The organism is Ruegeria sp. AP11, assembly GCF_056535865.1.
Map to the genome: position 1 here is coordinate 1,426,210 of NZ_JBQFJB010000001.1, position 113,938 is coordinate 1,540,147.

Below are 113,938 nucleotides of genomic sequence, written 5' to 3' on the forward strand. Positions count from 1 at the left end.
AATCCGCGATATGGCGACCTATATCCAGATGGAGCCGCCCAAGCCGCCGGAGATGTCGCTTGAACAGATGATGGCGACCCGCAAGGTCTATGTCGAACCCGAAGACTACCCGACCGAGCCGCTGCATGGCCGCAACTGGGAAAACTTCTTCGTGGTCATCGAACGTGACGTGGGCAAGGTGGCCGTGATCGACGGTGACACCAAGGAAGTGCTGGCGCACATCCCGACCGGTTACGCCGTGCACGTCCTGAAAGCGTCCGAGCACCATAAGCTGGAAGAGCCGGAAAATCCGGGCCGCTTCTGGTACACCATGGGCCGTGACGGCAAGATGACCAAGATCGACCTGTGGCAGAACCCCGAAAACATGTTGGTGGCCGAGGTGACCATTGGCTATGACGCCCGCGACGTTGCCGTATCGGGTGATGGTAAATACGTCATCGGCGGTGCCTATTGGCCGCCGCATTTCGCCATCGTCGACGCCGAAACCATGGAGCCGAAAAAGGTCGTCTCGACCCGGGGCTACAACGTGGACGGGGATTATGTGGAAGAGGCCCGCGTGGCCGCCATCTACACCACCCCGAACGAGCCCACATGGATCGTGGCCGTCAAGGAACTCGGTCAGCTTTGGCAGGTGGACTACTCCGACCTGGACAACCTGCGGATCGACAAGATCGACAGTGCCAAGTTCCTGCATGACGGGTTCTTTGATCCGACCGGCCGTTACTTCCAGATCGCCGCAAACGCGTCGAACAAGATGGTCGTGGTCGATACCGAGACTCACAAGCTGGAAGCTCTGATCGACACCGCGCCGCTGCCGCACCCCGGCCCGGGCGCCAACTGGGATGACCCGAATTGTGGCCCGGTTGCCGGTACAACCCACCTGGGTGAAGGCACGGTCACCGTTTGGGGCAACGACCCCGAAGGTCGCCCGGACGACGCCTGGAAAGTCTGCTATGAGGTGGAAACCGACGGACCCGGCCTGTTCATTCGGACACACCCGGAATCGGATTACATCTGGGCCGACCAGACCAAGCACCCCGAGCCTGAGATTCAGCAATCGGTGCAGGTCATCGACAAGGCAACCGGTGAGATCGTGAAAACGATCCAGATCACCGAAGAGGAAGGCAACGTCGCCGTCCACTTCGAGTTCAACCAGGACGGCTCCGAGGTCTGGGTTTCCAAGTGGAACCGCTCGACCTCGAAAGAGGCCAATGGTGAGATCGTGATCTTCGACGCCAAGACGCTGGAAGAGATCGGCCGCGTGAAGGGTCTGTTTGCCCCGACCGGCAAGTTCAACGTCTACAACCGCTCAAACCACGTCACCTGACGGGTTTGAAACCAACACAGGAAAGGGCGGGCCCCTCGCCCGCCCTTTCTTCGTTTGAGACATCAGCCAAACTCACCGGCCTGCCATCCAAGGCCAGACAAGACAGCCAAAACGGAGCCCGGATATGACCTCCGAACCGGATAAGAAAAAACCGATCTGGCGCCGGTATTTCCTGTGGGGAATGCCCGTGGCCGGTATTGCCGTCGCGTTCGTCGCCGGCATCATCTTCTGGGGCGGGTTCAACACCGCCATGGAAGCCACCAACACCAAGGAATTCTGCGTCTCGTGCCACGAGATGCGCGATTTCGTCTATGAGGAATACACCGGCACGATCCACGACGTGAACCGCTCGGGCGTGGGCGCGGTCTGTTCCGACTGCCACGTGCCCAAGGACTGGACGCACAAGATCATCCGCAAGATCAAAGCGTCCAGAGAGCTGTATGGCAAAATGGTCGGCACCATCAACACCCGCGAAAAGTTCGAAGCCAAGCGCGTACATCTGGCCATGAACGAATGGGAGCGGATGAAGGCCACCGACTCGCGCGAATGCCGCAACTGTCACGATTTTGAATCGATGATGCCGGAATTCCAGAAACCCCGCGCCCGTCAGCAGCACCTGAATGCCATGACGGTTGGTCAGACCTGTATCGACTGCCACAAGGGGATCGCACACTCGGACGCCCGTGACCGGGCCGAAGAAGAATATCTGGAAAAGCTCGAAGCCCCGAACCCTGATTTCATTCGCGAAATCCCCGCCGAATACCTGGCCAGTCTGGAACGGATCGAAGCCAAGGAAGCCGCCGAGGCCGAAGCCGAAAAGGCCGCACGCGTCGCCCAGCAAGAGGCCGTGCAGGCCCAGATCGCAGCAGCGGTCGATGCGGCCGTGGCTGAAGAACGCGCCAAAGCCTCTGGCGAGGAAGCCGCAGCACCTGCAGGCGGTGGCAGCGATGTTGGCACCAATATCGACTGGGCCGCTGTTCCCGGTGCGGACTTGAAACTGTTCTACCCCGGACAGGCCTCGTTCGAATGGGTCCAGAACGGCAGATCCCACGGCGGCGCTCGCCCGTTGACCAAGGGCGGAGATCAGTGCACGACCTGTCACGCCAAGGAACTCGACACGATCGGTAACAATATCGTGGCCGGTGGTGAGCTTGAACCAACTCCGATCCCGGGCAAACGCGGTGTGATCGATGCGACCGTGCAGGCCGCGCATGATGATGAGACCCTGTATATCCGTCTGCAATGGCCGGATGCGGGCCACAATCCTGCGCCCTTCGTCGATGGCGGCAAGATGGACCCCGACAACCAGATCAAGGTTGCCATGATGATCACCGGCACCGGGATCGAGATGGGCGATCAGGTGGGCTGCTGGGCCTCGTGCCACGCGGACAACAGCTATATGCCCTTTGATCCGGGTGCCGAAGCCATCGCCGCAAACGGGGATGTCTCGGGTCGGCTGAGCACGCAGGACACGGTGACCAAATACATCAGCGAAAGCCGGACCGAGGTCGAGATCAAAGGCCGTCGTGGCAAGGCGCTGGGTGGCTGGGACAAGCTGCAGGCCGCCGATCAGATCGAACAGTATCTGGCCGATGGCACCTATCTGGACCTGATGCGCGTCTATGCGGACGGCAGCGCCACCAACGGCTATCTGCTGGAGCAGCGCGTGGTCAATGACGGCGAAATCGCCGCCTCGGCCAGTCTGGATGCGGGCATGTGGACCGTGGTGTTCACCCGTCCGCTGAACTCGGGCGCGCCCGGCGATGTGCCGCTTGAGGCCGGTCAGACCTATACGGTGGGCTTTGCCATCCACGATGACTTTGCCGCCGCACGGTTCCACCACGTGACGCTGGATACCAGCCTGGCGCTGGACGACGACAGCGCCTTCATCAACGTGGTCAAACAATAAGGGACAGGGGCCGGGCATTCCGGCCCCTTCCGTTCAGAAGAGGAGACTTGGACGATGAAACCCCAACACCTTCTTCCCGCGCTGCTGCTTCTGGCCGCGCCCGCCTGGGCAGAGGACACCACCGCGCTGTGTGCCGAGGCCGAGGAACGCTATGTCGAGCTGTTCGGTCAGCCCACCTCCGCCGTCGAGGATGCCGAGGTGGTGCTGATGTACAAATACAACTTCTGTCCATTCGAGCGGACCGTGAAGGCGGGCACCACGGTGCGCTGGGTCAATGTGGACAAACGCACCAGCCATTCGGTGCTGCTGAAAGACGGCAGCGAGCCCGAAAGCGACCGGTTGTTCCCCGAGGAAACGGTCGAGCTGACCTTCCTCACCCCCGGACCGCAGGATTACCTGTGCGGGCCGCACTGGGAGACACAGAACATGATCGGAATGATCACCGTCGAACCCTGAGCCGAGGCAGACATACAGGCAGAATGAAGGGGCGCGGGACCAATTCCCGCGCTCCTTAACTTATGTCAAGGAGGTTCCTTTTCGATTGCGCCAGTCTGCCGTCATGACTCGCCCGGCTCGCCCAGCAACGTCCCAAATTCGCTGCGGATTTGCGCAGGCACACCGGGCTCCGAAGACATTCAGACCAAGCGAGTGTGCACATGAGCGGTAAGGTTTTTCTGATTGGCGCAGGTCCCGGCGACCCCGAACTGATGACCCTGCGCGCGCTGCGGATGCTGCAAGAGGCGGACGTGGTGGTTTATGATCGCCTGGTCTCGGCCGATATCCTCAATCTGCACGCCGACGGCGTACGCCTGATCCCGGTGGGCAAGGCACCGAAATGCCATACCGTGCCGCAGGATCGCATCAATGAAATCCTTGTCGAAGAAGCCCGCGCCGGTCACACCGTAGCGCGCCTGAAGGGCGGCGACCCGATGATCTTCGGGCGCGGCTCGGAAGAGGCGGCGCATCTGATGGCAAACGGCATCCCGGTCGAATACGCGCCGGGAATCACTGCCGCGCAAGGCGCATCCTGTTCCACCGGCGTGCCGCTGACCCATCGTGGGCTGGCAACCTCGGTGCAATATGTCACCGGGCATCGGCAGGCCGACAAGGTGCTGGATCTGGACTGGAAGCGTCTGGCCGATCCCGACACGACGCTGGTGGTCTATATGGGCGTCGCCAATATCGGCCAGATCGCCATGGGCCTGATGACCGAAAGCCTGCCCGGCTCGACCCCGGTTCTGGCCGTGGGCAAAGCGACCACCCCGGACGAACATCGCATGGTGTCCCGGCTGGATCGGCTGGCGGCTGATGTCCGCGCCGCCGACCTGAAAGCGCCCACGCTGTTCATCATTGGCAAGGTTGTGTCGCTTTACGCCGAACGGTCTGTGGCAGAATTGCTGGAGCAGGCCAATGGCTAAGCTTGGACGCCGATACGCTGCGCCCGGCAGCAGCGCCAGACAACGCCCGACCGCCCCCCGCAGCCGGTCGCTGACATCAGTTCTGCTCACCTCTGCCGTGCTGGTGGCCACAACCGCGTTCGCTGCCGACACGCTTGATCCCAACGCATTGAAGCGGCTGGTCCATCAGGATTGCGGTTCATGCCACGGGCTGTCGCTGAAAGGCGGTCTTGGCTCCGACCTGCGATCCGAGACGCTGGAACATTACGACGCGGACATCCTGACCGGCGTCATCCTCGACGGTATCCCCGACACCGCGATGCCCCCCTGGCGGCCCCTGATCAGTCAGGAAGAGGCCGAATGGATCGCCCGTTACCTTCTGGAACCGGAGGCACAATGAAACAGCTCATCTTTACCCTTGCGGCCACCCTGATGATGACCACCGCGCAGGCGGAACCCACCGCCACCGGAGATCTGGGGCTGGTGATCGAACGGGCCAAGGGCTCGGTCCTGCTGGTCGATCAATCCGACCGCGCGGCGCTGGCGCGGATCGAAGGGCTGGGCGATCTGTCCCATGCCTCATTGGTCTATTCGCCCGATGAACGTTTCGCCTATGTGTTCGGGCGCGACGGCGGTCTGACCAAGGTCGATATCGTCACCCGCCAGATCGCAGGCCGCGTGGTGCAGGCGGGCAACGCCATCGGCGGTGCGATCTCGGACGATGGGCAACTGGTCGCCGTGTCGAACTATGAACCCGGCGGCGTGCGGGTGTTCGACGCCGAGACGCTGGAGATGGTCGCCGACATCCCCACCGGCAGCAAAACCATCGGTCTGGTCGATGCACCGGGCCGCCGGTTTGTCTTCACCATGTGGGACACGGGCGAGACCTGGATTGCCGATTTCGCCGCAGGCGCACCCGCAATCACCAAGATCCCCGAGATGGGTAAGAACCCCTATGACGCGCTGATCACCGCAAATGGCCGCACCTATATCACCGGCCTGTTCGGCGAGGACGGCCTGACCGCGCTGGACCTGTGGGCCGAGATGCCTGAACCCATCCGCGTGCTGCCCAACTATGGGCGCGGGCAAGAGGAGATGCCGGTCTACAAGATGCCCCACCTCGAAGGCTGGGCGCTGACGGGCCGCGAATTCGTGCTGCCCGCCGTCGGCCATCACGAGGTTCTGTGGATCGATGCCGACACCCTGACCGAGACCGGGCGCACCCAAACCCACGGCCAGCCGGTCTTTGCCATGGCCCGACCTGACGGGCGGCAGGTCTGGGTGAATTTCGCCCACCCGCTGAACGACACGATTCAGGTGATCGATTCCGTGACCAAGGACATCATCCACGAATTCAAACCGGGTCCGGCGGTACTGCATATGGAGTTCACGCCGCGCGGACATGAGGTCTGGATCAGTGTGCGCGACGCAAACAAGGTCATGGTCTACGACACGCAAACGTTTGAGAAACTGCGCGAGATCGAGGCCGACAGCCCATCCGGCATTTTCTTCACCGCTCGCGCGCACAGAACGGGGTTGTAAGCGATGGAACATATCACCGACCCCGCCGACCGCCGCCTGCTGGACGAGTTTCAACGCGACTTTCCCATCACCGACCGCCCGTTTCAGGTGCTGGCCCATCTTCTGGGGCTGGACGAGGCCGAAGTGCTGAACCGTCTGGTTCGCATGCGCGCCACAGGCCGGATCACACGGGTGGGCGCGACCATCGCGCCGGGGACGGTATCGGCCAGCACTCTGGCCGCTGTTGCCGCGCCCGAGGACCGGCTGGAACAAGTGGCTGCTCTGATCGACGCCGAACCCGGCGTGAACCACAATTATCAGCGTGAAGACGACTGGAATCTGTGGTTCGTGGCCACCGGTCCGGACCGCCAGCATGTCGATGACACGCTGACCCGCATCAGCCAGCGCACAGGGTTGCGTGTGCTGGATTTGCGGCTGGTGCGTCCGTTCAACATCGATCTGGGCTTTCGCATGGCGGGTGACGCGCAGGCGGTTCCGAACCGGCGCAAGGTGGACCGTTCCGCCATGCAACCCGGCGACCGCGGGCTGTTGCAGGCGCTGAGCACCGGGCTACCGCTGGTCGCCGAACCCTATGCCGCGCTGGCGCAATCGCTGGATCGCGATCCCAATGAGGTGATGGCGCGGATCGGGGCGCTGCACATGGCGGGCATTGTCTCGCGCCTTGGGGTCATCGTGCGGCACCGGGCCCTGGGCTGGTCGGCCAATGCAATGGTGGTCTGGGACCTGCCGTCACAGCAGATCGACCGCGCCGGTCCGGCCCTTGCGGCCCATCCCGGCATTACCCTGTGTTACGAGCGCCGCCCGGTCGCGGGCCTCTGGCCCTATCGTCTGTATTCCATGATCCACGCCCGTTCGCGCCCCGAGGCGCGCGCGGTACTGGCCGGGGCCGCCGCGCTGCCGGAACTGGCCGGTGTCCGGCACAAGGTATTGTTCTCGACCCGCTGCTTCAAACAGACCGGCGCGCTGATCAAACCGAAGGAGGCCGCCGCATGACACTGGACGCAACCGACCGCGCCATCCTGAACCGAATGCAGGATGACCTGCCGCTGACACCGCATCCCTATGCCGAAGTGGCGCGGAATCTGGGAATTTCGGAAGCTGATCTGCTGACCCGGTTGGCACGCATGAAAGAAGATCGCGTGATCACCCGGTTCGGGCCGTTCTTCGACGCCGCTGCCATGGGCGGGGCGTTCTGTCTGTGTGCAATGGCGGTGCCGAGCGCGGATTTCGAAACCGTCCTGACCAAAGTCAATGCACATCCAGAGGTCGCCCATAATTATGAACGCACGCACCGGCTGAACATGTGGTTCGTGCTGGCCACCGAAACGCCCGAGGGGATCGAGGCCGCTGCCGATGCCATTGAACGGGAAACGGGGATCAAGGTTCTCCGTTTCCCCAAACTGCAGGAATTCTTCATCGGTTTCCGGGTGGCGGCATGATCGACGCAAAGGACAGAGAGATTATCGAAGCGCTGCAAGGCGGCCTGCCGCTGGCGCCCGCGCCTTATGCCGCCGTGGCCGACAGGTTGGGTATGGACGAGGGCACGCTTCTCGATCGTTTGGCTGAATTGAAGGCGCGCGGTGTCATCCGCCGCATCGCTGCTGCGCCCAATCACTATAAGCTGGGAATGACCTCGAACGGTATGACTGTCTGGGATGTCGAGGACAGCCGCATCGCCGAACTGGGCGCGCAGATCGGTGCCCTGCCCTTTGTTACCCACTGCTATGAACGCCCCCGCGCTTTGCCCGACTGGCCTTACAACTTGTTTGCCATGGTCCACGGTGCTGACCGGGATGAGGTCGAGGAAAAACGCGCGCAGATCGCGGATATCCTTGGCGATGCCTGCGGCGCGAAAGATATCCTCTATTCCACGCGCATCCTGAAGAAGACCGGGCTGCGCCTGAAAAAGAAAGGCTGAGACATGTTCCGCCTGACCGAATACATGCACCAGTTGGTGAAACCGACCCCGGTGCGCAAACGCCGCTCCGGGCCGGTGAAACCGGTGGTGATCTGGAACCTGACACGACGCTGCAACCTGAAATGCCGCCATTGCTATACCGTTTCGGCGGATGTGGCATTCCCCGGTGAGCTGAGCCATCAGCAAGCCATGGAAACCCTTGAGGATCTGGGCCAATTTCGCGTCCCGGCCCTGATCCTCTCGGGTGGGGAGCCGCTGGACCGGTTCGATTTCTTCGACATCGCCACACGCGCACGCAAGCTGGTGCCGATGCTGGCGCTTTCCACCAACGGCACGAAAATTCACGGCGAAACCGCCGACCGGATTGCCGATGTGGGATTCAGCTATGTCGGTATCTCGCTGGACGGGATCGGGGCCACCAATGACTGGTTTCGCGGGGTCGAGGGTGCCTTTGCCGATGCCCTGCGCGGTGTGCGCGAATGCAAGCGGCGCAGCATCAAGGTGGGGCTGCGGTTCTGCCTGACTGAAGGCACCCAGCATCACCTGCCCGATCTGCTGCAATTGTGCGACGACGAAGGGGTGGACAAGTTCTATCTGTCTCACCTCGTCTATGCCGGGCGCGGCGACAAGAATCGGGGTGAGGATGCTGAACACCTGCGCACCCGCAAGGGGATGGACCTGTTGCTGGATCGCGCGTGGGAGGCGGCTTCGGGCGGGCGTCCGCTGGATATCGTGACCGGCAATAACGATGCGGATGCGGGGTATTTCCTGAATTGGGTCCGGGCGCATTTCGATGCGGAAAAGGCCGCGCATGTGCGCGAACATCTGGCCGCCTGGGGTGGCAATTCCAGCGGTTTGGGCGTGGCCAATATCGACAATCTGGGCCGCGTGCATCCCGATACCTATTGGTCGGATTACACCGTCGGCAACGTCAAGACGGCCCCGTTTTCCCAGCTGTGGACCGGTGGCGATCAGATGCTGGAGCTGCTGCGCACCCGTCCAAGACCGCTGAAAGGGCGCTGTGGAGCGTGCCAGTTGAAGGATGTCTGTGGCGGCAACACCCGCATCCGGGCCCTGCAACTGACAGGCGATCCGTGGGCCGAGGACCCGGCCTGCTATCTGTCAAACGAAGAAATCGGCGTGCAGGACGCAGGCGAGCGTCTGCAGGTCACGCCGTTCCGGGGGAAAAGCCATGATCCGGCGCATCAGTTCTTTTGACACCGTTGGCTCTGCCCGCCCAGCCAGTGCGCGGGTGGTGAGCGCGGGAGCCTCCGGCGGGAGTATTTTTAAAAAGATGAAGACGGGGGCTTTGTGCGCAGCCCTGAGTGTGGGCGCAGCCTGGGCTGATGCCCCATCGGATTATGCCGAGTTTTGCGCCTCGTGCCACGGTGAGAACCGGTTGGGCGGGGTGGGTCCGGCGTTGATCCCCGAGACATTGAAGCGGATGCGCGGGCCGCGCGTGGCGGCGGTGATTGCCGAGGGGCGCGCGGCGACGCAGATGCCCGCGTTTTCGCATGAACTGGACGCGTTGCAGATTGAGGAATTGGCTGGCTGGCTGAAATCTCCGCTGGAGAGTGATCCCGAATGGGGCGAGGCTGATATCATGGCCAGCCGCACTCTGGACGAGGATTATGTGTCGGTAGACGCGCCTGTCTGGGACAGCGATCCGATGAACATCACGCTGGCCGTTGAGACCGGCGATCACCATGTCAGCGTTCTGGATGGCGACACGTTCGAGGTTCTGGACCGGTTCGAGACGCCCTTCGCCGTGCATGGCGGGCCGAAGTTCAGCCCGGACGGGCGCTATGTCTTCATCATGTCGCGCGATGGCTGGGTGCAGAAATATGACATCTGGGCGCTGAAACAGGTGGGACGCGTGCGCGCGGGCCTGAACAGCCGTAACATCGCCATGTCGGGGGATGGCAAATGGGTGGCGGTGGCGAATTACCTGCCGAACTCGCTGACGTTGCTTTCGACCGAAGATCTGTCAGTGGCGAAAGTCATTGAAGTCAAAAGCAAAAAGGGCGTCCCCAGCCGAGTCTCGGCCGTGTATCAGGCACCGCCGCGGGAGAGCTTTGTGCTGGCGTTGAAGGATGTCCCCGAGATCTGGGAGGTCTTCTACGGGGCCAATCCGCCGCAGTTTGGGCTGGGCCATGATTTCCGCATCGAAGGACAGTTCAAAAACCCCGATCCCTTCCCTGTACGCAAAATCACTACGCCCGATTATCTGGACGATTTCTTTTTCGATCAGACCTATGAATACGTCATGGGTGCGTCCCGAGACGGCAAGGGTGGGCAAGTGATCGATCTGGTGATCGGGCACAAGGTGGCCGATCTGGACCTGCCCGGGATGCCTCATTTAGGTTCGGGGATTACGTGGAAACGTGGCGATACCACCGTGATGGCGACGCCGCATCTAACCGATGGCACCGTGTCGGTGATCGACATGCAGACATGGGAAACCGTCAAGCGGATCAAGACCGAAGGGCCGGGGTTTTTCATGCGCAGCCATGAGAATTCACCTTACGTCTGGGCTGATGTTTTCTTTGGCCCGAACAAGGATGCCATGCACGTGATCGACAAGCAAAGCCTTGAAATCGTGAAAACTTTGCGTCCCGCGCCGGGCAAGACCGTTGCTCATGTTGAGTTTACCAAGGATGGCAGTCACGCGCTGGTTTCGATCTGGGAGGATGATGGCGCGGTGATCGTCTATGACGCGCAGACGCTGGAAGAGATACGCCGCCTGCCGATGCGCAAACCGTCTGGGAAGTACAATGTCTGGAACAAAATCACCTTCTCGGAAGGCACCAGCCACTGATGGCAAATGGCCGGTCTGGAAACTGGCCATCTTGCTGTATCCGGCCACGATGCTGACCGTGGCGATCAACCTGTTCCTGCTGGGTTTGATCCTGCACGGCATCGGATTCAGCGTGATCCGCCCGGTTCCGGCGATCCTGTGGTCGATCCCTCTGGGCGTTCCGGCCGCGTGGTTGGCGGGGCGCTGGTTGCGGGGCCTGATGGATGAGGCAGACGGTTGATTTCAATCCATAAAATCGGAAAGTCGCACCACCTGACCTAAGTCAAGTATCGCACCGAGAGAATCCTCTAGAACGCAGGCATAGCTTCCCGAGTCGGAGTCTCCATGTCCGCCCTGACCCATCTGCACAATCTCCCTGTCCGCGCGGTTCGCGCGGCAGCCGGGTTGGCGGGCATACTCCTTCTGTTGTTGCAGAGCTTTGCTCCGGCGCTGGCGAGTCCCGGTCAAAGTGTCTGGATGGAGATCTGCTCGGAGGGCGGCGCGGTCTGGGTCGAGGTTGACCTTGGAGAAGGCCCCGAAGATCCGACCGCGCCCTGCCCGAAATGCGCCGAATGCGCGCTGTGCGCGATCACAAGCGCGGCACCCGTTCCGGAGATGGCGCAAACGCCGCAGTCCGGAATCGTCCAATTTGTACAGGTCCAAAACCGTGTATCTTTCGTGTTGTACAACTCGAATTGGCTGTGGCCCGAAACCCGGGGACCCCCAGCCGCGACCCAAGACATAACGGAACGCGCCCTGCGCGCGTCCATGGCGTCCACCCAACTATCCGGAGGTGCGCCGTGGTCGTAAGTCGCGCATACCACCTTGTGCTGGCCTTTGCCCTGTCCTGTCTGATGGCGATCAGCGCCGATGCCGACAGCCTTGCCAGCTTCCTGCCCGAGCTTGAGCCCGCCGATCTGGCGCCCGGTGCCGATGCCTTTGGCCCGGTGCGCGATGACGTCAAGATTGCGCCCGTCCTGAAGGGCGGCGAGACCGTGGCCTGGGCTTTTCTGACATCCGATTTCGTTGGCACCACCGGCTATTCCGGCAAGCCCATCCATGTGGTTGCGGCCATAGACGATGATGCGGTGCTGACCGGGGTGAAGCTGGTCAAGCACTCGGAACCCATCGTGCTGATCGGCATCCCCAATTCGCGCATGGTTGAGCTGACCGAAGGTTATGCCGGTCTGGACCTCAAACGCGAAGCCGAGACCGGGGGCGAGGGGCATGACCTCGACATCATCTCGGGGGCGACGGTGACGATCATGGTGATCGACGACAGCCTCGTGCGCGGCGGCATCAAGGTGGCGCGGGCGCTGGGGCTGGGCGGTTTGTCTCCGCTGCAGGCCGAAGGGCCGAAGCGCGAGGTCGATCTGGCACAGGATGCGGTGTACGACTGGACCACCCTGTCGGGTGACGGCTCGGTCCGGCGGCTGACGCTGGATATCGGGCAGATCAACGCGGCGTTTGAGGCCACCGGTGATCAACGGGCCATCAAACGCCCGGAACCGGGCGCGCCGGATGATACCTTTATCGACATGCATATGGCGCTGGTCTCGGTGCCGTCGATCGGCAAATCGCTGCTGGGCGAGGCCGAATATCAGAACCTGTTGAACTGGCTGGACGAGGGCGAGCAAGCCATTCTGGTGCTGGGGCGCGGGGCCTACAGCTTCAAGGGATCGGGCTATGTGCGGGGCGGTATCTTTGACCGGATACAGCTGATCCAGGGCGACAGCTCGGTCCGGTTCTTCGACAAGCAACAGCGCCGGTTGGGCAAGGTTGCGGCAGCGGATGCGCCCACCTTCACCGAACTCGACATCTTCAAAATCCCCGCCGATGCCGAGTTCGATCCGGCCGAGCCGTTCCGCCTGCAACTGCTGGTGCAAAGGGCCGTGGGCGCAGTAGAAAAGACATTCCTGACCTTCGATCTGGGCTACAAGCTGCCGGAACAGTACCTGTTGCCGGTCGCCGCACCTGCGGTGGTCGATGACGCCACCGGCGAGGCCGCCGCCAAGGCCGCGCTATGGCAGCGCATCTGGAAGGACCGCACCGTCGAGATCGGGGTGCTGGGTGTGATGTTGCTGGTGCTGACGGCGACGTTCTTCTTCCAGTTCCACGCCACCATGAACGCCCGCGTCTTTTACTGGTTCCGCATCGGCTATCTGACCATGACGCTGTTCTTCATCGGCTGGTACGCCAATGCACAGCTGAGTGTGGTGAACCTGATGGCGCTGGCGGGCAGCCTGCGCACCGGCTTTAGCTGGGATGCCTTCCTGCTGGACCCGCTGGTCTTCATTCAGTGGTTCGCCGTGGCCGCCGCGCTGCTGTTCTGGGGACGCGGGGCCTATTGCGGCTGGCTGTGCCCGTTCGGCGCGCTGCAGGAACTGACCAACAAGATCGCGCGTGCGCTGAAGGTGCCGCAATGGACCCTGCCCTGGGGCCTGAACGAACGGCTGTGGCCGGCGAAATACATGATCTTCCTTGGACTCTTCGGGCTCAGCTTTGTGTCGATCCCGCTGGCCGAGACCTATGCCGAAATCGAGCCATTCAAGACCGCGATCATTCTGAAATTCATGCGCGACTGGCCGTTTGTGGTCTTTGCGCTTGCCCTGCTGGGGATCGGGCTGTTCGTCGAACGGTTCTACTGCCGCTATCTCTGCCCGTTGGGCGGCGCGCTGGCGATCCCTGCCCGTATTCGCATGTTCGACTGGCTGCGCCGCTACAAGGATTGCGGCACGCCGTGTCAGACCTGCGCCAACGAATGCCCCGTTCAGGCCATCCACCCCACCGGTGAGATCAACCCGAACGAGTGCGTCACCTGCCTGCATTGTCAGGTGCTCTATCAGTCCGAGAGCAAATGTCCCGTCGTTATCCGCCAGCTTAAACGGCGGGCCAAGACAGGGTCGGTCAACATCAAGACCCCGCTCGGACAACCACCGGCGAACCATCCGAACGCCAAACCGCAATCTGTTTCCTAAAAGGAGGAACGATCATGTCGGAACACGATAAGAAACTGAACGTCACACGCCGCGGGCTGCTGGGTGCATCTGCAACCGGCGCCGTGCTGGCCGGAACCGGTCTGGGCAGCACCCTGATGACCGCGAAAGAGGCCAGCGCCGCCGCCAATGCCGCGCTGGAGCCCGGTGAGCTGGACGAATATTACGGCTTCTGGTCCTCGGGTCAGACCGGCGAGGTGCGCATCCTTGGCGTGCCGTCCATGCGCGAGCTGATGCGCATTCCGGTGTTCAACCGCTGCTCGGCCACCGGCTGGGGCCAGACCAACGAGTCGCTGAAAGTGCTGACCGAAGGGCTGCTGCCCGAGACCAAGCAGTATCTGGCCGCCAACGGCAAGGTCACCTATGACAATGGCGACCTGCACCACCCGCATATGTCCTTCACCGATGGAACCTATGACGGTCGCTATCTGTTCATGAACGACAAGGCCAACACCCGCGTGGCGCGTATCCGCTGCGACGTGATGAAATGCGACAAGATCATCGAGATCCCGAACGCGCATGACATCCACGGTCTGCGTCCGCAGAAATATCCGCGCACCGGTTACATCTTCGCCAATGGCGAACACGAGGCGCCGCTGGTCAATGATGGCGAAATCCTCGACGATCCGTCGCAATACGTGAACATCTTCACCGCCATCGACGGTGACACGATGGAGATCGCATGGCAGGTGATGGTGTCGGGCAACCTCGACAACACCGATTGCGACTATCAGGGCAAATACGCGTTCTCGACGTCTTATAACTCGGAAATGGGTATGAACCTGGCCGAGATGACCGAGAATGAGCTGGACCACGTGGTCGTGTTCAACCTCAAAGGCATCGAAGACGCGATTGCTGCTGGCAACTATCAGGAGCTGAACGGCGTCAAGGTCGTGGACGGGCGCAAAGAGGCGGGCGGCAACCTGACCCGTTACATCCCGATCCCGAACTCGCCGCATGGTGTGAACGCCGCGCCCGACAAGAAACACATCATGATCAACGGCAAGCTGTCGCCGACCGTTTCGGTGATCGATGTGGAAAAGGTCGACGCGCTGTTTGCCGACAACGCCGATCCGCGCTCGGCCATCGTGGCGGAACCGCAGCTGGGTCTGGGCCCGCTTCACACCGCGTTTGATGGCAAGGGCAATGCCTATACCACCCTGTTCCTGGACAGCCAGGTGGTGAAATGGGACATCGCCAAGGCCATCGAAGCCTTTGGTGGTGCGGATGTCGATCCGATCCTCGACAAGGTGGATGTGCATTATCAGCCGGGCCACAACTCGACCTCGATGGGTGAAACCGCCGAAGCCGATGGCAAGTGGCTGATTTCAATGAACAAATTCTCGAAAGACCGCTTCCTGAACGTGGGTCCGCTGAAGCCTGAAAACGAGCAGTTGATCGACATCTCGGGCGACAAGATGAAGGTGGTTCATGACGGGCCGACCTTTGCGGAACCGCATGACTCGATCATCGTGCACCGGTCCAAGGTGAACCCGGTCAATGTCTGGGATCGCAACGACCCGATGTGGGAAGAGGCGCGCCAGCAGGCAGCCGCCGATGGTGTAGACCTTGAAGAAGGCGCCGAGGAGCCGATCCGCGATGGCAACAAGGTGCGGGTCTACATGACCTCGACCGCGCCGGTGTTCAGCCTTGAGAAGTTCACCGTCAAACAGGGTGACGAGGTGACGCTGTATGTCACCAACCTGGATGACGTGGATGACGTGACCCACGGGCTGTGCCTGTCGAACTTCGGCATCGCGATGGAGGTTGCGCCGCAGGCCACCGCCTCGGTCACCTTCATCGCCGACCGTCCGGGCGTGCACTGGTTCTATTGCCAGTGGTTCTGCCACGCACTGCACATGGAGATGCGCGGCCGGATGTTCGTTGAGCCGCGGAGCGCGTAACCATGCGTTGGTCCCTGCTCATACCGTTCCTGCTCGGCTCGCCCCTTTGGGCGGCGGATTGGGATGTGCCCAACCGGGCGGGGGCCATCAACGAGATACTTGCGCAGGCGGCGGTTGGAGACACCCTCCGCCTGAGCCCCGGCGTTTATGCTGAAAGACTGGTGCTGGACCGGCCCATCACAATTGATGGGCTGGGACAGGCCACCATTGACGGCCAAGGCGAAGGCAGCGTCATCACCGTAACCGGGCCGGGCGTGACGGTGCGCGGGCTGACGGTGATCGGCTCGGGCTCTGGCCATGACGGGATCGACAGCGGCATCCAGCTGACCAAGACGGCCCATGCGCCGGTGGTCGAGGATAACGTGCTGCTAGGCAATCTCTATGGCGTCGATATTCATGGAGCCAAGGACAGCATCGTGCGCCGCAACCGGATCGAGGGGCGGCAAGACCGCCACATGAACGCGCGCGGCAACGGGGTCTATGTCTGGAACGCGCCGGGTGCGGTGGTCGAGGATAACGACATCCGCTATGGCCGCGACGGGATCTTCGTGAACTCGTCGAAGAAGAACACCTTCACCGGCAACCTGTTCCGCGATCTGCGTTTTGCCGTGCATTACATGTATGCGGACAATTCGGTGGTCAGCGACAATGTCTCGATCGGCAACGATCTGGGCTATGCGGTGATGTTCACGAGTAATGTGACTGTCGCCAACAATGTCTCGATCGGCGACCGCGAACATGGCGTGATGCTGAATTATGCCAACAAGAGCGTTATCACCGGCAACGTGGTGAAAGGTGCGAAAGAGAAATGCACCTTCCTCTATAACTCGAACAAGAACGAATTCACCGACAACTGGTTCCAGGGATGCGGCATCGGCATCCACTTTACCGCCGGGTCTGAACGCAACCGGATCGTCGGCAACGCCTTTGTCGGCAACCGGACGCAGGTGAAATACGTCTCGACCAAATGGGTCGAGTGGTCCGAAGACGGGCGCGGCAATTACTGGTCCGATTTTGCCGCCTTCGATGTGGATGGCAACGGCATCGCCGATGCCCCCTATCGCCCCAATGACTCGATGGACCATGTGCTGTGGACCCAACCCGCAGCCAAATTGCTGCTCGGCTCCCCTGCCGTGCAGCTGGTGCGCTGGTCGCAAGCGGCCTTCCCGGCGCTTCTGCCGGGTGGCGTGATGGACAGCAACCCATTGATGCAAGCCCCTGAACCCCCAGCTATGAAAAAGGTGCCTCATGACGGATAAGGCCCTGTCAATCGACCATGTTCTCAAGGACCGTGGAAAAACCCGCGTCCTTGACGATATCACCCTGTCTCTTGCCCCCGGTCAGCGCGTGGCGCTGCTGGGCCATAACGGTGCGGGCAAGTCGACCCTGATCAAATCCATCCTCGGCCTGACGCCGATCCACGGCGGAGCCATCCGGATCGGAGATGCCACCCCCGGTAGTGCTCAGGCCCGGCGCGAGACGGCCTATCTGCCCGAGGCGGTGTCGTTCCATCCGGCGCTGACGGGCCGCGAGCAGTTGACCCTGTTCGCGCAGCTTTCAGGCGCGAAAGCCGATGTGCCCGGTCTGCTGGAGCGCGTCGGCTTGAGCGATGCGCTGGACCGCCGGATCGGAGCGTATTCCAAGGGGATGCGGCAACGTCTGGGTCTGGCGCAGGTGCTGCTGGGCCAGCCTAAGGTGGCGCTTCTGGATGAGCCGACGAGCGGGCTGGACCCGATCTCGCGGCAGGATTTGTATGCAATCATCGATGAGTTGGCGGCGCAGGGCACTGCGGTACTGATTGCCAGCCATGCGCTCACCGAGGTCGAGGCCCGCACCGACCGGATCGCCATCATGCGCAAAGGCCGGATGGTGGCCGACGACACGCTGAACAACCTGTCGGCTCTGGCCGGTCTGCCAATCCGCCTGAAGGTGCGCGCCAGCGCCAACGCCGATGCGCTGGCCGCAGAACTGGGCGGCAACCGGATCAACGGGGCGTCGGTGGAACTGCTCTGCACGCCTGAAGACAAGATGGAGGCGCTGCGCCGGATCGCCGGGTTGGGCGATGCGGTGGCGGATGTGGAAATGACGCCGCCCAAGCTGGAAGACCTCTATCGCCATTACGCACAGGAGGATTTGCAATGACCCGCTTCCTCGCCATCACCCGCACCGAGATGTTGATCCTGCGCCGCAACCGCTGGCTACTGGTCGCCACGCTGATCATGGTGCTGTTCGCGCTGGCGCTGACCTTTGCGGGCAGCGCGCCCACCGGCACGCTGGGCGTCGACATGCTGACCGTTTCGGTTGCGTCGATGACCACGCTGTCGGTTTACCTCGCGCCGCTACTGGCGCTGATGATCTCGTTCGAGGCCATCGCGGGCGACGTGGACCGGGGCAGCCTGTCGCTGCTGCTGTCCTATCCGGCGGGACGCGGAGAAATCCTGTTGGGCAAGTTCACCGCCCATCTGGCCGCATTGGCCTTCGCCATGACCGTCGGATTCGGCACCGCAGGCGCGGTGGCCGCCTTCTTTGGCGGCGCGGGGCCTGAAAGCCTGATGGCGCTGGCGCGTCTCATCCTCACATCCATCCTGCTGGGCGCTGTTTTTCTGGCGCTGGGATACCTGCTGTCCGCTTTGGCAAAGGGGGCCACGGCGGCGGCGGGTCTGTCGGCCGGGCTCTGGCTGGTCTTTGTCGTCCTCTATGATCTGGGCCTGTTGGGGGCCGTCGTCATGGACAAGGGCGGCGCTTTCACCCAATCCGTCTTTCCATGGGTGATGGTGGCCAACCCGGCCGACGCGTTCCGTCTGTGGAACATCGCCGCGACCGAGGGCGTCGCAATGGCATCCGGCATGACCGGGGCCGCGCAGGCCCTGCCGGTCTGGGCCGCGCCCGCCTCGCTGCTGCTCTGGCCGGTGCTGGGCTTTGCCCTCGCGCGGCTGGCATTCCGGAGGGTCGAGCCATGAAACGCCTCGCCCTGATCGCGCTGATCGCGCTGGCGGCCTGTAAGGAAGAGGTCGCCGTTGCCCCCGACCCGGTCGATCTGACCCCGGATGCTCTGAGCTATTTCTGCCAGATGAACATCGCCGAACATGGCGGGCCAAAGGGACAGATCCATCTGGAAGGTTACCCCGCGCCGCTGTTCTTTGCGCAGGTGCGCGACATGCTGGCCTATCTCAAAAGCCCCGAGCGTGACGCCAAGATCACTGCGGTTTACGTCAGCGATATGGGTGTGGCCCCCAGTTGGCGGCAGCCGGGGATTTCCAACTGGATCGCAGCCGATGGCGCAACCTTCGTGGTCGGCGCCGATGTCGCCGGCGGCATGGGCGCGCGCGAAGTTGTGCCCTTTGCAGAACCCGCCGAGGCCGAAGCCTTCATCCTGCGTTATGGTGGGTCTGCCCTGCCCCTGTCCGAGGTGCCCGATACAGAGGTTCTGGGCCCCGTCGATCTGGACCTGATTCTGGAGACCCCCGCATGACCCGCCTGACCCGCCGCCGGTTCCTGACCATTTCGGCCGCTTGCGCCGCTGTGCCCGCCGCTGCCAGCGGCGTGGCCCAATGGCGCGGCATCGCGTTGGGCGCGCCCGCCAGCCTGCGGCTGGAAGGTCTGACGGATACGCAGGCCGCGCCGATCTTCGCTGCGGTCGAGGCCGAGCTGCACCGGCTTGAGGATATTTTTAGCCTTTATCGCACGCGGTCGCAGATCAGCCGGTTGAACCGCGCGGGCCGCCTGCGTGACCCTGCGCCTGAGCTTTTGGAGGTGCTGAGCCTGTGTTCTGCGCTCCACGACGCGTCAGAGGGGGCCTTCGATCCGACGGTTCAGCCGTTATGGCTGGCGCTCGCCAGCGGGGCGGCGCAGGCGCATGTGGATCATGCGCGTCAGGCGATTGGCTGGAACAAAGTCCATATTGACGCGGATGAGATTCGTCTGCCGCAGCCGGGACGGTCGGCGATCACGTTGAACGGGATAGCGCAAGGGGCGGTCACCGACCGGATTGCCGCTTTGCTCCGGTCCTATGGCCTGCGCGATGTTCTGGTGGATATGGGCGAGGTCGCCGCACTGGGTGAACGCGGCGGCGCTGAGCCCTGGCGCGTCGGACTGGCCGGACCGGATGGCATGATCGCCAAACGGATCACTCTGCGGGACCGCGCCGTTGCCACCTCGGCCCCGGACGGCACGCGGCTGAACGGTGGGCTGGGCCATATCCTGAACCCTCTGGGCGCGGGTCCGACACATCGGGCAGTGTCAATATCGGCCCCACAGGCCGCGGTGGCGGACGGGCTTTCGACCGCACTTTGCGTGACCTCGCCAGACCGGACCAAGGCCGTACTGGCCCGTTTTCCGGACGCCCGGATCGAGATGCTGATCTGAGCGCCTGACATCACGCCACCGCCTGATCATGATACCTGACGCCACCGCAGCGTTTGACGGCCCGACCGCGGATCATCGAGAAGGCAAAGCCGGTCAGGCGGGCTGCTCGGTCAGCATGCACAAAACACGCGCCTCGGGTCCGATCTCCAGCGCCTCCCGCACCGCCGCGTTCATCACCGCCGCGATGCCCGCCCCGCCCGAGGCGCTGGTGTCCAAACCGGCCTCGGCCATGGCCGGCAATTGCGCGACAACTTCGGAATCGTCCAGCGTCAGGAACAGATCTGCATCCCGTGCCAGCCCGTTCAGGGCAATCAGCGATGGTTCTTTGCAGTCCAACCGCCCCATGATGCTGTCCGGGCCATCGGCGAAAACGCACTGCCCGGCCTCGATACTGGCCTGCAGCGCCGGGGCTGAACCGGGTTCGACCACGGTAATCTGCGGCGCGTCCCCCCAGACCTTGCGCGCATAGGCGGCCACGGCCCCGGCCATGCCGCCAACCCCGGCCTGCAACAGGATGTGGGTTGGTGCCTCGGGGCATTGCTCGGCCGTTTCCAGCGCCATTTGCAGATACCCCTCCATCAGCAGACGGGGCAGATCGGTGTAACCCTCCCACGAGCTGTCCGACAGCAGGGTCCAGCCGTTCTGCTGCGCCGCCTGCGCGGCGGCCTCCATGCTGGCAGCATAGTCAACGCCTTCGCGTACCACCTGCGCGTTCTGCGCCCGCAACCTATCGGCAAAGCTCTCGGGTACGGTTTCGGCAATGTAAACCACCGCATCTGCCCCGAAGACCCGCGCCCCGGCGGCCATGCTCATCCCATGATTGCCTGCGCTTGCAGTGACATAGGTGCGCCCGTTCAGCATCTTATCGGCTGCCGCGTCGGCCTGACACGCAATGACATAAGCCGCGCCCAGCGCCTTGAACGACCCAAGCCCCATCCGGGGCCGCTCATCCTTGACCCAGAGCTTTGCCACCGGTGCCAGCGCCGTTGCATCCACCAGCGGTGTTTCAACGAAATCCGGGCAGAACAGGCGATGCCGCCCCAACCCCGAAATGTCGGTCGACGGATAAGGCGCATCATCCGCCAGTTTGGTCCCATTCTGATACGGGTTGCTGACCGCTTTCATCGCGCGCTCCTTCTGCTGATCCGCCGACGAGAGCGGAAGGGTCAAGCCCTGTCAACCGCGCGCTTCGGCTTCGCTCAAATCCGATCCGCGAAACGAGCGTCTTTTCAATCCATTTGGTTGGCTGTAAGTGTGTGGCGATCCTGTTGGTTTCGGCCTGATCCGCCGCACGAACAGGTTTGCGGGCGTGATGGAATGGTAGACATATCGGACTTAAAATCCGAAGGCCTTGGTGCCGTGTGGGTTCGAGTCCCACCGCCCGTACCAGTTTCAGTTACAAGCAAACAAATGCGCGTATAGGGCGTGATCAGGAAGGCCAGAGGGTCCATCCGGACCATGAAGCTTCACGCGCTGGTATTCGTCCCGTAGAGTAAACACATGCCTGATTTCCGAATTTTGACACGAGACACTCTCCGGCCTCTGGCAGCGCTGAGCGTGCACGACGAACAGTCTACGTTCGTTGCATCAAACCTTATGACGATCGCCCAATCGAGATTTGAACCAGGGTCCGAGATTTATGGCATCTGGGAAGATGAAACTCCTGTCGGGTTGCTGGCAGTCGTCGATATGTTCCATCCCGATGCGGATTTGGATGAGGGTGACGATCCCGACGGCATATATATCTGGCGGCTTATGGTTGATCAGGCGCATCAGGGCAAAGGCCATGGCCGGTCGGCATTGGAATTCGCAAAAGCGCTGGCTCAGAAGAAGGGCCGTGCAAATCTGGTAATCAGTGTTGTCGATGAGCCCGGAAGCGCGTTGGCGCTCTACAAACGGTTTGGCTTTGACCCGACAGGCGGGATTGTCGACGGTGAGGTCGAGATGGTCATGGCACTCAGCTAGCGCGCTGCTGAAATGAGCCGCTTATCACAGCCCGCTCAGATGACCGAAATCACGGCATTTGCGGCTTTTACAAATCCTGCCACGGCCACTGCGCTGGCCAGCAGAATGCAACAAATCTCAAATGCACTAAGCTTCATTTTGACCCCCATCAAAACGGATAGCCTGACCTAGAGCAATTCGAGTCGCGCGCAAAGGCCGGGCACGTTTACGCAGCGGAAACTTGCTGCGGCTGCGGCGTGGAATTGCCTAGGCCATGGTCTGGGGAACTTTGCGATGGTGTTTGTTGCTTGACCTGTAGCCGAGCTGCATCACTTGCCGGGTAGACAAACGAGGAAGGGCCGGAAAGGCCGAATGCCTGTCAACACAGCAATCACCTTTCGGAATACCGGGCAGGTCAGACGCCCTGATGAATACAGTTACGGGTGAGTTGCCATGAACTTCGATCCTCGCCAACACAAAACTCAGAAAGTTGGGACCGTTGCGGGTGAAATCCAGGTGGCTCCGAAAGCGGAAGGATGCGACTATGAAGCAATAAGCGCTTGCTTTCCATAAGTATTTTAATGGGAAGTGGTGCCTCAAGAGGGACTCGAACCCCCGACCTTGTCCTTACGAAGGACCTGCTCTACCAGCTGAGCTATTGAGGCATGCGACAGATCGTTTAGCCGCAGGGCGCGGGCCTTGCAAGGGGCAGTTCGCATGTGCCGTGTGGTTGACCGGCTAGCATTCCTCGCCCATCCTGCGCCTGAACCGGCCGAGGCCTTCGGGTTTGGGCGGGTTATCAGATATTTGGCAAGGTCATTTGAATGTCCGGGATTTCGCAGAAGACTTATGTGCTGGATACGCATCGCCTGCGCGACCCGGAACAGACGCTGGCCATCGTCAGGCCGTTTCTCAAAGACATGGGAATCACGCGCATTGCCAATCTGACCGGGCTGGACCGGGTCGGATTGCCGACGGTGATGGTGACGCGGCCCAATTCGCGTTCGGTCGCGGTGTCGCTGGGCAAGGGATTGTCGCTGAGCGCGGCGCAGGCCTCGGGGGTGATGGAGGCGATCGAGTCATGGCATGCGGAGCGGATCGAGTTGCTGCTGCGGCTGTGCAGCCATGCCGATCTGGCGCGGGATCACGTGGTGGATGTCGAGCGTCTGCCGCGCGTGACCGGCGGACAGTTTGATCCGCATGGCGCGATGCTTTGGGTGCAGGGGCGCGATCTGAACGCGGGGGCGGCCTGTTGGGTGCCTTATGAGATGGTGGATACGGATTACACGACCTCTCCGGTCGCCGGGCAAAGGGCGTTTCCGCGCACGACGAACGGTCTGGCCTCGGGCAATGACGTGGTCGAGGCCAGTTGCCATGCGATTTGCGAGCTGATCGAGCGGGATGCCACAACGCTGTGGCACCACCGGGGGGTGACGCCGCGCGTTGATCCGGACACGGTGGATGATCCGCGTTGCCGTCAGGCGATGGACCAGATCGTGGCGGCGGGGCTGGATCTGGGGATTTGGGATACGACTTCGGATATTGGCATTGCCAGTTTTCGCTGTGTGATCTGCGAGGCCGGAGAGGTCACCGGCCATATCGGCATCGGCGATGGCTGTCACCCCGACCGCGCCATCGCGCTGCTGCGAGCACTGACCGAAGCGGCGCAGACGCGACTGACCTATATCTCGGGCGCGCGCGATGATCTGGACCCCGGGGAGTTCTCGGACGAAGCGCGCACATGGCGCAGCCGGTATATCCGTGAGTTGATCGATGGCGCGCCGGCGACCGTGTGTTTCACCGATTGCCCATCGCATGTCACGGGATCGTTCACGGAAGACCTAGAGCTGCTGCTGACCTGTCTGTCGGTGGTCGGCATGGGCCAGGTGGTGACGGTCGATCTGTCCCGGCCCGAGATCGACATCGCAGTCATCCGCGCGATCATCCCGGGGCTGGAGGCCCCGCATGACGATCCCGATTACGTGGCAGGCCCAAGGGCACGGGCGGTGACGGCATGAGCGTGGTCATCTTCGTCGGCCCCACCCTGCGGCCCGAAGCGGTACAGGAGCATCTGGACGCGACCATCCTGCCCCCGGTCCGGCAAGGGGATGTGTATCGCGTGGTGCGTGACAAGCCGCGGGCGATTGGTATCATTGACGGGTATTTCGACGGCGTGCCCTCGGTCTGGCACAAGGAAATCCTGTGGGCGCTGGAACAGGGCATCCCGGTCTTTGGCAGCGCCAGCATGGGCGCGTTGCGGGCGGCGGAACTTTCCGATTTCGGGATGATCGGCGTCGGACGGGTGTTCGATGATTACCTCAGCGGCGCGATTATGGATGATGACGAGGTGGCGGTGCTGCATGGCCCCGCCGAGTTGGGCTTTATGCCGCTGAGCGAGCCGATGGTATCAATCCGTGCCACGCTGGGCATGGCACAGACGGCCGGGGTGCTGTCGGAAGAGGATGCCCAGATCCTGTTGGAGGCTGCCAAGGCTCTGCACTATCGCGACCGGGTTTGGGACAGGGTGATCGCGGCGGCGGGCACCATCTCGGGTCTGGACGAATTTCGGGACTGGCTGCCCGCGGGGCAGGTGGATGCCAAGGGCGATGACGCCCGCGCGATGCTGGCGCAGATGGCGCGGTATCTGGAGGCAGACACCGACACCTCCGCCGCGCCACGCGTCGAACGCACGTTGGCCTGGCGCGAGCTGCGGGATCGGGTCAATTCAGAAACCACGCCGCCAGATCAGGACGCGCGGGCACTGGTGGATGAGTTGCGGCTGGACCCCGACCTTTATGCTCGGTTGCGCGACCGCGCCGCTTTGCATCTGCTGGCGCGGGATGAGGCGCGCAGGGCCGAACACCGACCGGACCGCGCCACGCTGCGAAAACACATGGCCGCGCACAGGTTTGGGGCCCGCCTGCCCCGTCAGGCCGATCTGATGGAGTGGCTGCAGGACAACGACCTGACGCTTGCGCAATACGAGGCGATACTGACCGACCGCGCCCATAAGGATGCGGCCATCGCGGCGCGCGCGGATGATCTGGACACCGCCCTGCTGGCCGAGCTGCGCCACGATGGTCACTATGGAGCGTTGCGCGACCGGGCACGGCGCAAGGCCGAGCGGATCAAGGGACCGGATCGGGTGAACGGTACGGGCAGAATGCAGTCTCTGGTCTGGTATTTTGAAACACGGCTTGACCAGGCGGTGCCGGATGATCTTGAATCCTATGCAATCGCGCTTGGTCTGGACGGGCGTGAGGCGTTTGTTGATCTGATTGAAGCCGAATTCATGTTTTGCCGCGCCGAAGGTGAACCGGAACGATAACGGGAGGGGACATTGACGATCTGGCCCGATTACTCGGAAAACGAAACTCCGGGCACGCGGTTCCTGCTGTATCCGCAATCGCCCTATCTTGAGCCGAATTCGAAGCCCGAACTGGTCGAGATCTCGGCCCCGCAGGGTACGATCGGGCCGGGGCCGTCGGGGCCGCGCATGTATGCGATGTACCCGATCGACAAGACGATCCCCTATGGCACAATGATCGAGGGCGAGGACGGCCCCGAGATGTATCTGCCTGCCTGGGACGGTTATATCCTGCCGCCGCCGGAACCCGATGAGTTCGGCAATTTCATCCATATCGACCCCGACGATCCTGCCTTTGAGGCCGCGCATCTGTTTGGTGCGGCCCATTTCACCATGGATGTGTGGGAGGGGTATTTCGGCCGCCCGATCCCCTGGCATTTCGAACGTGATTTCGAACGGCTGGAACTGTCGCTACTGCCCGGCCTCGACAACGCGCATATCGGTTGGGGGTTTCTGGAAACCGGCGGTACCCGTGAACATGGTGACGAATACCGCCCCTACAGCCTGAATTTCGACGTGGTGGCGCATGAGATCGGCCATGCCATCATCTACAGCGTCATCGGCCTGCCATCCGAAGAGGATGCGACGGGCGAGTATTACGGCTTCCATGAATCGGCGGCGGATATGGTGGCGCTGCTGGCATCGCTGCATTTCGGTTCGGTCGTGGATGAGGTGCTGAAGAACACGCGCGGCAATCTCTATACCTATAACCGGCTCAGCCGCTTTGCCGAACTGTCGCAGAACGCGCAGATCAGGATCGCCGCCAATGACCGGACGCTGTCAGATTTCTCGCATGGCTGGTCCAGCGAACACGCGCTGTCGGAGCCGCTGACCGGAGCGATGTTCGACATTCTGGTCGATATCTATCACGAACGGCTGGTCGCCCATGACGTAATCGACCCGGAAATGGAGGAGCTGTCGGACGAGTTGGAAGGCACCGACGAATACAATGCCATCATGCAGGACCTGTTCGACGAACATTACGCTGCAGACCCTGAAGGTTTCCGGGTGGCGCTGATCGAGGCGCGCGATCTGCTAGGGACCTACCTGGCCGACGCGTGGGAAAAGCTGGACCCCGACATGTTGAGCTATTTCGGCGTCGAACGCGCACTGGTCATGGTCGATCAGGAGATCACAGGCGGCGCGTTCCGGCAGATCATCGAAGGCAATTTCCGCATGCGCGACATCGGATTGACACGCCCCGGTCCGCGTCTGAGCAAGCCCGATGGCGCCAGCCACGCCGCATCGGTCCGCACATTGTCGCCCGAGGTGAAAGAGCCTTAAAGTCTTTGTTTTTACCTCGGTTTTATGGCAGTTTATGCGCACGGGGTGATAATTTGACAATCAACGCGCAGTCAAATGCGCAAACCGGGACAGACGAGGCCAGCGGCTGCGTCGGCCCCCGATAGGGAGAAAGTGATATGTCTGAGTCGTTACTCAGTTTTTCCGAGGTATTATTGTTTGGGCGAGAGTTAAACGATCTTAAACTGAAACAGAAATCGGTTCGATTGGCGCTTGAGATTCCAGGCGCGCTGCCGGCACAGGTCGATGTCATTGACGGGGTGAAGGTGAAAGCCCATGACCGGATTCTGGTTCAAAGCGGCGAGACCGAAAATGAAATATCGGGCATCTACAAGGTTGCCGACGTCGGTGGCAATCTGACGCTCGTGAAGCGCAAGAAAGTCGAGTTTCAGACATTCGTCTACGTCCAGAAGGGCCGCGTATTCAAGCATTCCTTCTGGGAACAAACAGCCAATAGCCACAAACGGCAAATGTTCGAAGAACAGGACGAGCGCAGAAGGGGTCGTGGCGTCAACAACTTCATGGGGGACCAGTTCGGAGGCGATGCCCGGCTGGCCCGGATTTATGGCTTCGCATATGACGGCACCTATTACGAGATGCCGGAACCGACGATCTTCCTGGTTCATGGCGAGGGCGAAAGTGCCACGGGTGGCAACCTGCCCCGCGGGTTCAGCCTTGAAAACACCGGAGGGCCGGACACGACACAGCAAGCTGCACGCGCTCCGATGAACCCGTCCGTTTCGGGTGTCGCGGCGGCGGATTATCAGATCGCCAGCGATATTCGCGTCTGGAACTATGATCAGGCCGATTACACCCTCCGCATGGACATCGCTGCGGGTCAGATCGAAGAGGTGCTGCTGGACGTCTATTTCGAATATGACGCACCGATGATGGCCGGGGCCAAGGTCAGTGGCGCCAAAGTCAGCGGGGCCAAGGTCAGTGGTGCCAAAGTCAGCGGCGCCAAGGTCAGCGGGGCCAAGGTGAGCGGTGCCAAAGTCAGCGGCGCCAAGGCACGGGGCGAATAGGACCGGATATTTCCGAGGATCGGGGCGCGTGGATCACGCGCCCTTTTTTGTAGCTCAGAACCCGGCCTTTCTCAGACCTTCCAGAAAATGCTGAGTGTCGTCTTCCAGCAGATCGGGCTGGACCCTCGTCCAGCGCTCCAGCGAAAAATTGGGATGCGCCGCGCGATGTTTGTCGGCAATCTGGCGCGCCATATCCATGTCTCCCTTGTGCGCATAGCTTGCGGCCAGCACCCGTTGCCCCTCGGTCGGGTTGTTCATCTTGTTCACGGCCGCAATCACATCGTCATAGCGCTTGAGATTGTAATAGGCCCCACCCAGATGCCAGAGGTACTGATCCGGGAAATAGGGGTTCAGGCGCATCGCCTGCTGAAGGTGTTCGATCGCGGTCTCATTGTCGCCTGAATGTGCCAGAGCATCCGCATAATCCGAGTGCATATCAGCATCATTGGGGTTCAGTGACAGCGCGCGTTTGTAGGATTCAAGCGCTGCTGCGTGTTCCTTGCGGTAAAGCTGCACATACCCCAGCTCACCGAACCCGCGCGCATCGGTGGGGTCCAGATCGACCGCGCGCAGGGCCAGCGACAGGGCCTTGTCCAGCGCACTGTTCGGGTCCTCGGTCCAGGAATAGCGCCAGTCGATATTGAGCGTGCGAGACAGCGCCGCCGCCGCCCGGGCATAGCCGCCATCCCGTTCCAGCGCGGATTCATAACAATGCTGCGCCTTGCGGTTGTCATTTCGGGTATATTTGAAGATGTGATGCTGACCCTGCAGGACCGAACCATAGGCCCTGAGGTCAGAGGGCACCGCCTGCACCATGCGCTGCTTTTCGTGCGATTCAATCATCACCGCCATGGCCGCGACGATGCATTCGGTCACATCGTCCAGAATGTCGAATATGTCGTCGAGCTTGCGGTCGAAGCGTTCGCCCCAGATGGTGCGCTCGGTGTTGGCATCCAGCAGCTCGGCGGTGACGCGGATGCGGCTGGAAGAACGGCGGACGCTGCCGCGCGCCACATAGCGCACGTTCAACCGGCGCGCCGCCTCGTGCGGGGACATCGACTGCGTTTTGAAGAAGAAGGACGAGTTGCGGGCAATGACGAACAGGTTCCGGAACTTTGACAGGTTCATGATGATGTCATCGGTCAGCCCTTCGGCGACCCAGCTGTCATCCTCGCCCCCGCCCTGGCTGACAAAGGGCAGGATAGCGACCGAGGGGATATCGGGCCGTTCCAGCACCTCAAGCTGCATGTCGGGCCGCAGGGTCGCGGCCATTGTCGCGCCCTCGACCTCGCTGCGCACGCAATAGGTGGCCACCGGTAACAGGATATTCTTGAGCTGCTTGGGCCCCAGAAACTCATAGCCATAGCGCAGGCGGTTGCGGATCTGTTCATAGACAGCGGCGCTGACATAGACCCGTTCGGGTTCAGCGATTTCCTGCAGACGGGCGGCGATGTTCACGTTGTCACCATGAATGCCGCGATCATCCTGCAGCACTTCGCCCATATGGACACCGGCACGGAACTTGATCTGCTCATGCGCCATTCGGTTTTGATTGTGCTGTGCGGCAATCCGATGAAGCTCGATACTGAACTCGACGGCGCTGGTGGCGGTTTCGAACAGCGCCAGGATACCGTCCCCGCGCACTTCGATCACCCGGCCCTGATACTGCTGGCAAATCGCCTCGAGTTGCGACAACAGAGAGTTCAACGCGTTATACGTATCCATCTCATTCTCGCCCATCAGGCGGGAATAGCCGACCACATCGGCAAACAGCACCGCGCCGAGCTTTTGTCGGAGTGTGGGATTCGAACCGGTTGTATTCACTGGCAATACTCGAATCGATTGTCGTGTCTAAATTTATGCGGGAATGTTATCAAATTCTGGCTCAATACTTGTACTAATTCACTCATCGCAATGGGCCGGGGGTGGCCAGCTCCATTCAGGTGCGCCGAAAGTGACCACAGTATCTGTATGCAACTCCTGCGCCAGCTCCTGTCGCCGTGCCGCCCAGTCCTGCTGCAACATGCCCACCACGATCATGTCGTGAAACCGACCGTCCGCGAACCAGGCCTGCCGCATTGTTCCCTCGACCTGACAGCCCACCTGACTGATCAGATCGCGGCTGCCGTGATTGTCTGCCCGGTAATATGAGGTGATCCGGTTGAGGCCCAGCTGCCGGAAGGCAAAATCCAGCAGCAAGGCAATGGCCCGCACGGCAACCCCGTGCCGCCGTACCGATTTGTCGATGAAGATCGGGATCACCGCGTCGCGGTTGACTTGCGAGATCGCCTCGAGCCCGATCATGCCCTGCGGCTCGGCGCTGTCGGATTCGATAATGAACCAGCATTTTCCGCAGTCGCGCGAGGAACTGAGCGCCTCCTCCCAAATCTGTTCGGTCTGCTGCAAATTCAGCGGAACGCGCGAGGTGCGGTCAAACAGTGCCAGATCACGAACATCCTGAAACCAGCGCGCAACAGTTTCCATATCCGCTTTCTCAAGCGGACGCAGCCGGAACAACCGGGGTGTAGCATCAGGCAAAGGCAAAGCCTCCGAATTCAAATGTAAAAATCTATTCGCGCGATACTAGCACAAATGATTCGAAAACAAGAAACATCTTGTTCACACAAGGATTCGGATAGGCCGAGACCCGCTGAGCGGGCCGCCTGTTACCGGTTTTCAGCCCGGATCAGGAAGATGTTGCGCAAATAGATCGACAGCCCCATCGACTGGCCCAGAATAAAGACCGGGTCGCGGCGGTAGATCGCATAGCTGAGCAGGATCAACCCGCCGCCGATGGACAGATACCAGAAGGCCATCGGGATGACCGACTTCTTGGCCCGTTCCGAGGTGATCCACTGAACGATGAAACGGGCGCTGAACATCAGCTGACCAGCAAGTCCGATAAAGACCCAAAGCGCCTCGGTCGGGCTATCTACGTGCAGGATTTCAAGAATGGTTTCTTTCACGACCGGCCCGCCTCTTTTGCCGAGACCGATTTGGCGCGGCGCATCAGCCAGACAACGCCGAACAGGTCCCAGATACCGACCATCGCCCGGCCGAAATTGGTGTATTTGGACTGACCCGACAGGCGCTGCTGATGGGCCACGTCGACCAGCGCGATCTGCCAGCCGTAGGCCTTGAACAGCGCGGGCAGATAGCGGTGCATGTGATCGAAATAAGGCAGGTTCAGAAAGGCCTGTCGGCGGAAGGCCTTGAAACCGCATCCGGTGTCGCGGGTGCCGTCCTTCAGCATCCAGCCGCGCAGCGCATTCGCCATGCGCGAGGCCAGCTTTTTCGAGACGGTATCCTTGCGGCCCAGCCGTTGCCCGGCGACAAGCCCGATCTGGCCGCTGTCATCCGCCAACAGCGGAGCCCAGATCTTTGGCAGTTCCTCGGGCGGGTTCTGACCGTCGCCATCAAGCGTACAGCAAACCTCGGCCCGTGCGGCCTGAACGCCGGAGTGCACGGCGGCACTTTGGCCACCGGCGGGTTTGTGCTGCAGGATGCGCAATTGCGGGCAGGTCTGCTGAAACGCCTGCAGCGCGTCATAGGTGCCGTCGGTTGATCCGTCATCCACCGCGATGATCTCAAAATCCGGAAGATCCGCCGCTGCGGTGCAAATGCCCTGCAGCAAATCCGCCACGGCCCCCTGCTCGTTGTGCATCGGGATGACGACCGACACGGCCGGTCGGGTATCGGGCTGGGGTTGAGCGTCACTAAACATGATGAAAATACGTTCTTGATTCAGACACAAAGGCTTGTGATTGATCAGGAGCGTAAATTCAAGTAGCCAGCCGTTTTGAAGCGGGTTTCAGCACAACAAATCGAAAGGCGGGCGCGGTGAACGTCAGATCGACATCGGAACGTCTTTGGGCCACGGATTGGGCGCCTTATGTGATGACAGGCGCGGTTATCGTGGTTTTGTGGTGTTGGTACATGGTCGGGCTGGGGCAGGACGGGCTGTCGAAGATCGACGAATTCTTCACCTATGACCGCAGCCTGGGATTTGCCCGCAACGGCGATTGGTTCACCGTTTTTTCGCAAAACGAACCCAGCCTGAAAAAGCCGCCTCTGCAATACTGGATGACAGCCGGTATGATCGAGATGGGGTGGTCGCATATGACCGCCCTGCATCTGCCTTCGATGCTGTTTGCGCTGGGCACGCTGATCGCCACCGCGTGGCTGGCGCGGGTGATGGTGCCCGATCATCCCTGGCTGATGCTGCCTGCGGTTCTGCTGGTCTCAAGCTCACAGAATTTCTGGGGTCATGCGACGTCGGCCATGCTGGACAATGGCGCGATGTTCTTCTCGACCCTGGGTGTGGCGGTCATGTTGGCCGCGTTTGAACGCCCGCGCCTGTGGCCTTGGTTCGCCGTCACGGTGTTTCTGGCCGGGATGCAGAAAAGCCCGACACCGCTGGTCTTTCTTGCGTTGGGTCTGCTGACCCTGATTCTGACGCAGCGCTGGCAGGATCGCCCGACAAGCGAGATCTGGAAGAACAGAACCTTCCTGTGGACCATGGCCGCCTGTCTGCTGCTGGCCTTCCTGTGGCCGCTGTTTCAATACCTGCGCTTTGGCTTCGGGGCCGAGTTTCAGGGCAGCGTGCGCACCGAAATGCTGGACCGTTTCGCCCCGAGCGTAGCGGACCGGAGCCTGAAGAAACTGTCGGAGATCATTCTGGGGAACGAGCCCGGTTTACGGCTGTTCGGACTGATCGGGCTGTTCTTTTTGCCCTTCAAGTTTAGGCGTCCGCGTCTGCTGGCCACGACAGGGATCGCGGTGTTTTTCTTCCTCGCCATGTGGATGGCATCGGGAAAGATCTATGACCGCTATACGCTGCTGATCCTGCCAATGCTGATGATCGGCGCGGCGGGCGGCATCATGCTGATCTCCAAACGGATGTGGGTGCGCGTTTTGCTGCTGGCGGTGCTTTGCCTGTCCGAAAAAGGCCCGATGAAACACGCTGCCGCCTACAACCATCCCACAACCGCCGAGCAATTCGGTATCGACCTGCAGGATCTGCTAGAACCGATGCAGACCATGGTGCAGCCCGGTGAAACACTGGTGGTGTGCGGCTTTGACAACCGCCGCCGTCTGCCCCTGGGCGCGGCCTCGGTCTATGCCTCGCCTGACAATCGCTTCGTCTACATGAGACGCCCCAATCTACGCGGGTACCTTGCGCAGTTTGGCTATACCGCAGGCCCCCTGCGCGGTGTCTGCCGCGCGAAAGAGCTTGAGCGTATCTCGGAAGACCTGACCGGCCTTACCCGTCAACCCGTGGAAGGCACCGAGTTTGTGTATTGGACGGCCGAGGGCCTTACCGCCGAATAGAAACCGGGTGCTAATTGCCCGTGACCCTCAGTCCTTCAGGTCCCGGTGCCCGGTTGCGGTCCAGTACATATACCCCTCTGCGGGTGACGGGGTTGTTTCGAGCCCGATAAGTTCGGGCGCAATCTGTTCCAGTTCCTCGGCATGGCAGAACCCACGCAGGGGGCGCGCGGAAAATCCGATCTCGCGGAGTTCCGACGCAAGCTCCATCCGTGACAGAAACACGAACCGCTGCCCGTTCGAGGCATAGACCGACGCCGCACCGGGCGGAACGCGGGGCCGTGATTTATCCAGAGCGCAGATCACCAGCGCCTCATGTGGTTGCAGGGCCTGTCCAAGTGGCAGCAGCACCTCGGACATCGGCATCCCGAAGCGATAGTTGCTTGTGCTGGTCTGGATTATTGAGCGGTCCTTGATCGGTCCGCCTACGGCGAAGACCAGCGCCAGCAACGCGCCTGTCCCGATCCAGCGGAACCGGCCAAGAGACAGGGCCAAACCGGCGGCGCCAACCATCAGAAGCGGCAGAATCAAAAGGGTGTAGCGCGCATACACCCGTCCGGACGCTGCCCACATCATGACCACAAACAGGACTGCGATGCTCGTCGCCGCAAACAGTCGCGGACGTCTCAGGACGAATGGCAATGCGCAGATGCCCAGAAACCCGACGGCGCGCAGCCAGATTTCCTTACCCAGGATCAGCTCGGACATGCCGCTCAGGCCCCGGGCCGAAATTGACGGGGCAAACCGGTCAAGCATCTGCCGTTTGACGCTGCCGTCCAGAGAACCGTCCAGCGCGAACCGCGCCTCTTGCATGATCGGCCAGGCAAAGGACAGAAGCACCGAGATCATGATGGTTTTGCGAAACCTCGGATCACGCCAGATATCGCGCGGCGGCGAGGTCTGCCAGCGGCGGGTCGCCACCAACCCAAGCAGAGCAAGCGCCAGAAACGCCAGCGGGGTCGGGCTTTTCTGCAGCGCCGCCAGTACCGCAACCACCCCAAAAAGGGGCCAGTATCTGGGCCGCTCGAACGCCGCAAACATCGCGGCAAATCCCAGCGTGGTAAAAAGCGCGGCCCCCACATCCAGCATCGCCGAACTGGCATAGCGCCAGAATTCAAGCGACGTTGCCAACAGCAGCACCGACAGAGGCATCGCCCAGGGCAATTCCGGCAGCATGGCGCGTGCCAGACAGGCGGTCGCAATCAGAACGCCCAGCGCGAACACCATGGAGGGCAGCCGCAGCGCCAGCATATCCGGCACGCCGAATTCGATCAGCAGGCCCGAGAACCAATATTGCAGCGGCGGCTTCTTCAGACTGGGTTCATTGTTGGAATAAACCGCAAACCAGTCGTCATTGCGCGCAAAACCAGTGCTTCGATCATAAGTATAGAACTCGTCAAAGCGCCAGATGTGACCGGCCTCAAGATCAATCAGGTACCACGACCAGATCAGGCAAATGACAATGGCAGTAACAAGATAAATGAGGCGCTGAGGGGCATCGAGGCGTGATCGAAGCATTTCATTCCGACTATTTGGGTCCGGCGCAATCAATTCGCCGGGCAATCTGAATTACATAGAACTTTTTCTGGCTCTGTATGCGGGACCGGGCGTATCTTCAATCCATTCCCACGCACGAATATCTCGGCGGTGACACTCAGGTCACCAAACTGGCGACCCCGGCAGGATTCGAACCTGCAACCTGCCCCTTAGGAGGGATGCGTTCATAGCGCTATTCCTTTTGTGATTTCTTACTGTTGGGTGCTTGTACAGTGTCATCCTGTACGTGGTTTGTACGAAAACGGGCCCTAATGTCGGCCTCATCGGTCTCTGCGTGGGCATAAATCCGCATGGGCAAATTGGGGTCTGACCAACGTCCAGCCTTGGCTGCTGTGACGGGATCGACGCCCTGACGGACAACAAGCTCCGTGAAGAACCCGTGCCGCCCTGCCGGGTGGGCTGAAAGGTACGAGATGCCCGCGCGTTTGCAGATCGTCTTCCAGCGCGTGTTGTAACCGGTGGAGCTCCCATAGCCGAAGATGCGCGCCTTCATGAGCTTGCCGGTCTTGCGGTTCTTGGGACGTTTGGGAGGCAGCGCGAGTAGCTCGTCCATCATCTGAGGCGAAACGGTGATCCAGCTTTCCGGATGCCCCTTCTGAGCTTTCACGCGGACTTTGTTTTCGTGCGGCCTTAGGTCATCGGGCTCCAAGGACACGGCTTGATCAATCCTTGCAGCCGTCTCAAACATAAAACGCACCAGTGCGGCATTGTATGGGTCGGCGGCACGACAAAATGCCTCGATCCATTCCTTATCAGCTGGTGTGCGCTCGACGCGGCTGAGCTTCCCTCGCCGCTTGTCCTGAGCGATCCGCTCGAACTTGTCGTAGGGTTTCACGCGGATCAGCGGCGTGCCTTCCAGCTCATGCGCGTTGTTGATCACCGCACTCGCGGGCGTCACGATCTCGCGCCACCAGGTATCCGTCGACGCTTTGGGTTTCAGCTTCGGCCCAAGGCTTTTCAGTAACGCGCCAGATATCGCACCTAACGACAGGTCGCCGATCACTTCGACAATCGGGATCAACTGCTTCGCCGCCTTCGGGGACGCGTTGTAGAGCATGATTGCATCAGAGAACGTCTTGCTCGGTTCGTCGCCCACGACATAGCGACGGATCTGACGTTCGGTCTCATGGTTTATCCAGTCCCGTGCGCCCTCTTCTGTAGATGCCTTAGTGCTTCGCCGGTATGGGCCGGCGATTGGCCTGCCGTTGTATTCGATCCACCCCTTGGCCCAGTAGACACGGCCCCTCTTGTAAATTTGGAGCGGCATGACTGGCCTCCTTCAAAAATCGTATCAATCTGCGCGGGCGTGATCAGCATGGTTCGCCCAAGGCGATAAAATGCACCCGTCTCATTGGCGCGTTCACGCAACGTGCGTTCTGAAATATCGATCCCCATCCCGGCCATAACTTCGACCCACTGCGCGGGTGTTTTCCCGAGCCCCAGGATCTGCGAGCTGTCTGAATAGTTGGTCTCTGCCATTTCACTCGTCCTTGTCCACTTAAGTTGAGTCAGCGACACGCATGGAATCGCTTGTTCTGCACCTTCTGACGTGGTCAGATGTGATTAACTGTAAATGTTCGTCATTTTTTGCAAAGTTCGCGAATTTCGACGAAGTAGTCAATTGGAAAATTCAGATGCCGCAGAAACATGCTGATCTTTTTGCTGCAATGGGTGCTCGTCTCACCATTGCTCGCAATGAAATCGGCTTCTCACAAGCGGCCATGGCGGAAGCTATCGGTGTCTCACCGCGCGCGTATCACAGCTACGAAAAGGGCCAGCGCGGAATGCCTGTAGAGGCCTTGGTCGCGATGGGTGAGCGGTTCGAGGTGGACGTGCCCTGGCTACTTCTGGGCACCAAATCCATTCGGGCGGGGCATGACTTCGAAGCCCTCAAACACATTGAAAGCTCGCTGGATCAGCACCTCACCGATGAGGGCATAAGAATCAAAAGTGAAAAGCGCGGGGCCATCGTCACCCGTTGGTATCAATCGCATGTCGAAGGTCGCGAAGTGACGGATGACGACGTGCACACATGGATCGAGCTGGTAAGGGAGTAATCTGGTGAACAAGGCAAGCAAACGCTGGAACATGTTGCGGCACTCAGTCTTGGAGCGTACCCGCCGAGAGGTGATCGAACCCTTTGGGCCGCTTTACATAATCTTGCTTGGAACCAGCGTCTTCTATTTGATTGGTTTGGGCCAACTATCGTTGGCGCAACAGCCTGCCGAATACTCGGTGTTTGCTGCCATCCTGATTTTTGCGATCGCCGCAGCTGGCTTGGCGCTTCCATTTTTGACAGGTGCGGTACTGACCCTACGCGCGGCCGATCGAAAACTGGAACGTCTTCAACGCGGGTGATGCGATGGCCTTCGGTATCTTCATCCATCGCAGCGACTCGGTCTACGAAGACATTCCCTCGGAGCGGTATCAATTTCCAAAGCAATACCTCTCGCGTGCCCAACAGTGCGAAGGGGACTGGATCGTCTACCTGGAGCCAAGCAAGGTCAAAGAGACCAAAGGCTATTTTGCTGTCGCTAAGGTCCAGGAGATCATTCCGGATCCTAGGAAACCGGAAATGTTCTTGGCGGTGATTAAGCCGGGGACCTATCTTGATTTCGGCGACCCTGTTTCATTCCGAGACGAGAATTCAGTCATCGAAAGCGGATTGCTGAACGATCAAGGCAAGATATCTGGACGCGCGCAAGCTGCGGTAAGAACCCTTTCAGCTGAAGACTTTGCCCGAATTGTCGAACGTGGTCTTGGACGGGACGAGGACATCCTGCCTCGCGTTGGTGACTCGATGCAGCTGCCAGGTTTTCAAGACGCGCAAACACCTTTCCGACACATGCCCGCACGGGAACGCGTCAACCAACTGACCAACCGGGCGGTTCGCGATCGTAATTTCAGAAAGAACGTCCTGCGCGCCTACGGCGAGCGCTGCGCCATCACTGGTTTACGTCTGATAAATGGCGGTGGCCGAGCTGAAGTGGAAGCCGCTCACATCAGACCTGTAGAGCATGACGGACCCGACATCGTCAGCAACGGGCTCGCCCTGTCCGGAACCGCGCACTGGATGTTTGATCGCGGTCTCGTTGGTTTAGCTGACGACGTGACAATTCTGGTTTCCCGTCAGAGCAACGACATCGAAGCCGTGACGTCGATGATTAACTCGTCCGGCAAGATCTTGGTGCCGGACCGCCTCGCCAACCGGCCAAGGGCAGAGTTTGTAACCTGGCACAGAGAGAACTGTTTCAAGCATTAACGATACTCAGTGCGGACCTTGGTGCAAAACGCAGCTAACGGCCGGAAAGAGCCCAAACTCACCAATGCTGCGGCCAGGATCAAGGGACGTGAACTGGTGTGAAGCTGCCATTCGAACTTGCTGGCCATGGGTGGGTGAGCGAGAGATTGCGGTCCGTTTAATCCCATAAAAGCTTCTCTCGGCGGCAATCAACTTGGGGCAGGAAAAGCCTGCCTTCGATACCATTCGCCCAAAATCGAAGCGAGATGGACGCAGAGCATAAGGGCGAAATACGACGTTTCGCTCGGCTCTGAGGCTCCGAAAGCGTGGGGTTTGACTCCTGCGCTGTCAAAAGAATCCTTGACCAGTTCCAGTATCAGCACTAGTTGAAATGAAATGACGTTTTGTCTAATGAAACGTTAAGGCAAAAGATGATGGGATCGCCCATGTCGCGGACCCGCAAGCCAACCAACAGTTAGGGAGGAGCCTGACATGACGAAAGATAACGGAAAATTGACGCTCACTGCGGGTCTCGTAGCCGGTAGTCTGGTCATTGCCACGTCTGCCTTCGCCGAAGGCGAGGTGGTGTTTTCGTCCTGGGGAGGTTCATTCCAAGATGCGCTTCGGGAGTCCATGCTGGACCCAGCGGCGAAAAAGCTGGGTCTTACCATCAAAGAAGACACGACAAACGGCATTCAAGACGTGCGTGCGCAGATCACTGCGGGTGCGGTTGCTTGGGACATTACCGAACAGGCGTTGTCCGACTGTGCCCGTTTGAAGCAGGAGGGGGCGCTGGAACCCATCGACTATGGCGTGGTCTCGACCGATGGCATGCCGTCCAGCCTTGTGGACAGCGAGTGGGTTGGCATGCTGACCTATTCACTGGTCATCGGCTGGCAAGCAGAGAAGTTTGGTGAGAACGGCCCACAGTCCTGGGCGGATTTCTGGAACACCGAAGCCTACCCTGGGACACGCGCGATGTTCAACTCGGTGTCGCATGCGCTGGAGGCGGCATTGATGGCGGATGGTGTCGACCCGGCGGATGTAAACACCGCTCTGCGGAGTGAAGGCGGCGTAGACCGGGCCTTTGCCAAGCTTGAGGAGATCGCGCCCGATATCACGGTCTGGTATCGGGGAGGCTCGCAAGCGGCGCAGTTGATGGCAGATGAAGAGATTGACTTCATTCATATCGGCAACGGCCGCGCAGAAGCGCTGAATGCCGATGCAATAACGGTTGGGTATACCTGGAACCAGGCCACGACCGACGCGGATTGCCTGTTGGTACCCAAGGGCGCGCCAAATCGCGAAAACGCCATGCGGGTTCTCAATGAGATGCTGTCGGCCGAAGCGCAGGCGCGCATGGCGGTGGCCATCTCCTACGGCCCTGTCAATGCGCATGCATTTGAAACCGGGCTGATCTCGCCCGAACTGGCAGCCAAAAACAATGCCGCCCCTGACAATATGAAGACCCAGGTGGTTATTGACGCAAGCTTCTACGTCGAAAACTTCGCAGAACTGCAAGAGCGGTTTGACACTCTGGTTCAGCAGTAGGCCCAAATTGATGCGCTCCAGTCCTTCATCCGATCCGGCAGAACCTTTGAACGTCCTTTTCGTTCATGGCTGGGCGTGCGGGTGGCAGGATTGGAGCGGTGTCTCCCCGCTCCTTCCAGACAGTGCCCACATTGGGCTTGCGAAGCTTCCGGGATGCCCCGATGCCGTGCCGCTGGGGGGAGCGATCAGTCTCAGCGACTGCGCGGCCCATGTGATTGCCCAGGCAAATGATCTGGGTTTTGATCGCTTTGCCCTTGTCGGGCACAGCATGGGTGCCCGGATTGCCATCGAACTGGCTGCGACTTGGCCAGGACGCGTCTCTCATCTTCTTTTGCTGGATGGCAGCAACGTTCCTGAAGACCCCGAAGAAGCCGTTGCGCGTCTGGCAGAGCAGCTTGCGCAGCTTGGTCAGAAAGGATGGGCGGAGGCGGCAGTCGGTGGGATGATGGTCAACAACCTCGATCCAGATCAAAAACGTGATATTGTGAACCGGGCTGCGCAATATCCGGCAGACGTTTTGAAGGCGTATTACCATGCGATGGCTGCATGGGATCGCGATAAATTTGTTCCGGCCATCGACCGGCTCACCTGCCCGGTCACAATCCTGCAATCAACGTCGCTGGACGAACACGAAGTTCGCCGATCGGCGACGACCCACCCCGCATCGCTTTGGCTGGATGCCTTGCGCGCGCGGGTTCCCGGGGCGGTGATCAAGTTGGTGCCGAATACCGGCCATTTCATCATGTACGAACGGCCGCAACTGATCGCCGACTGGGTGGAAGAGACATTGCAAGTCAACCACGGCGTTCACCACGAAAAACCCAACCAAATAACGAGAGAATATCAAGGGAGAAACTGACATGAAAAAAGTAGAGAGAAAACTGTCGCTTGCGACCAGCCTCGTTGCCGGCAGCCTGGCAATGGCTGCGCCAGCCTTCGCCGAGGGCGAGGTGGTGTTTGCATCCTGGGGCGGGTCCTTTCAGGACGCATTGCGCAGCGCCATGCTGGAACCTGCCGCCGGCGCGCTGAATGTCACGGTCAAGGAAGATACCACAAACGGTATTCAGGACGTGCGCGCACAGATCACAGCGGGTGCCGTCGCCTGGGATGTGACCGAGCAGGACTTGCCCTCGTGTGAAACACTCAGCCGTGAGGGCAGCCTTGAGCCGATTGATTACTCGATTGTCGACACAACGGGCATCCCCGAAGAGCTGATCCACGAAAACTATATCGGCTTCATCAACTTCACCAAGGTGATTGCGTATCGCAAGGATGCCTTTGGCGACAATGGTCCGTCCAACTGGGCAGAGTTTTGGGATCTGGAAAACTTCCCAGGCAAGCGCGGCATGCACGGCAAGGTGAACTACAACCTTGAGGCCGCCCTTATGGCCGACGGTGTGCCGATGGCCGATATCTACGACACATTGGCCACGGACGAAGGCAAAGCGCGCGCCTGGGCCAAACTGGGAGAGATCGCACCAGAGGTCACCGTTTGGTATCGTGGCGGGTCGCAGTCCGCGCAGCTGCTGCGTGATGGAGAGGTGGACGTGATCCACATGGGCCATAACCGCGTGGAAAGCGTGATCGCATCCGGCATTGAAGTCGCCTATGCCTTCGATGGAGGGACGATGGATGTCGACTGTCTGCTGGTGCCCAAAGGTGCCCCGAACAAAGACAACGCCATGCGCCTGATCAATGAGCTGCTGAGTGCCGAAGCGCAGGCACGGCTGGCGGTCACGATGCCGCTGGGCCCGGTGAACACCGGTGCGTTTGACACTGGTATTATCTCGGGAGAAATGGCGGTTAAGGTCAACACCCATCCCGACAACTACGGCAAGCAGCTTCTGGTCGATCCGAACTTCTACATCGGCCAGCTGGGTGAGTTGACTGAAGAGTTCGACACTCTGATCCAGCAATAATCCATCTGGGCGCAGCGCATTTGGCACTGCGCCCACTTTTCAAGTCAGGAGCTAGCATGTCCTCTGCCACCCAATCCCTTCCCATCGACATATCCAGCCTGTGCAAAGCCTACGGATCAGTCAAAGCGCTCGATGATGTATCGCTGAATATCGCTGCAGGCGAATTTCTGACACTGCTTGGGCCGTCGGGCTCCGGCAAAACGACGCTCCTGATGGCGCTGGCCGGATTTGTGCGTCCTGATGGCGGGTCGATTCGGTTTGGCGAACGCGAAATGATTGCAACGCCGCCGCACAAACGCGGCCTTGGCATGGTTTTTCAAAGCTATGCGTTGTTTCCATTCATGACGGTGGCTGAAAACGTAGCCTATCCGTTGAAAATCCGCGGAGTTTCCAAAAGCGATCAAAAGACCCGCGCCGAGCGTGCGCTGGATACCGTACAGCTGGGCGGCTATGGGGATCGGCGCATCACCCAATTGTCCGGCGGCCAAAGACAGCGTGTGGCTCTGGCCCGCGCCATGGTTTTCGAGCCGCAGATCATCCTGATGGATGAACCCCTGTCCGCGCTCGACAAAAAGCTGCGCGAGCACATGCAGATTGAATTGAAGGCGCTCCATCAAAAATTGGATGCAACCATTGTCTATGTAACCCATGACCAGCGCGAAGCCCTGACGATGTCGGATCGCATTGCGGTGGTCAATCATGGGCGGATCGAGCAGGTCGAGACCCCTGAGCGGCTGTATCGCCAGCCTCACAGCTTCTTTGTGGCGGATTTTATCGGTGAATCCATTTCGGCGCCGGTGAACGTGGCCAATAATACGGCGCATCTTGGCGAACGCGTGCTGAAATCCGATTTGCCTATTGCTCCGGGGAGCGGCGGCCATCGCCTGGTGATCCGGCCTGAGCTGCTGGAGGTCACCTCAGGTGCTGTGCCTGAAACAGCCAATGATTTGTCCGGCCGGGTCGACGCCATCATTTATCAAGGCGACAGCGTGCTGGTTATCGTTCAGCACGACAGCGCAGGCCAGATCAATGTGCGCGTCCCTGCCAATCGCGCGGGCCAGACGGGTCTGCCTTCCAAGGGAGAGAAAATTGGCCTGGCCCTGCATCCCGAAGACACGATCATCGTACCGGAGAATGTATCATGAGCATCGCCGAGTCCTTTGGGGCCGCTCAGACGCTTCGGAACGCAAGCACGCTCAAATCCGAAGAGCGCCGTGAACGCCTGACGTTTTTGGGGCTTTCGATGCCCGCGGTTCTCGCAATTCTGATTGTCGTGTTTCTGCCGATTTTCTGGCTGTCTTCGCTCTCATTTTACAATGCGGCGGGTGAGTTGAGCACGGAAAACTATGCGCGTATCTTTGAAAGTGCTTTGTATCGGCGGACCTTTGTTGTCACCTTTCAGATCAGCATCGCCGTGACGGTGATTTGTGTCCTGCTCGGATATCCGCTGTGTTACTGGCTGACCAGGATGCCGAACAGAACGGCTGCCATTTTAATGGTTTTCGTGCTGGTCCCGTTCTGGACGTCGGTTCTGGTGCGGACCTACGCCTGGCTGGTGCTGTTGCAGCGCAATGGCATCATCAATTCGTCGCTGATGTCGCTTGGCATCATCGAGGAACCGCTGCAACTGGCGCACAACCTCACGGGATCAATCATTGGCATGGTACATATCATGCTGCCGTTTCTGGTTTTGCCGCTTTACGCCACCATGCGCAACATCGACACCGACCTGGTTCGGGCCGCCGTTGGGCTTGGCTCCAGCCCGCGCGGCGCATTCTGGCGGGTGTTTTTCCCGATGTCCTTGCCGGGCCTTTTTGCCGGCATCGTGCTGGTCTTCATCCTGTCACTTGGGTTCTTCGTCACACCTGCTTTGCTGGGCGGTGGCCGGGTGCAGATGCTGGCGCAGCGGATCGAAAGCACGATCACAGTCTATTCCAATTGGGGGGCTGCATCCGCCCTGGGCGTTGTCCTGTTGCTGCTGGCACTGGCGATGATCTGGCTGATGAACCGTGTGTTCGGTCTCGACAAACTCTTCATGCGCTAAGGATCTGAGAATGGAACAAGTCGGACAACGTAAAATTGACGGTCTGTGGCTGACGGTGGTCGGTATCGCGGTGCTGTTCTTTCTGATCCTGCCCACGCTGATCGTGATCCCGATGTCGTTTTCGGGGGCCTCATTTCTGGAGTTCCCGCCGACGTCGTTCTCGTTCCGCTGGTACACGGCCTATTTCACCTCTGCGGAATGGATGAGCGCCACGAAGACCTCTCTGATCGCGGCAGTGTTGACCACGGCGATCGCGACGCCTTTAGGCTCTCTTTGTGCCTATGGGCTGCATTGCTCCACCCCACGGATCAGGAACACTGCGCAGATCCTCGTGATCATGCCCATTGTCGTGCCGGTGATCCTGATCGCCGTCGGCGTGTTCAGCCTTTATGCCAAGCTGGGGCTCAATTACACACTGACCGGTATTGTGATCGCCCATACCGCGCTGGCCCTGCCGTTTGTAATCGTGACCGTGATGTCGGGCTTGCAGAACTATGACTTCGATCAGGAACTGGCGGCGCGCAGCCTGGGTGCGTCCCGAGCTTACGCGCTGTGGACAATAACAGTACCCCAAGTCAAATTCTCGATCCAGACCGGGGCCTTTCTGGCCTTCATCACATCGCTGGATGAGGTGGTGATTTCGATGCTGGTCTCGGGCGGGGAAAATGCCACAATTACCCGCCGCATGTTCAATTCACTGCGCGATCAGCTTGATCCGACCATTGCCGCGATTTCCACCTGCCTGATTTTCGTATCAATCACGGCGCTCATCGGCGTTCAGTTGATTGGCCGCAACAAGAATGCTGACAAATGATGGGCTCTTTATATCACACCAATCTCGGCCCGGATCTGGCGGGCGGCATCAAGCACCGCAGCGCGATAGCCTTCGACAGCGGTTTCATTGAAGCGAACGCGCAGACCCGACAGGCTGACGGCACCCAGCAGCTCGCCCTCAGGCCCAAGAACCGGAACAGACAACCCGGCAACGTCCGGATCACGTTCACCAAGGCTGAGATAATACCCGGCCTTGCGGATGCTGCTGGCCTTTTTGCCATGCCCGATGGAATAGGCATCCAGCACCCGGCCCGACGAGCCAGTGCTCAGCGGAATTATCTCGCCCTCCTGGATATGATCCCGCGCAAGCCTGGGCGAATTGACACGGTAGAGGCAAACGCCGGAGTTGCCGCGTTGCACGTAAAACGACGCGCTTTCCCCCGTCGCATTCACCAGGTTCGCCAGCACCGGGCGCACAATAGGCCCCATGCGCAGATTCTGGCGAAATACGGATCCAAGACGCCACAAAGACGGCCCCAGATGAAACAGCCCTTCGGCGTCGCGCGTGATATGGCCAAATTTCTCAAGCGAGACGCTCAGACGCAGGATTGTCGCTTTGTTGACACCACTGCGGTCCGCGACCTCTTTCAGAGAAAGCCCCGCATCTCCGGGCTCAAAGCTGTCCAGAACACGCAATGCACGTTCAACCGCTTCGACACCACCATTCGTGTCGGGGGTTCGGGGCTTGTCGGGCATGGGCAGACCTTTCGACGCAAATCCGTCACTTTTTATAGCTGGTTTGAACGCAATTGGAAATCGCAAATAATGAAGGCATCTGGCAATGCATAGCGCGCAGAAACAAATGATAACAACTGGTTATGCTGGCCTGCCATTTGGCGAGATTTCGCAATGCGATGCAGGATCTGTCGGGCTTTTGGGTGTTCCAAGCGAAGTCGATAGCGGGCCACGTTCCGGCGCCTCCTTGGCACCGGATGCGCTGCGCAAGATGACCGGACAGCTTGGAACTAGCCTGCCTGTAAATGGTCGGGATCTGGGTAATCTGGACCTGTCGGGCGATTGGTCCGGCGTATTGAAACAGCTTGTGGCGCAAATGGTGGATCGCGGCATTGTGCCCGTCGTTCTGGGTGGCGCGTCTGATGTCGCCTCTGCTGTACTGGGGGCCTTGCCTGATCTGCCGGTTGTCGCGGCCATGCCACTGGCTCGGCGTGATCTTACAGAACGACCATCAAACACGATTTGGGTGGGTTTGAATGGCGGGCAACCTGCCGATGTTTGGGATCAGATCGCTCAGCGCACGATGGATTGGCGTACCGCCCGGTGGTTGGATGAAGGGCACGCAGACTTTTCTGACACGCCCGAGCGCGCTGTTCTCTGGATCGACATATCGGTCGTTGATCTGGGGCATGCAGCCGGTGCTATCGGCCTTAACCCAGGCGGAATGAAACCCGAAACCTTGGTTTCTGTCATTGGGGCAATGTCCTGCCGCTGGCAGGCGATTGTGATCACTGGCCTTGCGCCTGCCCGCGACACGCGTGGCATGTCGGAATTGGCGGCCATTGAAACCCTGAACGCGGCTTTGCGTCATGGGTGATGCGGCGCAAATACAGTTTGACGGGATCCCCAGTTTTCTGGGCATGCCTGTTGGCGATCTGGAAGACCTCGTGCCTGGGCAAGTCGCGGTAGCAGGATATTTTTGTGACAATCTCGACCGACCAGCAGCAGAGCAACGCTACCTCGCAAGGCAATTACGATACGCCTCCCAACCCGGAAAGGCCCCCGCGAATGCCATTGACCTAGGGGACGTGAATGTATTTCCGCTTGAGCCGGATAAGCATTTTTCTGCAGTTGTCTCGCAATGCGAGGCGGTTCTGAAAACCGGCGCGCGGATGGTGCTGGTTGGCGGAGATTCCAGCGGACTGAAGGCGCTTGGAATCGCGACACAAAAAGTCACAGGTGCTGATGTTCCTGTCATTCAGGTCACAGGGGGCGTTGCAGGCCAATTGTCTCACGCTCAACCGGTCATCCTTTCTGTGGATTTACAAGAGCTTGCGGGCAAATGGGTGTCGCACCCACGTCGCCTGACCGGGATGTCACCTGCACAGATGATCGCGCAAATTGACACTACCCCAGGCAATGTCACCGCCGCAGCAGTTTTCGGACTTGCCCCGGCATTAGACGATCGTGGCAGAACGGAATCCTGCGCCGCGCTGGCGATCTTGCAGGCAGTGACTGAGCGTCTAGAGAAAGGAGCTGGCTGATGCCTTTACGATCGGCCCCATTGCCGCGCATGGCAGGGCAACTGTCGTTTATGCGCGCACAAACCAAAGCAATTGAAGATGTCAGGCCCGGTGATCTGGCAGTGCTGGGCGTCCCGTTTGAAGACACCAGCGCGCCGCATGCCGGGCAGTCCCTGGCGCCGCGTGCGTTGCGCGAAACCTCGGTCTATTTCGGTTGGCACGCAAACCCACAATTCAGTCACCCGGTAGATGTCGATGCACGTCAGGACATCAGTACCGACGGTCTGCACGAGCGGCTCTGTGACCTCGGAGATATAGCGGCAGGATCTGAGGACGCGATCCACGCGGCATTGAAGGCCGCGACGCGTCAGATCAGCCGCAATGGTGCCTGCGCCATAATATTGGGTGGGTCAGATTGCCTGTCCAAGACAGTGCAGAGCGAGCTGCCTGAGTGTCAGACTGTGCAGCTTGGCGGTACGCCAGATGATGCGCGCGACTTTCATGTATCGCCCCTGCCAAACGGGGGTGGCACGACCTGCAGCCAAAACACTGCCGCGCAGCTTGCCGCGTTTTCCAGGTGGCGGGATGTATCAAAGCCGCTGTTTGTGCAGTTTGATCTGTCCGTGTTTGAAACATCGCTCAGCGCGCTTTGTGATCGGCCCCGTTTGGGAGGCTGCGACCTTGATACAGTGGTGCAATGGCTCAGCGCCCTGGGACAGCACGAGGTCAGTGCCATCATGTTGACCGGTCTGAACCCGAGCAGGCCCGGAATGGGTGTGGTGAAGGTTGGCCAACGACTGATGGTCACGGCTCTTTTGGCATTCATCTATGCGCGCCTCGGTTTTGGGATTGACCGACCGGTGCGCCCAATTCCCAAGGAAAATGTACTGACATGACTGCAGCTAATACCACATTTCACCCGCCTCTGTCACAACCGGGATATCGGCTGTTTGATGGGCCTTTGCGCGACGTGGCCGAGGTCGGTCCCGATAAGATCGGCGTGGTCGGCATGCCGAGCGACTGGACACATTCCAGCCGCCTTGGCACAAGGTTCGGCCCCGAAGCATTGCGCAGGGCGACAAGTCTTCTGCAATCTTTGCGTCCGCAGGGAGCCAGCTTTGATCCCGATACAAGCCGCCGTACTGTGCCTGCAACCGATTGGCTGATCGATTGCGGCGACGCAGAGATCACAGCGCAGGACGTTGACGCAACAACCGAAGCCATCGCTGCAATGACCGAAACGCTGACCGTTGCAGGGGCAATCCCACTGGCACTGGGTGGTGATCACTATAACAGCTTCCCGGCCTGTCTGGGCTATTCCCGTGGGCTGACCAAACGTTCGCCAAACGCGCGCTTCGGATATATCCAAATCGATGGTCATCTCGATTTCTCCGACCGGCTGGGGGCGTGGGGCAGCCACAACCATGCAACCAACGCGCGCCGGATTTCCGAACTGCCCAACATCGATGTCTCCAATATGGTCTGGATCGGCATCACGGGCTGGGTCGATGGCGGCGATCTCGCGCTCATTGAAGAGCAGGGCGGACGGGTATTTTCATCTGGCGAGGTGCAAAAACTCGGCGCGGCCGAGGTGATGCGTCAGGCCCTTGCGCATGCCATGCAGGGGTGCGACGAGCTATATCTGTCGATTGACATTGATGCGATGGACGCCGGCTACCTTCCCGGCACGGGTTCCATCGTGCACAGCGGCATTACACCGCGTCAGTACTACGACCTGCTGGATGGATTGGCCGAGGCCCCCTTGGGCGGGTTGGATATTGTCGAGGTCTCACCTCCGCTTGATCCTTCAGAACGCACGGAGTTCCTGGCGGCGGAAATGCTGTTCCGGGTCCTGCGGCGCTTCCGCACGCGACCGGTGTAAGAGCTATGATGAAATATATCGGAACCCGGCAATTGGGTGGGCTATCACATGCAGGACAGATCCTTGCCCCGGCAACCCGGCCCTGGATCACGGATCTTGCAGCGCTTTGCCCCTACGAGGGTCTGCAACCCGGTAACCTCCCGGAATTTGAACGTGACCCGGATTGGGACAACTGGGCGCTCACTGACAGCCCCAAAGACCCGACCAAACGCCTGAACTGGCATGTGTTTCAACAGGGAGGCACCCGGTATCTGGTGGCCGACCGGATGCTAATGAGCCGCGTTAGCTGGCAGGATCTGGACGATGCCGGGTATGTCTATGGCACAGAGGTGTCCATCGATGGCACTACGTTTCGATGCCGGTTGCTGACCGGTGGTGATACGCCCCGAAATGACCCCTATCAGGGTGCGACTGGGCCCAATGAATGGGATGCGTTGGTGGGCGGTGCCGCCGTGTCAAACGCGCCCCAACCGGACCCAGCCAATGGTGCAGCCCCGCTTCGCCCGGATCACCTGACCTCACCTCATAACCGTTTGTGGAATTGGTTCGGGGCGGTCAGCTGGACCGCCGAACCTGTCGCCAACCGTGCCGATGGGCGGGTATGCCGGGGCTATCACGGCCCGACCTATTTTTATGTGAACACTGTAGACCACCGGCATGAAGATATCGGGTGGCGACCAGTTCTTGAGGAAGTACTATGACCGCAGATCCCTTTTCCAACTATATCGCCGGAACATGGGCCGCTGGCAGTGGTGCAGTTCCAAACATCAACCCATCTGACCTGAACGACACAATCGGGGATTATGCGCAGGCCAGTGCCGCGCAGACTGCCGATGCGATCGAGGCCGCGGCTGCCGCTTTTCCGAAATGGCGCGCAACATCGCCACTGGTCCGGTTCGAAGTGCTGGACCGGATCGGGTCGGAAATCCTCGCCCGTGTGGACGAGCTGGGCGACATGCTGGCCCGCGAAGAGGGCAAAACCCTACCTGAGGCCAAGGCCGAAGCACATCGCGCCGGGCATTTGTTCAAATACTTCGCGGCCGAAGCCTATCGTGCCACCGGCGACGCTTACCAATCACTGCGCGAAGGTGTGTCGCTTAAGGTTCTGCGCGAACCCATTGGCGTCGTGGGCGTAATCACGCCCTGGAATTTCCCGCTGGCGATCCCGGCATGGAAAATTGCGCCCGCTCTGGCCTATGGCAATACGGTCGTGTTCAAACCTGCCGAACTGGTGCCCGGTTCTGCGTGGATGTTGTCCGACATCATTGCCCGTGCGGGGCTGCCCGAGGGTGTGTTCAACCTTGTGATGGGCAAAGGCCGTGAGGTCGGGGAGGCAATCGTGTTACACCCCAAGGTTTCCGGGGTCACGTTCACCGGCTCCACACCAGTCGGTCGCAATATGGGGGCTGCGCTGTTCGCCCGCGGGGCAAAAATGCAGCTTGAAATGGGGGGCAAGAACCCGCTGGTTGTGCTGGATGACGCGGATCTGGATCTGGCAGTTCACTGCGCCATACAGGGCAGTTTCTTCTCAACTGGCCAACGCTGCACAGCGTCTTCGCGGCTGATTGTTGAAGACGGAATTCATGATCAATTTGTCAGCGCGATGACCGCGGCGATGAAAAAGCTTCGGATCGGGGATGCGCGTGCGCCTGACACCGATATTGGCCCGGTTGCGAGCGCCGACCAATTGCGGATTGACCTTGATTATATTGCGAGAGGGCAGGCCGAAGGCGCGGAGCTCATCAGCGGTGACCAAATTACTCTGAACACGCCGGGGCACTATTTGGAGCCAGCCTTGTTCGTGGGGGCCGAGCCGCAAATGGATATCTCTCGGCATGAAATTTTCGGGCCAATCGCCGCTGTGTTGCGCGTGCCGGACTATGAGGCCGCCCTTGCCAGCGCCAACGACTGTGAGTTCGGCCTGTCAGCGGGCATCATCTCGCGGGATGCGGCCAAGATCGACCATTTCTCGCAGAACGCCGAGGCAGGCATGGTACAAGTCAATCTTCCCACGGCAGGCATGGATTTTCACGCGCCATTCACGGGCCGAAAAGGATCATCCTATGGCGCGCCGGAAAAAGGCAGCTATTGCCGCGAGTTTTTCACAGTAGCCAAGGTTGTACACGAGGGGCGCGGACAATGACGCAGGCACCTTTGAAGGGCATTCGCATTCTTGATCTGACCAATGTGCTGGCCGGTCCGTTCTGCTGTCATCAGCTGGCCCATATGGGGGCCGACGTGATCAAGGTCGAAACCCCGGGCACCGGTGATCTTGCGCGCCAGCTGGGGGCTGATCCCGCGCGCAACGCCGACCTTATGGGCGTTTCCTTTCTGGCGCAAAATCCGGGCAAACGGTCGATCACCTTGAACCTGAAATCGGCATCCGGAAAACGCATCCTGAAGGAGCTGGTGCAAAAGGCCGATGCCCTAGTCGAAAACTTCCGCCCCGGGGTGATGGCGCGCTTGAACCTTGACTATGAGACGCTCCGTCAGGAAAACCCGCGCCTTGTTTATTGTGCGATCTCCGGATTCGGCCAAGATGGCCCGCTGGCGAAACTGCCCGCTTATGACCAGATCGTGCAGGGGATGAGCGGCGTGATGTCGATCACCGGCGATGCCGACACCGCGCCCTACCGGGTGGGCTACCCGATGGCCGACACCATCGGAGGGATGACGGCCGCCTTCGCCGTCGCCGCTGCGCTTGCTAACAAGGCCGAAGACCGCGGCACGTTCATTGACGTCTCGATGCTCGAGGCCGTCATTGCGACAATGGGCTGGGTGGTGTCAAACCATCTGATCGCCGGGAAGGCACCCACTCCAAACGGCAACGATAATTTCACCGCCAGCCCATCCGGCACCTTCAGAACCGCCGATGGCGTGATGAATATCGCCGCCAACAAGCAAGAACAGTTCGAGGCCCTGTGCGGGATCCTCGACAACCCGGCCCTTGCGCAGGACCCACGCTTTGCCGACCGAAAGAACCGACTGGCCAATCGGCCCGCCCTGACCGCCGAACTGGAAGCGGCCTTTGCCACGGCCCCCACCCATGAGTGGGTCGACAAGCTGACAGCACAGGGCGTTCCCGCAGGGCCTGTCTGGTCGGTGCCTGAGGCGTTGACGCATCCGCAGCTTGCCGATCGGGGCCTGCTGCAAACCCACCGTATAGGATCTGAGGATCTGCAACTGGTCGGGATCGGCGCCAAGCTTGATGGCACGGCCCCTGGTGTCGATTCGCCGCCCCCGACCTTGGGTGCACATACAGCCGATATCCTGAGCGAACTTGGCTATAACAATGCCCAGATCTCGGACCTGAAAAAGGAAGACGCGATATGACGGCCCCCTCAGAACGCAAAGAGGTCGATGACATGCGCCACTGGTGGCGCACCGCAATCATCGACATGGCTCCAGGGCGGATCGCCTTTCGCGGCCACCCGATCCAGGACCTTATAGGTTCTGTTAGCTTTGCTCAGATGATCTGGCTCATGGTGCGGGGCGATATGCCCACGCCAGAACAGGCGGCGCTTTTCGAATGTGCGCTGGTGGCGGGCGTGGATCATGGTCCGCAAGCGCCTTCGATTGCCGCCGCCCGTATGGCCGCGACCTGCGGGCTGGGGCTCAACAACGTCATGGCAACCGGGGTCAATATGCTGGGTGACGTGCATGGCGGCGCCGGTGAACAATGCGCAGAACTTTATTTCGACATCGCCAAACGGATCGATGACGGCGCTGAACATGAAAGTGCCGTCCGCGACGGTATCGCCGCCTGGCGTGAGGAAAATGGCAAAATTGTCTCGGGCTTTGGCCACCGCTTCCACAAGCCCGTCGATCCCCGCGCACCAAGGTTGATGGCGTTGGTACGCGAGGCCGCGAAGTCCGGTACGGTGGATGGGCGGTTTGCCGACATTGGCGAGGCTATTCAGGCGGAAATCGGACGCAAGCGCGGCACTGAGATCGCAATGAATATCGATGGGGCCACGGCTGTTATCTTTTGCGAGCTGGGCTTTCCGCCCCCACTCTCTCGTGGTCTGTTCTGTCTCTCCCGCTCGGTAGGCGTCTTGTCTCATGGCTGGGAACAGATGCAGCAGGGCGGCCGGAACAAAGGGCCAATGCCACCGCGCTATCTGCCGGAATACATTGGTGTTAAATCGGAGAGCTAAACCGACGAAACCTCTTAAGGCCGGAGCTATCGTTTGCGGCTGCATCAGCGGCATCTATTTCAAAACACTGGAAAAATATGACGCAATTGAGGTTATGGCCTGTGCCAGACTCGCACCGCAGATCGAGGGGTATTTGTCAGATATCAAAAGTCGCGCAATCCCGATGAACATCGATGGCGCGACCGCCGCAGTTTACGTCGAGCTTGGCTTTAAAGCCTCACTCGCGAGTGGACTGTTCTGCCTTTCTAGGTCAGTGGGCATCCTGGCACACGCCTGGGAGCAGACCCAACAAGGCGGTCGTAACAAAGGTCCATTACCTAAAGATCGTCTTTGGACATATCTCACCCCAAGTGAGAAATGATACGAATTTCACACTTGTTCTGACGTCAGCGAAGAGCAATCAAGCGGCCATTGGTGCAAGCGCCGCGAACTTGCACTTTGTCCGGATAGTGTTGAAAAAGTCGACGTTGGAACTGCCGATGAGCGATGGCAAAAGCCGCTTGGGATGTTCCTCTCAGCCTGTTGGTTCTGGTTGCGGGGCTAGTTTTGCGAGTTTCCTTAGGTTTTGAGCTGTGGCTGCGAGTTGGAACTGCTCATATGCACCTTTGGGTCCTCGAAGTCGCATCATCGGCACGCCGATGTATCGCTTCAGGTGGGCAAACAGCATCTCGACTTTCCGTCTTTGAATGAACGAGGTCATGTAGGCGTCTGTTTTTCGGATATCGCGGGCGGCGTCGCGTGCTGCTTCGTGGACGGAGCGAAGCACGTTTCGAGCTGGCTGTTTTGGACAGCAATTTGCCTTCAATGGGCATGCGTCGCAGTCGTGCTTTGACGCTCGATATTTGATGAACCCGTCTTTGCCGCCGTTCGGCTTTCGCGGTTTGGAGAAGTTCCGGCGATATGTTCGCAGCTCCTTGTTGCCAGGGCATGAGTAGCTGTCGGTCGCGGGGTCGTAGATGAAGTCTTCGCGTGAGAATGTGCCGTCCGTCCGTTTGGATTTATCCCAGACCGGGATGTGCGGGGCGATGCCGCGTTCTTCGACCAGCCAGCCCAGCATCTCTGCCGATCCGTAGCCTGTATCGCCAACCAACTTGTCTGGCGTCATGTCAAAGCGATCCGTGATGCGGTCGATCATCCGTCGCGCGGCAAAGGCCTCCGCGGTTCGGATCGGTACGGATGGTTCCACATCCACGATGACTGCATTGTCCAAATCCACCATGTAGTTGGTGGAATATGCAAAGAATGCGGCCCCTCCATCGGCGCCTGTCCAGCGCGCCGCAGGGTCCACCGGCGAGATGTATTTGGGGACGACTTTGGTGGACGCGCCGAATGCGGCGTCATCCAGCGTTTCGAGATATTCCTCAACCACGCGGGTGGTCAGTTCGGGGGGCAGACCTTCCTTGCTTTCAATCCCGCGTGTCTGGTTGGCATTCGCCGGGATCAGGCTGGCATCGACACCAAAACTCTCGCCGCCAACCAAACCCTCATCAATACAGCGTCTCAGAACGGTTTCGAAGAGATGTCGGAACAAACCGCTCTCCCGGAAACGCCCATGCCGGTTCTTCGAGAAAGTTGAATGGTCAGGCACCGGGTCAGTCAGGTCGAGCCTGCAAAACCATCTGTACGCCAGATTGACATGCACCTCTTCGCAAAGGCGGCGCTCGGACCTGATGCCTTGGCAGTAGCCCAACAACAGCATCCGGATCATCAACTCAGGGTCAATCGAAGGACGACCATGCGCGCTATAAGACGGTGCCAGAAGCGGTCGAACGTCTGACAGGTCAAGGAAACGATCAATGCCGCGTAGAGAGTGATCGGCAGGAACAAACTCGTCAATCGAGAACTCATAAAACAGCGCACCCTGCGCCACCTGCCTCGGTCCCATCATTGCTAAGTCCTCCACTCTCAAAACGAGTGAATCAGCGCCAGACCAACCAATCAACCGACTTTTTCAACACTATCTCCGCATTGCAGACCTTGATGTGGCGTGCGGCGAAGGTCCGCTGAGCGGAGAGGCTGTGTGGAAACGGGCTAGGTTCGTGCAGCTTTCCCCGGGGTTGGGTGTTGGAGCGTATTTTTTCGATTTGTCCTCTTTGATCTTTCAGATTTGGCCAGAGTGCCGTTTCTGAGGCCATCGGGACGATTTAGCTTCTTCGGGATGCTGTTTTTTGGCCAAGGAGGCGCCTTTTAGGCTTTCATCGCGGCAACCAAAGCCGGGATGCCGATGATCTTCATGACACGGGTCAAGTTGTAGGCAAGAACGTGCAGGGCCATCTCCGTGGCAACGTTTTTCAACCGTCTCATCTTGAAGTGTGTAGCTCCCATCCACGATTTTATCGTGCCGTAGGGGTGCTCGACGGTCATGCTGCGAACAGCCAGTTGGGTGGGGTCCTGGTCCAGCCGATGCTGTACGCGTTCCAGCACGTCTTCATGTTCCCACCTGCGAATGCGGCGCTGTTTGCTAGTGGTGCACTTGTCCTTGATGACACAGCTTTCGCAATTGCTCGACCAGTAGACCCTGATAGCTTTGCCGTCCTGTGGCCCCGTGAACCGGTAGCTCAGTTGCTCGCCAGCGGGGCAGATATAAACGTCGTTCTCCGCATCATAGGCAAAGTCGGCTTTGTCGAACTGGCCCCGGGCTCCGGCATTCGAGGTTTGAGGCTTGGGAACGACGACAGAGATACCGGCTTCTTCGCAAGCAAGGATTTCCTCGCTCTTGTAATACCCCTTGTCGGCTATGGCCTCGATCCGATCCAAGGCCATCGCATCGCGCGCAGCCGCCGCCATCATCGACAAGGCATCCCTGTCATATCCATGCATGGTGACTTCATGCGCGACGATCAGGTGGTTCTCGGCTTCAACCGCCGTCTGTACGTTGTAGCCAACGACGCGGGGCATGCGGGGCGTTGTGGCCATGGATCGCGCGTCAGGATCGCTCAGAGACACCTGCGTTTCGCCGGTTTCATCCATGCGTCTCTCGATTGATCTGTAGCGCGCCGCTTCCTTTTGCAGATGTTCCAGCTTTCTCAGCGTGCGTTCCATTCGTGCCGCGGGCAACACGGTGCCGGTCTGTTCAAACACCTCGTCCGCGCGATCCAGTTCACCCAGATAGCGCTCAATGGCCTTGTCGATCTCACCCAGCTTCTGGCGCAGCTTGCCGCGCGTGTAGTTCTTGGCCTTGGCATTCACCGCCTTGAACCGGCTGCCATCGATGGCGACCAGGTTTCCATCCAGCAGATTGATGTCACGGCATAGAGCGACGAACTGTTGGCATACCTTGCGGATCGCCGGACCGTTATCCTTGCGGAAGTCGGCAATCGTCTTGAAGTCGGGCTTCAATCGGCCCGTCAGCCAAATGAGTTCCAGGTTGCGGCCGCACTCCCGCTCTAGCCGCCGCGAAGACTGAATTTGGTTCAAGTATCCGTAGAGATAGACCCGCAGCATAAGTCCAGGATGATAACCAGGCCGACCGGTCGCGGCTGGTGAGGTTTGGAAACCCAAATCCGCCAAGCTGAGCATATCGATGAATGCATCAATCGCTCGGACGGCGCTGTCTTCGTCAACATAATCGTCCAGACATTCGGGCAACAACATCGCCTGATGTCGATCCACGCCTTCGATAAACTGCCCCATGGAATGCCTCCACATCCAATGCCGAAAGCATACCATCTCTCCGGCAACAGCGGGAGTTTTCACACAGCCTCCGGACAAAGCTGACCTACGTACAGTTTTGGTGCATGGCTGCTCTCAGAGACTTCATTGAAAACACTTTTTTGCTAACACAGAAAAAAATGACGCCAGATGCCCATTTCGCCCGGCGCCCAAGCCAAATTATCAGTCGGAAATATTCTCCACATCTCCAAGCATCCAGCCAGTTTCCATCCAGCCCGGCGTCGGGCTGTAAAGACGGAAGAGCAGGAAGTAGCTTTCTGTCGTCGGGATCCAGTTGCTTTCTTTGCCCTCCGGCGCTTCGGGGCCGAAATAGATGTCATAAGAACCATCATCATTGACCTGCATCGTGTCTTCATTTCGCGACGACAAACCGACAGGATCAACATTGCGGATAAAGCTCTTCGTCTCCATTGAGTAAACAATGACTGACCACAGGTTGTCCGCAGGCGTATCCGCAGGAACGTTCAGCTTGTAGGTCTTGTTATGGTCGTACATCTCGCCGTCGCTGTCGCGCAGACCCGTAAGGTAGAAGGTTCCGCCACCCAGTTGTTTGGGCAGGTATGTGATCCAGAAATAGGTACCACCAGCCCGGTCATCGACCAAAACCTCGGTGTCTGTCTCATACGGGAAACCTGCCTGTGGTTGCCCTTCTGCAAAATCCCAGACCAACCACTGGTTCTTGAGCGAGCCATCCTCGTTCTTCCACAACGGGATAGTTGCAAGGCCAGGCTCGACAAAATACCGCTGCATAGAGGCATAGGCCAGAACCAAACCTTCGTTCATCGCCTTCATCTGACGCTCCGTCGGCTCGAACGGCTTGCCCTTTTCGATGCCCAGATCCTTCAGGAAATTGATCATGATCTTGTCCTGCGGACGGATCGGGTTGTTCTGAACATAGTCGTTCAGATCCTGAAAGTAGGTCTCGTTGTAATAGGGCAGTGAGTCATAAGGCACTTCAGATGCCTCGTGATAAGTAGTCGGAGGCGGGTTGTCGGCCTCGGACAGGTAGTAGATTTTGATGGTCTGGGCATATTCCGCCGCATCAAGATCCGTGGCCCCGTTGTAAAGGCGTGGACGAAAGGAGAAGCCGGATTCAAAGGTGTCCGTCTCAAACGGGAAGTAGCCAGCAGCTTCCAGCTCTTCCAAGGACTTCTCGTTATATCCCGGGGGCAGCAGCAAGTATTTGCCGCCCTTACCCTTGTCGAACCCATCTGGCCCAACATCAGCAATAGGCTGATCCCATGCATTTACGATAGACCCGAAATAGTCGACCTTGTCGTTGGCTGCAGGAACCTCGATCACCAGCGGACCGGGCGCGGACGTCATTGAAGCCCATGAATAGGCCGTCACGTCGTTGGCGGTTAAGAAACCATGTCTGGAATCAAATGGTTTGTTCAAATAGACAACATCATTGTAATCGCCGCCGAGGTCGCGCCTGATCCCTTTCAGGAAGTCAATCATACCCGCCGCTGGCATTCCCCAAAGGGCAGTCTGCGTCGCACGCTGAACCATGATCTGATATTCGATATCTTCGACCTGTGCAGATCTCGCAAGAATATCACCTGTATCATCAAATGTCTGTTGAGCGTTGACACTCGGGACCACGGCGCCAGAGCCCAGTAGACCGGCAAGGGCCGCAGAACGTACAAAGGTTTTTATTGGCTTGAACACGGTTGTGTCTCCTCAGATTAGGGGGCGCAGAACCCCAAAAGAATTGGGTATCACCGGCATTCCTTTCCGATAGGGATTGCCAGGTGGATTCTCATATTGTCGAATTAGTTTTCGAACACCTCGAGCAAAATCTTACCACCAGCCCCCGTCGGGGCCTTGATCCCCAGATATGCAGCAATGGTAGGGGCAAGATCGACGGTTTCGACGCGGCGAACCACACGCTGAGCTTCGATGTTTGGGCCAGAAACGATGATGGGCACATAAGAGTCATACGGCCAGGGCGCACCGTGCGAGCCGGCGACAATCAGTCCATCCAGATCGGCAACGAACCAGTGCGGTTCAAAAACGATATAGATATCGCCGGACCGATCAGGGTGGAAATTCGCCTCGACCGCCCGGTTTACAAGTGTATCGCCGACCAGTCCGTTGCGCAGTTCGGTTGCGCCGACAGCAAAGGCAATCCCTCGGATCTTTACCAGCTCTTCGGCAACAGCACGCTCAACTTCCAGCTCATTCAACCCGCGCTCTCTGATCAGTTCCTTGTTCAGGTACAGATAAGGCTGTGAGAAGTTTGCGATCAGTTCCTTGGAAACACCAAATTGTTCCTTCAGCCGGTTAAAGCCCGGTTCTCTATCAATTGCGTTAAAATCGAAATACTCCGCTTCAATCCCGATTTCGGCCAAGGAACCCGGAGTTTCCGACGCGCCGTGATCCGCAGACAAAACGATCAGCACATTATCCAGACCAATCGTCTCATCAACATAGGTCAGGAAAGCGCCCAGTTCCTTGTCGAGATGTTTCAGATTGTCCTCGGATTCAAGGCTGGAGGGGCCAAAGATATGGCCCACGTAATCCGTCGAAGACAGGCTGACTGCCAGATAGTCGGGCACATCATCCTGACCGATGTCTTCCGCTTCGATCAGGGCCTTGGCAAAGTCCAACGTCAGCGCGTCCCCCGCTGGGCTGATTGTCAGCAATGTTGTGTAATAATCTCCGTCAGCCGGTCCAAACGAATGGGGGAAAACACGGCCGAACTCGCCCATGATGGTTTCCCATTCCTGATTGTCCCGGTTCGCAAAGAGATAGTTTTCTTCTGGCAACAGCAGGTTCCAGTCGCGGAACTCATAAGAGCGGACCTTCCCGGAATCGTTCCACTCTTCGACCCAATCAGGATAATCTTCCCGGTAGTAGGTGGAGGTTACAAAGCCATAGTCAGATTTCGAAAACCAATAGGCCTGCCCCGCATGCCCTGCCATCGAAATCGCGCCGCGGTCCTTGACCGACACACCAAAGATCTTGGCCTCTGGCCCGTAATGCAGCGCGATTTCGTCGCTGATGGTCGAGGTAATAATCGAGCGCGGCGACCGGCCATCGGTGGTGGCTGCACGTTGCGTCGGGTCGATCTCGCTGTCCTTGTCAACGCCACTGGCACCAACAAGCGGGTAATCGGCATCCTGCACGTTATAGAATTGCTGCCCGGTCACCCGATCAAACCAAAGATTGGCCACCATACCATGCACCGAGGGGTCCGCCCCGGTTGCGAGTGTCGTGTGGCCGACGATGGTTTCCGTGTTCGCGTGGCGATGATGGGCATCTGCATAGTGAACGCCCTCGTTAATCAGCCGAAAGAAGCCATCTTCGCCCATACCCTTGCTGTAGCGTTGAATCAGATCACCGCGAAGCTGGTCAACCGTAAGCTGAAGTATGAGCTTGGGCGCCTCCTGTGCAAGAGCAGGTGCCGTAATGGTCATCGAAAGAGTTATTAACCAGAACCGCAACATGACTTTTCCTCCTGATGGTTCACGCGCGCTACGTTGCGCAGTTAAAGTTCGCCCACCTTGTAGTTGATAGCGCATTCATGCTGAATGCGAGTGTCATTTCACGACAGGTTTCGCAGGAGCTCGATTTGTCACTGCCGCCCATGATCGCCGCCAAAGCTCTTGGCCCCATGCCAGACTTTGTTCTGGAGCAATTTGGCGCGCGCACTCTTGGAAAGGCCCTTGCTGCCTCTGCCCTTACCCAAGAGTTAATTGATCACAAGAAGGGCTATCTGCCGGAAATGTCCTTCGCGAACTTTGTTGCCAGGATCTGTCAGGAAGTTGGCGGCAAGAATGTTGGTCTGATGTGGGCACCCAACCTAACCGTTCGGGACTATGGCTTATGGGGCGAATACGTCCTCTCGGCACCGACTTTAGGACAAGCATTACAACGGGCAGGTTCGATAATGCCGCTGCACTCTTCTGCCGACCGAACCACACTTCGGTATAATGGAAACCTTGCTTGCTATGGGTACAGGTTTGGTCTGCGCCAGCATCACGTGTATCCAGAGATTGCTTATTCAGCACTTGGTTCCATGCTCAGCATCTTTCGCCACTATCTTGGGCGTAAGTGGACTCCGAGTGCAATCAAATGCGATTTTCCGAAACCGAGAGTTGCCGATGATGCAGAAATCACATTCGGCTGCCAGGTGAGCTGGAACACAGGACGTCTGGAAATCTGCTTCCCAAAAGTTGACATGGCGACATCTTCAGGGCCGTGTCCGGGGAAACCGATCACAGTTTACGATCTACATCGCGAAATCGCACCAATTGCGCCTAAAAGCTACGCGGACGTTGTCATTGCCGTTTTGAGGCAGCATCTCGATTCCCAAAAAGTGTCGCTGGACCGCACGGCACTGGCGCTCGACATAGGACCTCGCACTCTACAACGCCGGCTGCTTGCCGAGGGGGAGAGCTTTCGGTCGGTGGTGAACCGAGCCAAAGTTGACCGAGCGAAAGAAATACTGGCTACCAAACAGTTCACCGTTCAAGAAGCCGCCTTTGAGCTCGGGTACGAAAACCCTCAGAATTTTTCCCGTGCTTTCAAAAATCAAACCGGCATCACGCCGAGTCAGTATTCGAGGGTCAAGGGAAACTGAGCCAGCTTAGAGAAGAAAAATCTGTTCATTTCTTCTCAGCTATAAAGCGCAAAAGGATGTTCGCGGGTCGTTTCATCAGCTCTATCTAACCACTGCCAGACATGCTGCCCGAAGCCGGCTATTCAGCAATTCCTGCCATTTGTGCAAATTGCAGCATCTGTCGTACTAGGCTCTTTCGAGCTCTTCGCTGCATTCTACATGAAGTTCCGGTTTATCCGCATACGCACCCAGCAAAGAAATCGCAGACGTGTGGTGAATTGCTGCAGAACGAATCTAAGATTCCCACTGCAGACCCTCGAACCACGCCAACATTTGCAGTTAGATCAAAGCGAATGTCCGGCGCTGCGGTGGCTATCTCTCGCGTCTAGCTCTCGGTCAACCGCTTCTCGGCGTCTTTCGCTAGTTTCCAGCTGGTCTCTAACCCCGCCTGCAGCGTCGCGTAATTCTGCTCCTCGCGCAGCAAGTCGGCCAATGTGGTGACGGACGTGAGATGTGATTTCATCAATAGCGCCACGCAATGCGCCAAGCCATTCACCTTGCTTTCGATCCTGCTGGTCGAGCGCTTCTCCAAGGCGTGCAATTCCTTGGCTGAACTCTCGCAGGCCGTCACCAACCGCTCGACGGATGCGAGCAATTCGCGTTCCAATGCTGTCAGGGTCTGTGTCATCTAGGGTTCCTTGATCTCGATACAGATGACCGGCGTCCCGGCCATGGTGCAGGTCTTCAATTCGGTCCGGTCGGGGTCCAGCGTCACCCATGTCTGCCCAGCCTGTTCGATCCGTGTCAGGCCAAGCCTCGTCATCTCCGAGCGCGTGATCAAACCCGTCCAAAACCAACTCGCGATCAGCACTGTCGCGATCCAGGATGAGACCATCACCACGATCACCCAGGGTGAGATCGTCAACCAGCGCCTGATCGTCTCGCTCCGCCTCTCCAACTCGCTCCTGCTGTCGCTCAGAAAGAACCTGATATCGGTCTCGATTGTATGCAGCGCGCTGGTCGCAATGCTGCTGAAATCGCTCCTGAAGCTCTCCAGTTGAGATGCCATCAAGGCGGCGTGGTCGCTGCGTACTGTCTCCAGGTCCGCGTTCAATTTCTCGGCGAGGCGGTTCGGCTTGCCAGTCGTCATGGAAAATCTCTCCTTTCAAACGCCAGCGCTCGCCGGTGTCAGGGTCTTTGGCGGTGATGTAATTCTTGCTGGCACGGGGGATATCAAAGCCTGCATCGGCCAAAGCATCGATCATGCTGGCGCGGTCGGTGATGGTGCCGACGCTGATCTGATCGAGGATCCAATCGTGCAGCGCTTCGCGACCTTGCGCGCGCGTCGGCGCTTCAATCGTCGCCCTCACTTCGCGAGTGCGATCTGGCTCCAAAGGGTCTGCCCAACCGTGCGTCTTGTTCATCAAATCACGCAGGCTGGAAAAGGCGTTTTCATGGCCTGGCGGTGCGATGTTCAACGCCTTGCCCGTGCTCAGCTCAAGGCGTGGCGTGCAGAAGTGCAGCTCGACATTGCCTTCATGCGAGTGGCGCACCCAGAGACAATCGTATTGATCCCTGTCCAGCCCAGCAAAGGCCAGAGCCTCAAATAGCTCAATGGCCTCTTGCTGGGCGGCGGGACTGGGATCGTCGCTGTCGGCAAAGCTGATCACACCTGCCGTGTAGCTCCATTTGTTGGAGCTCGCATCGATAAGGTCGCGGGTTTGGTCGGGGTTACCGTGCAGCACCTCAGGCAACGGGTCGCGGATCTTGGTTTGCGGTTTACTGGTGTCGTCGCGGATGAGGTGGCGGTTCTCGTCATAGGCAAGAACTTCACGCGCTGTCAGGTAGTCGACGGGTGCGGCTCCGCCGCCTGTGCCGGTGGAAAAGAACGAGATGATCATTCGCCACCGCCCGTGTGTGCCGCCACGATCTGCGCCATCTGCCGTTCGATGGCCACTAGCTGCACCGCGACCTTGAGCGCGTCGATCTGGCTCGCGCGGCCGGATTTGACCGCGCCGTTGATCCAGCGGGAGAGCTGATTGAGGTTGCCGCCGACGCGGGCAATCGCAAAAGTCAGCTTCGGGTCAACTCGCGGGACGGGCTTGCGCCGACGTGCCTCGGTTAGCCCCAAGGCCTCACGCATCAGCGTGGCATTGGGCAGGCCAGCCGCGCGCGCCTTGGCCACAAGCGCTGCCTTTTCCGACGGTGTGCATCGAAAGATCACGCTCTCGGAAAGGCCCTCTTTGACGCCGCTTGCGTGCGTCTGGTTGGGGTTTGAAGGGGAGGCTTGCCGCCCCTCACAAGACCCGCCGATGTAATCGGTGGGTAACCTTGCTCTCTGCTCTTTGTGGGGGTCTGTCGCACTCATGCTCTGAGCCCCGCCGCTTCGATTTCAGCTGAGCTGACTAGGTTCGCGGCTAGCAAAGCGGTCACTTGGCCGGGTGTTATGTGGCGGCAAAGGGGATGCTTGTCCGTGACCCAGTCGGCCAAACCTTTCAGCAATTCCACCTCTTTGGCTTTGCCCGCTTCTCGCGCCTCCTCAACCTCCTGAAGGTATTTCAACCAACGGCCAGAGGAGAACCAATTGTCGGAGAAGCACACCTTGGAGCGGGTGAAGCCTTCGCTCTCGGTCGCATAGGTCCGCACGGCGTCCTCGAGGTCTTTGGCGTCCACTCCGTCGGCCAGCGCTTGGCGGATCTGCGAGTTACAAACCGCTTTGCCGCGAACGCGATCCTCGGGATAGGCGGACAAAATCTTTTCTGAAACCTCATCCTCCACCGCTACCTTCGCGTGCGAAGGATTTGGTTTTTGATATGGTTTATATCTGTTCTTATAGGATTTGCCCTCTGGGGCAGATGGCTTGCCCTCAGGGGCAAATGCATCATTTTCCCTTTCGGTCGGATCGATTTGCCCATTTGGGCAAATGGAGTTGCCCAGGGCATACCAACAGGTCCGGTCATAGCGATCATCGCTGAAATTGCCCTTGATGATCAGCTCTGCACTGACCAGCTTTTCGAGCGCTGTTCGGATCTGCTTTTCGCTCAGATAGGGGAACAACTCACTAAAGGCCGAGATCGAATTGTAAGTCCAATACCGCCCGTCTCGATGGTTGCGGCGATTGGCTTGGTTCTTCTCGATCCAGAAGGTGATGTTCTGGAAAATCACCGCCGCGTTCAGGCCAACACGTCCCGCGATTTCGGGATCAAAGCTATGGCGGCTCATGATTGGCCCCCGAAATACGCACAAACGTGCGAATTTTGTACAGGTTTTGTACGAGAAATCGGTCGTTTCAGTCGATTACGGCCCGAAAGCTGACGGGACTTTTTGCAGTCTTCCGCACAACGTCCTGTAAATAAGCCATATTTTTCAGGTGGTTTTGGCGACCCCGGCAGGATTCGAACCTGCAACCTGCCCCTTAGGAGGGGGCTGCTCTATCCAGTTGAGCCACGGGGCCGCGCGTCGATTTCTGTAGCGGGGTTTTTTCCGATTGTCATGAGCTTTGCACAAGTGTTGAATAGATTGCCCTGTTCACGCTACCATCGGGGAAACGAACAATGCAGGTATCCCCGGTGACAACAGAAACAAAACGCCCGCTTACCCTTCGTGATGTGTCAGAAGCGTCCGGAGTGTCGGAAATGACGGTCAGCCGGGTGCTGCGCAATCGCGGGGATGTCTCGGACGCCACCAGAACCCGCGTTCTGGCCGCCGCGAAAGAGCTTGGGTATGTGCCCAACAAGATCGCTGGCGCGTTGGCGTCCAGCCGGGTGAACCTGGTGGCGGTGATCATCCCATCACTGTCGAACATGGTTTTCCCCGAGGTGCTGACCGGCATCAATCAGGTGCTTGAGGATACCGAGCTGCAGCCGGTGGTCGGCGTCACCGACTATCTTCCCGAAAAGGAAGAGAAGGTCCTGTATGAGATGCTCTCGTGGCGGCCTTCGGGCGTGATCATCGCCGGGCTGGAACATACCGAAGCGGCGCGCGCCATGCTGGATTCGGCCGGTATTCCGGTGGTCGAGATCATGGATACCGACGGCAAACCCGTCGACGCGATGGTCGGCATTTCGCATCGCCGCGCCGGGCGCGAGATGGCGCAGGCGATCCTGAAGGCAGGCTATGAGCATATCGGATTTATGGGCACCAAGATGCCGCTGGACCACCGCGCGCGAAAGCGGTTCGAAGGGTTCACCGAGGTGCTGGGCAAGCACGGGGTCGAGATCGAGGATCGCGAGTTCTATTCGGGTGGCTCGGCGCTGGCCAAGGGGCGCGAGATGACGCAGGCCATGCTGGAACGTTCGCCCGAGCTGGATTTTCTGTATTATTCCAACGATATGATCGGAGCAGGCGGACTGCTGTATCTGCTGGATCAGGGCATCGAAGTGCCGGGTCAGATTGGTCTGGCCGGGTTCAACAATGTCGAGCTGTTGCAGGGTCTGCCGCGCAAGCTGGCGACGATGGATGCGTGCCGGACCGAGATTGGACGCACTGCCGCCGAGATCATCGCGGCAAAGCTGGCCGATCCGGATTCGGAAGTCGAAACCCGTGTCACCCTGACTCCCAAGATCAACTTTGGTGACACGCTAAAACGGCGTTAGCGCCCGATGGCGCTGCAGCGTCTGGACAATCGGGCGGCGCGCGCCCTGTTCATGGATCGCCATGCGCTGCTGGAGCAGCCAGCGGGCGGTTCAAAGGGCGCGGACCTGTTGGGGCTGATCCATCGTCTGGGGTTCGTGCAGCTTGACAGTATCAACACCGTTGCCCGCGCCCATGACATGATCCTTTATGCGCGCAGGCCCAGCTATCGCGCGCGCCACCTCAAGCGGCTTTATGAGCGCGACCGCGCCCTGTTCGAACATTGGACACATGACGCCGCGGTGATCCCGATGGAATTCTATCGCCATTGGCATCTGAGGTTTCTGCGCGATGCCGACATGCTGAAAGCGCGCTGGAAGAACTGGCGGCGGGACGGGTTTGAACAGAAGTTCGAGACCGTCCTGCAACATATCCGCGACCATGGCCCGGTCGGATCCTCTGATGTGGGTAAGGACGAAAAGAAGGGGTCGGGCGGCTGGTGGGACTGGCACCCGTCCAAGACCGCGCTGGAATATCTCTGGCGGTCAGGTGCCCTGACGGTGGTGGGGCGGGACGGGTTTCAGAAACGCTATGACCTGACCGAACGGGTGATCGACGCGCATCTCTGCCCTAGCGGAGCCTGCGATGCCGATGCCACCGTGGATTGGTTGTGCAACGCGGCGCTGGACCGGCTGGGGTTTGCGACCTCCGGTGAACTGGCGGCATTCTGGGATACGGTCAGCGCGACCGAGGCGAAGACTTGGTGCGAACAGGCTCTAATACAGGGTGATATCGAGGAAATTATCGTCGACTGCGCGGACGGGCAGGAACGCAAGGTCTTTGCCCGTCCCGGTCTCTGCGCTGAAGCGGCAGCATTGGATGCCGCCCCCGGACGGATCAGGGTGCTCAGCCCGTTTGATCCGATGCTGCGCGACCGGAACCGGGCCGAGCGGCTTTTTGGGTTTCATTACCGGATCGAGGTCTTCGTGCCTGAACCCAAACGCATCTATGGGTATTACGTGTTCCCGTTGCTGGAAGGTGACCGGCTGATCGGTCGCATCGACATGAAGGCGCAGCGCGACAAGGGCGTGCTGCAGGTCCGGGCCCTGTGGCCCGAGCGCAAGCTGCGGTGGTCCGATGCCCGCACCAGACGACTACAGGCCGAACTGGACAGGGTGCGCCGGTTTGCCGAATTGGAAAGCGTTGAATTTGCGAAAGACTGGTTAAAAGAGCCGAAATAGAGCCTGTTTTCAGCTTAGAAAGCCTTGCTCATCAACCAGTTGCCGAAGTTCCGTCAACGAAGTCTCTACTGTACGGCCCGAGGTATCCATCTGGGCGTCGGCACGACCATAGAGCACCTCTCGGCTGGCCAGAATGCACTTGAGTTGCTCCATCGCTTCGGGGTTTCCAGCCATTGGGCGTTCGTCACCCTGCGCGCGCACGCGGTCCATATGCTCGGAGGGTGAGGCGCGCAGCCAGATCGTGTGAAACCGGTTCAGCAGGTTGGTATAGGTCCCGGGCTCGGCCACGATCCCGCCGGCGACCGCCAGAACCACCCGGTCATGCGCGGCAATCACCCGGTCCAGCGCCTGCGCTTCCAGATTTCGATAACCGTCCTGACCGTAGAAAGCCATGACTTCGGACAGGGGCATACCGGCCATTTCCTCGATCCGGGTCGTCAGCTCAATGAAAGGCAGGCCAAGTTCGGCCCCCAGCAACGCGCCCAGTGTCGATTTCCCCGCCCCGCGCAGCCCGATCAGGCAAATCCGGTCCGCCTGCGCGTCCCCGATGGGCTGCGGGCGCAGGGTTTTCATCACGGTCGCTTTGACCTCATCATTGGCCTGCCGATACAGTTCGGCCACCTGCAGGACGTCCGACTCCCACGGATCATCCTCGCCAATCAGCCACTCAACCTTGTAGTCGAGCGCCTGCGCCACCCTTTGCAACAGACCGATCGAGATATTGCCTTCACCCGCTTCAAGCTGCGCAAGATAGCGCGGCGACACTTCGGAGCTTTCCGACAGAACCCGGCGCGAAATGCCCCGCATTTGTCGCGCGCGCCGGACGCGGGCGCCTACACGGGCGCTCAGGTCCTGAGGTTCTGTTTCATTGGCCGCGTCGGGCGGCGTTTCGGCATCCATTTCGGTCAAACCGCTTGCATTGAGTAATGGGTAAGCTACGACGCGAACAGCAATCGGGCAACGGTTTTGCCCGGGCCTGCCTTGCTACAGGTCCAGATCGTGCAACTCTCCCAGCAGATCCAGCAGCATCTCATGCCGATCTTCGCCCAAAAGCGCGCGCAAATGCGCCGCCTGTTTCAGGATCGCTGTCAGGTTGGCTTGAATGATTGCGCGGCCATCATCGGTGATTTCAACGATCTGGCGACGACGATCCTTCAGATCGGGGCGCCGAAGGATCAGTTTCTTGTCTTCAAGCTTTTTCAGAATGCGCGTCAGGCTGGGCAGCAGCAGGCATGCGCGCTCGGCAATTGCGGTAGGGTCTTTCGGGCCTTCTTCCTGCAGCACGCGCAACACGCGCCATTGCTGCTCGGTCACGCCGGCATCTGCCAGCACACCGCGAATGGGGCCCATCACCTTTTCCCGCGCGCGCAACAATGCGATCGGCAATGAACGAGAGGTAAGGGGCAGGTCGTCAGCCATAAGGAATTTTGGCGCAAATTCAGGTATATCGCAATAGAACGTTGCGCTTGTGCAGGGCGTCTGGACCGGACACTAATGAACTTGGCTAACATGCAAAGAACCAAAGCAGATCGAAGGATCGGTGAAAAGGAAGCGGCAAAATGAAGTGGGATGAGTTTTCGGACTGGGGCAAGAAAGTCGCCGAATGGACGCAGCACTATCACCAGACCGTGGGTGACAAACCCGTGCGCGCCCGGACCGAGCCCGGCGAGGTACTGAACGCCCTGCCCGCACATCCCCCCGAACAGGGCGAGCCGGTCGAGGACATCTTTCGCGATTTCGAGGACATTGTGATGCCCGGCATCACCCATTGGCAGCATCCCCGGTTCTTCGCCTACTTCAACTCCAACGCCTCCGCCCCCTCGGTTCTGGCCGAGTTTCTGGCCAGCGCCATCGCGCCGCAATGTATGCTATGGCAGACCTCTCCGGCCGCGACCGAGATGGAAACCCGGATGATGGAATGGCTGCGCGACGCGCTGGGTCTGCCCGAGGGGTTTTCCGGGGTGATACAGGATTCGGCCTCTTCCGCGACACTGGCCGCGGTGTTGACCATGCGCGAAAAAGCGATGGTCTGGCAGGGCAATCACACGGGTCTGTTCGGTCACAAACCGTTGCGCATCTATTGTTCTTCCGAAGTGCACACCTCGGTCGACCGGGCGCTGTGGATTGCGGGTATCGGTCAGGACAATCTGGTGCGCATCCCGGTTCAGGGAGATTGGCGCGGCATGGATCCCGATGCGCTGGATACAATGATTCAATCTGATTTAGAGTCTGGATTTCAGCCAACAGGCGTCATCTTGTCCGTGGGCGGCACCAGTATCGGAGGCACCGACCCGGTCGACCGCTGCCTGAAGGTGGCGCAGAAACATGGGCTTTATTCCCATGTCGATGCAGCCTGGGCAGGCTCGGCGATGATTTGCCCTGAATACCGGCACTACTGGGAGGGTGTCGAACAGGCCGACAGTATCGTGTTCAATCCGCACAAGTGGTTGGGTGTTCAGTTCGATTGCTGCGCGCATTTCCTGAAAAACCCCGATGATCTGGTGCGCACATTGGCGATCAGCCCTGAATTCCTGAAAACCCATGGCAAGGACGGGATCATCAATTATTCGGAATGGTCCGTTCCGCTGGGCCGCCGGTTCCGGGCGCTGAAGCTGTGGTTTGTCATCCGCGCCTATGGGTTGGAGGGGCTGCGCGCACGGCTGCGCAATCACGTCAACTGGTCCGTGGCGCTGCATGACCGGTTGGGGTCTGAGCCGGATTTTCGGATTGTGACACCTCCGATGTGGTCGCTGTGGACCTTTCGGTATGAACCGGACGGCGCCGCCGATCTGGACGAATTGAACCTGCGGCTGGTGAACGCAATCAACGATGACGGACGGATTTACCTGACCCAGACGCGTGTGGATGGTTATCTGGCCATCCGCTTTCAGGCCGGTCAGTTCGAAACCACCGAAAGCGATGTCATGATGGCCTATGACGTGATCACCGAGATCGCACGCGGGCTTTAAACCCGCATGGTGGCCGCCGCCTGAGCATAGCCGCCCGAGGCCCCGTCGACGAAATGCACATGGTCGTCACGCATGGCCGAGGGGACAAAGCAGGTCATCATCGCCTCTTGCTGAACATGCAGGCCGTAACGGATTTTGCCCCGCACTTGCGCATCCTCCAGCATCCGGGTGATCTGGTCCAGCGTGGCCGGGTCGCAATCCAGCGTCATTTTCAGCCCGTCATCAAACTTGCGGAAATCGGCGTTTCGGCTGACCATCTCTTTGTAATGGTCGGGTTCAAACTGCCCAAGCCGTATACCGGTTTTGAACAACAACCCGATCAGCATGTTGCCGATCATCAGCCGTATCTTCTGCAATAATAGGCTGCGCCCGGCGCGCGAGACATGGGCATCGATATTGACACCGGGCGGCGGAAAGCTCATCGGCGGACCCTTGGGCGGCACCGGATGGCCGGCGCGCTCCAAACCTTCGGCAGCCGACAGAACGGATTGCGCCAAAGCGGCAAAATCTGCCTCGTTAGAGCCTGTTTCAGGCTGGATCACCAGCGATACGATCTGACCATGCCGGGCCGGGCTGTTCGACCAGCGGCAGGACAGGCCCGTCAGGTCGGGCTGTGCGTCGGGGCCTGCGGGTTGAATTGTAAACCGCCCCGATTTCATCTGCGCCTCGGCCCAGGCCAGACCGCCGCCGGAAAACATCGCATAATCCACACCGGTGGACGGTGCGTAACGGGCGACGCGCAGGTCCCGCCCCGCAGCGCGGATGTCGGCCACAGGAACCAGCGCCGCACGCAGGGTGATGGCGAATTCGGTCTCGGCCCAGCTTTGCAACGCTGCCAGTGTTTCCCGCGCGGTATCGACGTCTTCGCCCGGCACCGCAAACCCGGCACCGTCACCGCCGAAGACATACGGGAACACGCGCCCCTGCATCGCGTTGATCATGCCCGAGATCACGGCAGCCCCAACCATGTTGACGGTCTTGTAGCGGCCGCGCGCGATCTCTCCGGTCGAGTCCACGATATCGGCAACGCCCATAACCCAGCTTTCTGGCAAGGGTGTGAACCGGGCCGGGTCGCTAAGGCTCAGGAAACTGTCCGAAATGGGAACTGAATCATAAAATACAGAGTCTGAGGAGGCCATGACACTCTCTGAAAATCTCAAATCTGATATGATGATAGCCCAAATGTGACGGATGTCTGCCCCTGCGAAACGCCCTTGCGCTTGTGCGGGCCTGCGCGACGTGTCAAGCATCACCGCAAAGCATTCGGACAAAGGGGCGCGCGATGCAGGCAGGGTTGGTGGTGTTGTGTCTGGCCTATGTCCTCAGCCAGTTTTTCCGCGCCTTTCTGGCCGTGCTGACCACCGATCTGAGCCGCGATATCGGGGCCAGCCCCGAAGACCTCGCCTTTGCATCAGGTCTTTGGTTTCTGGTCTTTGCGGCGATGCAAATCCCGGTGGGCTGGGCGCTGGACCGTGTCGGCCCAAGGCGCAGCGCCGCCGCGCTGCTGCTGATCGGCGGCGCGGGTGGGGCTGGCCTGTTCGCTGTCGCCACGACGCCGTTTCACGTGGCGATGGCGATGGCGCTGATTGGCGTCGGCTGCTCGCCCGTCCTGATGGCCTCCTACTATATCTTCGCCCGCGAATTCCCCCCTGCCAAATTCGCCACCCTTGCTGCCGTGATGCTGGGCGTGGGGTCGGTCGGCAATCTGGTCGCCTCGTACCCCACGGCGCTGGCGGTCGAGTTGATGGGCTGGCGTGCCACACTGGCCGGACTGGCAGTTATCTCGGGTGTTGTGGCCGCGGGGATCTGGCTGACGGTGCATGACCCCAAAAAGGTCGAGACCGAGCAAAAGGGATCGGTGCTGGACCTGCTGAAAGAACCGGCGCTGTGGGCCATTCTGCCGCTGATGCTGGTGGCTTATGCGCCGTCTGCGGCCCTGCGCGGGCTTTGGGCTGGGCCGTATCTGCGCGATGTCTTTGACCTCAGCACCACGCAGATCGGTCAGGCAACGCTGATCATGGGCGCGGCAATGATTGCGGGGACCTTTGCCTATGGGCCGCTGGACCGCATCCTGAAGACCCGCAAATGGGTGATCTTTGGCGGCAATGCGTTGGGGGCTGCGACCTTGGCGCTGCTCTGCCTGCAGATCGAAGGCGGCGTCTGGCTTTCGGTCCTGCTGCTGGCGGTCATTGGCTTTCTGGGGGCCAGTTTTCCGGTCATCATGGCCCATGGGCGGGCCTTTATCCCCTCGCATCTGGTCGGGCGGGGGGTCACGCTGCTGAACCTCTTTGGGATCGGCGGTGTCGGGCTGGCGCAGTTTGCCACCGGGCGCATCCATGCAGCCAGCGCTGGCATCAGCCCGGCCGCGCCTTACATCGCGATCTTCGGCTTTTTCGCCGTCACCCTTGCCATTGGCTGCGTGATCTATCTATTCAGTCGGGACAGCGTGGACTGAAGCAGCCGGAGGCCCCCCGTGCAGGACATTGAGGTGATTGCGCCCAATCTGAAGCATTCCCTGTCGGGCGTGACGACCACGGTGATCCGACTGTTGCCGATCCAGCAGAACATGATCGGTATCCGCGCCACCGGCCCCGGCCTGCCCGGGGATTTGCCCCATATCAGTCTCTGGAAACTGCTGTTCCTGCCCAATCGCAAACGGGTCTGGCACGCGCGCCGCAATACCGAGATGCTGATGGGCCTGATCCTGCGCGCGGTATTCCGGCGCAATTACAAACTGCTGTTCACCTCGGCGGCCCAGCGGGACCATTCCGGGTTCACCAAATGGCTGATCAACAAGATGGACGCGCTGATCGCCACGACGCCGCAGGCGGCATCGTTTCTTCAGCACCCCTCGACGGTGATCATGCATGGGGTGAACACCGAACTGCTTCATCCGGAGCCGGACAAGCAGGCCCTGCGTCAGAAACTCGACCTGCCCAAAGGAGTGCTGATCGGCTGTTTTGGCCGTATCCGCCCCCAGAAAGGGGTCGACCTGCTGGTGGATGCTGCCCTTCAGGTGCTGCCTGACCATCCGGATGCCCATGTGATCTTCACCGGGCGCACCGCCAAAGAATTCGAGGCGTTTCAGGCCGAACAGGAACAAAAGCTCCAAGAAGCCGGGCTTGACGACCGCGTTCACTTTCTGGGCGAACGCCCCTGGGACGAAATTGTCGAGACCTACCGCGCGCTCGACCTGTTTGTCGCCCCTGCCCGGCACGAAGGGTTCGGACTGACCCCGCTCGAGGCGATGTCTTCGGGCGTGCCTGCGATTGCCTGCCACGGGGTGGGCGCATTCAGTGCGCAGATCAAGGATGGTGAGACCGGACGGCTAGTCGAAAAAGACAACGCCCAAGCTCTGACTGAGGCGCTGCAGGATATGCTGTGGGACCGCGCCGCGCTGGCCGCTGCGGGGATAGCCGCCCGCGCCCATGTCGAACAGAATTTTCGAATCGAAGGCGAGGCGCAGGCGATCGTGAACATCTATCGGCAGCTTCTGGACACGAACTAAAGGCCCGGCAATCGCGACAAATCGGTGTGAGCGGGCAGAATATGCCCCAAAGGCCCTTTTTTCTTCGCCGCAACGCAGCTATGAACGCGCGTCCTTAACTTTGGAGACATGAAATGGGCTATCGCGTCGTAGTCGTCGGCGCCACGGGCAACGTGGGCCGCGAAATGCTGAACATTCTGGCAGAACGCCAGTTCCCCGTCGATGAACTTGCTGCTCTGGCAAGCCGTCGTTCGCTGGGGACTGAGGTGACTTTTGGCGACAAGACACTCACTACCAAGGATCTGGACACTTTCGATTTCACCGGCTGGGACATGGCGCTGTTTGCCGTGGGGTCCGAGGCCACCAAAGTCTACGCCCCCAAGGCGGCGGCGGCGGGCTGCGTGGTGATCGATAACTCGTCGCTCTATCGCTATGACCCGGAGATTCCGCTGATCGTGCCGGAATGTAACCCGCAAGCGATCCACGACTACAAGAACAAGAACATCATCGCCAACCCCAACTGCTCGACCGCGCAGATGGTTGTCGCGCTGAAACCGCTGCATGACCGCGCCAGGATCAAGCGCGTTGTCGTGTCGACCTATCAATCGGTCTCGGGCGCCGGTAAGGAAGGCATGGACGAGCTTTGGGATCAGACCAAGGCCGTCTACAACCCCACCACCGAGGTTGAGCCGAAGAAGTTCCAGAAGCAAATCGCCTTCAACGTCATTCCGCAGATCGACGTCTTCATGGAAGACGGCTCGACCAAGGAAGAGTGGAAGATGGTTGTCGAGACCAAGAAGATCGTCGATCCGTCGATCAAGGTCACAGCCACCTGCGTCCGCGTTCCGGTCTTCGTCGGCCACTCCGAGGCCGTGAATATCGAGTTCGAGGAATTCCTGGACGAAGACGAAGCCCGCGACATCCTGCGCGAAGCACCAGGCATCATGGTGATCGACAAGCGCGAGGCCGGTGGCTACGTCTCGCCGATCGAATGCGCGGGCGATTTCGCCACCTTCATCAGCCGTATCCGTCAGGATTCGACCATCGAAAACGGCCTAAACCTGTGGTGTGTCTCGGACAACCTGCGCAAGGGCGCGGCTCTGAACGCAGTGCAAATCGCCGAACTGCTGGGCCGTGAGGTTCTAAAAAAGGGCTGAGATCCTTTCCCATATTCCCGATTAACAAAACCCCGCTGCACTGCCAGCGGGGTTTTCTGATTTATGGATGGGCGAAGCATTCGTGAGATATGCGCATTGAGCCACGCTGTACTCAATTCACGAAACAGAGCCTGTCAAACTCGCGACGCCAGGCAGACACTTCCGACAGTACAGGCTCATCACTCAGACCTCGATTGATCAGGCTGGCCAAACGCGCTGCATCGTCAGCGGTCATGCCCCAGCGAACCAATTCGGGTGTGCCGATCCGAAGGCCGTTCATGTCACCCTCGACAGGATCGACGGGCAAGCCAATTCCGCAGGACAGAAACCCGTTTTTGCGCAACAATTTCGATGCCGTTTGACCACCGCCAAACGGTTTTGCCAGAACCGCGAACTGGTGGGAATTGGTAAAGCCATCCCTTCCTGCGAAGACAGGAACACCCTGCGCATGCAGTGCTTCGGCCAACGCCTTCGACAGCGCGATCATCTCTTGCGCGTAGGCCGCACCAAATTCTTTCCAATCCAGCATGGTGACCGCAAGCGCTGCTGTCTTGGCGGCGTCGAAGTTGGCGGTCATGCCGGGGAAGGCGATTGTGTCCAGCGCTTTCGCGATTTCGGCATCATTCGAAACGATCAGACCACCGGCCGGACCGCCGAGGCTCTTGTAGGTGCTCATGGTCATGAAATGCGCACCCTCTTTCAACGGGTTAGACCACGCACGCCCGGCAATGATACCGCACTGATGGGCAGCGTCGAACATAACTTTTGCACCAACTTCATCCGCGATCGAGCGGACTTCGGCCACCGGATGTTCGAACAGATTCAGACTCCCGCCGATCGTGATCAGCTTGGGCTTTTCCGCCTTCGCCAGATTACGCAATTGATCCAGATCGACGGTGTAACCGTCAGCATTTACGGGGGCTTCGATGGTGCGCAGACCAAAAAGCCCCGCGCACCCAGCCAAATGGTGAGTCACATGCCCGCCAATCGATGCAGGCGGAGCGATTATTGTATCGCCCGCTTGGCACGTCGCCATAAAACCATAGAGGTTGGCAATAGCGCCTGAAGGCACCCGAACTTCGGCAAATCGGGCATCGAATACTTCGGCACACAGCTCGGCAGCGATGACTTCGATCGCTTCAATTGCCTCCAGCCCCATCTCGTACTTGTCACCGGGATATCCCAGCGAGGGGCGGGACCCGATACCCGAAGACAACAGTGCCTCGGCCCTGGGGTTCATCACATTTGTTGCCGGGTTGAGGTTAAAGCACTCTTTTTCGTGAATGCGTCGGTTTTCCTCAGCCAGATCCTCGATTCGGGCCAACAGATCGCCCGATGGCGTCGATGCGGTCTTTGTCGCGATGTCCTGAACCAAAGTTTCGCTTGTCGCAGGCACCCAATCTCTTTGTGCAAGTGTCATTTGACGATCTCCTGTTTTTCTCAGTCTGACCGCTGTGGCGTGACATCGCAAAGCAGAATTGCTATTTCTTGGCGTAGAAAAACTAAGGCTAAAGAAATGAGCGTTGCCCCCAAACGCCCAAAGGGACCACCCCTGAATGCCATGCGCGCGTTCGAGGCAGCTGCGCGCCACGTCAGTTTTGTTGCGGCCGCCGACGAGTTGAGCGTTTCGCCGGGCGCGATCTCTCAGCACATCAAAGCGCTGGAGGGTTGGGCTGGCACGCCGCTCTTTCGTCGCAATGCCCAAGGGGTTGAACTTACACCTGAGGGGCATTCTCTAGTCGCGGATTTCACCGCCGCCTTTGACCAAATGGCCGACGCGGCCCGCGCGCTGCGCAACCTGAAGCCAAAGGCAGACTTTCATATCGCAGCCCTGCCAAGCATCGCCCAGCTCTGGTTGCCCAAACGATTGCGTCAGATCAGAGCGCGCCTGCCTGAGGTCAGTTTTTCCGTCACCGCCATGGAAACCCCACCAAGCCTTGCACGTGAACTGTTCGATCTGTCGATCTTTTTTGCCCCGCCGGGCCGCTCGCCAAACCAAATTGAGGTCAGTCAGGATACGATAGCGCCGGTTTGTGCGCCTGCGCTTCTGGATCGTATTCAAAAAGCAAACGGGTTTGCAGACGTTCCATTGCTGCACGATCAGATCTGGAAAGACGATTGGGCCATCTGGTCCCGCGAAACTGGCTGTCATCTTCGCGATGATCAAAGCGGCCCTCAGTTCTCGCTCTACAGCCTTGCCGTGGAAGAGGCCAAAGCTGGCGCAGGTGTCCTGATCGGGCATTTGTGTCTGATCGAAGACGCCCTGGCATCGGGAACGTTAACGCTTGCGCATACGCAGTCTTGCCAGACGGATCGATCTCTGATGATCGAGATGCCACAGCCGTCACGACGAAGGCCCGAAACGGATCAGGTCGTCGCTTTGCTGTCGGTTTGAGTGAGGATTCAAAGCAGTCACCGCGTTTCGCGCGAACTCACGCCTTCACACTTACCCTTCAACCAGCACCTTCAAATTCTGCAGCCCCAGCTCATAGTCGCCGCCGACCCACTTATCCATCATCAGACCCATCCAGCGGGACATGGGGTTCAGGCCCAGATCGCTCTCAAAACCCCATATGACCTGCGTGCCCGCCCCGTCAGGCTGCAACACGAACGAGGCCGAAGCCCGGCCCATCGGGCCGAAATCCAGCGCAGTGCGCACCTGCTGATTCTCGACGCTTTCAACAATTTCCTGCGAACCGGTGCCGACCTGCGGGTGATCCGAGCTCCAGTTCAGGGTGTTGCCGACGCCTGCGTCGGGGCCGCTATAGCTCAGCTTGGTCTCAGGATCACGCGCCAGCCAGGGCGACCATTTCTCGGTCTCCTGCATCGAGTTCACATAGGGAAAGATCGCAGCGGGTGCGGCGTCTATGGTGATACTGCGCGACACTTCGGCCTTGCCGGGCAACAGGTATGAGACCCCGATCAGAGTCACGACAATCACCAGAAGAAAGACAAAAATTCGTTTGATCAATCGCATGAGTATGATCCGATATCAGACAAAGGATAACCGGATCATACCAAATAACGACAGTTTTTCAGAGCACAGTTCTGCGCCGTCGGCGATCCGCCTGATCAGACGGTGACGAATTTCTTCTCGTTTGGATCATAGCATTCCAACCCGCCTTCACCGATATCGGTCCACAACCCATGCAGGCTGAGCGCGCCGGCTTCGACCGCCGAGGACACGAAGGGGAAGGTCATCAGGTTTTCGAGCGAGGCAACAACCGCATGACGTTCAAACTGACGGGCCTGATCGATGCCGTCCTCGATATCGGCGACCAGTTCAAACTTGGGTTTCAGGATTTCCATCCAGCGCCCGACGAAGCTGCTTTTGTCCTCAAGCTGCGGGGCCTGCCCCTTGCACATATCGATACAGCCCTGCACACCGCCGCATTGAGAGTGGCCCAGAACAATCAGATGCGCCACCTTCAGCGCGGTGACCGCATATTCGATGGCGGCGCTTGTACCGTGGTGATCGCCGTCGGGCAGATAAGGCGGCACAAGGTTCGCGATATTGCGGTGGATGAAGAAATCCCCCTGATCCGCGCCGAACATCGAGGTCACATGCACCCGGCTGTCACAGCAGGAAATCACCATCGCCCGCGGGCGCTGCCCCTCGGTCGCAAGTCTGCGATACCAAACCTGATTTTCCGAGTAAGTTGTCGCTTTCCAGCCGTGGTATCGTTTGACCAGATAGTTTGGCAATGGCTTGGCAAAGTTCATTCTGATGTTCCCATGGTCCTAACTGACCCGCTCTCTAACCTGAATTCGCGCAAAATTCGAGACATTATCCCGGTACGGCGCAAGGAATTGCAAAGATATGTGATGGCAAGGTGACGCCATGCCGTGGGGGGATGAGAATTGGGGTAAATGTGGTGGAAAAGATAATCACGCTTGAACAGAAAGAATCCGTGCGTCTGGATCCGGACCGGCTGAGCAGCCTGTATCACCAGCTGGGCGACTCGAATGCGATGGACGTGCTGTGCCGCACGGTCGAAGAACTGGCGGTGCGACTGTCGAATTGCGAACGGTTCTGGCGGCAGCGGGACTGGGCTGGATTGCGCAAATGCGCACGGTCTCTGGTGGCGATTGCGGATCAGATCGGAATGACGGTGCTGGCCCGTGTGGCGGGCGACGTCGCTCAGGCCGTCGATTCCGGTGATGCGGTGGCCACCGGGGCCACGCTGGGGCGCCTGATCCGGGTCGGTGAACGCTCATTGACGGCGGTCTGGGATCAGCAGGACCTTTCGGTCTGAATGGGGGGTTGCGGGCGGATCGCAGGCGGCTAGTCTGGGCTCGACATGAACCAGCCGAGATGCCTATGACCCTATCCTTCGCCCCACCCTCTGATCCTGCGCTACCGCTGCATGTTCTGGACCAGTCCGAGTTTGACGGATGGCTGGCGGATCAACCTGACCGGGTGCAAAGCTGGATCGCAGCAAATGGCTTTACCGCCGCTTTGGGGCAAGCCTTGCTGATCCCCGGTGCCGATGGGGTACCCGAGATTGCGCTGGCAGGATATGGCAACGCCGGCAAACGTGCGCGCAAGCGGTTTCCACTGGCGGCCGCCGCCGACATCTTGCCAAAGGGCACCTATCGCATCGCCTCGGGCGTTCCGGCCGAGGTGCTGGAGGCCGAGTGTTTCGGCTGGCTGATGACCGGTTACGCCTTTGACCGCTATGCGTCCGGCTCGGCGGGCAGGGCCCGGCTGGTGGCGCCGGATGGCGTTGATGCCGCGCGGATCGAAACCCTGGCCAATGCCGAGCGGCTGATCCGGGATCTGGTGAACACGCCCGCCTCGGATATGGGCCCTGAGCAATTGCAGAATGCGGCAGAGACTTTGGCCAAAGATTGCGGCGCACGCTGCACGGTCATCACTGGCGATGCGTTGCTGGAACAGGGATTTCCGATGATCCACACGGTCGGGCGTGCCGCAGCGCAAGCGCCGCGTCTGATCGAGCTGAACTGGGGCGACAGCGGGCCCAGACTGACGCTGGTGGGCAAGGGCGTCTGTTTCGACACTGGCGGGCTGAACCTGAAGCCCGGCGCGTCGATGGGTCTGATGAAAAAGGACATGGGCGGCGCGGCCAATGTGCTGGGGCTGGCCCAGATGATCATGAAGCTGGGGCTGAACCTGCAGCTGCGCGTGCTGATCCCGGCGGTCGAGAACGCGGTGGCGGGCAATGCCTTCCGCCCCGGTGATATCCTGACCGCCCGCAACGGGATGACGGTCGAGATCAACAACACCGATGCTGAAGGACGTCTGGTGCTGGCCGACGCGCTGGCGCTGGCAGACGAGGGCAAGCCGGACCTTGTGATCTCGATTGCGACACTGACCGGGGCGGCGCGGGTGTCTGTCGGGTCCGATCTGGCGCCGTTCTATACCGATGATGACGGGGCTGCGGATGCGCTGGCGCGGGCGGGCCGGTCTGCCGCTGATCCGGTCTGGCGGATGCCGTTTCATGATCCCTATGAGGCGCTGATCGAACCGGGGATCGCCGATCTGGACAACGCACCGTCGGGCGGGTTTGCGGGCTCGATCACGGCCGCGCTGTTCCTGCGCCGCTTTGCCAGTGACAGCCGATACATGCATTTCGACATCTATTCCTGGCAACGCAGCAAAGAACCGGGGCGCAGCAAGGGCGGGCTGGGACAAGGCCCGCGCGCGCTGCTGACCGCCCTGCCGGAGATTTTAGAACTATGACGGATCGCAGGTTGCTGCCGTTCAACGGCCGGGTCGCGCATTCATTGCTGAAAGGTCAGGTCGAGGCCGAGGTTTTTACGGACGGTGAACCCTATCGCATTCAGTCCTTTGTACGGGACGTTCTGGATAAACCCGATGGCAGCCGTCAGTGCCAAATGGTGTGTGGTGAAGTGTTCATCATCCTGGACAGGGCGCAGAACGACTTGTTCGGGTTTCGCGAAAAAGATGGCTATGTCGGATGGGTGCACAACGAAATACAGAGACGTCCGATTCAACCAACGCATCGGGTTTGCGTTCCGCGTGCAGTGTCGCTGCAACGCCCCGATGTGACCAAAAACGCGAATGAACGTGTTCTGCCTTTTGGGACTTACGTTGAATACTGGCCACGCCGTGACCCGGACCGCGAAAACGCCATTAGGTCAACCGGCTGGGTTTGCGTGAAGGAAGAGGGTCATATCCCGACGCCTCGGTATATTCGCGAAACACAGCTGGCCGAATTGGACTGGGTGGCGTCAGACCCTGTGAGCGTCGCAGAACAGTTTCTTGCGACCCCTTACCTCTATGGCGGTGACACAGGGCTTGGGATTGACTGTTCGGGGTTGGTTCAGGTTGCGTTTCAGTCCTGCGGATTGCCCTGCCCACGCGACGCCGACATGCAATCTGAGTTCTTTAGGCCGATCTCAAAACCTGATCTGCGTCGTGGCGATCTGGTGTTTTGGAAAGGTCACGTGGGCATGATGCTGAATCACGACACGCTTTTGCATTCGAACGCATATCACATGGCTGTTGCCAAAGAGCCTCTGAAGGAGGCCATTGCGCGTATCGGTCAAAGAGAATTCGGAGCGGTAACGGGATATGCCCGACACCCTGAGTTTTAGACTCTAATCAAGGTCGACCGAGCGGATCAGCTTGCGCTCGAGCACGCGCAGGACGGCGCGCAGGTCGTGCCCGCGTTTCAGGATGCGCCCGTCCATGCCGATCACCGAATACATACCCTGCCGCTGCCGCAGGCGGGGGTGTTTCTCGACCCGATAGATCGGATGTTCCGCCGTGCGGCGAAAGATCGAAAACACCGCCATGTCCCGCAAATTCGAAATCCCGTAATCGCGCCATTCGCCGGCGGCGACCATTCGGCCATAGACTGACAGGATTTGAGACATCTCGCGCCGGTCAAAGGCGACCGGCATCTGGGCAGAGCCGGACCCGAACCGGCTGGGAGGCTGCATGTTCATGTCACAAGCCTTGCCGGAAATCGCGCTCGAATCAAGCCCGACGCAAAACGGGTGTGGTATTTTTGAAGCGCTGTGAAGGGTTAACGCCGCCCGACCTGACGGCAAATCAGGATCACCGGCAGCAGCCCTACGGCCAGAATAACCAGCGACGGCACCGCCGCGCCTTCCAGCCGTTCATCCGAAGCCAGCCGATAGGCCTGCACCGCCAGCGTGTCGAAATTGAACGGGCGCATGATCAGGGTGGCAGGCAATTCCTTCATCACGTCGACAAAGACGATCAGCAAAGCGGTCAGCAGCGACGGCGTCAGGATCGGCAGATGCACCCGGCGCAACGTTCCCAGCGGGGTCTGGCCCAGCGACCGTGCAGCAGCATCCATATTGGCGTGAACCGTGCTCTGCCCGCCCTCATAAGCGCTGAGCGCGGCAGCCAGAAACCGTACCATATAGGCCGCAATCAGCAGCCAGATCGAGCCGGTGACCAGCAGCCCGGTCGATATGTCAAAGGTCTGGCGCATCCACGCGTCCAGCGCATTGTCGAAGCTTGCGAAGGGCACGATCAGGCCGACCGCGATCACTCCACCCGGCACCGCATAGCCAAGACGCGCCAGATATCCGGCAGTGGCCGACCCGCGCCCGGGTCTGAGGCGTTGGAAAAAGCCGATACAGACCGCTGCGCTGACCGTGATCACGGCGGCCGTGCCTGCCAGCGTCAATGAGTTCTGAACAAACCCGACATAGCGGCGCGACAGCAGGTTCTGCTCGGATTCAAGCCCCATCTGCACCAGAATCGCCACCGGCAGCAGGAACCCGAACAGGACCGGAATGGCACAGAGCAGAAATGCAGCAAGCGACTGCCAGCCCTTCAGCTGTGCCGCAGGCAGAACCGCGTGGCGTTTGCCCGCCTGATAGTATTTGGCCTTGCCGCGCTGGGTGCGTTCGGTCACCGCCATGACCAGCGCAAAAGCCAGCAGACACAAGGCCAGTTGCGCCGCCGCAGCGCGGTCGGCCATAGAGAACCAGCTAGTGTATATGCCAGTGGCAAAGGTCTGCACGCCGAAATAGGCGACAGTGCCGAAATCGGCGATGGTCTCCATCACGGCCAGCAAGACGCCGCCTGCAATCGCCGGGCGGGCCATGGGCAAAGAGACGCGCCAGAAGGCGTGCCACGGGCCATTGCCCAGCGCGCGGGCAGCCAGAAACGCTGTGGCGCTTTGCTGCAGAAACGCCGCGCGAGCCAGCAAATAGACATATGGATAGAGCACGAGGATCAGCATCACCGCCGCGCCCTCGGTCGAGCGGATCTCGGGGAACCAATAGTCGCGCGGGCCCCAGCCGGTCACATCCCGCAGCGTGGCCTGAACGATTCCGGGGTGATCCAGGATGAACGTGTAGGCATAGGCCAGCACATAGGCCGGGAAGGCCAACGGCAGGACCAGAGCGATTTCCAGAAACCGCACCCCGGGGAAGCGGGTCATCGTGACCAGCCACGCAGCGCCTACCCCGATCGAGAATGTGCCCGCTGCGACCAGCACCACGAGGATGGCTGTGGTCAGTGCATATCCCGGCAAAACAGTCTCTAACAAATGGGAAATCGTGTCGGTCCCGCCAGTTACGGCAGCCAGAACAACCGCCACCATTGGCAGCAGGCAGGCTGCGGCCACAACATAGGCAATGCCGCCGACAAGGCGCGTACCAAATGCACCGCGATTGTGCGTTCCGTGTTCTGAATATTCGACTTCGGCCATGGCGTCTGACTGATAATCCCGCAGGGTCTGCCTTTAATCGACCAAAATGCTAAGAAACACCAGTGGGCAGGCCAACAAATCTGCGGCACACAGCGCCGCAGACCGCTATTCGTAGACGCGCTGATCCTCGATTACCAAGCCATCCTTGGGCAAGGAACCCGGTGCCACGACCTCGACCGCGCCCTTCAGTTTCAGCACCTCGACCACGGATTTGGCATAGGCGCCGTCATTCTCGCAGGGGCTTTCGATCTGGACGGTCATGGTATCCATCTCGCCCTGACGGGCGGCGATGACCCGCGCCTTGACGATTTCGTCATGCTTGTCGACCAGCGCCGCGACCTGTTCGGGGCGGACGAACATACCCTTGATCTTGGTGGTCTGATCGGCACGGCCCATCCAGCCCTTGATGCGCAGATTGGTCCGACCACAAGGGGACGCGCCCGGCATGATCGCGGACAGATCCCCAGTGGCAAAGCGGATCAGCGGATAGTCGGGGTTGAGCGTGGTGACCACGACCTCACCCACCTCACCGGGCGCGACAGGCGTTCCGGTGCCGGGGGTGACGATCTCGACGATCACATGCTCGTCGATGATCATCCCTTCCATCGCAGAGGACTCATAGGCGATATTGCCCAGATCGGCAGTGGCATAGCATTGCAGGCAGGCAATGCCCCGGTCCGCGTATTCCTGGCGCAGAGACGGGAACAGCGCGCCGCCGCCCACAACGGCCTTCGAAAACTGCAGGGCAACGCCCATCTCGTCGGCTTTGTCGAGGATGATCTTCAGATAATCCGGCGTACCCGCATACGCGGTGCAGCCAATGTCGCGCGCGGCGGTCACCTGAAGCTCGGTCTGGCCCGTACCCGCAGGCAGCACGACCGCCCCAACAGCCTGCGCGCCGCTTTCGAAAATCATCCCGGCGGGGGTCAGGTGATAGCCGAAACAGTTCTGCACGATATCGCCCGGACCAACCCCGGCGGCGTTCAGGAAGCGGCCCATCCGCCACCAGTCCTGATCGGTGCTGCCGGGTTCATAGATCGGGCCCGGCGACTGAAACACATGCTGGAAATGCCGCGCCGGTTTGACGGTAAAGCCGCCAAAGGGCGGGCGCGTGCCCTGCGCCTGCGTCAGATCGGATTTGCGCAACACCGGCAGTTTGGCCAGTGCTTCGGCGCTGGTCACAGCAGTCGCGTCGACCCCAGCCAGGATATCCGCGTAGCCCGGGGCCGATTGCGCGCGCGCGATCTGGGCGGGCAAGGCGCGCGCGTGATCGGCAGCACGTTCATCGGTGGATCGGGTTTCAAGTTCGTCGAAATAGGTCATCGAAATATCCTCCACCCGCTTACAGCCATCTCTTGCGGCGGCGGTATGAGCGCACGTCGCGAAAGCTTTTGCGGCCTTCGTCCGACATGCCGAGGTAAAATTCCTTGACGTCCGGGTTCTCGCGCAGTTCAGCAGCGGGGCCGTCCATCACCACGCGGCCCGATTCCAGAATGTATCCGTAATGGGCAAACCTCAGCGCCACATTGGTATTCTGTTCGGCCAGCAGGAAGGACACGCCTTCCTTTTCGTTCAGGTCCTTGACGATGCCGAAAATCTCTTCGACCAGCTGCGGGGCCAGACCCATCGAGGGTTCATCAAGAAGGATGGTCTCGGGCCGTGACATCAGCGCCCGTCCCATCGCAACCATCTGCTGTTCCCCGCCCGAGGTATACCCGGCCTGTGACCGGCGGCGTTCCTTGAGGCGCGGGAAGTAATTGTAAACAAGCTCCAGATCCTGCTGGACCGCAGCGCTTCCGTCCTTGCGGGTATAAGCACCGGTCAGAAGGTTTTCTTCGACCGTGAGGTGTTCGAAACAGTGGCGGCCTTCCATCACCTGAATGACGCCCTTTTCGACCAGCGCAGCCGGGTCGCTTTCGTGCACACTCTCGCCGCGATATTTGATCGAGCCTTTGGTGACCTCGCCCCGTTCCGAATGCAACAGGTTCGACACGGCCTTCAACGTGGTTGTCTTGCCCGCACCGTTGCCACCCAGCAAGGCCGTGATACCGCCCTTGGGCACCGTCAGGCTGACGCCTTTCAGCACGAGGATCACATGGTTGTAGATCACCTCGATATTGTTGACCTCAAGCAGGGTTTCCGCCTGCACGTCAGTGGTTTGTGCCGCATCCAGCATCAGCGCGTGTCCTCATGCCTGCCCCGGAAGGGGCGGTTCGTAAGAAGCGGCAGGCAGCCCGCCGCTCCGGTTGTCTGGGCGTCCCGGATCGCTCCGGGACGCGTTAGGCTTATTCGCAACGCGGCGAGATGTTGTTTTCGGCCGCGTAAGCTGCAGAATCTTCTGCAATCAACTGGCCAATCACCTCTGCGTCGGTCGGCTTGAACTCCTGAATCTGGTTCCAGCTTCCGGTCGACGCATCCCACTGCACGACACCCACCAGACCCGGACCGCCGTGGTTGTCACAGCTGACCGAGAATTCAGGTCCGAACCCGGCCATGCCGAGCCCTTCCATCTTGGCGTTGGTCATTTCCAGCGCTTCCATACCGTCCCGCATCATCGCAGGGGTGATGTCGGCGACACCGTGCATCTCTTGCGCGGTCTTGATGGCCTCTGAGGCCAGCATCGCCGCATAGAGGCCGCGGTTATACTGAACGGCGCCCAATTGGTCGCCAGCACCGGCAGCCTTGCCGCCATCGACAACGTATTTCCGCAGATCGTCATAGACGGGGTAGTCGTCGCCCAGACCGGTGAAGGTCAGCGCCTTATAGCCCGTGGCTTTGTCACCTGCCGGTTCCACGTCGAATTCGGCACCCGACCACCAGACACCGATGAAGTTTTCCATCGGGAAACGGATGTTGGCGGCTTCCTGAACCGCGACCTGATTCATCACGCCCCAGCCCCACATGACCACATAGTCGGGCTTTTCACGGCGGATTTGCAGCCATTGCGACTTCTGTTCCTGACCGGGATGGTCGACCGGCAGCAGCGTCAGATCATAGCCGTGTTTCTCGGCCAGCATCTCCAGCGTGCGGATCGGCTCTTTGCCGTAGGCCGAGTTGTGATAGACCAGCGCGATTTTCTTGCCGCTCAGATCGCCGCCGTTTTCATCCAGCAGGTAGTTGATCGCGCCCGACGCACCGTTCCAGTAGTTGGCCGGATAGTTGAACACATTGCTGAACACCTTGCCGTTTGCAGCCGATGTCCGGCCATAGCCCATGGTATGAAGCGGGATGCCATCGGCGGTCACTTTGGGAATCAACTGATAGGTGATCCCGGTCGACAGCGGCTGATACACCAGCGCGCCTTCGCCCTTGGTGGATTCATAGCATTCCACACCTTTTTCGGTGTTATACCCGGTCTCGCATTCGACCACGCGCACCGGAACACCGCCGATACCGCCGTCACGCTCGTTCAGCAGGGTGAAATAGTCGTTATACCCGTCCGAGAACGGAATGCCGCCCGCCGCATAGGGCCCCGTGCGATAGCTGAGATCCGGGATCACCAGATCCGCCAGTGCGGGGCCCGAGGCCATCAGCGCACCCAGCGCCAGGGTTGCCAGTTTCTTGTTCATCGGGTGTCTCCTCCCTTAATTGATCCGATGTTGAGTTCGGGTTTTGCACCCGTCTTCTGGTTGGGCCGGTCCCTAGTGCGGGAACGGCCAGAGTCTGAGTTTCTCTTTCGCCACGCGCCACAGCTGCGCCAGCCCGTGTGGTTCTAGGATCAGGAACATGATGATCAGCGCACCGACGATCACCAATTGCAGATGCGCCACGATATCGGTGGGCCAGCCCAGCACATCGACGCCGACCACCTTCAGAACCACCGGCAGCAGCACCAGAAAGGCCGCGCCCGCAAAGGAACCGAAAATAGACCCTAATCCACCGATAATCACCATGAACAGCACCAGGAACGATTTCTGGATGCCAAACACTTCGCCCACCTCGACCGCGCCCAGATACACCGCAAAGAACAGCGCGCCCGCGACGCCCACGAAAAAGGAACTGACGGCAAAGGCGGTCAGCTTGGCCTTGAGCGGGTTCACCCCGATGATCTCGGCCGCGATATCCATGTCACGGATTGCCATCCATGTGCGCCCCGTCGTGCCGCGCGTCAGATTGCGCGCGATGATGGCGCACACTGTCAGGAAGATCAGACAGAACAGATAGGTGGCCCAGGCCGGAGCATTCGGACCGGTGATGATGATCCCGAACACGTCGCGTTCCGGCGCGTTGATCTGGCCCGAAGCCGAGTAGTTGTAGAACCACGGCACCCGGTTGAACAGCCACACCAGAAAGAACTGCGCCGCCAGCGTCGCCACCGCCAGATAGAAGCCCTTGATCCGCAGCGATGGCAGGCCGAACAGCACCCCCACGATGGCGGTGATGCCGCCTGCAAGGATCACATGGATGAACATGCTGACATCGGGAAAGGCCGTCATCAGCTTGTAGCAGGCATAAGCCCCCACAGCCATGAACCCGCCGGTGCCCAGGCTGACCTGCCCGCAATAGCCCACCAGAATGTTCAGCCCGATCGCAGCGATGGCATAGATCAGGAACGGCAGCAGCAGCGCGTTGGCCCAATAGTCGTTGATGATGAACGGAATGATCCCGAACGCCACCGCCAGTACGACGTAATACCGATACCTGTCGAACTTGATCGGGAAAGTCTGGCTGTCGGCGGTGTATGAGGTTTTGAAATCCCCGGCCTCACGATAGAACATATCTTACTTTCCCCATTCTTCCTGCGCCCGGTTGCGGGCAGCGGCATCCAGTTGATTGGACCCTTTGGCATATCCGGTCGCCTCGGAGGCGCGCACCAGTTTCATGTAGGCCAGAACGCCCATGACCAATCCGGCAAAGGCCAGAAGCACCGCAATCACAAGCTGGCCTTCGCTCAGATCGCTGGACGTCAGGGCGATGTAGCCGAAAGCCCAGAACCCCGCCCATGCGATCACGTTGATGATGGCAATCAGCTTGGTCATGCACTACACCCTCTCGATGATCTTCTCACCGAACAGGCCCTGTGGCCGGAACACGAGGAAGATCAACGCCAGAACATAGGCAAACCAGTTCTCGGTCGCGCCGCCGACCATCGGTCCGATGGCGAACTCGAACAGCTTCTCGCCCACACCGATGATCAGACCCCCGACGATGGCACCGGGGATCGATGTAAACCCGCCCAGCATCAGCACCGGCAGCGCCTTGAGCGCGATCAGGCTCAGCGAGAACTGCACGCCCGACTTGGTGCCCCACATGATGCCCGCGACCAGAGCCACAAACCCGGCCACCGACCAGACCATGATCCAGATGAAGTTCAGCGAAATCCCGACCGACAGTGCGGCCTGATGGTCATCCGCCACCGCACGCATCGCCCGGCCCTGCTTGGTATAATGGCTGAACGCGACCAGAGCCGCCACCAGCAGCGCCGCGATGATCGTCGCCACGATATCCAGATTGTCGATGAAGAAGCCGTAATCGAAGATGTTGAAGGTGGTCTCGTCAATCCAAAGGTTGATGCCCTGCGGCAGACCCACATCCAGTGTCTTGATTTCCGACCCCCACATCAGGTCGGCCACACCTTCAAGGAAATAGGCCAGACCAATGGTGGCCATGAACAGGATGATCGGCTCCTGCCCTACCAGATGGCGCATGACGAACCGCTGCACCGCCCAGGCCAGCAGCACCATCACCGCCATAGTCAGCAGAATTGCCAGCAGCGCCGGCACGTTCCATCCGAAATTATAGACATGGGTGCCGAAAGTGGCATTGATCAGATGCGCAAACGGCACCTGACCGTTCATGATCCCGACCAGCGTCATCGCCGCGAACAGGGCCATAACCCCTTGCGCGTAATTGAAAATCCCCGACGCCTTGTAGATCAGCACAAAGCCCAGCGCGACCAGCGCATAGAGCACCCCGGCCATCAGACCGTTGAGGATAACCTCCATCGCAAATACGAGTTGTTCAGGCATGTCAGCCCCTCCCCAATTCTGCCAAGGCCTTAGTCATGGCTGACCCCCAGATAGGCGTCGATGACTTCCTGATTGCTGCGCACCTCGTCCGGTGTACCGTCACCGATCTTCTTGCCGTAATCCATCACCACCACGCGGTCGCTCAGATCCATCACCACGCCCATGTCATGTTCGATCAGCGCGATGGTGGTGCCAAACTCGTCATTCACGTCGAGGATAAAGCGGCTCATGTCCTCTTTCTCCTCGACATTCATCCCGGCCATCGGCTCATCCAGCAGCAGCAGTTTCGGTTCCGCCGCCAGCGCGCGGGCCAGTTCAACGCGTTTCTTCAAGCCGTAGGGCAGGCGGGAAACAGGCGTCTTGCGGATGTGCTGAATCTCAAGGAAATCGATGATCTTCTCGACCGCCTCTCGGTTTTCCGTCTCTTCCGCCTCGGCTTTTCCCTTCCACAGCGCCTGCTGCAGAATGTTGGTTTTCATGAAACTCAGGCGCCCGGTCATCACGTTGTCCAGAACGCTCATCCCCTCGAACAGAGCGATGTTCTGGAACGTCCGCGCAATGCCCTGCTGCGCCACCTCAAAGGGCCGCATCGGCGGGCGTTTGGCGCCGTGAAACCAGACCTCACCCTCTTGCGGGACATAGAACCCCGAGATCACGTTCAGCATCGAGGACTTGCCCGCCCCGTTCGGCCCGATAATGGCCCGGATCTCACCCTCGCGGATATCGAACGAGATATCCTTGATCGCCACCACACCGCCAAAGCGCAGGGTGATGTTCTTCATCTCCATCACCACGCCGCCGATCTTGCGACCGTCCTCGGTGACATAACCTTCGGAATTATCCAGCATCAGAACCTCCCTGACACGAAAAACGGGATGGCGGGCGGGGCGATGACCACAGGTCGAGCGGCGCGCGTCATTCCGCCGCCACCTTGTGCTGAGCGACCGGCACAACCGGTGCGTCGACGATCTCCAGCGTCGCAGAAATAGAGCCCTTGCGACCATCCTCGTAAGTAACCTCGGTTGTGGTCGAAACACTCGACGACCCGTCGTAGAGCGCCGCGATGATGTCGCTGAACTTGTCCTCGACAAAGCCGCGCCGCACCTTGCGGGTCCGGGTCATTTCGCCGTCATCAGCATCCAGTTCCTTGTGCAGCACCACAAAGCGATGCACCTGACAGCCCGACAGCATTTCATCGGCGGCAACCGACTTGTTGACCTCTTCCACATGGGCCTTAATCGTCTCTAACACACGCGGATGGCCCGCCAGCTCCTGATATGAGGCATAGGCCACGTTGTTGCGTTCCGCCCAGTTCCCCACCGCCGTCAGGTCGATATTGATGAAAGCAACGCAGCGATCCTTGCCGTTGCCGAACAGCACAACCTCAAGGATATCCGGGTAGAACTTCAGCTTGTTCTCAACATATTTCGGCGCAAACATCGAGCCGTCAGCCATCTTGCCCACATCCTTGGCCCGGTCGATGATGCGCAGATGGCCACTGCTTTCCTCGATGAACCCGGCATCTCCGGTGGCCACCCAGCCCTCGGCATCCTTGGTCGACGCGGTGGAGTCGGGGTTGTTGTAATACTCCACAAACACCCCGGGCGAGCGATAGTGAATCTCGCCTTTGTCATCGATCTTCAGCTCGACATCCGGTGCGGGTACGCCAACGGTATCGGCGCGCACCTCGCCGTCGGGCTGCACGGTGATGAATACGGTCGCCTCGGTCTGGCCATACAGCTGTTTCAGGTTGATGCCTAAAGAGCGATAGAAATCAAAGATCTCCGGCCCGATCGCCTCGCCCGCCGTATAGCCCACGCGGAAGCGGCCATAGCCCAGCGTATCCTTGAGCGGGCCGTAGACCAGCAGATTGCCCAGCGCGTATTTTAACCGGTCGCCGAAACCCACCGGCTTGCCGTCCAGTAGCAGCCCTCCGACCTTCTTGGCGTGCGCCATGAAGTGGTGGAACATACGCTGCTTCAGCTTACCCGCGTCCTCCATCCGGATCATCACATTGGTCAGCTGCGTCTCGAACACGCGCGGCGGGGCGAAGAAATAGGTCGGTCCGATCTCGCGCAGGTCGGTCATCATCGTGTCGGCGCTTTCGGGGCAGTTCACGCAGAACCCGCACCAGTACGCCTGACCGATGGAGAAGATAAAATCCCCCACCCACGCCATCGGCAGGTAGGACAGAATATCTTCACTCCGGGTCAAGTGATCGAACTCAGCGGAATTCTTAGCGCTCTCGATGACATTGCGGTTCGACAGCACCACGCCCTTGGGCTTGCCGGTCGTGCCCGAGGTGTACAGCATCACGCAGGTGTCGTCATAAGTGATCGCAGCGATACGTTTGTCCAGCTCCGCATCGAACCGCGCGTGACCGGCATTGCCTTCGGCCATGATGTCCTCAAGCGCGTTCATTTGCGAGTGGTCGTATTTCCGCATCCCGCGCTTGTCGGTATAGAGTATGTGTTTGACCTGATGCAGGTTTTCCTGAATCTCGATGACCTTGTCGACCTGCTCCTGATCACCGCAGACGACGTATTTCGCACCGCAATGTTCCAGCACATAGGCCATCTCTTCGGCGACCGAGTCCTGATACAGAGGCACCGGAACCGCACCCACCATCTGCGCGGCAACCATCGACCAGTAATGCGCCGGACGGTTGCGGCCTATGACGGCGATATGGTCGCCCGGTTCAACACCGATTTCCAGAAACCCCAGCGCGATGGCGCGGATTTCCTTGGCGGCCTCGGCCCAGCTCCAGCATTGCCAGATGCCGAATTCCTTTTCACGATAAGCCGGGGCATCCCCGAACTGCATGACATTGCGGTGTAACAGCGCCGGAAGGGAGTGCACCCCTTCAGCGCCCGACTGCGTCTGAGCCAATCTCTTTCTCCTCCCCATCCGGCCCCTCCCCGGGCCGGAAATGGCGGGTCCGGGTCAGGCCCCGGACGCCAATGCCCCGATAAGGGACGCGAGAAGGATCAGCGTCAAGTTTTGCCTGATGTTTTCTCAATTCTTACGAATTGTAACAGGGGTGGAGGGGGGATGTTTCGTTTTGTACAAGATGTACGTTGTTAACAATCTGCAGTTCTTAGGAGATTAAATGACAGCCGCTGAACTTCATTTTAGCGAGCACTTCTCATTTGATAAATCTATGGTCATCGCACTACCAATATAAGTTTGATCCTCGCCAAACTTTGGGCCGTAGAAATCGATCTGTAGCTTTAACAAAGACACTTCAGACGAGTCTTCGAGTTGTTTTGCAAAGCTCAGGATTCCTTCAAGTCGTGAATTACAAAATTCAGGGATGACGACCTGAAAGTCATCAGCGGTAGCGACTCGACTGCCCGGGACATAAACAGCTAGACCATTTTTTACCTCGCCGGCATCATCAAGTTTCTCGAAGAACCCCAATTCCACCGAGTTCCAATCAAGTTCGATTTGTTCGGCCGAAGCAGAGGTAACGGACACAAAAGCTAAGAACGCAAACAGGCAAGCAAACATCAATGAAAATCGGGGATTCATCCTATAGCCAATCCCTCAGAATCGGAATCAACGGCACATCCGCCGCAGGCATCGGGTAATTGCGCAGATCATTCGCGCGCACCCATTTCAGCGCCTGACCTTCCTTCGACTGCGGTATCCCCTCCCACTTGCGACAGGCAAACAGCGGCATAAGCAAGTGGAAATCGTCATAGCTGTGGCTGGCAAAGGTCAGCGGCGCGAGGCAGGAGGCCCAGGTATCGATGCCCAGTTCCTCGTGCAACTCGCGGATCAGCGCGGCTTCGGGGGTTTCGCCGGGTTCGATCTTGCCGCCGGGGAATTCCCAGAGACCGGCCATGGATTTACCCTCGGGGCGTTGGGCCAGCAGGACGCGGCCCTCGATGTCGATCAGGGCGACGGCAGATACCAAAACTGTTTTCACGAGCGGTAATCCGCGTTGATCTCGATATAGCCGTGGGTCAGATCGCAGGTCCAGACGGTGGATGCGCCCTCGCCCAATCCCAGATCGACGGCGATCACCAGATCCTGACCTTTCATGTAGGCGGCAGCGTCTTCCTCGCGGTAGTCGGGGCTGACCCAGCCTTTTTCAGCGACGAGAATGTCTCCGAAGGAGATGCTCAGCAGATCACGGTCGGCGGCGGCCCCGGATTTGCCGATGGCCATGACCACGCGGCCCCAGTTCGGATCCTCACCCGCAATGGCGGTCTTGATCAGTGGGGAATTGGCGATGGCCAACCCGTGGGTCTTTGCGTCGGCGTCCGTGGCGGCGCCGGTCACACGAATTTCTACGAACTTCGTGGCCCCTTCGCCGTCGCGCACCACCTGCTGCGCGAGGTCCAGCATGACGCTTTCCAGAGCTTCGGCAAAAGCGGCGTTGCCAGTGGCATCGACACCCGACGCACTGGTAGCACACAGAAGCAGGCTGTCCGAGGTCGAGGTATCACTGTCCACGGTGATGCAGTTGAAGGTGCGGTCGGTCTGCGCGCCCAGCATCGCCTGCAGCGCGGATTGATCCACCTGCGCATCGGTGAAGATATAGACCAGCATCGTCGCCATATCGGGCGCGATCATGCCGGACCCCTTCGCAATCCCCGCAATAGAGACTGTTTTGCCGTCAATCTCGACCTGAGCGGAAGCCCCCTTCGGGAAGGTATCGGTGGTCATGATCGCCCGCGCCGCGTCCTCGATAGCGTGACGGCTGAGGCCCGTTTTCAGCGTCTCAAGCTGTGCGACGATGCGGTCATGCGGCAGTGGTTCGCCGATGACGCCGGTCGACGAGGTAAACACCCGTTCGACCGCTACGCCGGTGGCTTTGGCGACGGCTTGCGTCACCTCGGCCACCGAGGTCTGGCCGTAATGGCCGGTAAAGGCATTGGCATTGCCCGAGTTCACAAGGATCGCCGCAGGCCCGTCACTGGACCCGCCGATCTTGTCCTGACAATCCAGAACAGGGGCCGAGCGGGTGGCCGAGCGGGTGAAGACCCCGGCCACCGAAGTGCCCGGATCAAGCACCGCCAGCATCACATCGGTACGGCCCTGATAGCGCACGCCTGCCTCGACCGTGGCAAAACGCACGCCGTCGATGGCGGGCAGATCGGGAAAGCCCGCCGGGGCCAGCGGAGAGACCTTGGTAATCGTCGCCACGGAAACTTACTCCTGCAACAGTTCGATCTGGCGCATGATCTCGGGGCCTGCACCTTCCAGCGCGGGGCGTTCGATCTGCGCGGCCTGAGTCAGCTCGTCGATCCTGGCCTGAATGGCGTCCTGCCGGATGGTCTGGGCCAGTTCACCCTGCACAGTGGCCAGTTCGGGCGCCTGCGATTTACGTTTGTCGTTCAGCGCGACCACGTGCCAGCCGAATTGCGTCTGAACCGGGTCTGAAACCTGACCTTTTTCCAGCGCTATAACGGCGTTTTCGAATTCCGGCACCATCTGGCCCTTGCCGAACCAACCCAGCGCGCCGCCATTGGGACCCGAGGGGCCGGTGGATTTCTCTTTCGCCAGTTCCGCGAAATCGGCGCCGTCATCCAGTTGCGCCTTGATGGCGTTGGCCTCTTCCTCGGTCTCGACAAGGATGTGGCTGGCTTCGAATTCATCTTCGCCTTCGAAATTGGCGAATTGCGCGTCATAGGCGGCCTGAATGGCCTCGTCGGTGACACTGGCGGCCGTGAGCGCTTCGACGGTTTGGACCGCGCGCAGGGATCGGGTTTCGTTTTCCAGCCGCAGCGCGTTCAGGGTGTTCAACTCGTCCTGTTCAAGGCTCAGCAGGTGCTGCTGGATCAGCTGTTCAAGGATGAAATCGTAAAGAACGTCATCTTCCAGTTGCTGGTACTGCGCCGGCAGGGCCGAGGCGGTGGCGATGACGTGACCCAATGTGATCTCGTCGCCATTCACGCGCGCGACAACGGTCGACGCATCCGGTGCGTCCTGAGCGGCCAGCGGCAGCGCCATCACGGCAGCAAGCGCCAGCGATGGCAGAAAAGTGAGGCCTTTGGGCATGGAATCATCCTATTTCTTTGCCGCGACAGGGCGCAGCGTTGACACTTCAGAACCTGCCGCTTACATCGCTTTGAAGCCTTGGACAGGGCCGCCTTTCACCCCCCGTATCTATGGGTTGCGCGCAAGGTGGGCAAGCCTGTCGCAACCAAGACAAGAACAGATCCGCTGGAGTGAACATGCTGGGACTCGGAACGCTCGCCAAAAAGGTGTTCGGAACACCGAACGACCGCAAGATCAAGGCGACCCGCCCCCTGATCGACAAGATCAACGCGCTGGAGCCCGAGTTCGAGAAACTGACCGACGAGGGCCTGATCGAAAAGACCGCCGAGCTGCGCAAACGGGCGCTGGACGGGGAAAAGCTGGATGATCTGCTGCCCGAGGCCTTTGCCAACGTGCGCGAGGGCGCGAAACGGGCGCTGGGCCTGCGTGCCTTTGACGTGCAGTTGATGGGCGGCGCGTTCCTGCATCAGGGCAATATCTCGGAAATGAAGACGGGTGAGGGCAAGACGCTGGTCGCCACCTTCCCGGCCTATCTGAACGCGCTGACCGGCAAAGGCGTGCATGTGGTCACGGTGAACGAATACCTGGCCAAGCGCGACTCGGAATGGATGGGCAAGGTGTTCGGAGCCGTAGGCATGACCACCGGCGTGATCTGGTCGGGCCAGCCCGACGCCGAGAAGATGGCCGCTTATTCCTGCGACATCACCTATGCCACCAATAACGAGCTTGGCTTCGACTATCTGCGCGACAACATGAAGGCCGATCTTGAGACGGTCTATCAGAAACACCACAATTTCGCGATTGTGGACGAGGTAGACTCGATCCTGATCGACGAGGCGCGGACGCCGCTGATCATCTCGGGGCCGTCGCAGGACCGGTCGGATCTGTATACCGCCATCGACGGCCTGATCCCGTCGCTGAGCGATGATCATTTCACGCTGGATGAAAAGTCGCGCAATGTGACCTTCACCGATGAGGGCAACGAGTTTCTGGAGGCGCAGCTGATCGCAGCCGGGCTGATCCCTGAGGGGCATTCCCTGTACGATCCCGAAAGCACGACTGTGGTGCACCACGTCAATCAGGGCCTGCGTGCGCATAAGCTGTTCCAGCGCGACAAGGATTACATCGTGCGTGACGGCAACGTGGTGCTGATCGACGAATTCACCGGCCGCATGATGCCGGGCCGCCGCCTGTCGGAAGGTCTGCATCAGGCCATCGAGGCCAAGGAAGGTGTACAGATTCTGCCCGAGAACGTGACGCTGGCCAGCGTGACTTTCCAGAACTACTTCCGTCTGTATGACAAGCTGAGCGGCATGACCGGCACCGCCCTGACCGAGGCCGAGGAATTTGCCGAAATCTATGGCCTTGGCGTGGTCGAGGTTCCGACCAACAAGCCGATTGCCCGCCTTGACGAAGACGATCAGGTCTATCGCACCGCTGGTGAAAAATACGGCGCGATGATCAGCGAGACCAAGGAAGCGCAGAAAAAGGGCCAGCCGGTCCTGCTGGGCACCACCTCGATCGAGAAATCCGAACTGCTGAGCCAGCTGCTGCAGAAGGAAGGCATCGCGCACAACGTTCTGAACGCCCGCCAGCACGAGCAGGAGGCGCAGATCGTGGCCGATGCGGGGCGTCTGGGCGCGGTGACCATCGCCACCAACATGGCCGGACGCGGCACCGATATTCAGCTGGGCGGCAATGTCGAGATGAAGGTGCTGAAAGCGCTGGCGGAAAACCCCGAGGCGGACCCGGCCCAATTGCGCGCCGCCGAAGAGGCAAACCACGCCGAGGAAAAGGAAAAGGTTCTGGCTGCGGGTGGTCTTTATGTGATGGCCTCGGAACGCCATGAAAGCCGCCGCATCGACAACCAGCTGCGCGGCCGTTCGGGCCGTCAGGGTGATCCGGGCCGCACCGTGTTCTACCTGAGTCTCGAAGACGACCTGATGCGCATTTTCGGCTCGGAACGGCTGGACAAGGTGCTGACCACGCTGGGCATGAAAGAGGGTGAGGCCATCATCCACCCCTGGGTGAACAAATCGCTGGAACGGGCGCAGTCCAAGGTCGAAGGCCGCAACTTCGACATGCGCAAGAACGTTCTGAAATTCGACGATGTGATGAATGACCAGCGTAAGGTTGTCTTTAGCCAACGGCGTGAGATCATGTCCTCGAACGACTTGTCCGAGATCGTCTCGGACATGCGCGAACAGGTGATCGACGATCTGATCGACGAATATATGCCGCCGAAATCCTATGCCGATCAGTGGGATACCGATGGCCTGCATGAGGCGATCAAGGACAAGCTGACCATCGACGCCCCGGTTCAGGACTGGGCCGCCGAGGAAGGCGTGGACGACGAGCAGGTGCGCGAGCGTCTGATCAAGGCCGCAGATGAGATGATGGCGCAGAAGGCTGCGGCCTTTGGCCCGGAAAACATGCGCAACATCGAAAAGCAGGTTCTTCTGCAGACCATTGACGGCAAATGGCGCGAGCATCTGCTGACGCTCGAGCATCTGCGTTCGGTCGTGGGTTTCCGGGGCTACGCCCAGCGCGATCCGCTGAACGAATACAAGAACGAAAGCTTCCAGCTGTTCGAAAGCATGCTCGACAGCCTGCGCGAGACGGTGACACAGCAATTGTCGCGCGTTCGCCCATTGACCGAGGAAGAGCAGCGCGAAATGCTGGCGCAGATGCAGGCGCAGCAGGCACAGGCGCAGCAAGCGGTGGATCAGGCGGCAGGTCAGGCCGAAGCGGTGGCCGAGGCCAAAGCCTCGGGCGACAGCCGCCCCGGATTCGTCGAGGATGACCCGTCAACCTGGGGTAATCCGTCGCGCAATGACGCGTGCCCCTGTGGATCGGGTAAGAAATTCAAGCATTGTCATGGCAGGCTGACCTAACGTCAGCCACATTCCGACACAATGAGTCCGCCTCGCGGCCACATATTGGCCGTGTTTGAGGACCAGATTGCGACTCGCTCCTTCAACTGGGGAGGGTGTTTTGTTTGTAATAAAGAATTACGTGACCACGGGCGGAACCGTTGCCTGCGCCCTGGCCATCGGATACCTGATGCAGAGCGGATCAGCTCAGCCGACCGCGCCCGAACCGGGCACGGAACGGGTGGCTTCGGTCTCGGCGCAGGCGGCAGGTCTGTCCGGACTGGAAGCAATCGTGCTGACCTCATCTTCCCCGACCTCGGCACGTGGTGACGTGTCACCCGAACCCCCTCGGACCCTTCGCGCGCAACCTGGTTTCCCCTCGAATTGTGACCTGAGCGCACGGGCGATGGCGGTGCCCGGCGCCAATGCCAGACTGCAGGTCAAAGCACCCTGCCATATGGATCAACCGATCGAAATCCATCACAGCGGACTGGTGTTTTCGACCCGCACCGACCGGCTTGGCCGGCTGGACCTGACCATTCCGGCGCTGGCGGAATACGCCATTTTCCTGATTTCCCTGCCCGAGCAGAAAGGCACCGTGGCCACAACCCATGTGCCTGAGATCAAAAAATTCAACCGCATCGCCCTGCAGTGGCAGGGTCGGACAGACCTGCAACTGCACGCGCTGGAATTTGGTGCCAGCTATGGTGAAGAAGGTCATGTCTGGTCCGGCCCCGAAGCCAACGGTGCCGGTTCTGTCGTGCATCTGGGTCAGGGCGATTCAGCGCAGGCGCGCAATATCGAGGTCTATTCCTTCCCCTCTGATGCCGTATCTCAGGCCGGATCGATCGAATTATCGGTCGAGGCCGAGGTGACAGAGGCGAATTGCGGTGCTGATTTGCATGTACAATCGCTGGAATGGCGCGCGGATCAGCGCCTGCGGTCACGCGATTTGACACTCGATATGCCCGGCTGCGATGCAACCGGTGATTTTCTGGTGTTGAATAATCTGTTCCCAGACCTGACAATCGCTGCAAAATAAACAGCAGTCAGGTCGACACTTCCTCATGACATTTCTTCGCGCGGCAATGGCCGTGCTTTGCGCCTTATCCTCTGTGACGGGCGCAAAGGCACAGGACATCATCCTGACCTCACATGATGGCAAGGTCGAAGTGGTGGGCACATTGCTGGGCTATGACGGCGAGTTCTACCGCGTCGATACCCAGTTCGGAGAGCTGACCGTGGACGGCTCGGGCGTGACCTGCGACGGGCCTGCCTGCCCCAGCCTGACTGATTTCGTGGCCGAGATTCGCCTTTCCGGTGCGTCGGTTATGGCCGAGACGCTGTTGCCCGCGCTGATACAAGGGTTTGCCGATCAGGAAGGCCTGACGGTGACGCAATCCGAGGATGAGACCGCCTATGCGTTGCACCATCCGGACCGGCAGGCGCCATTGGCCCGCCTGATCCTGCGGGCTACCGATACCGGTCAGGGTTTCAGCGATCTGGCTGAAAACGCAGCGGATATTGTACTGGCCCAGCGTGAGATTCGGCCCTCGGAACAAGACATGGCCCAGGAGGCCGGGCTAGGCGATCTGACCCGCCCGCGCAGGTCCCGGGTGCTGGCGCTGGACGCCATGGTACCGGTGGTCGCGGCGGATAACCCGGTGCAGCAAATATCGGCCGCCGATCTGGCGCGGGTTTTTGCAGGCGAGATCACCAACTGGACCGACCTGGGCGGCCCGGACGCGCCGATTGGGTTGAATCTGACCGTGGCCGGTTCTGGGCTGGCGCAGGCGGTGGAGGACTTGCTGATGAAACCGGTAGACGCACCACTGTCCGCGGCGGTTGAACGGCATCCCCGCAACAGCGATCTGGTGCGCGCGGTGGCGGATGATCCGTTTGCCATAGGCATCGCCAGCCTGGCCGAAACCGGCGCGGCGCGCGCGCTGCCGCTGGCGGGGGGGTGCGGCCATGCCATCATGGCGACGCGCCAATCGGTAAAGACCGAGGATTACCCGCTGACCGCGCCCATGTTCCTGTATCTGCCGCAACGCCGCCTGCCCAAAATGGCACGGCAGTTTCTCGCCTTCACCCAAAGCGCAGCTGCGCAGGAGGTGATCCGGCGGGCCGGGTTTGTCGACCAGTCGCCCGAGGTGATCCGCATCGGCCTGCAAGGCGACCGGCTGGCCAACGCCATCGCCACCGGTGGAACCGAGGTCGGTCTGGACGCGCTGCAACAGATGATCGAGACGCTGCGCCCGATGGCGCGGTTGTCGCTGTCTTTCCGGTTCGAGCCGGGATCGTCCCGCCCCGACGCGCAGTCGCGATCGAACATCCTGCAGCTGGCACAGGCGCTGGAGAGCGGCGCCCTGGACCTGCGCAAGCTGAGTTTTGTCGGGTTCAGCGACGGGGTTGGCGGGGCTGGGGCGAACACACGGATCGCCCTGCGGCGGGCTCAGACTGTGCGCAATCTGGTGCTGGCCGCTGTTGAAACCAGCATCCCCGACAGCGTCGAGATCGCGGCCGAAGGCTTTGGCGAGGCGATGCCGATGGCCTGCGACGACACCGAATGGGGCCGCAAGGTGAACCGCCGGGTCGAGGTCTGGGTGCAGTAGCGGTTACAGATAACCCTGCGACCGAAAGCTCAGCTCGGTTGATTTTCCGATGATAAGATGGTCGTGCAGGGTCAGCCCCAAGGCCGAGCACGCATCCTGAATACGGCCCGTCATGTCGATATCCGACTGCGACGGTGTCGGGTCGCCCGACGGGTGATTATGCACCAGAATCAACGCCGAGGCGTTCAGTTCCAGCGCCCGTTTCGCCACCTCGCGCGGGTAGACGGGCACATGATCGACGGTGCCCTTGGCCTGTTCCTCATCGGCGATCAGCACGTTTTTGCGGTCCAGATAGAACACCCGGAACTGCTCAATCTCTCGATGGGCCATGGTGGTGTGGCAATAATCCAGCAGCGCGTCCCAGCCGGAAATCACATGCCGCTGCATCACCCGCGCGCGGGCCATGCGATGGGCGCAAGCCTCAAGAATTTTCAGGTCGGTGATCACCGTATCCCCGACACCCTTTATTTGGCGCAGCCGTTCCTCGGGCGCGGTCAGGACGCGGTTGAAATCGCCGAACGCGTCCATCAGCGCGCGGGCCAGCGGTTTCACATCCTGCCGGGGGATCGAGCGGAACAGCGCCAGTTCCAACAGCTCGTAATCCGGCATCGCCGCCGAGCCGCCGGACATGAACCGATCGCGCAGCCGCTTGCGATGGTCTTTGATGTAGGAGGGTAACCGACCACTCGGCAGCGGCTGCGCTGGCGCTTCGTCCGTATCGAACAGCATTGGGGCTTCGGCAAAGGCGTCCTGTGTCATGGGTCTACCCTGACGCAGAATCGGTTTCTGATTGGTTAACGCGCCTCGCCCGCCATGCGCGCGGTGGCGCGGCGGACCAGCATATGCAGCAGGATCGAGAACACCCCCAGCGTCAGCATCGCAGCAAACATCAGATCGGTCTTGGAGCGGCCATTGGCCAACAGCATCAGATAGCCCAAGCCTTGCGAGGACCCGACCCATTCGCCGATCACCGCTCCGATCGGCGCATAAACCGCCGCCAGCCGCATCCCCGAGGCCAGCGAAGGCAAGGCTGCCGGAATGCGGATATGCCACAGCACCGTGCGCGGGCTGGCCTGCATGGTGCGCGCCAGGTCCAAGTATCCGGGCGGCGTGCGCATCAGCCCGTCAAAGAAGGACGAGGTGATCGGGAAATAGATAATCAGCACCGCCATCGCCACCTTGGACCAGAGGCCATAGCCCAGCCACAGCGTCAGCAACGGCGCCAGCGCAAAGACCGGCAGCGCCTGCGTGAACACCAGCATCGGCTGCACCAGCACTCGCGCGGCGCGCGAATTGGCCAGTTGCAGCGCGGTGATTACACCCAGCAGCGTGCCGCAGGCGAGGCCAATCAGCACCTCAACAGCGGTGATCCAAGTGTGTTCAGCAATCAGCCAGCGGTTCTGCCACCAAGTCTCGGCCACCAGCGCCGGACCGGGCAGGATGAATTTCGGCAGGCCGGTCAGGCTGACGATTGTCTGCCAGACGGCCAGTGCGAAGACCGTTGCTGCAAGGGCCGAAAAGAGCTTCATGCTGCCTCGCGCAGCAGTTTCAAAAGCGCGCCCTGCGTCTCCAGCGTCTCCAGATCGTCGACCTGACGCGGTGCAGGTGCGAGGGGTGGTGCGCAGGCGGTCAGGCCCGCTTGGGTCATCACCATGATGGACTGGCCCAGACGCGCGGCCTCGACCGGGTCATGGGTGACCAACAGGACGGTGCGGCCCTGCAAGGCCTCGGCGGCCAGATCCTGCATGTCGGCGCGGGTGCGGGCATCCAGCGCCGAGAACGGCTCGTCCAGCAGCACGATGGGGCGATCCTCCATCAGCGTGCGGGCAAGCGCCACGCGCTGACGCTGGCCGCCGGACAATTCCGAGGGCTTCTTGTGCAAGTGGTCCTGCAACCGCATCCGTTCGATCAACCGGTCGCGGCGCGCCAGATCGGGTTTTTTGCCCCGCAGCCGCGCACCAAGGGAGACATTCTGCGCCACAGTCGCCCAGGGCAGCAGCAGATCGTCCTGCGCCATATAGGCCACCCGTTGCGCCACCGCCTGCCCGTCGCTGGCGGTGATCCGGCCCGTGAATTCAGCCCCGGTCTCAAGCCCCGCGATCAGCCGCAAGACGGTGGTTTTGCCAACGCCCGATCCGCCCAGCAGACAGGTCCACTGGCCTGACGTAAGGGTCAGAGACAGCGGCGCGAACAGAGTGGTGCCACCGATGGTGGCCCTGCCGCTGATGATCAGATCGGGCGCTGGGGTCACGGGGTCAGGCCAATCTGCCAGAAATTGACCTCTAGCTCAGTGGCCGTGCGGAAGGTCTGGCACAGGCGCTCCCACCGCGGCGAGGTCTCGAAATTCGCGCCAAGTCGTCGTGTTAGAGCCTGATCCAGCAAATCTCCGACCGCTTTGCAGGCCCCTTGGTAATCCTCACCAGCATAGGTGTCGATCCAGTCACGATAGGTGTCCGAGGTCGCCTCGGACGCCAGCCGCGCGCCGATCTCGCCATACCCCATCACGCACGGCGCCAGCGCCGTCAGCAGGTCAAGCAGATCGCCGCTATACCCGGCCTCAAGCACAAAGCGGGTATAGGCCAGATTCTCCTGCCGTTCCGGGGTGGCGAGCAACTCGCCCTGAGAGATCCCCGCAGCCTCGCAGATACCGATATGCAGCTGCATCTCCTCGGCCACCAGCGCGTTGACGGTGCCCACGGCCGTCAGCATTTCAGAATGCGTTTCCGATTTCACCACCGCCAGCGCCCAGGCGCGGGCAAAGTGGATCAGGAACACGTAATCCTGCCGCAGATAATGCAGGAACGCTTCGCGCGGCAGGGTGCCGTCTTTCATACCCTCGACAAAGGCGTGGCGGGAATAGTCCCGCCACGGCCCCTGCGCCGCGTCGCGCATCAGCGCGAAGGCTCTGCCATACCCGCTCATTTCGCGGTCACGTCCACGGTGATGGCGCTGACCGGATTGATGCTGTCGATCATGCCGCTTTGGTTCAGGAATTCCTCGAACCGGGCATAACGACCCGCGTCAAAGCCCGCCGGGCGCAGGGCAAAACGCGGCAGCGTGTCGACCCAGGCGCGGGCGTTCAGCTCGTCCTGCAATTCGGTCGAGGTGGACGCGAACACTTCCCAGCTTTTTTCCGGGTTGTTGACGATGAACTGGGTGGCTTTCTCGGTCGCGGCCAGAAAACGGGCCACCTTGTCGGCATCCATAGTGTCCGGGTTGGCGACATAGATCAGTTCGTCATAGGAGGGCACGCCTTCTTCCTCGATATAGAAGCAGGTGCCGGGGCGGCCTTCGATATCCATCTGGTTCAGTTCAAAATTGCGATAGGCACCGATCACCGCATCCACCTGTCCGGTCATCAGCGACGGCGACAGCGAGAAGTTGACGTTGATCAGCTCAACCTCATCCAGCGCGACGTCGTATTTGCCCAGAACGGTGCCCAGAACCGCCTCTTCCACACCGGCGACGGAAAAGCCGATCTTCTTGCCCTTCAGGTCGGCGGGCGATTTGATCGGGCCGTCTTCCAGCACCAGCAGGCAGTTGAGCGGCGTGGCGACCAGCGTACCGACACGTTTCAGCGGCAGCCCTTGGTGGATCTGCAGGTGCAGTTGCGGCTGGTAGGACACCGCCAGATCAGCCTGACCCGCAGCGACCAGACGCGGCGGCGCGGACGGGTCGGCGGGCGGGACGATTTCGACCTCAAGCCCCTGTTCGGCGAAATAGCCGTTTTCCTGCGCCACGATGATGGGGCCGTGGTCGGGGTTGATGAACCAGTCCAGCAGCACGGTCATCTTGTCCTCGGCCCAGGCGGGCGCGGCGGCCAGCAGGGCCACGGCTGTGATCAGCTTTTTCATGTCTCGCATTTCCTTTGGCTTTACGAGGTCGACGCCGCGACGAGGACAATCTCGCCCGGCCAATCCGGTTGAATACGTTCGGCGGCGCGCCAGGCGCGCAGGCCTGTGGCGCAGCACAGCGCCAGTCTTTTTCCCTTATTAGGGTCTATATTTGTCAGGTCATCCGGCGACATCCGCACCGCGTTCGGATGTGCAGGAACCGGCGCTTCGGCGGTGTCGCGCAACTCGAATATCTGATCATCGGGGCTGAGTTGGCGGGCCGAGAGAAAACGAAAACACCTGTCTGGCTCGAGTGCATTGTCGAAACGAAAGCTGCTGCTGCGCAAGGTACGGGCGTCGAATTGCACCATCTGACCCAAGGGCGAGGGGGCCAGCCCCAGCAGCAGGTTCAGCGCCATCTGCGCCTGCATTGCGCCGACAGTCCCCACCACGGGGCCCAGAACGCCCGCCGTGGCGCAGCTTGCGCCGCTGTCCGGCGCATCCGGAAACAGCGCCCGCAGCGACGGCGCTCCACCGCAGAACCCGCCGACATAGCCCGACAGCCCCAGCACCGAGGCGCTGATCAGCGGTTTGCCCTGCGCCAGACAGGTGTCCGACAGGATATAGCTGGCCGCATAACTGTCGGCGCAGTCCAAAACCACATCCGCCTGCGCCGCCAATGTCGCGGCATTTTCGTTTGTTAGAGTCTGTTTTGGGCCAACGACCTCAACCTCACCATTCAACGCATGGCAGCGGGCTGCGGCGAGTTCGGCCTTGGGTTGCCCGCAGTCGGATTCGGCAAACAAGGTCTGACGATGCAGGTTCGACAGATCGACAGTATCGCCATCGACGATGGTGATCCGCCCCACCCCGGCCCCGGCCAACAGAGGCAGGGCCGGCGCGGCCAGCCCGCCCGCACCCACCACCAGCACACGGGCCGAGGACAGGCGCGCCTGCCCGCCTGGGCCAACCTCGGGCAGCAGCGTCTGGCGGGCATAGCGGCTCATCTGGTGGCCTCGATCCACTGCCGCACCCGCGCCTCGGGGTCCGCGTTCAGAGTGATGTCGGTGACGGCCGAGACGATATCCGCCCCCGCCGCCAGCACGCCCGGCGCACGCTCGACACTCATGCCGCCGATCGCGACCAGAGGGATATCGCCCACACGGGCCTTCCATTCGGTGACGCGCGGCAGGCCCTGCTGATGCCATTTCATCTTTTTCAGAATGGTCGGATAGACCGGCCCCAGCGCCACATATTCGGGCTCCATGGCCAGGACGCGCTCAAGCTCGTCATCGTCATGGGTGGACACGCCCAGCTTCAGCCCCGCATTGCGGATGGCTTTCAGATCGGCGTCGTCCAGATCCTCTTGCCCCAGATGAATCCAGTCGCAGCCCGCATCGATGGCGGCCTGCCAATAGTCGTTCACCACCAGCACCGCGCCATGTTCCCGGCACAGATCACGCGATATGGCAATCTGGTCGCGCACCACATCGTCAGGCTGATCCTTCACCCGAAGCTGCACCAGTTTCACGCCGAGGGGCAGCATTCGCCGCAGCCAGTCGGAGTGATCGAATATGGGATAAAACCGATCCAAACTCATGACAGGAACGCCTTTCCGATCACCGGCGTCGAGGCTTCGGCCATATCGCGCGCCTCGATCGGGTCGGCCTGATGGGCCAGTTGCCCGGCAAGAGTCGCCTGCATCATCGCGCGCGCCATCAACGCGGGATCGCCCGCACGCGCCACGGCGGTGTTCAGCAGCACCGCGTCATAGCCCAGCTCCATCGCGTGGGCGGCATGGCTGGGCAGGCCGATGCCCGCGTCCACCACCAGCGGCACATCGGGAAACTCGGCCCGCATCGCGCGCAGGGCGTATTCGTTGTTCAGCCCGCGCCCCGAACCAATCGGCGCGCCCCAGGGCATCAGCACCTCACACCCGGCGGCCAGCAGGCGTTCCCCCACGATCAGATCATCGGTGGTGTAGGGAAAGACCTGAAACCCATCCTCGGTCAGGATACGCGCCGCTTCGACAAGCTGGAACACGTCCGGTTGCAGGCTGTCGGTATGGCCGATCAGCTCCAGCTTGATCCACGTGGTGCCAAACACCTCGCGTGCCATATGTGCGGTGGTCACCGCCTCTTTCACCGTGTGGCAACCGGCGGTGTTGGGCAGGATCAGCACGCCAATATCCTGAATCATCTGCCAGAACGTCTGCCCGGCCCCGGATTCCCGGCGCAGAGAGACAGTCGCCACCCCTGCCCCGCTGTCACGAAACGCCTGCTCCAAAATGGCAGGGCTGGGATATTGCGCCGTGCCCAGCATCAGCGGGTTAGGCAGTTCGGTGCCATAGAAGGTTTTCATCCTCAACCTCCCTGCATCGGAGCAACCACTTCGACCCGGTCGCCATCGACCAGCTTGTGGGCGATGCGTAGGCTGGAGGGCACGAAATCCTCATTCACCGCCGTAGCGACGCGGCCTGAGAAGCCGCATTCCTCTAACAGCTCTGACAGGGTTTCGGCCCGCACTTCGCGCGGTTCGCCGTTAAGCACGATCTTCATCGACCATCTCCGAATGTTTGTTTTCCAGCGCCAGATCGGCCACGCCCTGCGCCAAGGCCGGGGCCAGCAGATAGCCATGGCGATACAGCCCGTTGGCATAGATCGTCCGCCCCAGGCGACGAATACGCGGCAGGTTGTCCGGAAAGGCGGGGCGCAGATCGACACCGATCTCAAGCACCTCAGCTTCACCAAAAGCCGGGTTCAGCGCATAGGCCGCGCTGAGCAGTTCCAGCATCGAACGGGCAGTGATCCGGCTGCTGTCCTCGGATTCGATCATCGTGGCGCCCAGCATGTAGACGCCATCGCCGCGCGGCACGATATAGAGCGGCATACGCGGATGCAGCAGGCGCACCGGACGGGACAGGGTCACGTCGGGGCATCGGATCACCAGCATCTCACCCTTCACACCGCGCAGGTCGTGCAGGATTTCACGCGCGTGGAGCCCGCGGCAATCAATAGCATTTTCAAGCCGCGCCGGGGCGAGTTTGCGGTGAAACACAACCCCCCGATCCTTCAGGTCGCGGCACAAATCCAGCATGGCCTGTCGGGGGTCGAGATGCGCCTCATCCGTGAAATGCAAGCCCTTGCTGAACCCGTGTAGATCAGGCTCTAACATGGCGATATCGCCGTTACTGACCTCTTGAAACCCGCGCGTACGACGAGCAAAGCGGCGCAAGTCCGGCAGGTCACGGGGATTGGCCACAACCAGCGTGCCACATTGATGCACCTGCGTGCGGGCAGTCCACCAGTCGATGGCCATCTGCCCCAATCGCAACACCGGTTCTTCGGCGTTTTCGAATTCGCACCAGCGGGCCAGCATCCCCCCGGCCCACCAGGAACAGCCATGCGGACCCGGTGGGCCGCCCGGATCATACACCTGCACCTGCGCCCCGCGCGAAACCAGTTCACTGGCCACTGCCAGACCGGCGACACCTGCCCCGATGACGGACCAGACCATCACGCGGGCCAGACCCGGTAAAAGTGATGTACCGGCCCGTGGCCCCGACCGATCTTCAGATCATCCGCCGCCGAGATTGCGCCCTGCAGATAGCCATGCGCCTGCGCGACAGCATCCACGAGCGTGAGGTCCCGGGCCAGACCAGCAGCTATCGAAGAGGACAGAGTGCAGCCGGTGCCATGGGTGTTTCTGGTCTCCTGCCGCGGTGCCTTGAATTCATGGACCGGCCCCGAGGCTTCGATCAGCAGATCGCGGCAAACATCCCCGGTGCCATGCCCCCCCTTCATCAGAACAGATTTCGCGCCCAACGCACACAGCGCCCGACCCTGAGCATTCATGTCTTCAGGCGTCTCAGCTGAGGGTCGATCGAGCAACCGCGCGGCCTCGGGCAGGTTCGGGGTCAGCACCCTCGCGCGCGGCAACAGAAGCTCTCGCAACGTCTGAACCGCCTCATCCGCCAGCAGAGCATCCCCTGATTTGGCAGTCATGACCGGATCGAGCACGATAGGACCTTCGAAACCAGAAGTTGCATCCGCCACCGCCTGAATGATGTCAGGTGTGGCCAGCATGCCGATTTTGATCGCCCGCACATCAAGGTCACCGAGGACTGCATTGATCTGTGCTGTGATCACATCCAATGGGATGCCATGCACCGCTGTCACGGCTCGGGTGTTTTGCGCGGTCACAGCTGTTATGACACTGGCGCCATAAACGCCCAAAGCTGACATGGCCTTCAAATCGGCCTGTATTCCCGCCCCGCCGCCACTGTCGGATCCGGCGATTGTCAACGCAATAGGTGCCATCCGTGTGCTCCATCTGTTTGAGGGCAACGGGGGCATGGAAAACGTCTGATTTGTTAAGACCGTTCCCTACGCCGGTATTGCCCGGATCAGGTTCGATGGGTTGATGCAACAGCACCTCTCAGCCCCTTCATCAGGGCACCCCAACGGTTGGCGCGGAACATCTCAGGGAAGGAGGAAAGACGCAAGGGGTTTTTGCGAGGCTCTGCCTCGCGCTCCGGGATATTTTTGGCCAGATGAAGCAGGGGATCCCAACTTCATCTGGCTATAAAAATCTCGGGGGAGTCGCCCAAAGGGCGGCGGGGGCAGAGCCCCCTTGGTGCGGCCTCAGCCTTTCATACCGTCCCAGAAGGATTTAACGGAGGAGAAAAAGCTTTTTGATTCCGGGTGGTTATCTTCACCCAGATCGTCAAACTCGCGCAGCAGTTCTTTCTGGCGGCTGGTCAGATTGACCGGCGTTTCAACGGCCAGTTCGATGAACATGTCACCGATGCCGCCGCCACGCAGGGCCGGCATACCTTTGCCACGCAGGCGCATCTGGCGGCCTGACTGGCTGCCGGCCGGGATTTGGACGCGGCCGCGGCCACCGTCGATGGTGGGCACTTCGATTGACCCGCCCAGCGCCGCCTTGGCCATGCTGACCGGCACGCGGCAATAAAGGTTCACGCTGTCGCGTTCGAACAGCTTGTGGTCGGACACTTCGACGAAGATATAAAGATCACCCGGAGGGCCGCCGCGCATTCCGGCCTCGCCCTCGCCCGCCAGACGGATGCGGGTGCCGGCCTCGACACCGGCGGGGATGTTGACCGACAGGGCGCGCTCTTTTTCGACGCGACCGGCGCCACCACAGGATTTACAGGGGTTCTTGATGATCTGCCCCAGACCGGAACATGTCGGGCAGGTGCGTTCAACCGTAAAAAAGCCCTGCTGCGCGCGAACCTTACCCATCCCCGAACAGGTCGGGCAGGCGGTGGGTTCGACGCCACCTTCGGCCCCTGTACCTTCACAGGACGAACAGGCCACCGCCGTGGGCACGTTGATGGTTTTCTGCAGGCCAGCATAGGCCTCTTCCAGCGTCACCCGCAGGTTGTAGCGCAGGTCAGATCCGCGTGCGGCACGGCGTCCGCCGCCGCCCCGCTGACCGCCCATGAAGTCGCCGAACAGATCGTCGAACACATCCGAGAACGCGCTGGAAAAATCGCCCTGTCCAAAGCCGCCGCCGGGACGACCACCGCTGCCGCCCATGCCGTTTTCGAAGGCGGCGTGGCCAAAGCGGTCATAGGCGGCTTTTTTGTCGGCATCGCGCAGCACGTCATAGGCCTCGTTGGCCTCTTTGAACTGCGACTCGGCATCAGGATTGTCCTTGTTGCGATCAGGATGCAATTCCTTGGCTTTCTTGCGAAAGCCCTTCTTGATCTCATCCGCAGAAGCGCCCTTGGACACGCCGAGCACTTCGTAATAGTCGCGTTTGGACATCAGTTCTTCCTTCTGCCTCAACGTAATTGGGCCGGCCCGGCAACCGGACCGGCCCAAATTGGCCCGGTTACCCGTTAGTTACGCTTGTCGTCGTCCAGATCTTCGAACTCGGCGTCGACAATGTCATCCTCACCAGGTGCTGCATCAGCGGCGGCGGGCTCATCTTCGCCCTCTTCCGCTTGCGCCTTGTAGATCGCCTCACCCAGTTTCATGGCAGCCTCAGTGACGTTCTGGATGCCCGACTTGATCTTGTCGGCATTGTCCGATTCCAGCTCATCCTTGAGCGCGGCAACGGCCAGTTCGATCGCTTCGACGGTCGACGGGTCGACCTTGTCGCCATGTTCCTCGATCGATTTCTCGGTCGCGTGGACAAGGCTTTCGGCCTGGTTTTTGGCTTCGACCAGCTCTTTGCGGGCCTTGTCTGCCTCGGCGTTTTCCTCGGCGTCCTTGACCATCTTTTCGATGTCGTCATCCGACAGACCGCCCGAGGCCTGAATGGTGATCTTCTGCTCTTTGCCGGTGCCTTTGTCCTTGGCCGAAACCGAGACAATGCCGTTGGCGTCGATATCAAAAGTCACCTCGATCTGAGGCATACCGCGCGGTGCGGGCGGGATCTCTTCCAGATTGAACTGACCCAGGATCTTGTTATCCGCAGCCATCTCACGCTCACCCTGGAACACGCGGATAGTTACGGCGTTCTGGTTGTCCTCGGCGGTCGAGAAGACCTGCGACTTCTTGGTCGGGATCGTGGTGTTGCGGTCGATCAGACGGGTGAACACGCCACCCAGCGTTTCGATGCCCAGCGACAGCGGGGTCACGTCCAGCAGAACCACGTCTTTGACGTCGCCCTGCAGAACACCGGCCTGAATGGCGGCGCCCATGGCAACCACTTCGTCCGGGTTCACACCCTTATGCGGCTCTTTGCCGAAGAATTTGGTGACCTCTTCGATCACTTTCGGCATCCGGGTCATACCACCGACCAGAACGACCTCATCCACGTCACCCGCCGACAGGCCCGCGTCTTTCAGAGCGGCCTGACAAGGCTTCATCGACTTCTTGATCAGGTCGCCGACCAGCGATTCCAGCTTGGCACGGGTCAGTTTCATGACCATGTGCAGCGGCTGACCGTTCGAACCCATCGAGATGAACGGCTGGTTGATTTCGGTCTGCGAGGTCGAGGACAGCTCGATCTTGGCTTTTTCAGCGGCTTCTTTCAGACGCTGCAGGGCCATCTTGTCAGCGGACAGATCGACACCATGCTCCTTTTTGAACTCATCTGCCAGGTAGTTGACGATGCGCATGTCAAAGTCTTCACCACCCAGGAAGGTGTCACCGTTGGTCGATTTGACCTCGAACAACCCGTCGTCGATTTCCAGAATGGTCACGTCGAAGGTACCACCACCAAGGTCATAAACCGCGATGGTTTGGGTTTCTTCCTTGTCCAGACCATAGGCCAGAGCGGCGGCGGTCGGTTCGTTGATGATCCGCAGCACTTCCAGACCGGCGATTTTACCGGCGTCTTTGGTGGCCTGACGCTGTGCGTCGTTGAAGTATGCCGGAACGGTGATGACCGCCTGCGTGACGTCCTCACCCAGATAGCTCTCGGCGGTTTCCTTCATCTTGCCCAGAGTGAAGGCCGAGATCTGGCTTGGTGAGTACTTTTCACCGCGCGCTTCCACCCACGCGTCGCCATTACCGCCATCAACGATAGCGTACGGCACCATTTTCTTGTCTTTTTCGACTTCTGCATCATCCACGCGACGACCGATCAGACGCTTGACGCCAAAGATCGTGTTGTCGGGGTTGGTGACCGCCTGACGTTTTGCAGGCTGACCGACCAGACGCTCATCTTCGGTGAAGGCGACGATCGAGGGCGTGGTCCGCGCCCCTTCGGCGTTTTCGATGACCTTCGGCTGCGAGCCGTCCATGATGGCCACACACGAGTTGGTGGTACCGAGGTCAATCCCGATTACTTTTCCCATATTTTCAATCCCTTTCTCTTCAAGGCGATGTCCCGAGGGTTGGACCCGTTGCGGCATCCTGCCCCCGATTGATGTGCGCGACAGCACTACACCATCGCGCGTCGAGGCGTATATAAGGGCGCAATCTGGGGCCTGCAAGCGTTCAGAAACGCAGGTTTTCGGGATTCTGTGGCCTTTTTTGGCAAGGTTTTGGCAAGGTTTGGGGATTCTTGAATGGCGCGGCTGGTTTTGCGCGGATTTGATATTCGCAAGGGTTATCTGGATGCGGCGGCGCAAACCGGCCTGATCGATCTGCTGCGGCCGATTCTGAAAGCGGCGCCGCTGTATCGGCCCGTTACGCCTTCGGGCAAAGAGATGTCGGTGCGCATGACCTCGGCTGGGGCGCTGGGTTGGGTGACGGACCGGGCGGGGTATCGGTATCAGGACAGCCATCCGAAGGGCATGACATGGCCCGCAATCCCCGATGAAATCCTTGCGGTCTGGCAGGACCTGACCGGTGCGGACCGGCAGCCCGATTGCTGCCTGATCAACTACTATGGTGAAGGAACCAGGATGGGCCTGCATCAGGACAAGGACGAGGCTGATTTTTCCTGGCCCGTGCTGTCAATTTCACTGGGCGATGACGCGCTGTTCCGCATCGGCAACACCACGCGCGGCGGCAAGACGGAATCGATCTGGCTGAGCTCGGGCGATGTGGTGATCATGGGCGGAGACGCAAGACTGGCCTATCATGGGGTGGATCGCATCCGGTTCGGTTCGTCCCGGCTGCTGCCCAAGGGCGGACGCATCAACCTGACGCTGCGGGTCGCGACCTAACGGCGTGCGTCCCAGCTTTTTGACACCTGCTTGCGAGTGTAGAACTCGGCCAGAAGCCCGATCATCGTCAGAACGATGCCGACCCAAAGCGCATATTCCCAGCTGGAATTGCGCGGGAAATAGTTGCGAAACACAAAGCCCCGGCATTGATCGATGATGTGAAACAGCGGGTTCCAGGCAAACATGGTCAGCATGAAACCGCCCAGCGCATTGCCCACGAACATCTTGCCGGAAAACACCATGTTCATGCGGCGATAAACATTGTTGAGGATCGTCGCGGTGTTGGGAAACCACGGCTTGATCGCCAGAAACACCAGCCCGACCGCGCATCCGGTGAACCAGGCCAGCATCAGCATCGCAAAGGCGCCGCCGGGTTCCTGAATCTCGAGCGGGGATACCGTGACGCTGTAGACAAACAGGATCACCAGGATCGAGACAAGCTGCGTGTAAAAGGCGCCGAACGCCTTGGCCGACAGCATCACCATCATCGTCATCGGCGAATGCAGGGTCATCGGGTTGTTGCCCGATCCCACGCTGGAAACGGCCCCGACCGACTTGATATGGGTGATAAACAGGAACACGCCTGACAGCAGGTAAAGGATGAACTCACCACGAATTTTCGCGACCCGCGTGCCCATGAAAGACAGGATGAAATAGAATGCGGTTGCAACCACAACCATCTGCAGGATGTTGAGTACGATCGCCATCACCGCGTTGGAATGCTGTGACCGGATATTGCGCACCACAGCGTGAAAAATCAACTCGGCCGTGGTAAGGGCCCCGCCCAGCAGTGTCTGATTTCGTTGGTACCTGAACACTCGACCGCTCTTTTCTGCTGCGTTGCCCGCGACTGTGGCACGAAATTCTTGCCGTTCCGTATCCGCCGCATCATAAGTCCGTCAGTAATACGGATCAACAAACCACAGGAACGGAGCATTTTTGTGACCTATGACGCCCTGATACCTATCATCCGGCGACTGGCCCTGCAGGCCGGAGACAAGATCATGCAGATCTATGAGGCGGATGATTTCGACGTCAAAGTCAAATCCGATGCCAGCCCGGTGACCGAGGCGGATGAGGCGGCGGATGCGCTGATCTCGGCCGGATTGCGCGAGGCGTTTCCCGATATCCTGCTGGTGACCGAGGAACAGGCAGCCTCGCATACGGAAAAGGGCGAGACCTTCCTGATCGTCGATCCG

At 60.0% G+C, this 113,938-nt stretch carries 109 protein-coding genes, 3 tRNA genes and 1 riboswitch (2 of these 113 running past the window's edge); of the genes, 61 read left to right on the forward strand and 51 right to left on the reverse strand.

The features are described 5' to 3' along the window. From ACR3E4_RS07425 to ACR3E4_RS07520, 20 genes are all read left to right on the forward strand, one after another. Positions 1-1,327, forward strand: the 3' portion of a protein-coding gene (locus ACR3E4_RS07425) for a cytochrome D1 domain-containing protein (protein ID WP_480533703.1). It extends 350 nt beyond the left edge of the window; the window shows 1,327 of its 1,677 coding nt (coding positions 351-1,677); its start codon lies off the left edge, out of view; it ends in the stop codon at positions 1,325-1,327. Between the two features lie 124 nt (positions 1,328-1,451). Then, the gene (locus tag ACR3E4_RS07430) at positions 1,452-3,236 is read left to right on the forward strand and encodes a NapC/NirT family cytochrome c (protein WP_480533705.1); all 1,785 of its coding nucleotides are present in this window, start codon (positions 1,452-1,454) and stop codon (positions 3,234-3,236) included. A 54-nt stretch (positions 3,237-3,290) separates the two neighbouring features. Continuing rightward, positions 3,291-3,692 carry a cupredoxin domain-containing protein gene (locus ACR3E4_RS07435; RefSeq protein ID WP_480533707.1) on the forward strand — a complete coding sequence of 134 codons (402 nt, stop codon included), beginning with the start codon at positions 3,291-3,293 and terminating at the stop codon, positions 3,690-3,692. Positions 3,693-3,892: 200 nt separating this feature from the next. Beyond that, positions 3,893-4,654: a uroporphyrinogen-III C-methyltransferase gene (gene cobA / locus ACR3E4_RS07440; protein WP_480533709.1), complete on the forward strand. Its 762-nt coding sequence runs from the start codon at positions 3,893-3,895 to the stop codon at positions 4,652-4,654. 82 nt (positions 4,655-4,736) lie between these two features. After that, on the forward strand, positions 4,737-5,033 hold the full coding sequence (locus tag ACR3E4_RS07445; RefSeq protein WP_480533784.1) for a c-type cytochrome: 297 nt from the start codon (positions 4,737-4,739) through the stop codon (positions 5,031-5,033). Then, positions 5,030-6,175, forward strand: a complete 1,146-nt coding sequence (locus tag ACR3E4_RS07450; protein WP_480533711.1) for a cytochrome D1 domain-containing protein — start codon at positions 5,030-5,032, stop codon at positions 6,173-6,175. The genes ACR3E4_RS07445 and ACR3E4_RS07450 overlap by 4 nt, the downstream gene beginning before the upstream one ends. A 3-nt stretch (positions 6,176-6,178) precedes the next feature. Further along, complete coding sequence (gene ahbB, locus ACR3E4_RS07455) at positions 6,179-7,168, forward strand: siroheme decarboxylase subunit beta (RefSeq protein ID WP_480533713.1); 990 nt, start codon at positions 6,179-6,181, stop codon at positions 7,166-7,168. Then, positions 7,165-7,614: an Lrp/AsnC family transcriptional regulator gene (locus ACR3E4_RS07460; RefSeq protein WP_480533715.1), complete on the forward strand. Its 450-nt coding sequence runs from the start codon at positions 7,165-7,167 to the stop codon at positions 7,612-7,614. Before ahbB (ACR3E4_RS07455) ends, ACR3E4_RS07460 begins: the two co-directional genes overlap by 4 nt. Beyond that, the gene (gene ahbB, locus ACR3E4_RS07465) at positions 7,611-8,093 is read left to right on the forward strand and encodes a siroheme decarboxylase subunit beta (protein ID WP_480533717.1); all 483 of its coding nucleotides are present in this window, start codon (positions 7,611-7,613) and stop codon (positions 8,091-8,093) included. The genes ACR3E4_RS07460 and ahbB (ACR3E4_RS07465) overlap by 4 nt, the downstream gene beginning before the upstream one ends. Positions 8,094-8,096: 3 nt before the next feature. Next, the gene (gene nirJ, locus ACR3E4_RS07470; RefSeq protein ID WP_480533719.1) at positions 8,097-9,311 is read left to right on the forward strand and encodes a heme d1 biosynthesis radical SAM protein NirJ; all 1,215 of its coding nucleotides are present in this window, start codon (positions 8,097-8,099) and stop codon (positions 9,309-9,311) included. A gap of 76 nt (positions 9,312-9,387) precedes the next feature. Next, positions 9,388-10,911 carry a cytochrome D1 domain-containing protein gene (locus ACR3E4_RS07475; protein ID WP_480533721.1) on the forward strand — a complete coding sequence of 508 codons (1,524 nt, stop codon included), beginning with the start codon at positions 9,388-9,390 and terminating at the stop codon, positions 10,909-10,911. Further along, complete coding sequence (locus ACR3E4_RS07480) at positions 10,868-11,131, forward strand: hypothetical protein (protein WP_480533723.1); 264 nt, start codon at positions 10,868-10,870, stop codon at positions 11,129-11,131. Before ACR3E4_RS07475 ends, ACR3E4_RS07480 begins: the two co-directional genes overlap by 44 nt. A 104-nt stretch (positions 11,132-11,235) precedes the next feature. Next, positions 11,236-11,700: a DUF2946 family protein gene (locus ACR3E4_RS07485; protein ID WP_480533725.1), complete on the forward strand. Its 465-nt coding sequence runs from the start codon at positions 11,236-11,238 to the stop codon at positions 11,698-11,700. Positions 11,701-11,744: 44 nt separating this feature from the next. Beyond that, positions 11,745-13,868: a 4Fe-4S binding protein gene (locus ACR3E4_RS07490; protein ID WP_480533786.1), complete on the forward strand. Its 2,124-nt coding sequence runs from the start codon at positions 11,745-11,747 to the stop codon at positions 13,866-13,868. A 14-nt stretch (positions 13,869-13,882) separates the two neighbouring features. After that, a complete protein-coding gene (gene nosZ / locus ACR3E4_RS07495; protein WP_480533727.1) occupies positions 13,883-15,790 on the forward strand; it encodes a TAT-dependent nitrous-oxide reductase in 1,908 nt (635 codons plus the stop codon). A 2-nt stretch (positions 15,791-15,792) separates the two neighbouring features. After that, entirely contained in the window at positions 15,793-17,049 is a 1,257-nt protein-coding gene (locus ACR3E4_RS07500) for a nitrous oxide reductase family maturation protein NosD (protein ID WP_480533729.1), read from the forward strand. Beyond that, a complete protein-coding gene (locus ACR3E4_RS07505) occupies positions 17,039-17,932 on the forward strand; it encodes an ABC transporter ATP-binding protein (protein ID WP_480533731.1) in 894 nt (297 codons plus the stop codon). The genes ACR3E4_RS07500 and ACR3E4_RS07505 overlap by 11 nt, the downstream gene beginning before the upstream one ends. After that, entirely contained in the window at positions 17,929-18,750 is an 822-nt protein-coding gene (locus ACR3E4_RS07510) for an ABC transporter permease (RefSeq protein WP_480533733.1), read from the forward strand. Before ACR3E4_RS07505 ends, ACR3E4_RS07510 begins: the two co-directional genes overlap by 4 nt. Continuing rightward, entirely contained in the window at positions 18,747-19,262 is a 516-nt protein-coding gene (locus ACR3E4_RS07515) for a nitrous oxide reductase accessory protein NosL (protein ID WP_480533735.1), read from the forward strand. The genes ACR3E4_RS07510 and ACR3E4_RS07515 overlap by 4 nt, the downstream gene beginning before the upstream one ends. Then, a complete protein-coding gene (locus tag ACR3E4_RS07520; protein ID WP_480533737.1) occupies positions 19,259-20,155 on the forward strand; it encodes an FAD:protein FMN transferase in 897 nt (298 codons plus the stop codon). Before ACR3E4_RS07515 ends, ACR3E4_RS07520 begins: the two co-directional genes overlap by 4 nt. A 93-nt stretch (positions 20,156-20,248) precedes the next feature. Here ACR3E4_RS07520 and ACR3E4_RS07525 read toward each other — a convergent pair whose 3' ends face one another. After that, on the reverse strand, positions 20,249-21,280 hold the full coding sequence (locus ACR3E4_RS07525; RefSeq protein ID WP_480533739.1) for a pyridoxal-phosphate dependent enzyme: 1,032 nt from the start codon (positions 21,278-21,280) through the stop codon (positions 20,249-20,251). Positions 21,281-21,458: 178 nt separating this feature from the next. Between ACR3E4_RS07525 and ACR3E4_RS07530 the strand changes: the two genes are divergently transcribed. Together ACR3E4_RS07530 and ACR3E4_RS07535 are read left to right on the forward strand one after the other, a co-directional pair. Continuing rightward, a tRNA-Leu gene (locus ACR3E4_RS07530) sits at positions 21,459-21,544 on the forward strand. Between the two features lie 207 nt (positions 21,545-21,751). Then, positions 21,752-22,120: a GNAT family N-acetyltransferase gene (locus ACR3E4_RS07535; RefSeq protein ID WP_480533741.1), complete on the forward strand. Its 369-nt coding sequence runs from the start codon at positions 21,752-21,754 to the stop codon at positions 22,118-22,120. Positions 22,121-22,688: 568 nt separating this feature from the next. Here the strand turns inward: ACR3E4_RS07535 and ACR3E4_RS07540 are convergent. Continuing rightward, a tRNA-Thr gene (locus ACR3E4_RS07540) sits at positions 22,689-22,764 on the reverse strand. A gap of 159 nt (positions 22,765-22,923) precedes the next feature. Between ACR3E4_RS07540 and ACR3E4_RS07545 the strand changes: the two genes are divergently transcribed. From ACR3E4_RS07545 to ACR3E4_RS07560, 4 genes are all read left to right on the forward strand, one after another. After that, positions 22,924-24,117 (forward strand): YcaO-like family protein, encoded by a 1,194-nt coding sequence (locus ACR3E4_RS07545; RefSeq protein ID WP_480533743.1) that lies wholly within the window; start codon positions 22,924-22,926, stop codon positions 24,115-24,117. Further along, positions 24,114-25,427 (forward strand): TfuA-like protein, encoded by a 1,314-nt coding sequence (locus ACR3E4_RS07550; protein ID WP_480533745.1) that lies wholly within the window; start codon positions 24,114-24,116, stop codon positions 25,425-25,427. The genes ACR3E4_RS07545 and ACR3E4_RS07550 overlap by 4 nt, the downstream gene beginning before the upstream one ends. A 12-nt stretch (positions 25,428-25,439) precedes the next feature. Beyond that, on the forward strand, positions 25,440-26,750 hold the full coding sequence (locus ACR3E4_RS07555) for a gluzincin family metallopeptidase (protein ID WP_480533747.1): 1,311 nt from the start codon (positions 25,440-25,442) through the stop codon (positions 26,748-26,750). A 137-nt stretch (positions 26,751-26,887) separates the two neighbouring features. Beyond that, a complete protein-coding gene (locus ACR3E4_RS07560; protein WP_480533749.1) occupies positions 26,888-27,793 on the forward strand; it encodes a pentapeptide repeat-containing protein in 906 nt (301 codons plus the stop codon). A gap of 54 nt (positions 27,794-27,847) precedes the next feature. On the opposite strand, the gene ACR3E4_RS07565 is transcribed toward ACR3E4_RS07560, so the two are convergent. The 4 genes from ACR3E4_RS07565 to ACR3E4_RS07580 form a co-directional block, all read right to left on the reverse strand. Beyond that, complete coding sequence (locus ACR3E4_RS07565; protein WP_480533751.1) at positions 27,848-29,617, reverse strand: adenylate/guanylate cyclase domain-containing protein; 1,770 nt, start codon at positions 29,615-29,617, stop codon at positions 27,848-27,850. A 78-nt stretch (positions 29,618-29,695) separates the two neighbouring features. Beyond that, positions 29,696-30,331 (reverse strand): GNAT family N-acetyltransferase, encoded by a 636-nt coding sequence (locus ACR3E4_RS07570; RefSeq protein ID WP_480533753.1) that lies wholly within the window; start codon positions 30,329-30,331, stop codon positions 29,696-29,698. A 128-nt stretch (positions 30,332-30,459) separates the two neighbouring features. Beyond that, on the reverse strand, positions 30,460-30,759 hold the full coding sequence (locus tag ACR3E4_RS07575) for a lipid-A-disaccharide synthase N-terminal domain-containing protein (RefSeq protein WP_039542759.1): 300 nt from the start codon (positions 30,757-30,759) through the stop codon (positions 30,460-30,462). Further along, positions 30,756-31,517: a glycosyltransferase family 2 protein gene (locus ACR3E4_RS07580; protein ID WP_480533755.1), complete on the reverse strand. Its 762-nt coding sequence runs from the start codon at positions 31,515-31,517 to the stop codon at positions 30,756-30,758. Before ACR3E4_RS07580 ends, ACR3E4_RS07575 begins: the two co-directional genes overlap by 4 nt. 116 nt (positions 31,518-31,633) lie before the next feature. On the opposite strand from ACR3E4_RS07580, the gene ACR3E4_RS07585 reads away from it, so the two are divergent. Further along, a complete protein-coding gene (locus tag ACR3E4_RS07585) occupies positions 31,634-33,124 on the forward strand; it encodes an ArnT family glycosyltransferase (RefSeq protein ID WP_480533757.1) in 1,491 nt (496 codons plus the stop codon). Between the two features lie 27 nt (positions 33,125-33,151). Here ACR3E4_RS07585 and ACR3E4_RS07590 read toward each other — a convergent pair whose 3' ends face one another. Both ACR3E4_RS07590 and ACR3E4_RS07595 read right to left on the reverse strand, forming a co-directional pair. Next, entirely contained in the window at positions 33,152-34,639 is a 1,488-nt protein-coding gene (locus tag ACR3E4_RS07590; protein WP_480533759.1) for an ArnT family glycosyltransferase, read from the reverse strand. Positions 34,640-34,850: 211 nt separating this feature from the next. Beyond that, positions 34,851-35,945: a tyrosine-type recombinase/integrase gene (locus ACR3E4_RS07595; protein WP_170361263.1), complete on the reverse strand. Its 1,095-nt coding sequence runs from the start codon at positions 35,943-35,945 to the stop codon at positions 34,851-34,853. 253 nt (positions 35,946-36,198) lie between these two features. Between ACR3E4_RS07595 and ACR3E4_RS07600 the strand changes: the two genes are divergently transcribed. From ACR3E4_RS07600 to ACR3E4_RS07640, 9 genes are all read left to right on the forward strand, one after another. Beyond that, entirely contained in the window at positions 36,199-36,735 is a 537-nt protein-coding gene (locus tag ACR3E4_RS07600) for a helix-turn-helix domain-containing protein (protein ID WP_253284742.1), read from the forward strand. A 4-nt stretch (positions 36,736-36,739) separates the two neighbouring features. Further along, positions 36,740-37,036, forward strand: coding sequence for a hypothetical protein (locus ACR3E4_RS07605; protein WP_170361261.1), 297 nt, complete (start codon positions 36,740-36,742; stop codon positions 37,034-37,036). A gap of 4 nt (positions 37,037-37,040) precedes the next feature. Further along, positions 37,041-37,940 carry an HNH endonuclease gene (locus ACR3E4_RS07610; protein ID WP_170361259.1) on the forward strand — a complete coding sequence of 300 codons (900 nt, stop codon included), beginning with the start codon at positions 37,041-37,043 and terminating at the stop codon, positions 37,938-37,940. Between the two features lie 471 nt (positions 37,941-38,411). Beyond that, a complete protein-coding gene (locus ACR3E4_RS07615) occupies positions 38,412-39,470 on the forward strand; it encodes an ABC transporter substrate-binding protein (protein ID WP_170361257.1) in 1,059 nt (352 codons plus the stop codon). Between the two features lie 10 nt (positions 39,471-39,480). Next, the gene (locus ACR3E4_RS07620) at positions 39,481-40,329 is read left to right on the forward strand and encodes an alpha/beta fold hydrolase (protein WP_170361255.1); all 849 of its coding nucleotides are present in this window, start codon (positions 39,481-39,483) and stop codon (positions 40,327-40,329) included. Position 40,330: 1 nt separating this feature from the next. Then, entirely contained in the window at positions 40,331-41,389 is a 1,059-nt protein-coding gene (locus ACR3E4_RS07625) for an ABC transporter substrate-binding protein (RefSeq protein ID WP_170361253.1), read from the forward strand. 56 nt (positions 41,390-41,445) lie between these two features. After that, on the forward strand, positions 41,446-42,534 hold the full coding sequence (locus tag ACR3E4_RS07630; RefSeq protein WP_170361251.1) for an ABC transporter ATP-binding protein: 1,089 nt from the start codon (positions 41,446-41,448) through the stop codon (positions 42,532-42,534). Further along, positions 42,531-43,433, forward strand: a complete 903-nt coding sequence (locus ACR3E4_RS07635) for an ABC transporter permease (protein ID WP_170361249.1) — start codon at positions 42,531-42,533, stop codon at positions 43,431-43,433. Before ACR3E4_RS07630 ends, ACR3E4_RS07635 begins: the two co-directional genes overlap by 4 nt. Positions 43,434-43,443: 10 nt before the next feature. Beyond that, the gene (locus tag ACR3E4_RS07640) at positions 43,444-44,247 is read left to right on the forward strand and encodes an ABC transporter permease (RefSeq protein ID WP_170361248.1); all 804 of its coding nucleotides are present in this window, start codon (positions 43,444-43,446) and stop codon (positions 44,245-44,247) included. An 8-nt stretch (positions 44,248-44,255) separates the two neighbouring features. On the opposite strand, the gene ACR3E4_RS07645 is transcribed toward ACR3E4_RS07640, so the two are convergent. Continuing rightward, the gene (locus tag ACR3E4_RS07645) at positions 44,256-44,963 is read right to left on the reverse strand and encodes an IclR family transcriptional regulator (RefSeq protein WP_170361245.1); all 708 of its coding nucleotides are present in this window, start codon (positions 44,961-44,963) and stop codon (positions 44,256-44,258) included. A 106-nt stretch (positions 44,964-45,069) separates the two neighbouring features. Between ACR3E4_RS07645 and ACR3E4_RS07650 the strand changes: the two genes are divergently transcribed. Genes ACR3E4_RS07650 through ACR3E4_RS07690 form a run of 9 tightly spaced genes read left to right on the forward strand, consistent with a single transcriptional unit; the run spans position 45,070 to position 52,865 of the window. Continuing rightward, positions 45,070-45,819, forward strand: coding sequence for an arginase family protein (locus ACR3E4_RS07650; protein WP_170361244.1), 750 nt, complete (start codon positions 45,070-45,072; stop codon positions 45,817-45,819). Further along, positions 45,812-46,486, forward strand: coding sequence for an arginase family protein (locus ACR3E4_RS07655; protein WP_170361242.1), 675 nt, complete (start codon positions 45,812-45,814; stop codon positions 46,484-46,486). The genes ACR3E4_RS07650 and ACR3E4_RS07655 overlap by 8 nt, the downstream gene beginning before the upstream one ends. Beyond that, entirely contained in the window at positions 46,486-47,361 is an 876-nt protein-coding gene (locus ACR3E4_RS07660; protein ID WP_170782105.1) for an arginase family protein, read from the forward strand. Before ACR3E4_RS07655 ends, ACR3E4_RS07660 begins: the two co-directional genes overlap by 1 nt. Next, a complete protein-coding gene (locus ACR3E4_RS07665) occupies positions 47,358-48,347 on the forward strand; it encodes an agmatinase family protein (protein ID WP_171186054.1) in 990 nt (329 codons plus the stop codon). The genes ACR3E4_RS07660 and ACR3E4_RS07665 overlap by 4 nt, the downstream gene beginning before the upstream one ends. 8 nt (positions 48,348-48,355) lie before the next feature. Then, entirely contained in the window at positions 48,356-49,048 is a 693-nt protein-coding gene (locus ACR3E4_RS07670) for a hypothetical protein (protein ID WP_170361236.1), read from the forward strand. Next, complete coding sequence (locus ACR3E4_RS07675) at positions 49,045-50,490, forward strand: aldehyde dehydrogenase family protein (RefSeq protein WP_170361234.1); 1,446 nt, start codon at positions 49,045-49,047, stop codon at positions 50,488-50,490. Before ACR3E4_RS07670 ends, ACR3E4_RS07675 begins: the two co-directional genes overlap by 4 nt. Next, a complete protein-coding gene (locus ACR3E4_RS07680; RefSeq protein WP_170361232.1) occupies positions 50,487-51,680 on the forward strand; it encodes a CaiB/BaiF CoA transferase family protein in 1,194 nt (397 codons plus the stop codon). The genes ACR3E4_RS07675 and ACR3E4_RS07680 overlap by 4 nt, the downstream gene beginning before the upstream one ends. Then, positions 51,677-52,504 (forward strand): citryl-CoA lyase, encoded by an 828-nt coding sequence (locus ACR3E4_RS07685; RefSeq protein WP_170361230.1) that lies wholly within the window; start codon positions 51,677-51,679, stop codon positions 52,502-52,504. Before ACR3E4_RS07680 ends, ACR3E4_RS07685 begins: the two co-directional genes overlap by 4 nt. Next, complete coding sequence (locus ACR3E4_RS07690) at positions 52,485-52,865, forward strand: citrate/2-methylcitrate synthase (protein ID WP_437438583.1); 381 nt, start codon at positions 52,485-52,487, stop codon at positions 52,863-52,865. The genes ACR3E4_RS07685 and ACR3E4_RS07690 overlap by 20 nt, the downstream gene beginning before the upstream one ends. A 153-nt stretch (positions 52,866-53,018) precedes the next feature. Here the strand turns inward: ACR3E4_RS07690 and ACR3E4_RS07695 are convergent, their stop codons facing one another. The 4 genes from ACR3E4_RS07695 to ACR3E4_RS07710 all read right to left on the reverse strand — a co-directional run bounded on the left by ACR3E4_RS07695 (position 53,019) and on the right by ACR3E4_RS07710 (position 59,628). Further along, positions 53,019-54,392 carry a transposase gene (locus ACR3E4_RS07695; protein ID WP_170361228.1) on the reverse strand — a complete coding sequence of 458 codons (1,374 nt, stop codon included), beginning with the start codon at positions 54,390-54,392 and terminating at the stop codon, positions 53,019-53,021. A 299-nt stretch (positions 54,393-54,691) separates the two neighbouring features. Continuing rightward, the gene (locus ACR3E4_RS07700; protein ID WP_170361226.1) at positions 54,692-56,137 is read right to left on the reverse strand and encodes an IS1182 family transposase; all 1,446 of its coding nucleotides are present in this window, start codon (positions 56,135-56,137) and stop codon (positions 54,692-54,694) included. 201 nt (positions 56,138-56,338) lie between these two features. Further along, a complete protein-coding gene (locus tag ACR3E4_RS07705) occupies positions 56,339-57,847 on the reverse strand; it encodes a DUF1214 domain-containing protein (RefSeq protein WP_216602361.1) in 1,509 nt (502 codons plus the stop codon). Positions 57,848-57,951: 104 nt separating this feature from the next. Then, positions 57,952-59,628 (reverse strand): alkaline phosphatase family protein, encoded by a 1,677-nt coding sequence (locus ACR3E4_RS07710; RefSeq protein ID WP_170361224.1) that lies wholly within the window; start codon positions 59,626-59,628, stop codon positions 57,952-57,954. A 14-nt stretch (positions 59,629-59,642) separates the two neighbouring features. On the opposite strand from ACR3E4_RS07710, the gene ACR3E4_RS07715 reads away from it, so the two are divergent. Further along, positions 59,643-60,764 carry a helix-turn-helix transcriptional regulator gene (locus tag ACR3E4_RS07715; protein ID WP_170361222.1) on the forward strand — a complete coding sequence of 374 codons (1,122 nt, stop codon included), beginning with the start codon at positions 59,643-59,645 and terminating at the stop codon, positions 60,762-60,764. 323 nt (positions 60,765-61,087) lie between these two features. On the opposite strand, the gene ACR3E4_RS07720 is transcribed toward ACR3E4_RS07715, so the two are convergent. From ACR3E4_RS07720 to ACR3E4_RS07735, 4 genes are all read right to left on the reverse strand, one after another. Then, complete coding sequence (locus ACR3E4_RS07720) at positions 61,088-62,644, reverse strand: relaxase family protein (protein ID WP_170361220.1); 1,557 nt, start codon at positions 62,642-62,644, stop codon at positions 61,088-61,090. Continuing rightward, the gene (locus ACR3E4_RS07725) at positions 62,641-63,111 is read right to left on the reverse strand and encodes a plasmid mobilization protein (RefSeq protein ID WP_226689051.1); all 471 of its coding nucleotides are present in this window, start codon (positions 63,109-63,111) and stop codon (positions 62,641-62,643) included. The genes ACR3E4_RS07720 and ACR3E4_RS07725 overlap by 4 nt, the downstream gene beginning before the upstream one ends. Next, entirely contained in the window at positions 63,108-63,965 is an 858-nt protein-coding gene (locus ACR3E4_RS07730) for a hypothetical protein (protein WP_170361218.1), read from the reverse strand. Before ACR3E4_RS07730 ends, ACR3E4_RS07725 begins: the two co-directional genes overlap by 4 nt. Before the next feature lie 155 nt (positions 63,966-64,120). Beyond that, positions 64,121-64,197: transfer RNA gene (locus ACR3E4_RS07735), tRNA-Arg, on the reverse strand. A gap of 115 nt (positions 64,198-64,312) precedes the next feature. On the opposite strand from ACR3E4_RS07735, the gene ACR3E4_RS07740 reads away from it, so the two are divergent. Together ACR3E4_RS07740 and ACR3E4_RS07745 are read left to right on the forward strand one after the other, a co-directional pair. Further along, the gene (locus ACR3E4_RS07740) at positions 64,313-65,338 is read left to right on the forward strand and encodes a LacI family DNA-binding transcriptional regulator (RefSeq protein ID WP_480535069.1); all 1,026 of its coding nucleotides are present in this window, start codon (positions 64,313-64,315) and stop codon (positions 65,336-65,338) included. 6 nt (positions 65,339-65,344) lie between these two features. Further along, a complete protein-coding gene (locus ACR3E4_RS07745; protein ID WP_480535068.1) occupies positions 65,345-66,556 on the forward strand; it encodes a winged helix-turn-helix domain-containing protein in 1,212 nt (403 codons plus the stop codon). A 9-nt stretch (positions 66,557-66,565) separates the two neighbouring features. Here ACR3E4_RS07745 and ACR3E4_RS07750 read toward each other — a convergent pair whose 3' ends face one another. Together ACR3E4_RS07750 and hpaR are read right to left on the reverse strand one after the other, a co-directional pair. Further along, entirely contained in the window at positions 66,566-67,456 is an 891-nt protein-coding gene (locus tag ACR3E4_RS07750; protein ID WP_480535073.1) for a helix-turn-helix transcriptional regulator, read from the reverse strand. Positions 67,457-67,540: 84 nt separating this feature from the next. Further along, positions 67,541-67,975 (reverse strand): homoprotocatechuate degradation operon regulator HpaR, encoded by a 435-nt coding sequence (gene hpaR, locus ACR3E4_RS07755; protein WP_480535066.1) that lies wholly within the window; start codon positions 67,973-67,975, stop codon positions 67,541-67,543. 140 nt (positions 67,976-68,115) lie between these two features. On the opposite strand from hpaR, the gene ACR3E4_RS07760 reads away from it, so the two are divergent. Then, positions 68,116-69,525, forward strand: coding sequence for a pyridoxal phosphate-dependent decarboxylase family protein (locus tag ACR3E4_RS07760; RefSeq protein ID WP_480535063.1), 1,410 nt, complete (start codon positions 68,116-68,118; stop codon positions 69,523-69,525). Here ACR3E4_RS07760 and ACR3E4_RS07765 read toward each other — a convergent pair. Continuing rightward, complete coding sequence (locus ACR3E4_RS07765) at positions 69,522-70,664, reverse strand: DUF3095 domain-containing protein (protein ID WP_480535061.1); 1,143 nt, start codon at positions 70,662-70,664, stop codon at positions 69,522-69,524. The genes ACR3E4_RS07760 and ACR3E4_RS07765 overlap by 4 nt on opposite strands. A gap of 143 nt (positions 70,665-70,807) precedes the next feature. On the opposite strand from ACR3E4_RS07765, the gene ACR3E4_RS07770 reads away from it, so the two are divergent. The 3 genes from ACR3E4_RS07770 (at position 70,808) to ACR3E4_RS07780 (ending at position 74,169) form a co-directional block, all read left to right on the forward strand. Then, on the forward strand, positions 70,808-71,980 hold the full coding sequence (locus tag ACR3E4_RS07770) for an MFS transporter (protein WP_480535059.1): 1,173 nt from the start codon (positions 70,808-70,810) through the stop codon (positions 71,978-71,980). Positions 71,981-71,998: 18 nt separating this feature from the next. Then, a complete protein-coding gene (locus tag ACR3E4_RS07775; RefSeq protein ID WP_480535057.1) occupies positions 71,999-73,033 on the forward strand; it encodes a glycosyltransferase family 4 protein in 1,035 nt (344 codons plus the stop codon). A 113-nt stretch (positions 73,034-73,146) separates the two neighbouring features. After that, on the forward strand, positions 73,147-74,169 hold the full coding sequence (locus ACR3E4_RS07780; RefSeq protein WP_480535055.1) for an aspartate-semialdehyde dehydrogenase: 1,023 nt from the start codon (positions 73,147-73,149) through the stop codon (positions 74,167-74,169). A gap of 112 nt (positions 74,170-74,281) precedes the next feature. Here the strand turns inward: ACR3E4_RS07780 and ACR3E4_RS07785 are convergent, their stop codons facing one another. Continuing rightward, on the reverse strand, positions 74,282-75,589 hold the full coding sequence (locus ACR3E4_RS07785) for an aminotransferase class I/II-fold pyridoxal phosphate-dependent enzyme (protein WP_480535053.1): 1,308 nt from the start codon (positions 75,587-75,589) through the stop codon (positions 74,282-74,284). A 96-nt stretch (positions 75,590-75,685) separates the two neighbouring features. Here ACR3E4_RS07785 and ACR3E4_RS07790 point away from each other — a divergent pair, with 96 nt between their 5' ends. Further along, positions 75,686-76,564: a LysR family transcriptional regulator gene (locus tag ACR3E4_RS07790; RefSeq protein WP_480535051.1), complete on the forward strand. Its 879-nt coding sequence runs from the start codon at positions 75,686-75,688 to the stop codon at positions 76,562-76,564. A gap of 51 nt (positions 76,565-76,615) precedes the next feature. Here the strand turns inward: ACR3E4_RS07790 and ACR3E4_RS07795 are convergent, their stop codons facing one another. Together ACR3E4_RS07795 and ACR3E4_RS07800 are read right to left on the reverse strand one after the other, a co-directional pair. Next, positions 76,616-77,146, reverse strand: a complete 531-nt coding sequence (locus ACR3E4_RS07795; protein WP_480535049.1) for an SRPBCC family protein — start codon at positions 77,144-77,146, stop codon at positions 76,616-76,618. A 95-nt stretch (positions 77,147-77,241) separates the two neighbouring features. Then, the gene (locus tag ACR3E4_RS07800) at positions 77,242-77,892 is read right to left on the reverse strand and encodes a carbonic anhydrase (RefSeq protein WP_480535047.1); all 651 of its coding nucleotides are present in this window, start codon (positions 77,890-77,892) and stop codon (positions 77,242-77,244) included. Positions 77,893-78,023: 131 nt separating this feature from the next. On the opposite strand from ACR3E4_RS07800, the gene ACR3E4_RS07805 reads away from it, so the two are divergent. The 3 genes from ACR3E4_RS07805 to ACR3E4_RS07815 all read left to right on the forward strand — a co-directional run bounded on the left by ACR3E4_RS07805 (position 78,024) and on the right by ACR3E4_RS07815 (position 80,751). Continuing rightward, positions 78,024-78,425 (forward strand): hypothetical protein, encoded by a 402-nt coding sequence (locus tag ACR3E4_RS07805; RefSeq protein WP_480535045.1) that lies wholly within the window; start codon positions 78,024-78,026, stop codon positions 78,423-78,425. A 65-nt stretch (positions 78,426-78,490) separates the two neighbouring features. Next, positions 78,491-79,873, forward strand: a complete 1,383-nt coding sequence (locus ACR3E4_RS07810; RefSeq protein WP_480535043.1) for a leucyl aminopeptidase family protein — start codon at positions 78,491-78,493, stop codon at positions 79,871-79,873. Then, a complete protein-coding gene (locus ACR3E4_RS07815; RefSeq protein ID WP_480535041.1) occupies positions 79,870-80,751 on the forward strand; it encodes a C40 family peptidase in 882 nt (293 codons plus the stop codon). Before ACR3E4_RS07810 ends, ACR3E4_RS07815 begins: the two co-directional genes overlap by 4 nt. Positions 80,752-80,754: 3 nt before the next feature. On the opposite strand, the gene ACR3E4_RS07820 is transcribed toward ACR3E4_RS07815, so the two are convergent. The 14 genes from ACR3E4_RS07820 to ACR3E4_RS07885 all read right to left on the reverse strand — a co-directional run bounded on the left by ACR3E4_RS07820 (position 80,755) and on the right by ACR3E4_RS07885 (position 94,828). Beyond that, complete coding sequence (locus ACR3E4_RS07820) at positions 80,755-81,105, reverse strand: DUF2794 domain-containing protein (protein WP_480535039.1); 351 nt, start codon at positions 81,103-81,105, stop codon at positions 80,755-80,757. Between the two features lie 80 nt (positions 81,106-81,185). Continuing rightward, positions 81,186-82,850, reverse strand: a complete 1,665-nt coding sequence (locus ACR3E4_RS07825) for an ABC transporter permease (RefSeq protein ID WP_480535037.1) — start codon at positions 82,848-82,850, stop codon at positions 81,186-81,188. A 105-nt stretch (positions 82,851-82,955) separates the two neighbouring features. After that, positions 82,956-84,173: a phenylacetate--CoA ligase family protein gene (locus tag ACR3E4_RS07830; RefSeq protein WP_480535035.1), complete on the reverse strand. Its 1,218-nt coding sequence runs from the start codon at positions 84,171-84,173 to the stop codon at positions 82,956-82,958. A gap of 19 nt (positions 84,174-84,192) precedes the next feature. After that, positions 84,193-85,026: an ABC transporter ATP-binding protein gene (locus tag ACR3E4_RS07835; RefSeq protein ID WP_480535033.1), complete on the reverse strand. Its 834-nt coding sequence runs from the start codon at positions 85,024-85,026 to the stop codon at positions 84,193-84,195. 109 nt (positions 85,027-85,135) lie between these two features. Further along, a complete protein-coding gene (locus tag ACR3E4_RS07840; RefSeq protein WP_480535031.1) occupies positions 85,136-86,419 on the reverse strand; it encodes an ABC transporter substrate-binding protein in 1,284 nt (427 codons plus the stop codon). Between the two features lie 72 nt (positions 86,420-86,491). Beyond that, the gene (locus ACR3E4_RS07845) at positions 86,492-87,568 is read right to left on the reverse strand and encodes a branched-chain amino acid ABC transporter permease (RefSeq protein WP_480535029.1); all 1,077 of its coding nucleotides are present in this window, start codon (positions 87,566-87,568) and stop codon (positions 86,492-86,494) included. A gap of 3 nt (positions 87,569-87,571) precedes the next feature. After that, on the reverse strand, positions 87,572-87,829 hold the full coding sequence (locus ACR3E4_RS07850) for a hypothetical protein (protein WP_170542606.1): 258 nt from the start codon (positions 87,827-87,829) through the stop codon (positions 87,572-87,574). A gap of 3 nt (positions 87,830-87,832) precedes the next feature. Further along, on the reverse strand, positions 87,833-88,819 hold the full coding sequence (locus ACR3E4_RS07855) for a branched-chain amino acid ABC transporter permease (protein ID WP_480535027.1): 987 nt from the start codon (positions 88,817-88,819) through the stop codon (positions 87,833-87,835). 29 nt (positions 88,820-88,848) lie between these two features. Beyond that, positions 88,849-89,667, reverse strand: coding sequence for an ABC transporter ATP-binding protein (locus tag ACR3E4_RS07860; protein WP_480535025.1), 819 nt, complete (start codon positions 89,665-89,667; stop codon positions 88,849-88,851). Between the two features lie 67 nt (positions 89,668-89,734). Next, complete coding sequence (locus ACR3E4_RS07865) at positions 89,735-91,708, reverse strand: AMP-binding protein (protein WP_480567072.1); 1,974 nt, start codon at positions 91,706-91,708, stop codon at positions 89,735-89,737. A gap of 237 nt (positions 91,709-91,945) precedes the next feature. Beyond that, the gene (locus ACR3E4_RS07870) at positions 91,946-92,350 is read right to left on the reverse strand and encodes a hypothetical protein (RefSeq protein WP_480535021.1); all 405 of its coding nucleotides are present in this window, start codon (positions 92,348-92,350) and stop codon (positions 91,946-91,948) included. Position 92,351: 1 nt separating this feature from the next. Then, positions 92,352-92,750, reverse strand: coding sequence for an 8-oxo-dGTP diphosphatase MutT (mutT, locus tag ACR3E4_RS07875; protein ID WP_170334201.1), 399 nt, complete (start codon positions 92,748-92,750; stop codon positions 92,352-92,354). Next, entirely contained in the window at positions 92,747-93,973 is a 1,227-nt protein-coding gene (argJ, locus tag ACR3E4_RS07880; RefSeq protein ID WP_480535019.1) for a bifunctional glutamate N-acetyltransferase/amino-acid acetyltransferase ArgJ, read from the reverse strand. The genes mutT and argJ overlap by 4 nt, the downstream gene beginning before the upstream one ends. Positions 93,974-93,979: 6 nt before the next feature. Further along, positions 93,980-94,828, reverse strand: coding sequence for a peptidylprolyl isomerase (locus ACR3E4_RS07885; RefSeq protein WP_480567073.1), 849 nt, complete (start codon positions 94,826-94,828; stop codon positions 93,980-93,982). 176 nt (positions 94,829-95,004) lie between these two features. On the opposite strand from ACR3E4_RS07885, the gene secA reads away from it, so the two are divergent. From secA to ACR3E4_RS07900, 3 genes are all read left to right on the forward strand, one after another. Next, entirely contained in the window at positions 95,005-97,722 is a 2,718-nt protein-coding gene (gene secA, locus ACR3E4_RS07890) for a preprotein translocase subunit SecA (protein ID WP_480535017.1), read from the forward strand. 100 nt (positions 97,723-97,822) lie between these two features. Next, positions 97,823-98,743, forward strand: a complete 921-nt coding sequence (locus ACR3E4_RS07895; protein ID WP_480535015.1) for a hypothetical protein — start codon at positions 97,823-97,825, stop codon at positions 98,741-98,743. 25 nt (positions 98,744-98,768) lie between these two features. Further along, on the forward strand, positions 98,769-100,316 hold the full coding sequence (locus tag ACR3E4_RS07900) for a phosphate ABC transporter substrate-binding/OmpA family protein (RefSeq protein ID WP_480535013.1): 1,548 nt from the start codon (positions 98,769-98,771) through the stop codon (positions 100,314-100,316). A 3-nt stretch (positions 100,317-100,319) separates the two neighbouring features. Here ACR3E4_RS07900 and radC read toward each other — a convergent pair whose 3' ends face one another. From radC to dnaK, 13 genes are all read right to left on the reverse strand, one after another. After that, complete coding sequence (gene radC / locus ACR3E4_RS07905; protein WP_480535011.1) at positions 100,320-101,075, reverse strand: RadC family protein; 756 nt, start codon at positions 101,073-101,075, stop codon at positions 100,320-100,322. A 35-nt stretch (positions 101,076-101,110) separates the two neighbouring features. Next, the gene (locus tag ACR3E4_RS07910; protein WP_480535009.1) at positions 101,111-101,845 is read right to left on the reverse strand and encodes an ABC transporter permease; all 735 of its coding nucleotides are present in this window, start codon (positions 101,843-101,845) and stop codon (positions 101,111-101,113) included. Next, positions 101,842-102,567, reverse strand: a complete 726-nt coding sequence (locus tag ACR3E4_RS07915; protein ID WP_480535007.1) for an ABC transporter ATP-binding protein — start codon at positions 102,565-102,567, stop codon at positions 101,842-101,844. The genes ACR3E4_RS07910 and ACR3E4_RS07915 overlap by 4 nt, the downstream gene beginning before the upstream one ends. Further along, positions 102,564-103,238, reverse strand: a complete 675-nt coding sequence (gene tenA / locus ACR3E4_RS07920; RefSeq protein WP_480535005.1) for a thiaminase II — start codon at positions 103,236-103,238, stop codon at positions 102,564-102,566. Before tenA ends, ACR3E4_RS07915 begins: the two co-directional genes overlap by 4 nt. After that, positions 103,235-104,170 carry an ABC transporter substrate-binding protein gene (locus tag ACR3E4_RS07925; RefSeq protein WP_480535003.1) on the reverse strand — a complete coding sequence of 312 codons (936 nt, stop codon included), beginning with the start codon at positions 104,168-104,170 and terminating at the stop codon, positions 103,235-103,237. Before ACR3E4_RS07925 ends, tenA begins: the two co-directional genes overlap by 4 nt. 20 nt (positions 104,171-104,190) lie before the next feature. Beyond that, the gene (locus ACR3E4_RS07930; RefSeq protein ID WP_480535001.1) at positions 104,191-105,156 is read right to left on the reverse strand and encodes a ThiF family adenylyltransferase; all 966 of its coding nucleotides are present in this window, start codon (positions 105,154-105,156) and stop codon (positions 104,191-104,193) included. After that, entirely contained in the window at positions 105,153-105,749 is a 597-nt protein-coding gene (locus ACR3E4_RS07935) for a thiamine phosphate synthase (RefSeq protein ID WP_480534999.1), read from the reverse strand. Before ACR3E4_RS07935 ends, ACR3E4_RS07930 begins: the two co-directional genes overlap by 4 nt. After that, positions 105,746-106,510, reverse strand: coding sequence for a thiazole synthase (locus ACR3E4_RS07940; protein ID WP_480534997.1), 765 nt, complete (start codon positions 106,508-106,510; stop codon positions 105,746-105,748). The genes ACR3E4_RS07935 and ACR3E4_RS07940 overlap by 4 nt, the downstream gene beginning before the upstream one ends. A gap of 2 nt (positions 106,511-106,512) precedes the next feature. Continuing rightward, positions 106,513-106,707, reverse strand: a complete 195-nt coding sequence (thiS, locus tag ACR3E4_RS07945; protein ID WP_480534995.1) for a sulfur carrier protein ThiS — start codon at positions 106,705-106,707, stop codon at positions 106,513-106,515. Further along, positions 106,691-107,668 (reverse strand): FAD-dependent oxidoreductase, encoded by a 978-nt coding sequence (locus ACR3E4_RS07950; RefSeq protein WP_480534993.1) that lies wholly within the window; start codon positions 107,666-107,668, stop codon positions 106,691-106,693. The genes thiS and ACR3E4_RS07950 overlap by 17 nt, the downstream gene beginning before the upstream one ends. Further along, positions 107,665-108,468 (reverse strand): bifunctional hydroxymethylpyrimidine kinase/phosphomethylpyrimidine kinase, encoded by an 804-nt coding sequence (thiD, locus tag ACR3E4_RS07955; protein ID WP_480534991.1) that lies wholly within the window; start codon positions 108,466-108,468, stop codon positions 107,665-107,667. The genes ACR3E4_RS07950 and thiD overlap by 4 nt, the downstream gene beginning before the upstream one ends. Before the next feature lie 46 nt (positions 108,469-108,514). Further along, a riboswitch (TPP riboswitch) is annotated at positions 108,515-108,621 on the reverse strand. Positions 108,622-108,792: 171 nt separating this feature from the next. Continuing rightward, complete coding sequence (gene dnaJ / locus ACR3E4_RS07960) at positions 108,793-109,941, reverse strand: molecular chaperone DnaJ (protein WP_480534989.1); 1,149 nt, start codon at positions 109,939-109,941, stop codon at positions 108,793-108,795. Between the two features lie 74 nt (positions 109,942-110,015). Beyond that, positions 110,016-111,923, reverse strand: a complete 1,908-nt coding sequence (dnaK, locus tag ACR3E4_RS07965; RefSeq protein WP_480534987.1) for a molecular chaperone DnaK — start codon at positions 111,921-111,923, stop codon at positions 110,016-110,018. 213 nt (positions 111,924-112,136) lie between these two features. Here dnaK and ACR3E4_RS07970 point away from each other — a divergent pair, with 213 nt between their 5' ends. Beyond that, the gene (locus ACR3E4_RS07970; protein ID WP_480534985.1) at positions 112,137-112,739 is read left to right on the forward strand and encodes an alpha-ketoglutarate-dependent dioxygenase AlkB family protein; all 603 of its coding nucleotides are present in this window, start codon (positions 112,137-112,139) and stop codon (positions 112,737-112,739) included. Here ACR3E4_RS07970 and ACR3E4_RS07975 read toward each other — a convergent pair. Beyond that, the gene (locus ACR3E4_RS07975; RefSeq protein WP_480534983.1) at positions 112,736-113,557 is read right to left on the reverse strand and encodes an ABC transporter permease; all 822 of its coding nucleotides are present in this window, start codon (positions 113,555-113,557) and stop codon (positions 112,736-112,738) included. The two genes, ACR3E4_RS07970 and ACR3E4_RS07975, sit on opposite strands and share 4 nt — an antisense overlap. A 123-nt stretch (positions 113,558-113,680) precedes the next feature. Between ACR3E4_RS07975 and cysQ the strand changes: the two genes are divergently transcribed. Beyond that, positions 113,681-113,938 carry the beginning of a 3'(2'),5'-bisphosphate nucleotidase CysQ gene (gene cysQ, locus ACR3E4_RS07980; protein WP_480534981.1) on the forward strand. It continues 540 nt past the right edge of the window, so 258 of the gene's 798 nt are visible here — the first part of the coding sequence; it begins with the start codon at positions 113,681-113,683; the stop codon falls past the right edge of the window.

Bases quoted from the DNA above. Each gene is read 5' to 3' on its own strand.
- ACR3E4_RS07535 (WP_480533741.1), top strand. From the start codon at position 21,752: ATGACGATCGCCCAATCGAGATTTGAACCAGGGTCCGAGATTTATGGC.
- dnaJ (WP_480534989.1), bottom strand. From the start codon at position 109,941: ATGTCCAAACGCGACTATTACGAAGTGCTCGGCGTGTCCAAGGGCGCT.
- ACR3E4_RS07600 (WP_253284742.1), top strand. From the start codon at position 36,199: ATGGAATCGCTTGTTCTGCACCTTCTGACGTGGTCAGATGTGATTAAC.
- ACR3E4_RS07430 (WP_480533705.1), top strand. From the start codon at position 1,452: ATGACCTCCGAACCGGATAAGAAAAAACCGATCTGGCGCCGGTATTTC.
- ACR3E4_RS07925 (WP_480535003.1), bottom strand. From the start codon at position 104,170: ATGAAAAAGCTGATCACAGCCGTGGCCCTGCTGGCCGCCGCGCCCGCC.
- ACR3E4_RS07830 (WP_480535035.1), bottom strand. From the start codon at position 84,173: ATGACCTATTTCGACGAACTTGAAACCCGATCCACCGATGAACGTGCT.
- ACR3E4_RS07695 (WP_170361228.1), bottom strand. From the start codon at position 54,392: ATGATGGGACCGAGGCAGGTGGCGCAGGGTGCGCTGTTTTATGAGTTC.
- ACR3E4_RS07800 (WP_480535047.1), bottom strand. From the start codon at position 77,892: ATGAACTTTGCCAAGCCATTGCCAAACTATCTGGTCAAACGATACCAC.
- hpaR (WP_480535066.1), bottom strand. From the start codon at position 67,975: ATGGCTGACGACCTGCCCCTTACCTCTCGTTCATTGCCGATCGCATTG.
- ACR3E4_RS07610 (WP_170361259.1), top strand. From the start codon at position 37,041: ATGGCCTTCGGTATCTTCATCCATCGCAGCGACTCGGTCTACGAAGAC.
- ACR3E4_RS07520 (WP_480533737.1), top strand. From the start codon at position 19,259: ATGACCCGCCTGACCCGCCGCCGGTTCCTGACCATTTCGGCCGCTTGC.
- ACR3E4_RS07590 (WP_480533759.1), bottom strand. From the start codon at position 34,639: ATGCTTCGATCACGCCTCGATGCCCCTCAGCGCCTCATTTATCTTGTT.
- ACR3E4_RS07500 (WP_480533729.1), top strand. From the start codon at position 15,793: ATGCGTTGGTCCCTGCTCATACCGTTCCTGCTCGGCTCGCCCCTTTGG.
- ACR3E4_RS07885 (WP_480567073.1), bottom strand. From the start codon at position 94,828: ATGCCCAAAGGCCTCACTTTTCTGCCATCGCTGGCGCTTGCTGCCGTG.
- secA (WP_480535017.1), top strand. From the start codon at position 95,005: ATGCTGGGACTCGGAACGCTCGCCAAAAAGGTGTTCGGAACACCGAAC.
- ACR3E4_RS07940 (WP_480534997.1), bottom strand. From the start codon at position 106,510: ATGAAAACCTTCTATGGCACCGAACTGCCTAACCCGCTGATGCTGGGC.
- tenA (WP_480535005.1), bottom strand. From the start codon at position 103,238: ATGAGCGGGTATGGCAGAGCCTTCGCGCTGATGCGCGACGCGGCGCAG.
- thiD (WP_480534991.1), bottom strand. From the start codon at position 108,468: ATGGCACCTATTGCGTTGACAATCGCCGGATCCGACAGTGGCGGCGGG.
- ACR3E4_RS07635 (WP_170361249.1), top strand. From the start codon at position 42,531: ATGAGCATCGCCGAGTCCTTTGGGGCCGCTCAGACGCTTCGGAACGCA.
- nirJ (WP_480533719.1), top strand. From the start codon at position 8,097: ATGTTCCGCCTGACCGAATACATGCACCAGTTGGTGAAACCGACCCCG.
- ACR3E4_RS07485 (WP_480533725.1), top strand. From the start codon at position 11,236: ATGTCCGCCCTGACCCATCTGCACAATCTCCCTGTCCGCGCGGTTCGC.
- ACR3E4_RS07795 (WP_480535049.1), bottom strand. From the start codon at position 77,146: ATGCGATTGATCAAACGAATTTTTGTCTTTCTTCTGGTGATTGTCGTG.
- ACR3E4_RS07935 (WP_480534999.1), bottom strand. From the start codon at position 105,749: ATGAGTTTGGATCGGTTTTATCCCATATTCGATCACTCCGACTGGCTG.
- ACR3E4_RS07710 (WP_170361224.1), bottom strand. From the start codon at position 59,628: ATGTTGCGGTTCTGGTTAATAACTCTTTCGATGACCATTACGGCACCT.
- ACR3E4_RS07645 (WP_170361245.1), bottom strand. From the start codon at position 44,963: ATGCCCGACAAGCCCCGAACCCCCGACACGAATGGTGGTGTCGAAGCG.
- ACR3E4_RS07580 (WP_480533755.1), bottom strand. From the start codon at position 31,517: ATGTTTAGTGACGCTCAACCCCAGCCCGATACCCGACCGGCCGTGTCG.
- radC (WP_480535011.1), bottom strand. From the start codon at position 101,075: ATGACACAGGACGCCTTTGCCGAAGCCCCAATGCTGTTCGATACGGAC.
- ahbB (WP_480533713.1), top strand. From the start codon at position 6,179: ATGGAACATATCACCGACCCCGCCGACCGCCGCCTGCTGGACGAGTTT.
- ACR3E4_RS07525 (WP_480533739.1), bottom strand. From the start codon at position 21,280: ATGAAAGCGGTCAGCAACCCGTATCAGAATGGGACCAAACTGGCGGAT.
- ACR3E4_RS07820 (WP_480535039.1), bottom strand. From the start codon at position 81,105: ATGAACATGCAGCCTCCCAGCCGGTTCGGGTCCGGCTCTGCCCAGATG.
- ACR3E4_RS07910 (WP_480535009.1), bottom strand. From the start codon at position 101,845: ATGAAGCTCTTTTCGGCCCTTGCAGCAACGGTCTTCGCACTGGCCGTC.
- ACR3E4_RS07680 (WP_170361232.1), top strand. From the start codon at position 50,487: ATGACGCAGGCACCTTTGAAGGGCATTCGCATTCTTGATCTGACCAAT.
- thiS (WP_480534995.1), bottom strand. From the start codon at position 106,707: ATGAAGATCGTGCTTAACGGCGAACCGCGCGAAGTGCGGGCCGAAACC.
- ACR3E4_RS07715 (WP_170361222.1), top strand. From the start codon at position 59,643: ATGGTTCACGCGCGCTACGTTGCGCAGTTAAAGTTCGCCCACCTTGTA.
- ACR3E4_RS07835 (WP_480535033.1), bottom strand. From the start codon at position 85,026: ATGCTGGATGCGGCACAAACCACTGACGTGCAGGCGGAAACCCTGCTT.
- ACR3E4_RS07745 (WP_480535068.1), top strand. From the start codon at position 65,345: ATGGCGCTGCAGCGTCTGGACAATCGGGCGGCGCGCGCCCTGTTCATG.
- ACR3E4_RS07970 (WP_480534985.1), top strand. From the start codon at position 112,137: ATGGCGCGGCTGGTTTTGCGCGGATTTGATATTCGCAAGGGTTATCTG.
- ACR3E4_RS07815 (WP_480535041.1), top strand. From the start codon at position 79,870: ATGACGGATCGCAGGTTGCTGCCGTTCAACGGCCGGGTCGCGCATTCA.
- ACR3E4_RS07700 (WP_170361226.1), bottom strand. From the start codon at position 56,137: ATGGGGCAGTTTATCGAAGGCGTGGATCGACATCAGGCGATGTTGTTG.
- ACR3E4_RS07850 (WP_170542606.1), bottom strand. From the start codon at position 87,829: ATGACCAAGCTGATTGCCATCATCAACGTGATCGCATGGGCGGGGTTC.
- ACR3E4_RS07805 (WP_480535045.1), top strand. From the start codon at position 78,024: ATGAGAATTGGGGTAAATGTGGTGGAAAAGATAATCACGCTTGAACAG.
- ACR3E4_RS07870 (WP_480535021.1), bottom strand. From the start codon at position 92,350: ATGAATCCCCGATTTTCATTGATGTTTGCTTGCCTGTTTGCGTTCTTA.
- ACR3E4_RS07640 (WP_170361248.1), top strand. From the start codon at position 43,444: ATGGAACAAGTCGGACAACGTAAAATTGACGGTCTGTGGCTGACGGTG.
- ACR3E4_RS07655 (WP_170361242.1), top strand. From the start codon at position 45,812: ATGGGTGATGCGGCGCAAATACAGTTTGACGGGATCCCCAGTTTTCTG.
- ACR3E4_RS07550 (WP_480533745.1), top strand. From the start codon at position 24,114: ATGAGCGTGGTCATCTTCGTCGGCCCCACCCTGCGGCCCGAAGCGGTA.
- ACR3E4_RS07545 (WP_480533743.1), top strand. From the start codon at position 22,924: ATGTCCGGGATTTCGCAGAAGACTTATGTGCTGGATACGCATCGCCTG.
- ahbB (WP_480533717.1), top strand. From the start codon at position 7,611: ATGATCGACGCAAAGGACAGAGAGATTATCGAAGCGCTGCAAGGCGGC.
- ACR3E4_RS07660 (WP_170782105.1), top strand. From the start codon at position 46,486: ATGCCTTTACGATCGGCCCCATTGCCGCGCATGGCAGGGCAACTGTCG.
- ACR3E4_RS07630 (WP_170361251.1), top strand. From the start codon at position 41,446: ATGTCCTCTGCCACCCAATCCCTTCCCATCGACATATCCAGCCTGTGC.
- cobA (WP_480533709.1), top strand. From the start codon at position 3,893: ATGAGCGGTAAGGTTTTTCTGATTGGCGCAGGTCCCGGCGACCCCGAA.
- ACR3E4_RS07790 (WP_480535051.1), top strand. From the start codon at position 75,686: ATGAGCGTTGCCCCCAAACGCCCAAAGGGACCACCCCTGAATGCCATG.
- ACR3E4_RS07505 (WP_480533731.1), top strand. From the start codon at position 17,039: ATGACGGATAAGGCCCTGTCAATCGACCATGTTCTCAAGGACCGTGGA.
- ACR3E4_RS07720 (WP_170361220.1), bottom strand. From the start codon at position 62,644: ATGATCATCTCGTTCTTTTCCACCGGCACAGGCGGCGGAGCCGCACCC.
- ACR3E4_RS07615 (WP_170361257.1), top strand. From the start codon at position 38,412: ATGACGAAAGATAACGGAAAATTGACGCTCACTGCGGGTCTCGTAGCC.
- ACR3E4_RS07855 (WP_480535027.1), bottom strand. From the start codon at position 88,819: ATGCCTGAACAACTCGTATTTGCGATGGAGGTTATCCTCAACGGTCTG.
- ACR3E4_RS07475 (WP_480533721.1), top strand. From the start codon at position 9,388: ATGAAGACGGGGGCTTTGTGCGCAGCCCTGAGTGTGGGCGCAGCCTGG.
- ACR3E4_RS07730 (WP_170361218.1), bottom strand. From the start codon at position 63,965: ATGAGCCGCCATAGCTTTGATCCCGAAATCGCGGGACGTGTTGGCCTG.
- ACR3E4_RS07825 (WP_480535037.1), bottom strand. From the start codon at position 82,850: ATGGCCGAAGTCGAATATTCAGAACACGGAACGCACAATCGCGGTGCA.
- ACR3E4_RS07625 (WP_170361253.1), top strand. From the start codon at position 40,331: ATGAAAAAAGTAGAGAGAAAACTGTCGCTTGCGACCAGCCTCGTTGCC.
- ACR3E4_RS07490 (WP_480533786.1), top strand. From the start codon at position 11,745: ATGGCGATCAGCGCCGATGCCGACAGCCTTGCCAGCTTCCTGCCCGAG.
- ACR3E4_RS07435 (WP_480533707.1), top strand. From the start codon at position 3,291: ATGAAACCCCAACACCTTCTTCCCGCGCTGCTGCTTCTGGCCGCGCCC.
- ACR3E4_RS07840 (WP_480535031.1), bottom strand. From the start codon at position 86,419: ATGAACAAGAAACTGGCAACCCTGGCGCTGGGTGCGCTGATGGCCTCG.
- ACR3E4_RS07675 (WP_170361234.1), top strand. From the start codon at position 49,045: ATGACCGCAGATCCCTTTTCCAACTATATCGCCGGAACATGGGCCGCT.
- ACR3E4_RS07650 (WP_170361244.1), top strand. From the start codon at position 45,070: ATGATAACAACTGGTTATGCTGGCCTGCCATTTGGCGAGATTTCGCAA.
- ACR3E4_RS07515 (WP_480533735.1), top strand. From the start codon at position 18,747: ATGAAACGCCTCGCCCTGATCGCGCTGATCGCGCTGGCGGCCTGTAAG.
- ACR3E4_RS07460 (WP_480533715.1), top strand. From the start codon at position 7,165: ATGACACTGGACGCAACCGACCGCGCCATCCTGAACCGAATGCAGGAT.
- ACR3E4_RS07685 (WP_170361230.1), top strand. From the start codon at position 51,677: ATGACGGCCCCCTCAGAACGCAAAGAGGTCGATGACATGCGCCACTGG.
- ACR3E4_RS07560 (WP_480533749.1), top strand. From the start codon at position 26,888: ATGTCTGAGTCGTTACTCAGTTTTTCCGAGGTATTATTGTTTGGGCGA.
- ACR3E4_RS07725 (WP_226689051.1), bottom strand. From the start codon at position 63,111: ATGAGTGCGACAGACCCCCACAAAGAGCAGAGAGCAAGGTTACCCACC.
- ACR3E4_RS07785 (WP_480535053.1), bottom strand. From the start codon at position 75,589: ATGACACTTGCACAAAGAGATTGGGTGCCTGCGACAAGCGAAACTTTG.
- ACR3E4_RS07620 (WP_170361255.1), top strand. From the start codon at position 39,481: ATGCGCTCCAGTCCTTCATCCGATCCGGCAGAACCTTTGAACGTCCTT.
- dnaK (WP_480534987.1), bottom strand. From the start codon at position 111,923: ATGGGAAAAGTAATCGGGATTGACCTCGGTACCACCAACTCGTGTGTG.
- ACR3E4_RS07780 (WP_480535055.1), top strand. From the start codon at position 73,147: ATGGGCTATCGCGTCGTAGTCGTCGGCGCCACGGGCAACGTGGGCCGC.
- ACR3E4_RS07930 (WP_480535001.1), bottom strand. From the start codon at position 105,156: ATGAGCCGCTATGCCCGCCAGACGCTGCTGCCCGAGGTTGGCCCAGGC.
- ACR3E4_RS07860 (WP_480535025.1), bottom strand. From the start codon at position 89,667: ATGCTGGATAATTCCGAAGGTTATGTCACCGAGGACGGTCGCAAGATC.
- ACR3E4_RS07750 (WP_480535073.1), bottom strand. From the start codon at position 67,456: ATGGATGCCGAAACGCCGCCCGACGCGGCCAATGAAACAGAACCTCAG.
- ACR3E4_RS07760 (WP_480535063.1), top strand. From the start codon at position 68,116: ATGAAGTGGGATGAGTTTTCGGACTGGGGCAAGAAAGTCGCCGAATGG.
- ACR3E4_RS07480 (WP_480533723.1), top strand. From the start codon at position 10,868: ATGTCTGGAACAAAATCACCTTCTCGGAAGGCACCAGCCACTGATGGC.
- ACR3E4_RS07765 (WP_480535061.1), bottom strand. From the start codon at position 70,664: ATGGCCTCCTCAGACTCTGTATTTTATGATTCAGTTCCCATTTCGGAC.
- ACR3E4_RS07450 (WP_480533711.1), top strand. From the start codon at position 5,030: ATGAAACAGCTCATCTTTACCCTTGCGGCCACCCTGATGATGACCACC.
- ACR3E4_RS07810 (WP_480535043.1), top strand. From the start codon at position 78,491: ATGACCCTATCCTTCGCCCCACCCTCTGATCCTGCGCTACCGCTGCAT.
- ACR3E4_RS07770 (WP_480535059.1), top strand. From the start codon at position 70,808: ATGCAGGCAGGGTTGGTGGTGTTGTGTCTGGCCTATGTCCTCAGCCAG.
- ACR3E4_RS07900 (WP_480535013.1), top strand. From the start codon at position 98,769: ATGACATTTCTTCGCGCGGCAATGGCCGTGCTTTGCGCCTTATCCTCT.
- ACR3E4_RS07510 (WP_480533733.1), top strand. From the start codon at position 17,929: ATGACCCGCTTCCTCGCCATCACCCGCACCGAGATGTTGATCCTGCGC.
- ACR3E4_RS07595 (WP_170361263.1), bottom strand. From the start codon at position 35,945: ATGCCGCTCCAAATTTACAAGAGGGGCCGTGTCTACTGGGCCAAGGGG.
- ACR3E4_RS07845 (WP_480535029.1), bottom strand. From the start codon at position 87,568: ATGTTCTATCGTGAGGCCGGGGATTTCAAAACCTCATACACCGCCGAC.
- nosZ (WP_480533727.1), top strand. From the start codon at position 13,883: ATGTCGGAACACGATAAGAAACTGAACGTCACACGCCGCGGGCTGCTG.
- ACR3E4_RS07665 (WP_171186054.1), top strand. From the start codon at position 47,358: ATGACTGCAGCTAATACCACATTTCACCCGCCTCTGTCACAACCGGGA.
- ACR3E4_RS07670 (WP_170361236.1), top strand. From the start codon at position 48,356: ATGAAATATATCGGAACCCGGCAATTGGGTGGGCTATCACATGCAGGA.